Here is a 115,343-nt window from a genome sequence, read left to right as displayed (position 1 = left end):
GAGTTCATCAGCTATGCAAAAGCCAATCCGGGCAAGGTGAACATGGCTTCGGCCGGCAATGGCAGCGCGCCGCACATGGCCGGCGAACTGTTCAAGATGATGGCGGGCGTCGATTTGGTGCACGTCCCCTATCGCGGCCAGGGGCCGGCGCTGACCGATCTGCTCGGCGGCGAGGTGCAGGTGCTGTTCGCGACCGCGCCCGGCACCACCGATTACGTCAGGACCGGCAAGCTGCGGGCGCTGGCGGTGACATCGGCCGCGCGTGCGGAAGTGTTGCCGGAATTGCCGCCGGTCGGGGATTTCGTGCCGGGCTACGAAACCAGCCAATGGTACGGCATGTGCGCGCCGAAAAAGACGCCGCAGGACATCGTCGACAAGCTCAACAAGGAAATCAACACCGCGATCGCCGAGCCCGCGATGACGACACGGTTGGCCGCACTCGGCGGCGAGCCGCTGCCCGGCTCGCCCGCCGAGTTCGGCAAACTGATCGCGGAGGAAACCGAAAAATGGGCCAAGGTGGTCCGCGCCGCCGGCATCAAGCCGGAGTAAGACGGAAGACCTACACCCACCGGGCGGCCCGGTGCCGCGATCACCGCACGATCCGGCCCGGGATACGCGCGGCGCGGTCGATCTCCTTTTCGTTCCACGCGGCGAAACCGAGAAACAACCCCTGCTCCCTGGATTTGTGGAGCAGCAGGCTCGACAACGGACGGCCCGCGACGCCTGCATCGAAAAGCCGCGCCAACAGAGGCCGGTCGTTCGACGTGACGGCCCGCCGCCAAACATCCGGCGATAAAAAATCCACCTGAGAGTCAGAAACCGAACGGAAGCGCCAGCGCTGGTAGGCCATACCTTTGGCAGGCCGGGCGCGCGAGGGAACGCACCGGCCCATCGTCGAAATAGGGGATCGTTCCCGGCTCCGTCCCAGGCCACCAGGTGCCTCGGAACGGTTCGGAATGCAAATCGGACTGCCGTGCTTTGATTCAGTTTCGTTTGAAAGGATGAAAACCCGTGAATGACGCCAATACGAAAGTCGAAGTGAAAGCCGATCCGTCGAACTCGAAACCCGGCTTTCAGCCGCCGCTTTTCCCGATGCCCGGGATCTTCGGTGGGATCGCCCAGCAGAACGCGGAGCGGGCCAAGGAACACTATGAGAAGATGAAGGCTGCCTCGGGAGAGATCGCCGACATTCTCCGGGAAGCCTATTCGACCAACGCCAAGGGAGCTGCGGATTACGGTGCCAAGGTCATCGAGATCTCGTCCGTCAACGCCACCTCCGCTTTCGATTTCCTGACCCACCTTATGGGCACCAAGTCGCTGTCGGAAATCGTCCAGCTATCAGCCACGCACAGCCGCAAGAACTACGAAACCACGTCCGCGCAGAGCAAGGAGCTTTGGGAACTCGCCCGAAAAGTCGCGACCGAGACCGCCGAGCCGATCAAGAAGAGCCTTACCAGGGTCCTGCAGAAAACCTCGTAATCGTACTTTTGCAGGCCTCCGGGATCGGCTGGACCAAGCACCTCCCGCGAGAAGAGGTGCAATCCAGCCGATGGCGACCGGACATGGGACGGAAACAAGCCGGGAGGAGTCCAAGGTGGGTATCGTCATGATCAAATGTCCGCAAACGGGACGCGCAATTCCGACGGGCATGAAAGCGGACCGCGAGAAGTTTCGATGCAGCACGGTGTTCTTCGCGCGCACCTATTGTTCGATCTGCCAGGCCAATCACGAATGGTTCGCCAGGGAGGCCTGGGTTTACGAGCCGGTCAAGGTCGCGCAAAGGCGCATGCTGCTGACAGGTTAAACGAGCGTCCGGCGATCCACCGGGGGCATTGAGCCCGTGCGGCATTTCATCAGTGGCCCCTTGGCCGTTCGCCGGTCACCCCGTGCGGCCGCGTGCCCCGCGGCGCTTCACCCGCCTTGGCCAACAGGGGATCGCGGATAAGGGGAGTTTTGGGCACCGGCGCGCCGTGAACGGGAGGCTTCATTTCTTCTGGTGAAACAATACGCTCGATTCTGCGCCGCATGACCTCGTAGCACTCGCATGCCACGGCCTCGAGCCGCGGCCGGTCGATCTCGATCAAGCCCCGCCCACTGGATCGGATAGCACCCAAAGTCCGGAGCTTGTGCACGACATGCGTCACCGTCGTTCGTCGCACGCCAAGCAATTCGGAAAGCGCCTCCTGGGTCAACGGCAGGAAGTTGCCGTCGGTTTGATCGTGGATGTGGAGCAACCACCGGGCCATGCGGGCCTCGACCGAGTGCAGCGCATTGCAGGCGGCAACGTGCTGGAATTGTGCCAACAGCGCCCAGGCGTGGGTCTGAACCGCGTTTTTGAGGGCGCTACTGCGGCTGAGCGCCGCCCGAAATCGCGTCGGAGAAATATGCAATGCGGTCCCGGCTATGCGTACGACCGCCGTCATCGGAGAGAGAGAGGAATCCAGCGCTGACAGCATGCCGACGGCTCCCTCATTCCCGACGACCGCGGTTGCAACCGTTTGTCCGTTCGGCATGTCCGTGATGAACGCGATCGTCCCGCTGCGGGGGAAATAGATCTGTTCGATCGGATCTCCCGATCGCACCAGCACGGCGTCGCGTTCAAGCGGTACTTTCAGCAAATGAGGCGCAAGCAAATCGAAATCTGCCGGCGGCAACGCAGCTAACAGTCGATTGCCAACCCTGCGCCTCTGCTCCATCACGGGAATCTCCTTCCCTGGACGGACGCGCGGCTCCACTATCCCTGCCTAGCGCCAGGCCATGCGGATATGACGGACCGCGCCTGAGGTTTGAAATGCGCCGCGCGGCACAAAGTTCCAATGGAAAGATTGCGGCTCGCCAGCCGACCGTTTTCGCCCGCCGGACGACCCCGACGGCCAGGCGCCGGCGAAACTGGCGCTCAGGCTCGATTGGCCTGCCCGCGAAATCCCATCGCCAGCACGTAGCGCTCGGATGAGTCCTGCCGGCTCGATGCTGGTTTGACATGCTTGACGGTGGCAAAATCGCGCTTGAGCTCGGTCATCAGCGTCGCATCGGCGCCGCTCTGAAATACTTTGGCCAGGAACGTGCCGCCGGGGTTGAGCACGTCGGCGGCAAAGGCGGCCGCGCCTTCGACGAGGCCGATGATGCGAAGCTGATCGGTCTTGCGATGCCCGGTGGTGTTGCCGGCCATGTCGGACATCACGACGTCGGCGCGGCCGCCCATCATCGCCAGCAATTTCGCGGGCGCATCGTCGGCCAGGAAATCGAGCTGCGCAAAGCTGACGCCGGGGATTTCGGGCATCTCCAAGAGATCGATCGCGACCACCTTGCCCTTGCCATTGGCCGCGCCGACGCGCTTGGCCGCGATCTGGCTCCAGCCGCCGGGCGCGGCGCCGAGGTCGACCACCGCGATGCCCTGCTTGAGAAAGTGGTATTTGTCGTCGATCTCGATCAGCTTGTAGGCCGCGCGCGAGCGCAGGCCGTCACGCTTGGCCTGCGCCACATAGGGATCGTTGAGCTGCCGCTCCAGCCAGAGTTTTGACGACAGCTTGCGCTTGCCACCGCTCTTGACCGTGACGTGCAACCGGCCGGTGGTATCTTTCGCCATATCGGTTCTTGCTTGACCAGATGATGTTGTCACGAACGGGGCCTCATGGTTCGAGACGCACGGCTTCGCCGCGCTCCTCACCATGAGGGTCTGGGAGACCTCATCCTGAGGAGCGGCGTAAGCCGCGTCTCGAAGGATGAAGCCACCGAACTTGAAGACGCTCTAGCACGCCCTGAGCGCGCCGTCCTCGCGCATCATCTCGACCAGCATGCCCTCGCGCAGGCCGCGGTCGGCGACGCGCAGGCGCGGCATCGGGAAGGCATCGCGGATCGCGTCGAGAATGGCGCAGCCGGCCAGCACCAGATCGGCGCGCTCGACGCTGATGCAATTGTTGTTGGCGCGTTCCCGGTAGCTCATGGCGAGCAGCCGCGCGATGACCGCGGTCACGTCGGCATCGTTCATCCAGATGCCGTCGATGCGGCGGCGGTCGTAGCGCATCAGGTTCAGATGGACGCCCGCCAGCGTCGTGACCGTGCCGGACGTGCCCAGCATGTGCATGTCGCGCAGATCGGCGCCGTGTTCGGCCGCGAACGGCCCCACATATTGCGCGACCTCCTCGACCATGCACGCATAGGATTCCGGCGTCACGTCCTTGCCGCCGAAATGCTCGGCCAGCGTGACGACGCCGTGCGGGATCGACATCCACGCCTTGATGCACGGCGCCGCGTCGTGCGCGTCCGGATCGCGCTCGATCCGGGCCAGTTCGGTCGACCCGCCGCCGATATCGAACAGGATGGCGCCGCGGCCTTTTTGGTCGAGCAGCGGCGAGCAGCCGATCACGGCCAGCGTCGCTTCGGTCTCGCGGTCGATCACTTCCAGCTTGATGCCGGTTTCGCTCTCCACCCGCTCCCGAAAATGGTCGGCATTGTCGGCCGCGCGGCAGGCTTCGGTGGCGATCAGCCGCAGCCGGCGCGCCCTGCGGTAGCGGATCTTGTCGCTGCAGATGCTCAAAGCCGCGATCGCGCGTTCGATCGCGGCTTCGCTGATGGAACCGGTCGCGGAAATGCCCTCGCCCAGGCGGATGATCCGCGAGAACGAGTCGACCACGCGGAACCCGTCCCCGGACGGACTGGCGATCAGCAGCCGGCAGTTGTTGGTGCCAAGGTCGAGCGCGGCGTAAACGCCGTTCTCAACCCTCGCCGCAGTCAGCCCTGACGGGCTTTCGCGGGCCGGAAGGCCGTCGCGAAGCCGCGTGTCATCCTTCATCAAAACTGTCTTTCCGCTGGGCTTAAGCCGGCCCGCCGAAGAATTAGTGTTCACGGAAACTTTAGCAGCGCCAAGGACCTAATCAACAACCCATCACATAGGACTATGCCCAATCAGGCGTTGTCGTGGGGGTATCGGTGCGTTATCTGGTCGGAAGCCCACGGAACCCCGCGCAAATCAGGGCATTTCAGGTAATTTTCCATGCAAGATCATACGTCTCCAGCCTCCCTCGAAAACGCTATCGCACTGCAAAAATACGGTGTGGGGCAGCCGGTCCGCCGCAAGGAGGACGACACGCTGGTGCGCGGCAAGGGCAAATATACCGACGATTTCGTAGCTCCCGGACAGGCCTATTGCTGGATGGTGCGCTCCAGCCATGCCCACGGCATCATCAAGGGTATCGACACGACGGCGGCCAAGGCGATGCCGGGCGTGCTCGGCGCCTACACCGGCAAGGACCTTGCGGCGGCCAATTACAACCCCTTCACCTGCGGTCTGCCGCTGAAGAGCCGCGACGGCTCGCCGCTGTTGCAGACCAATCGCTTCGCGCTATCGACCGACAAGGTGCGCTTCGTCGGCGATCCCGTTGCTTTTGTCGTGGCGGAAACCCTGGCGCAGGCGCGCGACGCCGCCGAAGCGGTCGAACTCGACATCGAGCCGCTTCCCGCCGTGACCGATGCCGCGGAAGCCGCAAAGCCCGGCGCGCCACAGCTCTACGATCATATTCCGGGTAACGTCGCGCTCGACTATCACTACGGCGACACCGCCAAGATCGACGCCGCCTTCGCCGGCGCCGCGCATGTCACAAAGCTCGATATCGTCAACACCCGCGTCGCCGTGGTCTCGATGGAACCGCGCGTGGCGTTGGCGGCCTACGACAAGGTAGCCGAGCGCTACACGCTGCAGGTTCCCACCCAGGGCGTCTCCGGCAACAAGGTGACGCTGGCGAAGATTTTGAACGTGCCGAACGACAAGGTCCGCATCCTGACCGCCAATGTCGGCGGCTCCTTCGGCATGAAGAACGTCAACTATCCCGAATATACCTGCATCCTGCATGCGGCGAAGGCGCTGGGCCGTCCGGTGAAATGGACCGACGAGCGCTCGACCAGCTTTCTGTCCGACAGCCAGGGCCGTGCCCAGATCATCCACGCCGAACTGGCGCTGGATGCGGAAGGAAAATTCCTCGCCGTCCGTCTCAACGGCCATGGCAATCTCGGCGCCTACATCACCGGCGTGGCGCCGGGCCCGCTGTCGCTCAACACCGGAAAAAATCTCGCCAGCGTCTACCGCACGCCGCTGCTCGGCGTCGACATCAAGACGGTGTTGACGAACACCACGCTGATGGGCGCCTATCGCGGCGCCGGCCGGCCCGAGGCCAATTACTACATGGAGCGGCTGATCGATCGCGCCGCCGACGAGATGGGCATCAACCGCCTGACCTTGCGCAAGCGCAACTTCATCAAACCGGCGCAGTTTCCGTTCCCGGCGTCGTCGGGCGTCACCTATGACAGCGGCGATTTCGCCGGCGTGTTCAACAAGGCGCTGGAGATTTCCGATCACGCCAACTTTGCCAAACGCAAAAAGGAAAGCCGCAAGAACGGCAAGCTGCGCGGCATTGCGGTCGGTTCCTATCTCGAAGTCACCGCCCCCCCGAGCGGCGAACTCGGCAAGATCAATTTCGAGCCGGATGGTTCGATCAAGCTGACCACCGGCACGCTGGATTACGGCCAGGGTCACGCCACGCCGTTCGCGCAGGTGCTTTCCGCGCAGCTTGGCGTGCCGTTCGAAAAGATCACGATCGAGCAGAACGACAGCGATCTCGTTCGTTTCGGCAACGGCACCGGCGGCTCGCGCTCGATCACCGCGACCGGTCAGGCGATCGTCGAGGCTTCGGCGCTGGTGGTCGCCAAGGGCAAGCAGGCCGCGGCACATCTGCTGGAAGCGTCCGAAGGCGATATCGAATTTTCCGGCGGCCGTTTCACCATCGCCGGCACCGACCGCTCGATCGGCATCATGGAGATGGCGCAGCGCTTACGCGACGGCAACGTGCCGGAGGGCGTGCCTGACACGCTCGACGTCGATCACGCCACCAAAGACACGCCGTCGACGTTCCCCAATGGCTGCCATGTCGCGGAAGTCGAGATCGATCCCGACACCGGCGTGACGCGGATCGTGCGCTACACCGGCGTCAACGACTTCGGCACCATCGTCAATCCGATGATCGTCGCCGGCCAGTTGCATGGCGGCGTCGCCCAGGGCATCGGCCAGGCCTTGATGGAAGAAGTCAGCTACGACGAGAGCGGCCAGCCCATCACAGGCTCGTTCATGGATTACGCGATGCCGCGCGCGGAAGACGTTCCGCTGATGGAAGTCGGCGACCACCCCTCGCCGGCCAAATCAAATCCCTTGGGCACCAAGGGCTGCGGCGAAGCCGGCTGCGCCGGCAGCCTCGTGTGCATCGTCAACGCGGTGCTCGATGCGCTGTCCGAGTACGGCATCACCCATCTCGACATGCCGCTGACGCCGGAACGGGTCTGGCGCGCGATCGAGGATGCGAAAAAGGCGAAGGCGGCGTAGGGGGCGCGCGAGGGCGATTCTTCACCTCGCCCCGCTTGCGGGGAGAGGTCGAAGCCAGAGCGAAGCGAGGGCTTCGGGTGAGGGGGACTCTTCGCGAGCTGAGTCTGCGGAGAGTCCCCTCACCCGGCGCTGCGCGCCGACCTCTCCCCGCAAGCGGGGCGAGGTAAGAAGCTACGCCGCCGCCTGCTCGCGCGGCTGGTAGATCGCAATGTGCTGGCAATGCGCCAGCGGCGTGGTGCCGTTGCCGACCACCAGCGCGTCGAGTTCGACGAAGCGATGGCCCTTCTTGTCGTAATTGCCGGTGACTTTGGCACGCGCCGTGAATTCGTCGCCGATCCCGGCTGCGGAGAGCAGTTGCATCCGCGTTCCCACGTGAATCCAGGGCCCGAGAACGGCGTTTTCGACCAGCACCCTGTTCATGACCCGCGGCAACAGACCGGGATGGCCGAGCCCTTCCCGCGCATAGATGGTGTCGGTCTCGCGAATGTCGGTGAGATATTCCGTTGCAGCGTCACCTGCCCATGTCCGGGGTACCGCCCCCAGCCAGTTGCCCACTTCGTAGGAATTGGCGTCGACCGGTTTGCGCTCCGCGACGGCCGCGACGGCCTCGAAATCCGCCAGCGACATCGATGGCGCGGACGCCGGCAGCGACGCACTGCCGGTAGCGCAGAGCTCGCCGCGGCTGTGCACCTCGATCGACAGCACGCCGTTACTCTCCTCACCGGCGAGCTCGGCGATCTCGCCGTCATAGACCGGCTTGACGAAGCGGGCCTCGATCAGGCCGCGCTCGAGGAAGGCGCGGCCCCATTTTTCGACCGGCAGGTGCATCATATAGGCCATCACATCGACGCCGGGGACCAGCCCGCCGCTGAAACCGAAGCGCCGCGCGACGGTATCGTCGTGGATCTTGTTTTCGGACTGTTTTGAGGTGTTGTAGGCCGAGACGCGGTAGGTTTGCCGGCTGCCCATATGCCTGTTTTCCCTTATTTCGGTGGCTTTTCTGACCACAATGGTACGCGAACAATGAACCGTGGCAAGGCCCTGCGTTTTCCTCGCAATTTTCCGTCCGATGGAGTACACGCGGGCCTCTGAACGAGCCTCCGGAACTGATGACATCAAGCCCACCGATCACCCGCATCTATATCGACGCCGACGCCTGCCCGGTGAAGGACGAAATCTACCGCGTCGCTGAACGGCATGGCCTGCCGGTCAGCGTGGTGGCGGGGAATTTCATTCGCGTGCCGCAGGATCCCTTGATCGAGCGCATCGCGGCCGGTTCCGGCATGGACGCCGCCGATGACTGGATCGCCGAGCGCGCCGGCATGGGCGATATCGTCATTACCTCCGATATCCCGCTCGCGAGCCGCTGCGTCAAAGCCGGCGCCGAAGTGATCGCGCCGAATGGCAAACCGTTCTCGGAGGAATCGATCGGCATGACACTGGCGGTGCGCAACCTGATGACGGACTTGCGTTCATCCGGTGAGGTGACGGGCGGCCCGAAGTCGTTCGCACCGCGCGACCGCTCGACCTTCCTGTCGGCGCTCGACCAGACCATCCGCCGCATCCAGCGCCAGCGGGCGCAAGAGCCCGCGCCGAACCAGAATTGAGTTAAGACCATGGCGCCGCCCCTGATCCAGTTGAAAGATATCAAGCTGACCTTTGGCGGCACGCCGCTGTTGTCCGGCGTCGAATTGTCGGTCTCGTCCGGCGAGCGCGTCTGCCTGATCGGCCGCAACGGCTCCGGCAAGTCGACGCTGCTCAAGATCGCGGCCGGCCTGGTCGAACCCGACAGCGGCAGCCGCTTCGTGCAGCCCGGCGCCACCGTCCGTTATCTGCCGCAGGAGCCGGATTTTTCCAGTTTCGCCACCACGCTGGCCTATGTCGAGGCCGGGCTCAATCCGGGCGACGATCATTATCAGGCGCGATATCTGGTGGAACAGCTTGGGCTCACCGGCAACGAAGACCCCGCGCACATCTCCGGCGGCGAGGCGCGCCGCACCGCGCTAGCGCGGGTGCTGGCGCCCTCGCCCGACATCTTGCTGCTGGACGAGCCAACCAACCATCTCGATCTCACGACCATCGAGTGGCTGGAAGGCGAACTGGAAAGCCGCCGCTGTGCGCTCGTCATCATCAGCCATGACCGCCGCTTCCTCTCGAACCTGTCGCGCTCCACCGCCTGGCTCGATCGCGGCCAGATCAAGCAGATCGACCGCGGCTTCAGCGCCTTCGAATCCTGGCGCGACGAGGTGCTGGCCGAGGAAGAGCGCGACCAGCACAAGCTCGACCGCAAGATCGTCAACGAGGAGCACTGGCTGCGCTATGGCGTCTCCGGCCGCCGCAAGCGCAACGTCAAGCGGCTCGGCAATCTCTATGCGCTGCGCGACCAGCGCCGGGATTATCGCGGCGCGACCGGCAACGCCAATCTTGCGGCGGCCGAGGCCGACAAGTCCGGCAAGCTGGTGATCGAGGCGAAGAACATCAGCAGGTCCTATGGCGATCGCAAGATCGTCGACGGCTTCTCGATCCGCGTCCAGCGCGGCGACCGCATCGGCATCGTCGGTCCCAACGGCGCCGGCAAGACCACGCTGATCGACATGCTGACCGGCGGCAGCCCGCCCGACAGCGGCATGATCCGGCTTGGCGCCAATATCGAGATGGCGACGCTGGATCAGCACCGCGAAAGCCTCGATCCCAAATCGACGCTGGCGGATGCCCTGACCGGTGGCGGCAGCGATCATGTCATGATCGGCGGCAAGCCGAAGCACGTGGTCAGCTACATGAAGGACTTTCTGTTCGCGCAGGAACAGATGCGCACGCCGCTGGAGGTGCTGTCCGGCGGCGAGCGCGGCCGGCTGATGCTGGCGCGGTCGCTGGCAAAGGCTTCCAACCTGCTGGTACTGGACGAGCCGACCAACGATCTCGATCTCGAAACCCTCGACGTGCTCGAGGAAATGCTCGGCGACTACGACGGCACCGTGATCCTGATCAGCCATGACCGCGATTTCCTCGACCGCGTCGTGACCTCGGTGATCGCGCCCGAAGGCGACGGCCGCTGGGTCGAATATGCCGGCGGCTACACCGACATGCTGGCGCAGCGCGGCGCCGATCTGAAGCGCGAGGCGGTGAAAGCCGCCGAAGAAAAAAGGGAATCGAAAGCTGGCCCATCTTCGACCGCATCGAGGCGCCGGCTGAATTTCAACGAAAAGCACGCGCTGGAAACGCTGCCGAAGGCGATCGCGAAATTGCAGGCCGAAATTGCCAAACAGCAGCGCTTTCTCGACGATCCCGATCTCTACAAGAAGGATCGCAAGAAATTCGACCAGGCCTCGGATGCGTTGACGAAGGCGCAGAAGGAGCTGGCCGAGGCCGAAGACAAATGGCTGGAGCTTGAAGTGCTCCGCGAAGAGATTGAACAGGCTTAACCCGCAGGACATTTCTACCGTCATTGCGAGGAGCACTTGCGACGAAGCAATCCATTCTTCCTTTACGTCACAAGATGGATTGCTTCGCTGCGCTCGCAATGACGAGGATGCATAACCGGAGATTTCGATGACCACACCCCTCGCCGCCAAGATCGCCCGGGAATACGGCACCCCCTGCGCCGTGATCGACATGGACCGCGTCGAGGCCAATATCGCGCGTATCCAGGCCGCCTGCGATGCCGCCGGTATCGCCAATCGCCCGCATATCAAGACCCACAAGAGCCCCCTGCTGGCGACCATGCAGATTGCGGCCGGCGCCAAGGGCATCACCTGCCAGAAACTCGGCGAGGCCGAGGTGATGGCCGACGCGGGTATCGACGACATCCTGATCAGCTACAATCTGCTCGGCGACGAGAAGATGGCCCGGCTCGGCGCGCTGCAGGCCAAGGCCAACATGACGGTCGCCGCCGACAATTCGGTCGTGGTCGGATATCTGCCGAAAGCCGCCGCTGCATCGGGGCGCCCGTTGTCGGTCGTGGTTGAATGCGACACCGGCCGCAAACGCGCAGGCGTCGAGACGCCTGCGGAAGCCATCGCGCTGGCGCGCGAAATCGCGGCCTCAAAAGGACTGACTTTCGCGGGCTTCATGCTGTACCCGACCGAAACCGGCTGGGCGGACGCGCAGAAATTCTTCGACGAGGCGCTGGCTGGCGTTCGCGCGCATGGGCTCGATGCCGCGATGGTTTCGACCGGCGGCACGCCGAACCTGAAAAACGTCGGCAAGCTCAAGGGCGCTACCGAGCACCGGCCCGGCACCTACATCTATAACGACCGCATGCAGGTCGCAGCCGGCGTCGCGTCGTGGGACGATTGCGCGCTGAACATCTATTCCACCGTCGTCAGCCGCGCCGGTCCGGATCGCGGCATCCTGGACGCCGGTTCCAAGACGCTGACCTCGGATACCGGCGGCGGGCTCGAGGGCCACGGCCTGATCCTCGAGCATCCCGAAGCGAAGATCGCGCGCTTTGCCGAGGAGCATGGTTTTCTCGATCTCGCGCGCAGCAATACCCGCCCTAACATCGGCGACGTCGTGCGAATCGTGCCCAACCATGTCTGCGTCGTCGTCAACATGATGGACGAGGTGGTGATGGTGCGCGGCGACGAGATCGTCGGCAAGCTGCCGGTGGCGGCGCGGGGCAAGTTGCGGTAGCGGCTTCGCACGTTGTCCCAAGCGTCATTGCGAGGAGCGAAGCGACGAAGCAATCCATCCTTCCCTTGCGCCGACAGGTGGATTGCTTCGCTTCGCTCGCAATGACGAGAAGCCGTCAGCTTTGGTTCAGCCACTTCACTACGCCCCTGCCCGCCGCAGCCCCCGTGGCAAACGACGCCTGCAGCAGATAGCCGCCGGTCGGCGCTTCCCAGTCGAGCATTTCGCCGGCCGCGAAGATGCCGGGCAAGCGGCGGATCATGAAATCGGCGTCAAGCTCATCGAAGGATATGCCGCCAGCGGTGGAGATCGCACGCGCAATGGGTGCGACGCCGTTGAGTTCGATCGGTATGGCGTTGATCAGGCGCGCGAGATCGGCCGGTGACAGCGAGGCGAGCGACAGGCCGGACGATATCGCCGTTTCCTGCAACAGGCCTATGGCGACAGGTGACAGATGCGCGGCCTTGCGCAGGAAATTGGAGAGCGATTGCTTGCCTTTCGGCGCGGAGAGCCGTGCGATCAGGTCGCTTGGCTCGAGATCGGGACGTAGCGCGATATGCAGCGTGGCCCGCCCCGCCTTCAAGATCGTCTCGCGCAACTCGGCCGACAACGCATAGACCGCGCCGCCTTCGATACCGGCGCGGGTGACAATCGCCTCGCCGCGCACGGTGTGCATTCCGAACGTCAGGGCCACGCCCTTGAGCGGCTGGCCCTCAAAGCGGTCGCGAAAAATGTCGGACCAGGCGACGGTGACGCCGGAATTGGCCGGCCGTAGCGGCGATACACGCACACCCTTCGCGGTCAGTATCTCGACCCAGGATCCGTCCGATCCGAGCCGCGGCCAGCTGGCGCCGCCGAGCGCCAGTACGGTCGCGGTGGCATCGATGACGCGCGGTCCATCCGGCGTTTGAAACAGCAGGCGGCCGCTCTCGTCCCAGCCGGTCCAGCGGTGACGCAGCGCGAACTGCACGCCTGCCGAATCCAGCCGCCGCAGCCACGCCCGCAGCAAGGGCGAAGCCTTGAACGCCTTTGGAAACACTCGGCCGCTGGAGCCGACGAAAGTCGGCTGCCCCAGCGCCTCGCTCCAGTCGCGCAAAGCTTGCGGCGGAAACGCCTCGACCGCGGCCTTGAGACGGGGCGTCGCTTCGCGGTACCGCGCGAGAAATTGCGGCAGGGGCTCGCTATGCGTCAGGTTGAGCCCGCCGCGTCCGGCCATCAGGAGTTTGCGGCCGGCCGACGGCATCGCATCATAGACGGTGACGCGCGCGCCGCCTTGCGCCAAGACTTCGGCGGCCATCAGCCCGGCGGGCCCGGCGCCGATGATGGCGACGTGGGTTTTGGAAACGCGCGACATGGGCTGGGTCTACGTCATTCCGGGACACGCGTCTTCGCGTGGACCCGGAATCTCGAGATTCCGGGTTCGATGCTTCGCATCGCCCCGGAATGACGTCATCAGAGCTTGATCCCCGCTCGCGCCGCCGCCTGCCCGACATACTTTTGGGTCTGCTCGAACGCGCCCTGCAGCGCCTTGGCGGTGGACATGTCGCCGATGGCGGCAAAGTTCGCCGCGATCGCGTCGGGGGTCCAGTCGGACTGGGCGAGATTGACGCCCTCGGTCTCGACCACCTTGATCACCGCGAACGAGCCGGCGCCCGCGCCCATGATGGTGCGGGTCGGCGCGTCCTCGCTGAGCAGAAATTCCACCGCCGGCGTGATCGCCTCGGGGCGCATCAGCGCCAGCGCCTGCGGCGGCAGCAGTTCCTCGGTCATGCGGGTCGCAGCCGTCGGCGAGATGGTGTTGACGCGGATGTTGTTCTTGCGGCCTTCCTCGGCCAGCACGTTCATCAGGCCGATCATGCCGGCTTTGGCGGCTCCGTAATTGGCCTGGCCGAAATTGCCGAACAGCCCCGACGACGAGGTCGTCAGCACGATGCGCCCATAGTTGCGCTCGCGCATGCCATCCCACACCGCCTTGCAACAGTAAAACGTGCCGACGAGATGGACATCGAGCACCTTGGCAAAGTCGGCAATGTCCATTTTCGCAAACGACTTGTCGCGGAGAATGCCGGCATTGGCACATAGGAGATCGACGCTGCCCCACTCCTTCGTAGCCCGCTCGACCATCGCCGTGACTTGTCCGAACTTCGAGACGTCGGCGCCGTCGGCCATCGCCGTGCCGCCGGCTTTGCGGATTTCCTCGACCACGGTTTCGGCCGGCGTCAGCGAGCCGCCGGTGCCGTCACGCGCACCGCCGAAATCGTTGACCACGACCTTGGCGCCGCGGCTGGCGAGCCCCAGCGCATGCGCCCGTCCAAGACCATTGCCCGCGCCGGTGACGATGGCGACGCGTCCGTCAAACCTGATTGTCATCTGTCAAATTCCTGGATTTGGGTTCTTTCGTCATGCCCGGCCTTGTGCCGGGCATCCACGTCTTTTTGATTGCGGCATCAAACAAGACGTGGATGGCCGGGACAAGCCCGGCCGGTGTATGTGTTAAGCAAAATAAATCAGCCCGATCCAGTCGGCGACCAAAGCGGGCTTGTCCTCGCCCTCGATCTCGACGGTGACATGGGTGCGCGATTGCAATTCCCTCGGTTTGCGCAACGTAGCTTCCGTCAGCGTAAAGCGGCCGCGGACGCGCGAGCCAGCCCTGACCGGGGAGATGAAGCGCAGCTTGTCGAAACCGTAGTTGACACCCATCGCCGTGCCCTCGATGACCGGCATCACCTCATAGGACATGATGGACATCAGCGACATCGTGAGGAAGCCGTGGGCGATCGTGGTGCCGAACGCGGTTTCTTTCTTCGCCCGCTCGGGATCGACATGGATGAACTGATGGTCCTCGATCACGTCGGCATAGACGTTGATCCGGTTCTGATCGACCAGATGCCACGACGAGACGCCGATCTCCTTGCCGACCATGTTCTGATAGGCCTCAAACGAGACCGGCGGTTTCTTCCAGACTTCATTCATTATTCAACTCTCCGACCCGGCGGTCCGCACTTTCTGCAGCTCCGGGAATTGTTCCTCGCGGAACTCCCGTCCGCGCAACGCATCGCTTCTGACATCGTCATGTTCGAGCCGGCGCAACTGCACGCGGCGGATCTTTCCGGAAATCGTCTTCGGCAGTTCGGTGACGAGTTCGATTTTCCGGATGCGCTTGAACGGCGCCAGCCGCGTGTGCAAATGCTTGAAGATCGACAGCGCCGTTTCCGGCGTCCGCTCGACACCGGCAACCAAAAGCACATAGGCCTTGGGGATAGCAAGCCGGATCGGATCGGGGCTCGGCACAACCGCGGCTTCCGCGACCGATTCATGCTCGAGCAGCACGCTTTCCAGCTCGAACGGGCTGATGCGGTAGTCGGAGGATTTGAAGACGTCGTCGGAGCGGCCGACGAAAGTCAGGTAGCCCTCGTCGTCCGCGAACACGACGTCGCCGCTGCGATAGAGGTCGCCGTCGGCGCCGGATAACCTGCCGTCCTCGCCCTGGTAGCCCTGCATCAGGCCGGCGGGCCTGTCCGCGCCGAGCACCAGCGTGACCTCGCCCTCCTTGGTCACGTGGCCATCATGGTCGGTGATCTGGACGCAATAGCCCGGCAACGGCCGGCCCATCGATCCGACCTTGACTTTCTGTCCCGGCGAATTGCCGGCCAGCGCGGTGGTTTCGGTCTGGCCGTAACCGTCGCGGATGGTCAGGCCCCAGGCGCTACGCACCTGATCGATCACTTCGGGGTTGAGCGGCTCGCCGGCGCCGCAGACTTCGCGAAGAGCAACCTTGAAGTCCGCGAGCTTCTCCTGAATGAACAGCCGCCACACCGTCGGCGGCGCGCACAACGTGGTGACGCCGCAGCGCCCGATGGTCGCAAGCAACGCCTTGGCGTCGAAGCGTGGCTGGTTGACCACGAACACGGTGGCGCCGGCATTCCAGGGCGCGAAGAAGCAGCTCCAGGCATGCTTGGCCCAGCCCGGCGAGGAAATGTTGAGATGCACGTCGCCCGGCTGCAGCCCGAGCCAGAACATCGTCGACAGCCCGCCGACGGGATAACTGCGTTGGCTATGCCGCACCAGTTTCGGTTTTGCCGTGGTGCCCGAGGTGAAATAGAGCAGCATCGGATCTTGGGCCTGGGTCGGACCATCCGGCGTAAAGGTCGCGGAAGCGCTTGCCGCCGCTTCGAACGGCAACCAGCCTTCATGCTTCGACGTTGCGCCGACCACGATACGAACCAGATGGTCGCCGCCGAGGCCGGCGAATTTCGCGACCTGGTCTTGGCTCGCCACCACCACCTTCGCCCGGCCGCGATCGAGCCGGTCGCGTAGTTCGTCCGGCGTCAGCAGCGTGGTGGCGGGGATCACGACGACGCCGAGCTTAATCGCCGCCAGCATGGTCTCCCACAGCGGCACGACATTGCCCAGCAACAGCAGCAGATGATCGCCGCGCTTCAGCCCCCGCGCGCGCAGGAAATTCGCCACCTGATTGGAACGACGCGACAACGCCGAAAACGAGAGTTTTATTTCCTTGTCGTTGCCGGCATCGACGATCCACAGCGCCGGGCGATCCCGGCTGTCCGCGTTGTGCGCCAGCTCGGCATCGAACCAGTCCAGCGCCCAGTTGAACGGCACCGGATCGGGCCAGCGGAATCCCGTTACCGCGGCATCGTAGTCGGCGCGGTGTTTGAGCAGAAAGGCACGCGCTTCCTGGAAAGTCGTCATGTTAAGCCCTGAACGGTCGCACCGCGTTTACAGCCGTCATCCTGAGGAGCCGCGTCTACGCGGCGTCTCGAAGGATGGACCACATACACCCAACCCTGTCATCCTTCGAGGCTCGCAAGCGCTCGCACCTCCAGCGACAACGGCAAAGCCGTTGCGCCGGGATGACACCGGAAAATCACTTTCCGGCGAGGCTCCGAACGTGCTGGATAATTCCGGAAAAGTCGACCCCGCCGTTTCCGGCCGCGTCGAACGCCTTATAGATCTCCTGCGCGTGCTTGCCGAGCGGCGTTGCCGCCCCGACCGCCTTGGCCGCATCCTGCGCCAGCGTCAAGTCCTTCACCATCAGCGCCGAGGCGAAACCGGGCTTGTAGCCGTTGTTGGCGGGCGACGTCGGCACCGGACCGGGAACCGGACAATAAGACGTCAGCGCCCAGCACTGCCCTGACGAGGTCGAGGCGACGTCGAACAGCGCCTGGTGCGACAGGCCGAGCTTCTCCGCGAGCGAAAATGCTTCGCCGACCCCGATCATGGAAATGGCAAGAATCATGTTGTTACAGATTTTCGCCGCCTGACCTGCGCCGGCGGCGCCGCAATGCACGAGTCTCTTGCCCATGTTTTCCAGCACGGGTTTTGCCGCCGCGAAAGCCTTGTCCTCGCCGCCGCACATAAAGGTCAGCGTCGCGCCCTTGGCGCCGCCAGTGCCGCCGGACACCGGGGCGTCGACCGACGCCATGCCGTGCTTGGCGGCGAGCGCATGCGCCGCTTTGGCGCTTTCAACGTCGATGGTCGAGCAATCGATGATCAGCGCCCCCTTCGCCATGGACGGAATGACATCGGTCCAGACCGAAATCACGTGCTTGCCTGCGGGCAGCATCGTGATCACGGTGTCGGCGCCCTTCACGGCCGCCACCGCGCTGTCGGCGATCGCAGCGCCATCGCTCCTGGCCTGATTTTTGGAGGCTTCGACCAGATCGAACGCGGTCACCTTGTGGCCGGCCTTGACCAGATTGGCCGCCATCGGGCCGCCCATATTGCCGAGGCCAATGAATGCGATATTTGCCATCTCGATTTCCTCCCGGACGTTTCTGGTTTGATTTAGCCGAATTTCAGTTCGTCGGCGCCGATCTCGGCGAAGTAAGGCGCCACCATTTCCGGCGTCACATCTTCAATCCGCGGCGGCGACCATTTTGGACTGCGGTCCTTGTCGATCACGGCGGCGCGCACCCCTTCGCGAAAATCGTCGCTGGCAAAAACTTCCAGCGCCGCGCGATATTCCCGCACCAGGCACTCTTCCAGCGACGACGACGCCCGCGCCAACCGCAGCAGTTTGAGTGTCACCACCATGCCGCGCGGCGATTTCTCGTTCAGCGTCTTCAATGTGGATTGCGCCAGCTCGGAGCCGTCGCGCTGAAGTGCGGCGACGATATCTTCCATCTGGTCATGCCCGAACCAGGCATCGATCTTCGCCTGGTTGGCAGCGACAGGACCCGAGGCCGCACCGGTCGCAAAACCGTCGATCAGGGTTTTGACGTCGCTGGAGGTTGTCCCCGGCCGCACTTTGGTGAGCGCCTCGCGCAACGCCGCCAACGTGCCCGACGGCACCACGGCATCGGCGAACCGCGCATAGATCGCGTCGGGGCCATTCATGGTCTGCCCGGTCAAGCCAAAATAAGTGCCGATCTCGCCCGGCGAATGCGACAGTAGCCAGGTTCCGCCGACGTCGGGAAAGAAGCCGAGGCCGACTTCCGGCATCGCCAGTTTTGTCTTCTCGGTCACGACGCGATGGGCGCTATGGGCTGACAGGCCAACGCCGCCGCCCATTACGATGCCGTCCATGAAGGCCACATAGGGCTTTGCAAACCTGGCGATGCGGTCGTTGAGGATGTATTCCTCGCGCCAAAGGATCTTGCCGAGATCGCCCTTCACCTTCGAGCTTTCCCAGAGCGCGCGGATATCGCCGCCGGCGCAGAGGCCGCGTTCGCCGGCGCCTTCCAGCACGATCACGGCCACCTCGGGATCGGCTTCGAAACGATCAAGCGCCTTGTCGATGTCGCGAAACATCTCCAGCGTCACCGCATTGATCGCCTTGGGCCGGTTGAGGCGGATGATGCCGGCAGTACCTTCGCGGCGCGCGATCAGGTCGCCTTCGGATTCGGTGATGGCAGCGGCGGCCGTCATCGCGTCCCCTCGATCAGTTTTCTCGAGACGATCAGCCGCATGATCTCGTTGGTTCCTTCCAGGATCTGGTGCACGCGCAAATCGCGGACGATCTTTTCGATGCCGTATTCGCTGAGATAGCCATAGCCGCCGTGCAATTGCAGCGCCTGATTGGCGACTTCAAAGCCGACATCGGTACCAAAACGCTTGGCCATCGCGCACAGCATGGTCGCATCCGCGTCCTTGCGGTCGAGCGCGGCAGCCGCGCGCCACACGAAGGTGCGCGCCGCCTCCAGCTCGGTCGCCATGTCGGCCAGGCGAAACTGCAGCGCCTGGAATTCGTCGAGGCGTTTTCCGAACGCCTTGCGCTCTTTCATGTAGGCGAGCGATTTGTCGAGCGCGTTTTGCGCGCCGCCGAGCGAGCACGCCGCGATATTGATGCGGCCGCCGTCGAGGCCGGCCATCGCGATCTTGAAGCCGATGCCCTCCTCGCCGAGTCTGTTTTCAACGGGGACGCGGGCATTCTCAAAAATCACCGCGCGGGTCGGCTGCGCATTCCAGCCCATCTTGCGTTCGTTGGCGCCAAACGAGAGGCCGGGCGTGTCGCCGTCGATCACCAGCGTCGAGATGCCGCCAGGGCCGTCGGCGCCGGTCCGCACCATCACGACATAGACGTCGCCCTTGCCGGCGCCGGAGATGAACTGTTTTTGGCCGTTGAGCACGTAATGATCGCCGTCGCGCACCGCGCGGGTGCGCAGCGCCGCGGCGTCCGAGCCGGAGCCGGGCTCGGTCAGGCAGTAGCTGGCCAACAGCTCCATGGTGCAGAGCTTCGGCAACCACTTTTGGCGCTGGGTGTCATTGCCATAAGCATCGATCATCCACGACGCCATGTTGTGGATCGAGATGAACGCCGACACCGTCGGGCAGCCCTGTGCCAGCGCCTCGAAGATCAGCGCCGCGTCGAACCGCGTCAGCGCCGAGCCGCCGACGTCATCCCTGATATAGACGCCGCCGATGCCGAGCTTGGCGGCTTCGCGCATCACGTCGACCGGAAAATGCTTCTCCTCGTCCCAGCGGATCGCATGCGGCGCGATTTTTTCCGCGGCGAATTCCCGCGCCATATCGCGAACCGCAATCTGGTCCTCGTTGAGAGCGAAATGCATTTCCGTCGTGATTAGTTCATGGTCGGAATCGAGAACTCCGCGCCCTCCTTGACGCCGGACGGCCAGCGCGAGGTGATGGTCTTGGTCTTGGTGTAGAAGCGGATCGAATCCGGACCGTGCTGGTTGAGATCGCCAAAACCGGACTTCTTCCAGCCGCCAAAAGTGTAATAGGCGATCGGCACCGGGATCGGCACGTTGATGCCGACCATGCCGACGTTCACCTTGGCGGCGAAATCGCGCGCGGCGTCGCCGTCGCGGGTGAAGATCGCAACCCCGTTGCCGTAATCATGGTCCGACGGCAGCGCCAGCGCTTCGTTGTAGTCGTGCGCGCGCACCACCGACAACACCGGTCCAAATATCTCTTCCTTGTAGATCCGCATGTCCTTGGTGACGTTGTCGAACAGGCAGCCGCCCATATAGAAGCCGTTTTCATAGCCCTGCATCTTGAAGCCGCGGCCGTCGACCGCCAGTGTGGCGCCTTCCTTGATGCCGATGTCGACGTAATTCCGGACGCGGTTGAGCGCTTCCTTGGTCACCAGCGGGCCGTAATCCGCCGACGGATCGATCGAGGTGCCGATCTTCAGGGATTCGACGCGCGGAATCAGTTTCTCCATCAGGCGGTCGGCAGTGGTCTTGCCGACGGGCACCGCAACCGAGATCGCCATGCAGCGTTCGCCGGCCGAGCCGTAGCCCGCGCCGATCAGGGCGTCGACGGTCTGCTCCATGTCGGCATCCGGCATCACGATGGCGTGATTCTTGGCGCCGCCAAAACACTGCGCGCGTTTGCCGGTGGCGGCGGCGCGCTCATAGATATATTGCGCGATCGGCGAGGAGCCGACGAAGCCGACCGCCCTGATATCGGGATCGTCCAAAATGGCATCGACCGCTTCCTTGTCGCCATTGACGACGTTGAGGATGCCGGGCGGCAGGCCGGCCTCGATCATCAAGGCCGCCAGCATCATCGGCACGCCGGGATCGCGCTCCGACGGTTTCAGGATAAACGCATTGCCGCAGGCGATCGCGGGCGCGAATTTCCACATCGGGATCATCGCCGGGAAGTTGAACGGCGTGATGCCGGCGACGACGCCGAGCGGCTGCCGCATTGAATAGATGTCGATGCCGGGGCCGGCGCCCTCGGTGTATTCGCCCTTCATCAGATGCGGAATTCCACAGGCGAATTCGACCACTTCGAGCCCGCGCTGGATATCGCCCTTGGCATCGGGAACGGTCTTGCCGTGCTCGCGCGCCAGCAAATCGGCGAGCTTGTCGTAATCGCGCTGCGCGAGTTCGAGGAACTTCATCATGACGCGGGCGCGGCGCTGCGGATTGGTATTAGCCCAGTCCACCTGCGCGGCCTTGGCGTTCTCCACCGCGGTACGAACCTCGGCCTTGGATGCCAGCGCCACCTTGGCCTGGACGTCGCCGGTCATTGGCTCAAACACGTCGGCCGTCCGTCCGGACGTGCCCTTGACCTCTTTGCCACCGATGAAATGTCCGATTGAACGCATGAATCTTCTCCCTGAGGCCCTGGCTAGTTCGCTTTAAAGCCTTTTTGACCCGCATTTCTTGGGATACAAGTCCGATATATTGCACCATAGATGTGCGGAAATGCTGGATCAAGGCGGCGGAACGATCGATTGGGACGACTTCCGCTTCGTGCTGGCGATTGTCCGCGGCGGATCGGTTTCGGCTGCCGCAAAACAGCTCGGCGTCGATCATGCCACAGTGATCCGGCGTGTCGACCGGCTGGAACGGCATCTCTCCGCAAAACTGTTTGACCGCCGCAAGACCGGATATTTGCTGACCGAGGCCGGCCAGCGCGTCGCCGACAGCGCGGAGGCGCTGGAATCGACCATCGTCGCCAACCAGGAGGCCGTCGGCGGCTCGCGGGCGCATCTGACCGGCACGGTGCGGATCGGCGCGCCCGACGGCTTTGGCAGCCACTTCCTGGCCTCGCGGCTGGTGCAATTCACCGAGCGTTATCCCGATCTCGATCTGCAGCTCGTCGCCACCGCCCGGCTGTTCAGCCTGTCGAAGCGCGAGGCCGATATCGCGATCAGCCTGTCGATGCCGAAGGAAGGCCGCATCGTCGGCCGCAAGCTGCTGGATTACAGCCTCGGGCTTTATGCCGCGCCAGCCTATCTCGACCGCGCACCTGACATCACCGCCCGCGGCGACCTGCCCAGGCATCGCTTCGTCGGCTACATCGAGGAACTATTGTTCACGCCGGAACTGGATTATCTCCCGCAGGTCTCGCCGAAGATTTCCGCAAAGTTCCGCAGTGCCAATTTGATCGCGCAGCTCAACGCCACCATTGCCGGCTTCGGGATCGCGGTGCTGCCGCATTTCATGGCGACGTCGCACCCCGAACTGCGCGCGGTGTTGCCGAACGAGGTCAGGATCACGCGCACCTTCTGGCTATTGATGCACGCCGACAGCAAGGATCTGGCGCGGATCCGTGCGGTGGCCGATTACATCTACGAGACCGTGGAAGCCGAGCGCGCGCTGTTCAGCGGGCCGTAAACCCACCACGCCGTCCCGGCGAACGTCGGGACAACGCGCATAGGGCCGCCGTCCTTAATTCGCCCGTGGCTTCTTCGCCACCGGCTTTGCCGCTGCGGCACGGCCGAGCACCGCCTCACGACCGGCGCCGAGGACCTCTTCGGAAAACTCACCGCTGCCGGCGATGCGGGCCAGCACCAGCGTCCCCATCATGGTCGCAAGCGCCGCTATCGCCCGCCTGCGCGCGGTCTTCCGCGGAACATCTGATATCTGATCGGCCATCATGTCGATCATCTGTTCCAGCTTGGCGGCAAACGCCCGGCGGGTCTTCGGGCTTTCGCGGGCGATTTCCGCGCCCAGCGACGGCACCGCGCAGCCATTGCCGGGATCGTCGCGATGCACCGGGTTTAGATAGGTTTCGACGATGGTGGCCAGACGTTTGTTCGGCGGCGTCGTTTCGGCGATCTTGCGCCAGCGCTCGGTGGAGCGGTCCATCGCATAGGCAAAGGCCTCGATCACCAGCGCTTCGCGCGAATCGAAATGCGCGTAGAAACCGCCATGGGTCAGGCCGGCCTCCTTCATCAGATCGGCGACGCCGATGCCGTGCGCGCCCTTCTCGCGAAGCCGGACCGAGGCCTTCTTCACGATCCGCGCGTGGGTTTCCTGCTTGTGTTCCCTGGAATATCGCATGGGGGTCTCATTGGATGTTTGCAGTCATATAATAGCAGTTGTGCCCCGGAAAAGCTGCATCAATTTCGCGTTTTCCCCCGCGCCGATCATCGAAAAGGTCGCGGTTGAGTGCACCGCAAGATGACCCGCGCCGTCGCGGACGAAACCCTCGGCGTAGCTGGTCTGGCGACCGAGTTTTACGACTTTTCCTTCGGCCTGAATTGTCCCAGAACGAACCGACAGCGACCGCAAATAAGTCAGTTTCAGGTCGAGGGTGACCGAGGTCTGTCCCGCCGGCAGCATGGTCGAGATCGCGCAGCCCATGGCGGTGTCCAGCAAGGCCGCGGCGGTAGCACCATGCAGCAGGCCGATCGTGTTCTCCAGGCTCTCATGGGGCGCCAATTCCATCACGATCCGCCCCGGCTCGGCCACGGTCATGCGAAAGCCGATCAGCCGCGCCATCGGCGGCGCTGGCAGGATGCCGTCCCGGATCGCACCCATCACCTCCAGCCCGGACATTTTGGCCGCGGCCTTCGCTACCGGCCCCGGCGCCTGCCACTCCACCACGCGCTCCCGGCGGGTGGCGGGCGAAAACAGGTCGGCGGTATCGGTGATCGTCATGACGGCTCCATTGAATGATGAATGTCATATTACAACAGCCGCCGCGCCTTCGCAACGCTGCCGCCTCCCGGTCCCTTGACAAGGCCATGCTTTGTCCGGGAAGTGGCGCGATCCGCCCCCTGTTTGCCGAGACTTTCCATGGACATGCTCAATCCCCATTGCGGCGTCGACCGCGATCCGCGCGGCGTCGTTCGCCTGACCATCTGCAACGCCGGTTCCCTCAATATCCTCGGTTCCGCCGTCACCGACGGCGTGCGCGAGGGATTCGAGAAGCTCGCCGGTGACAAGGACATCCGCGCGGTGATCCTGGCCGGCCAGAGCGAAAAAAGCATGATCGGCGGCGCCGACATCAAGGAGATGGCCAAACTCGAGCAGAAATCCGCGGAAGCCTTCATCACGCGGCTGCGCGACCTCTGCGAAGCCGTGCGAAACTTTCCGGCGCCGGTGATCGCGCGGCTGCCCGGCTGGTGCCTCGGCGGCGGGCTAGAAGTGGCCGCCGCCTGCGATTTCCGGATTGCCGCCCATGATGCCATGTTCGGCATGCCCGAGGTGCGCGTCGGCATCCCCTCGGTGATCCACGCGGCGCTGCTGCCGCGGCTGATCGGCTGGGGCCGCGCCCGCTGGCTGGTGATGACGGCCGAAAACATCGACGCGCCGACCGCGCTCGGCTGGGGCCTCGTCGACGTAGTCGCGCCGCAAAGCGGCCTTGACGCCGCGGTGGAGCACACGGTGAAGGCCTTGCTCGAATGCGGCCCCGAGGCGCTGCGCACGCAAAAGGCCCTACTGCGGCAATGGGAAGAGTTGCCGTTGACGGAATCCGTCAACTTGAGCGTCGGCGTGTTCGGACAATCGTTCCTGACCGGCGAACCGCAGCGGCTGATGCAGGGCTTTCTGGATCGCAAGCGCTAACGGCGTATAAACGCCTCATCGCCCTTTCACCGCACATTCGCCGGCGCGTGCACCGGCCAGAGATCGGCGCGCCAATGCAGCGCGATCGCCATCATCGCGATAAACCCCGCAGATCCATAGAGCGTGCCGGTCGCGGAATAGCCGATCAGATCAATCAAGCTGCCGGCCGCAAGCAACCCGAGGGGCAGGCCGTAGATCACCATCATGCGCACCCCCATTACGCGGCCACGGAGATGTGCGCTGGCGTGGCGCATCAGCATTACGGCGGCCGAAATCATCGACATGCTCTGCGCCATGCCGGCAAGCACAAGGCAGGCCATCGCCACCGGCATTGTCCTGATCTCGACGAACACCAACAGCATCGCGTACCAGGCAAGCGTCGCGCCGATCAAAAGCCGGGCGATGCGCACGCCGCCGGCCAAACTGAGCGTGATCGAACCGATCAGCGAGCCCACCGCGAAGCTCGCCGATAGATAGCCAAGGCCGGTCTGGTCGGTATGAAAGATGTCGCGCGCCACGTAAGGCAGCAATCCGTTTGTCAGGGGAAATGCGGTGAGATTGGCCAGGAACGCGACGCAAAGCGCCGCGCGCATTCCCGGACCACTCCAGGCATAAACGATGCCCTCCTTCAGGTCCCGCAGCAGGGTCGAGCTCGGCGTATCATTCGCCGGGTGATCGACTGCGCCGAGAGATTTTGCCGGACGGGTCAGGCAAAGCATCAAGACGGCGGCCGCGAGATAGAAACAGGCGATCGCCACATACACAAAACCGATGCCGAGAGCGGCGAACAATGCGGCACCGGTCAATGCGCCGGCGATGCGCGCGGTGTCCTGCGTCGTGCGCGCCAGACTGATGGCACCAACCAGTAGCTCGGCGGGCATAATGTCCGCGAGCAGTGCGCCGCGCACACCGAGATCCGAAGGGCGGATCAGGCCCATGATCGAGACGATGATCATGACATTCAGCGGAGCCAAATGCCCGGTCAGCGCCAGCGTCATGATGGTCGCAGAGAGCACGGTATAGGCAAGGCGCATCGCGGCCAGAAGATCCCGATGCCCCATGCGGTCCCCGACCATACCGAGTACCGGCGCAATCAATGTCCCGACATATTGCAACGATGCGAGCACAGTCAGCAGCAGCACCGAACCGGTCTCGACCATGATGTACCAGCCGAGCACCAGCGTCTCGACCTCGAACGCCCAGGAGGTGAGCAGATCGGACGGCCATTGGAAGCGATAGTTGCGGATGTGGAATGGCGCGAGCGCGGAAGTTCGCCCGGCTCCGCTCAAGACGCGATGACGCGTTTCACGGCGTTCCCCTGCCCTTTTCTTGATTCTTTGGGAAAACTTCCCTGTTTGGGCAGCGTAGCGCCGACGATGCCCGTGTCAATCGGCAGTACCGCATGCGGCTATGCTCGAATTCATCCGAACACGACAATTTGTCATGACGGGCTCGGTTGCAATTTTTGCGGCGCATCATATGATGATCGTAATGTTAACGATCTGACATCCCAGGAGACCCGCCATGGCCGCCACCTCCGATCCCGTCGTCATCCTTTCCGCCGCCCGCACCCCGCTCGGCCGCTTTATGGGCGATCTGTCGCCGTTTTCGGCGCACAAGCTCGGTTCGCATGTGATCGGCGCGGCGCTGGAGCGGGCCAAACTGGCCCCCGAGCGGATCGACGAGGTGTTCATGGGAAATGTGCTGCCGGCCGGACAGGGCCAGGCACCGGCCCGGCAGGCCGCGCGCGGCGCCAAACTGCCGGACGCCACCGGCGCCACCACCATCAACAAGGTGTGCGGCTCCGGCATGAAGGCGACCATGCTGGCGCACGACATCATCAATGCCGGTTCCGCCGGGATCGTGCTGTCGGGCGGCATGGAGAGCATGAGCAATGCGCCGTATCTGCTGGCAAAGGCCCGCTCCGGCTATCGCGCCGGACATGACCGGCTGATCGACCACATGATGATGGACGGGCTGGAAGATGCCTATGAGACCGGCCGCTCGATGGGCGATTTCGGCGAAGCCACCGCGGAAGCCTATCAGTTTACCCGCAAGGACCAGGACGCCTACGCCATGGAAACGCTGACCCGCGCCCGCAAGGCGGTCGAAGGCGGCGCGTTCAGGGCCGAGATCGCGCCGATCACCCTGACGGAAAAGGCTGGCCCGCGCATCATCGCCAATGACGAGCATCCGCTTAAAGTGGATCCCGCCAAAATTCCGGGGCTGAAGCCGGCGTTCCGCGCCAACGGCACCATCACGCCGGCCGCCTCCTCCGCCAATGCCGACGGCGCCGCAGCGCTCATCCTCACCAAACGCTCGCTCGCCGATCGCGAAGGCCTCCCCACGCTGGCGGAGATCAAGGGCCACGCCACCCACAGCCAGGAGCCGCAGTGGTTTACCACCGCGCCGATCCCGGCGATCCGCAAGCTGCTCGACAAGGTCGGCTGGAGCGTCGGCGATGTCGATCTGTTCGAGATCAACGAAGCCTTTGCCGTCGTGGCGATGGCCGCCCAGCGCGATCTTGGCATTCCCAGAGACAAACTCAACATCAACGGCGGCGCCTGCGCGCTCGGCCATCCCATCGGCGCCACCGGCGCGCGGCTGATCGTGACGCTGTTGCATGCGCTCGAAGCTCAGAATTTGAAGCGCGGTGTCGCCGCCCTCTGCATCGGCGGCGGCGAAGCCACCGCGATTGCGGTGGAGCGCTTCGTCCACTAAGCGCTTGTGGTGCATGTCCTGAAATGAGGGAAGTACACCATTTCAGTCAAATGGCTTTTACGTCAGGATGCGCAGGTCAAGCAAATCAGACGGAATTTCCAGGAAAACCCCAAGTGAACCTCAAGTGAACCTCCAAGCGACTTCCCGGAAAACCCTGCATAAGACGTCCTGGTAGCGCTCCCAATCAAACCCTCTGAGGCTCAATGATCTCGAACTGGCTGTCGGCCGCCCTCGCTCGCCGCAATATCCATTACGGCTGGGCGATGGTCGGCGTGACCTTCCTCACCGCGCTGATCACCGCCGGCACCGTCGGCGCGCCCGGCGTGTTCATCGTGCCGCTGCAAAAGGAGTTCGGCTGGTCCCCCGCCGAGATTTCCTCGGCGTTGTCGATCCGGTTCATCCTGTTCGGGTTGATGGCGCCATTCGCCGCCGCACTGTTGAACCGCTACGGCCTGCGCAACGTGACGCTGTCGGCCTTGCTGGTGGTGGCCTCCGGTCTTATGGCCTCGCTGGCCATGACAAAGGTCTGGCACCTGGTGCTGCTGTGGGGCGTGGTGATCGGCGTCGGCACCGGCATGACCGCGCTGGTGCTGGGCGCAACCGTTGCCGCGCGCTGGTTTGCGGCGCGGCGCGGGCTGGTGGTCGGCATTCTCACCGCCAGCGTGGCCACGGGCCAGCTCGTCTTCCTGCCGCTGCTGGCAACACTGACCGATCGCTACGGCTGGCGCGTCGCGCTGGGGCTGGTCTGCGTGATGCTGGGCGTCGCGGCGTTTGCCGTGCTGATGATCATGCGCGATCGGCCAGGCGATTTGGGTCTGAGGCCATTTGGCGATGAGGGCACCGAGCCATTGCCGGCGCCGCCTCCCAATAACGCGCCGATCATGGCGGCGGCGCTCGGCACGCTGCGCGACGCCTCGAAATCGCGGGCCTTCTGGATCCTGTTCGCGACCTTCTTCATCTGCGGCGCCTCCACCAACGGCCTGATCCAGGTGCATCTGATTCCGATGTGCCTCGATTTCGGGATTCCGCAGGTTCAGGCCGCGAGCCTGCTCGCTGCCATGGGCATCTTCGACTTCTTCGGCACCATCGTCTCGGGCTGGCTGTCGGACCGCTACGACAACCGGCATCTGCTGTTCTGGTATTACGGGCTGCGCGGCCTGTCGCTGCTGTTCCTGCCCTTCACCAACTTCTCGTTCTACGGGCTGTCGCTGTTTGCGATGTTCTACGGCCTCGACTGGATCGCCACGGTGCCGCCGACCGTGCGTCTCACCGCACAACGGTTCGGGCCGGAACGCGCCAATCTGGTGTTCGGCTGGATCTTTGCCGGCCACCAGCTCGGCGCTGCCTCAGCAGCGTTCGGCGCCGGCCTGTCGCGGACGATATATGCGACCTACCTGCCGGCATTCTTCGTTGCCGGCGCGCTTTGCGTCGTCGCGTCGGTGATCGTGCTGGCGATCTCGCGGCCGGCGCCGAAGGTGGTGGCGGCAGCGGCGGCGGCGGCTGCGTGAGGACCCTCAGCCGTCATTGCGAGCGAAGCGAAGCAATCCATCGTGCGGCAAAGGAAGAATGGATTGCTTCGTCGCTTCGCTCCTCGCAATGACGGGAACTACGGCCTGATCGTCATACTGGTCGCCGGGCCCGGCGTGCGGATCGGTTCGGCGAGGCGCGCGAACTCGCACAGCAACGAGCGAGTCTTGCGGGGATCGATCACTTCCTCGACCCAGAATTTTTCGGCCGAGCGGAACGGCGAGCGCAGCTTGTTGAGACGGTCCTCGATCTCTTTCAGTTTCGCCGCCGGATCGTCCGCCGCGTCGATGTCGGCGCGGTAGGCGGCTTCGATGCCGCCCTCCAACGGCAGCGAGCCCCAATAGGCCGACGGCCAGGCGTAGCGCATTGAGTAGCGGTTGGCCGGCTGATGCACGACGCCGGCGACGCCAAACGCATTGCGCACGATGATGGTGCACCAGGGCACGGTCGACTGGTTGACGGCGGCCATCGCCCGCACGCCGTGGCGGATGGTGGCCGACTTCTCGGCCTCGAGCCCGATCATGAAACCCGGGCAATCCATCAGATAGACCACCGGCAGATGGAAGGTCTCGGCGAAATCGACCCAGCGCACCACCTTCTGGCACGCGTCCGCCGTCCACGACCCGCCATAGTGAAAGGGATCGCTGGCCAGCAAAAACACCGCGCGGCCTTCGAGCCGCGCGAGCCCGGTGATGACCGGGCGGCCGAAATTCGCAGCCACCTCGAAGAACGAGCCCTTGTCGACGACGGCATCGATGATCGGGCGCATCTTGTAGACCTGACGGCGATTGCGCGGCACCGCCTTCATCAGGGATTCCTCGGCGCGCTCCGGATCGTCGGTGCAAGGCGTCGTCGGCGGCAGGCTATAAACCGACGACGGCAGATAGGACAGGAAGCGCCGGGCGCATTCAAAGGCTTCTTCCTCGGTATCGACGGCATGGTCGATGCCGCCGGCCCGGGTCTGGATCTCGGCGCCGCCGAGCTCCTGTTTGGTCAAATCCTGACCGAGGCGCTTCACCACCGGCGGCCCCGCGACGAACATCGCGGAATTCTTCGTCATCACGGAGTAATGGGTGGCCGCCAGTCTGGCCGCGCCGAGACCCGCGACCGAGCCGAGCCCCAAACCCACCACCGGCACCTGCGCCATGTTCGCGGTCGTGAACCAGTACGCGCGCGTACTGCCGACGCCGCCGGGCAGATTGGCCGCGCCCCTGGTTTCGATGGTCTTCACCGAGCCGCCGCCACCCGAGCCTTCGATCACGCGGATGATCGGTAAGCGGAACTGATGCGCCATCTCTTCCGCCATCAGCGGCTTGGTCGAGATCGACGCATCCGCCGAGCCGCCGCGCACGGTAAAATCGTCGCCGACCACGACCACCGGACGGCCGTCGATCTTGCCGCGGCCGAACACGCAGTTCGCCGGCGTCAGATGCTTGAGTTCGCTTTTCTCGTCGTATTCGGCGACGCCGGAAATCGCGCCGACCTCGTGAAAGCTGTTCTGGTCGACCAGTTTGTCGATGCGCTCGCGAACGGTGAGCCGGCCCTGGTCATGCTGTCGCTTGACCTTGTCAACGCCTCCCATCTCCCGCGCGAACGCTTCGCGCCGGGCGAGGTCGTCGAGTTCCGGCTTCCAGTTCATTCGTATCCTCCGTCCTGATCATTTTATTGTTGTTATGGGTTGGCACCGGAATCGCTTTCCTCTCCAGCCGGGAGGTGAAGATGTCGCCATCGGCGCCTTCGAGCAGGCCGCCGACCGCCGCGCCCAGTTCGAGCATCCTGGGCGCCACTTCCTTGTGCAGCCGTTTCTCATCATACATCACGGAGAGAAGGCCGATCGTCACCACGACATAGGTTTGATATTGCGGCGACCACAGCGGCACCGCGAGCCCGTTGATATGCGGGCTCCAGAGGCCGCAGGCGACGACGTAACCGTGCTCGCGCAGATGGCGGCGATTACTCTCGATGCGCGGCTTCAATATCCTCGAACTTTCCGGAACCTCGCGCTCCATCTCCGCAATCAGCGCGTCGCCGACATCGACATCGAGGGCTGCGGTGTAGGCATGGCCCGCCGCCGTGCTCGCCATCGCGATGCGGCTTCCAGTGGTCTCATGCAGGCCAAGCGCATTCGCCGCGCGCGCGAATTCGAGATAGACGAGATGAAAGCGATCGGGGATGACGAAGCCGACGGTGCCCGGCAATTGCTCGGCGACGTCCTGCAATCGCAGCCGGATCAAATTGCGCAGCTGCAAGCCCTTCATCATCGAAGTGCTCATCGCCACCGCGCTCGGGCCGATTCGGTATTTCTGGTCGCGCGGCAGATAGACGAGCTGGCCCATTCGCGTCAGCGTGTGCGTGAGCCGCGATACGGTCGATCGCGGCAATCCGCAGCGGTTGGATATTTCGAGATTGCCGAGCCGGGCTTCGTGACCCTCGAAGCAGCGCAGCACATCGAAGGCCCGCGACACCACCTGAATCACATCGCCCTCGCCCGCCAGATCGCTGGCGAGCATTCCCTGTTTGCTAAGCCGCTCCGAGCGTCGTCCCATGATCTGGCTCCATTCCGTTGCACGGAATAAAATTCCACTTGCAGATCAAGCTACCTCAGGCAATCTGCGGCCACAACTAAAAGCCGTTCACGGGACGAAATTGTCACGTCACGCGGTCCCGGAGATTGGCATGCCAGATATCAAGATCGTCACCGAAGTTGCCGGCCGCGTGTGCGCGCTTCCCGTTGATGCCGGAAGCAACGTCGGCGATGGCGACGAGATCGCGTTCGTCGAAGCCATGAAGATGGAAATACCGGTGACAACGACCGCAGCCGGGAAAATCAAGGCGATACTGGTCAGAATCGACGAAATGATTGCCGAAGGCCAGGCCGTCGCCATCGTCGAAACCTAACCTGCTCGGCGCATAACTCATCTGCGATAATCTGTCCGGTGACGCAGGCGTCACGACGGCGGGCGGCAGATGTGCGCCGGCACGACCGGCGACATTCCGCAACGATGGGATCCGCCAAGGAAAAAGTTTCGCATGGCGAAACAAACGGGAATCCGCCAGCTGGCGCCTTCACGGCCGCCGCATTCCCGCGCAATTGGCGCGCACCCATGGGATCAAGTTGCGCGCGCGGTGATTGCGCGGCAGAACGGGAACGATGAAAGTATCGCGCACCGGCGCTCCGGCCTGGACCAGCTCGAAACCGCCCTTGCTGCGGTTCCTGAACGCCTGTCATGAGGAATACGCTGCGGATACCAGCGGCGCGGTCGCCGATTACATCCCTGAGCTCGGCAAGGCCGACCCTGACCATTTTGGCGTCAGCCTCGCGACCCTCGACGGCCACGTCTATGAGGTCGGCGACACAAAGGTGCCCTTCACCATCCAGTCGATGTCAAAACCTTTCGTGTTCGCTCTGGCCCTGGACACTCTTGGCGCGGGGCGCGTCGAAAGCGCGATCGGCGTCGAGCCGTCGGGCGATCCCTTCAATTCGATCCGCCTCAACGCGGACAATCACCCGTTCAACGCGATGGTGAATGCCGGCGCGATCACCTGTTCCGGCCTGATCCACGAAGCCAAGGGCGCGGATGCGTTCGAATGCATCCGGCAGGCGCTGGGCCGCTTCGCCGGGCGCGATCTCGACGTCGATGAATCCGTCTACGCCTCGGAAAGCGCGACCGGCGACCGCAACCGCGCCATCGGCTATCTCCTGCGCACCAACGCCGTCATCACCGAGAACGTCGTCTCCGTACTCGATGTCTATTTCCGGCAATGCGCGATCCTGGTGACGGCGCGCGACATCGCCGTGATGGCCGCAACGCTGGCCAATCGCGGCGTCAATCCGGTGACCGGCGAACAGGTGATGAGCGCTTACGCGATTTCGCGCACGCTGTCGGTAATGACCTCGTCCGGCATGTACGATTATGCCGGCGAATGGATCTACCGCATCGGCATCCCGGCCAAGAGCGGCGTCGGCGGCGGCATTCTGGCGGCGTTGCCGGCGCGGCTCGGGCTCGGCAGCTATTCGCCCAAGCTCGACAAGCACGGCAACAGCGTGCGCGGCATCAAGGTCTGCGAGGCGCTGTCGTCGCACTACGATCTGCACATGCTCAACCGCAGCGACAACGCGCGCAGCGCCATCATTGCCGATTATAATATCGGCGAAAATCCGTCACGGCGCAGCCGCCGACCGCATGAGCAGAACATCCTCGCCGCGCACCGTCAGGATGTCCGCGTCATCGAGCTGATGGGGACGCTGTCGTTATCGAATGTCGACTATGTTGCGCGCCGGATCGCGGCCGACCCGCGCCCGCAATTCGTCATTTTCGATCTTCGCCGGGTCACCTCGATGACGCGCGCGGGCGCCCGCCTGCTCGCCGAGGAATTCCGCGAGCTGGCGGCCTTTCATGTCACGGTGATCGTCTCTGGCATCAAGCGGGCGTCGGAGGAATGGAGGACGATCGCGGAGTGGACCGACAGCCTCGCGAACATGCGGTACTATTTCCTGCTCGATGCCGCGATCGAATGGGCGGAAGACCAGGTGGTCTATCGTCACGGCGGGTCGATCGATTTTTTCGACGCGACCGAGCTGTCCGAGCAGCGGCTGCTGGCGGGATTGACCGAAGAGGAACTGACCGACCTCGCCTCGCTGGCCGCGATCAGGACCTATCAGCCCGGCGAAAAGATCATCACCACCGGCGATCCCGCAACATCGCTGTTCTTTCTCCGAAGCGGCGTGGTGCATGTCACCCTGCCCGACGGCATCCGGCTGGCAACGCTGACAGCCGGCATGCCGTTCGGCGAGATGGCGCTGCTGGAGCCGAGCCGCTCGGCGGACGTGCTCGCCGATATGGCGGCGACCGCCTACGAGATATCGCTGCGCGATTTCGAACGGTTTCGCAGGCAGCATCCGCGCGCCGGCGAACGGATCATGCGCAACCTTGCGCAACTGCTCGCCGACCGCCTGATCCTCGCCAATGCCAGGGTCAATCTGCTGACGTCGAATTAGGAGACGCGCAGCGAAGAATTGCTGCCCGTTTTCAATCAGACATAGAGCATCATATCCGTTGCTGCCTGAACGTGCTGAAATTCGCCAAATCCGACGGCACAACGGCTCTGTCGCCGGCCGGTATTAGTTTGCCCTTCTTAATTTATGACGAACTGTTTTGTGGTTTCCTCTGGCTCCACGCGCCCGGAAAGAGGCGCGATTTCACCTAACATCTCCCACCGAACACGCTGCGGACTTCCAAGATGCAGGTCGAACGGATCTGGGAATTCCTGCGGCGGTTGAACCCGTCGACGCAGAGCTGCCTCCTCGCCGAGCTGGAGCGGCTGGAATTGTGCGGCATCGATATGCCGGGTTCGGCGGACATCCGGGCCAGGCTGCGCGCCGAGTTACGCAAGGATGGATCGCCAGAAGGTAGCGCCAGTCCGTCCAGTTACTTTTTCGCGCCATTCGGCCCCCTGCTCGTCGACGGCGCGCCCGAGCATGACAATTCGGGGAGAATTGCGCGCGGCTCGCTGGCCCCGATCTGGGAATGGATCGGCCGCGACCTGCTGCCGATCATGGCGCGCGACTACAATGATAAAATGAAAGGCTTGATCGCTTCCGATAAACATAAGGAAGCGCAGCTGGCCGCCGTGACTTTCCAGACCAAGGTGACAAAAGCGGTTGAGGGATTCCTGAAGACGCCCGAGGGCTGTGAGCGGGCGCGCGCCAAACTCGCGGCTTACACGGCATCGCGTTCGGCCTTTGGCGACCTGATCAAGATCATGGTCGTGCTGCGCGCGCGTGAGGCGATTGCAAAGTTCAACGAAGCATTGCCGGCAAAGATTTCGAAATTCGACGACGCGCAGGTCAACAAGATAACCGCGCAGCTCGCGGCGTTCCGGAAGACCGATGCCGACGCGCTGCCCTTTGCGCTGGCGCTGGTCGCAACACGCCTCAAGACGCCCTGGCAGTTGATCCGCCTCGCCACCAAAGCTTCGCGCAGCAAGAGCGCCGCCGATGTCGCTGCCACGCCCAACGCGATCGCGGTGTCGATGGTGCTGGACCAGATGGACGACAAACGTCAGGCGCTGCGTATGGCGCTGAAAAACAACCGCGTCATCGTCGCGCGCGATATTCTGATCGATGTCTACAACACCGAATATGCACTGCGGGTTCGTATCCGCGAACTCGAGGAATCGGAATGGGGCAAGCGGCTACGCCAGATCATGGACGAGATCGCCGCCCTGGTGGATGCCGAGGCTAGCCGGTTTCCCGACGAGGTCGGCCATGTCCTGACATCGCGCAGCCTGCGAAGGCATGACCTGTTCGCCGGCCGCCTGACCCATCTGGCCTGGAAAGCCCGCGATGCGATCGGCGACGCGCTGTCTTTTGCAAAAAGCTGATCGGCCAGACCTGAAAATGGCGCGTAGACCCGCGCGGCTGAAGCTGGGCTAAGCGCCGTTCTTGCCGCGCCCTGACTTCTCGCTGGCGCGGCGCAGGGCTTCGGCGAGCGCGCCGCCACCCGAGGCTTCCTGCGGCTTGCGCGGCGCCTGCGACGTCATCTGCGCCCGGGAAATATCGCGCGGCTTGCCTTCCGTCAGCTTGGGGCCCTTGGCGCCCACCTCGTCATCGAGACGCAAGGTCAGCGCGATGCGCTTGCGGGCGACCTCGACCTCCAGCACCTTCACCTTGACGATGTCGCCGGACTTCACCACCTCGCGCGGATCCTTGATGAAGGTCTTCGACATCGCCGAGATGTGCACCAGCCCGTCCTGATGGACGCCGATATCGACAAAGGCGCCGAACGCGGCGACGTTGGTCACCGTGCCTTCGAGGATCATGCCGCGCTTGAGGTGCTTGATCTCCTCGACACCTTCCTTGAACACCGCGGCCTTGAAGGCCGGACGCGGATCGCGGCCGGGCTTTTCTAGTTCGCGCAAGATGTCGGTCACCGTGGGCAGACCAAAAGTGTCGTCGACGAAAGCCTGCGGCTTCAACTGGCGCACGATCTCGGCATTGCCGATCAGCGCCTTGATGTCGCTCTTGGTGGCGCCGAGAATCCGTCGCACCACCGGATAGGCTTCCGGATGCACGCCGGAAGCATCGAGCGGGTCCTCGCCATCATTGATGCGCAGGAACCCGGCGCATTGCTCGAATGCTTTCGGCCCGAGCCGCGGCACTTCCTTCAGCGCCTTGCGCGATTTGAACGGACCGTTGGCGTCGCGGTGCTGCACGATGCTTTGCGCCAGCCCGGAACCGATGCCCGACACCCGTGCCAAGAGCGGCGCGGAAGCGGTGTTGGCATCGACGCCGACCGCGTTGACGCAGTCTTCGACCACGGCATCGAGCGAGCGCGCGAGTTTGGTCTCGCCAAGGTCATGCTGATACTGGCCGACGCCGATCGCCTTCGGATCGATCTTGACCAGTTCGGCCAAGGGATCCTGCAGCCGCCGCGCAATCGACACCGCGCCGCGCAAGGTGACGTCGAGTTCGGGCAATTCCTCGGAAGCAAAGGCCGAGGCCGAATAGACCGACGCGCCGGCTTCCGAGACCACGATCTTCGACATTTTCAGGTCCGGCAGCAGCTTGACCAGGTCCATCGCGAGCTTGTCGGTCTCGCGCGACGCGGTGCCGTTGCCGATCGCGATCAAATCGACGCGGTGCGCGACCGCCAGCTTTCCGAGCGTCGCCAGCGCCGCATCCCATTGCCGCTGCGGCTCATGCGGATAGACCGCCGTGGTCGCCACCACCTTGCCGGTGGCGTCGACGATTGCAACCTTGACGCCGGAGCGGAAGCCGGGATCGAGGCCCATGGTGACGCGCGCGCCGGCCGGCGCCGCCAGCAGCAGGTCGCGCAAATTCGATGCGAACACGCGGACGGCTTCGGTTTCGGCCAGCGTCCACAGCCGCATCCGCAGGTCGATGTTGAGATGCACCTGGATCTTGGTGCGCCACGCCCACCGCGCCGTCTCCACCAGCCAGCGGTCGCCGGGACGGCCCTGGTCGGAGACGGCAAAACGCTGCATGATCTTCAGTTCATACGAGCTGGGCATTGTCGTGGCCGGCGGCTGCGCATCCGGCAGCACCTGCAGCTCAAGGATTTCTTCCTTCTCGCCGCGGAACATCGCCAGGATGCGGTGCGATGGCAGCTTGTGCAGCGGCTCGCTGAAGTCGAAATAGTCCTTGAATTTTTCGCCCTCGGTTTTCTTGCCTTTGCGCACCGTGGAGGCCATCAGGCCGCTTGACCACATTTGCTCGCGCAAGCTTCCGATCAAATCGGCGTCCTCGGCGAACCGCTCCACCAGGATCGCGCGCGCGCCGTCGAGCGCCGCAGCCACATCGGCCACCTGCTTATCGGCATCGACGAAACCTGCGGCGACCACCTGTGGATCGTTTTGCGGCTGCGTCAGCAACAATTCCGAGAGCGGCTCGAGACCCGCCTCCTTGGCGATCTCGGCCTTGGTCCGGCGCTTCGGCTTGAACGGCAGATAGATGTCTTCCAGCCGTCCCTTGCTGTCGGCGGCGAGGATCGCCGCTTCCAGCGCGGCATCGAGCTTGCCCTGTTCGCGGACCGAATTGAGGATGGCGGTGCGGCGCTCTTCAAGTTCGCGCAGATAATTCAGGCGCTCCTCCAGCGTACGCAATTGCGTATCGTCGAGCCCGCCGGTGATTTCCTTGCGGTACCTTGCGACAAAGGGGACGGTGGCGCCGCCGTCGAGCAGGGTCACGGTCGCCTCGACCTGCTGCTCGCGGACACCGAGTTCCTGCGCAATCTGCCGATGAATGTTTGCCACGAAGGTTCTTTCCAAACAGGTCGCGGCGGCCGGGTCGCTTGCCGCGGGGACGCCGCTTATGGACCATGACAGATCGATTTATCAACCCGGCGCAAGAAAGAAATTGATCTGTGGATCAAGGCCACTCGGTGGCCGGGGTCATCCAGCCCGTCCGAAGCGGCGCCCTCTTGTTGCGCAGCAAGATAAGGGTGGATCGATGGCGCCGTAGTGTGTAGACGGACGCTTCCTCTGGAGCGCCCATGTCAATCTGCGGACTCGATTTCGGAACGTCGAATACGACGCTCGGCACCATCGAAGGCCATGCGCCGGTTTTGGCGGCAATGGAGGCCGAATACACCACGATTCCCAGCGCGATCTTCTACGAGGTGGACGGCGCCGTGCTGATCGGCCGCAGGGCGGTCGAGGCCTATGTCGACGGCGCCCCCGGCCGGCTGATGCGCAGCCTCAAATCGGTGCTCGGCACCTCGCTTATCGACGAGACCACGAGGCTCGGACGCGAGCGGACCAGCTTCCGCGACGTGATCGCCTATTATCTCGGCGCGGTGAAACGGCGCGCCGAACAGGCCATCGATCGCGAGTTGCGCGACGTCGTGCACGGCCGCCCCGTGCATTTCGTCGACAACGCGCCGGACGCCGATCGCAAGGCGGAGCAGACGCTGCGGCAGATCGCGCGCGAGATCGGATTCGACGACATCACCTTCCAGTTCGAGCCGATCGCCGCGGCGCTCGAATATGAACGCCAGATCACGTCCGAGGAAGTCGCCTTGATCGCCGATATCGGCGGCGGCACCTCGGATTTCTCGATCGTGCGGCTTGGGCCCGAGCGTCACGGCAAGGCCGACCGCTCGGCCGATATCCTCGCCAATGACGGCGTGCGCATCGGCGGCACCGATTTCGACCGCCAGCTCAGCCTCGGCGTCGTGATGCCGCTGTTCGGCTTCGGCAGCGCGATGAAGCGCGCCGGGCTCGACGTGCCCTCGAGCTATTTCCACGACCTCGCCACCTGGTCGAGCATCAACCGCATGTATGAGCCGCGGGTGATCGCGGATATCCGTCAGGTGCGGCAGGAAGCCAGCGAGCCGGCCCTGATCGACCGGCTGGTGCGCGTGGTCGACGAACAGCGCGGCCATACGCTGGCGATGGAGGTCGAGGACGCCAAGATCGCGCTGTCCGACCAGCGCCGCGCCGACATCCCGCTGGAATGGGTCGCGCCCGGCCTCAGCGCCGCGATCGGCCGCCCCGATCTCGTCAGCCACACCCGGCAATTGGCCGAGCGCATCGCGGCCCGCATCAAGAACTGCCTCACCCAGGCGCGACTGGCCGCCGATGATATCGACGCCGTGTTCCTGACCGGAGGCTCGGTGCGGCTCGCCCATGTCCGCAACGCAATCAAAAAGGCGGTGCCGTTGGCCCGCATCGTCGATGGCGATAGCTTTGGCGCCGTCGGCAAGGGACTGACGCTGGAGGCGCTGCGGCGATACGGTCCGCGGGACTGATCGACACAGCGGCGCGGCTCTAGCACTGCCGCCAGGTCAGCTCACCACATCCGTCACCGGCTGCATGTCGATCGCAAAGGTTTCCAGAAACTTCGACGTCATGATGTAGAAGCCGACCGAGAGCTGCAGTTCGACCAGCGCGGCCGGCGTCAGTTTCGAGGCAATGGCGTTGAAGGTCGCATCCGTCGGCTTGTGCAGCTTGACGATTTCATCGGCGAAGGCGAGCGCGGCGCGCTGCACCTCGTTGAAGCATTTGGCCGACTGCCAGTTCTCCAGCGCCTCGTTCTGCTCATCGGTGACGCCGACGTTCTTGCCGATGCGCTTGTGAGCGACGATCTCGTACGGCGCCTCGCACAGGATTCCGGTGCGGGTGATGGCGAGTTCGCGCACCACCGGATCGAGTTCACCCTTGTGGCGGATCGCGCCACCCAGCCGGCAATATTGTTCGAAATAGCTCGGCGAATGCGCCATCATCCGGAAAATATTGGCATTGCGGTTCTTGCCGAGGATTTCGCGGGTGCGGTCGCTGGCTTTCGCGGGATCGCTGTAGTCGATACGGGCCATTTCTCACCTGGGTTTCGATTATCGTTGTCGGACGGTTTCCAAAACCCTATCCGGCGTTTGACGCGAGAGCAACACGGCTGAGTCAAAATGCCGCCGCATTGCTGTTCGACCTTGGCACGGTCGATATTCGCTGAGTGGGGACTCATCAAAGCGAATACTCGTCGCGGGGTGTTCCGAGTAAAAATGATGACCGTCGAAAGCGCTTCGCGCAACGATGAGTCACGCCCAAGTCTAGGGAGACAGGCATGAAGGAAGCCACCAAGAGGGCGGCCTCGGAGGCGCTTGCGCAAATGTTGGCGGTGACGGCGATGCTCGTCATCGCCGGTATTATCTTCTACTGGCGGTGAAAGCTGCCACTGTGTTTGTACGCGTAGTATCGGCGTCAGTGGGAAGAGCGTAAGCGACGAAGCAATCCGGATTGACAGTATCGCGTAGGTCTGGATTGCTTCGTGAGGCCTCGTTGCAACGACGCCGCAGGTTCACTTCGCTTTCGCAAAGTATGGAACCAGCCGCCCAGCGAACTGCTGATAGCGCGCGATGACCTTGTCGCCGATCGCGAGATCGTTGTCGCCATGGGCCATCATCCGAAAACCTTCCGCGGTATCGACCAGAACGATGTTGTAGGGAACATGCGCCCGGGCCTCCGGCGTCGCGGCGCGGCACACCAGCGACGTGGCGTAAACGGTCCCTACCTCACTGGCGCGTTTCTCCACCGGGTCCGGCGCCCCGCAGGCCGCACAAAATGCGCGGCGGAAATATTGCACTTTTCCGCAAGCGCCGCAGGATTGATAGACGATCGCCGCCTCGCCCTTGGTCCAATCCCTGAGTCTTTCACTCATCGCACCCGCTCCAGGAACATGCTGACATGCGACGACAGCACGCCGCCGTCACCATGCAGCAGCGCGATCGAGGCGTCGCGGATCTGGCGATTGCCGGCACGCCCCGTCATCTGCAGATGGGTCTCGACCAGATGCGCCATCGCGCCGCCGACGCCGCAATGCCCGTAGCTGAGCAGCCCGCCATGGGTATTGAGCGGCATGTCGCCGTCGCGGCCGAAATGACCGGCTCGCACCCGCGCCGCCGCCTCGCCGCGCCTGGCAAGGCCCAGATCTTCCAGCAGCATCGCCAGCGTGATCGTAAAGCTGTCGTAGACCGCGGCGTATCGCACGTCCGATATCGCAACGCCCGACGCGGCCTTGGCCTTGGCGATCGCAATCTCGGCGCCGAGTTCGCTCAGAGCCGGTGCTGCCGTCACGTGCTGGTGGGTATGCGCCTGCGCGCAGCCGCGGATGCGCACGCCCGCCTCGGAGGTAGCCTCACGGCTGATGACGAACGCCGCGCCGCCGTCGGATACCGGACAGCAATCCAGCAGCTTTAGCGGCATCGCCACCGGTTTTGAGGCCATCACGTCGGCGACCGTGATCGGATCGTGGAACTGGGCGCCGGGATGCGTGAGCGCGTGCTTGCGCATCAGCACCGCGAACTCCGCAAGATCCTCCTCCGTCACGCCATACTCGTGCATGTAGCGCGACGCCACCAGGCCGTAGTAAGCGGGAATGGTCGGCCCCAGCGGCACCTCGTAATCGGGATGGCCGACCTGGGCCAGCGCCTGGATCGAGGCGTCGCGGCTCTGCCCGGTGAGACGGTTTTCGCCGCCGACCACCAGCACATGCTTGGCGACGCCGGCATCGACCAGATGATGCGCCAGCATGGTCATCGCGAGCCCGGTGGCGCCGCCGACCTGCACGGCATGGGCGTAGGATGGGCAGATGCCGAAATGCTCGGCGAACACGGTCGCGAGCATGATGTGCGGCGAGACCGTCGAGTAGCCGCAGAGGATACCGTCGATGTCGGATCGTTTCAGCCCGGCGTCGGCAAGCGCAAGCCCGGCCGCCTTGCTCATGAGATCGAGCGAGGACGAGCCCTCGTGCTTGCCGTAGGACGTGAGGCCAACGCCGGTGATGAAGCTCATGGCGATGAATACTCCGTCGTTCCGGGGCGATGCGAAGCATCGAACCCGGAACCTCGAGATTCCGGGTTCGCGCCTTCGACGCGCCCGGGAATGACGGTCTGAGAGTGTGCCCTCATCTCAATACGACTTCGGCAAGCCCAGCACCTTCTCGGCAATAAAACTGAGAATGAGCTGCGGGCTGATCGGCGCGATGCGCGGGATCAGCGATTCCCGCAAATAGCGCTCGACGTGGTATTCCTTGGCATAGCCAAAGCCGCCGTGGGTCATCACCGCCTGCTCGCAGGCGTGGAAGCCGGCTTCGGCCGCGAGATATTTTGCGGCGTTGGCCGCCGGTCCGCACGGCATGCCCTGGTCATATTGCCAGCCGGCGGAGAGCACCATCAGCCAGGCGGCTTCCAGCTCCATCCAGTTCTTCGCCAGCGGGTGCTGGATGCCCTGGTTCATGCCGATTGGGCGATTGAACACGATGCGGCCTTTGGCATAGGCCGAAGCGCGCGACAGCGCGATCTGGCCGAGCCCGACCGCTTCGGCTGCGATCAGGATGCGCTCGGGATTCATGCCGTGCAGGATGTATTCGAAGCCGCGGCCTTCCTCGCCGAGGCGATCCTCGACCGGGATTTCGAAATTCTCGAAGAACAATTCGTTGGAATCGACGGGCTTGCGGCCCATCTTCTCGATCTCGTGCACGGCCACGCGCTTCTTGTCGAAATCGGTGTAGAACAGGCTCAAGCCCTGCGTCGGCGTCTTCACTTCCTCCAGCGGCGTGGTGCGCGCCAGCAGCAGGATCTTGTTGGCGACCTGAGCCGTCGAAATCCAGACTTTCTGGCCGTTGACGATATATCTGTCGCCCTTGCGCACGGCGCGGGTCTTCAACTGGGTGGTGTTGAGCCCGGTATTGGGTTCGGTCACCGCAAAGCAGGATTTGTCGCGGCCGTCGATGATCGGCGGCAGCATGCGCGTGCACTGCTCCTTGGTGCCGAACACCACGACCGGATTGAGCCCGAACACATTCATGTGCACGGCGGAGGCACCGGACATGCCGGCGCCGGATTCCGAGATCGTCCGCATCATGATCGCGGCGTCGGTAATGCCGAGGCCCGAACCGCCATACTCCTCGGGGATGCAGATACCGAGCCAGCCGGCATCCGCCAGCGCGCGGTGGAAGTCGGCGGGATAGCCGCCCTCCTTGTCTTTTTTCAGCCAATAGAGCTCGTCGAAATGCGAACAGATTTTTGTCACGGCATCGCGGATCGACTCCTGGTTGGCTGACAGCGCGAAATCCATGATCTAATCCTGTAAGTTCCCGGTCCTATGTGTTGGGCGCGGCCTTGGTGACGCCGTCGCGTACCATGGCGGCGATCTCGTCCGCGGAGAAGCCTGCTTCGTGCAAAATTTCCGCAGAGTGCTCGCCAAGGCGCGGCGCCAGCCGCGTCGTCTCGACCGGCGTCTCCGACCATCGCGCCGAGACCTTCATGTTGCGAATGCGTCCCTCGGTCGGGTGATCAATGACGGGGAAGAAATCGGTCGCGACGATGTGCGGGTCCGTCAGCAGGCTCTCGAGGTCGTGCATCGGCATCACCGGCACGTCGGCCTTCTCCAGGATATCGCTCCACTCGGCGGTGGTTTTGGTTCCGAGAATGCGCGCCAGTTCCGCATAGACCGTATCGATGTTGACGGCGCGGCCGGCGAAGGTCGCAAATTTCGGATTGCTGCGGAGGTCGTCGCGGCCGGTGGCTTTGAAGAAATTCTCCCACTGCTTGTCGTTGTAGACGATCACGCAGATATAGCCGTCGGAGGTCTTGTAGGGCCGCCGGTCCGGCGACAGATGCCGGGCATAGCCGCCCTTGTCGAGCGGCGGCTCGTAAGTCAGACCACCCATGTGGTCGCCCATGACAAAACCGGCCATGGTCTCGAACATCGGGATATCGACGCGCTGGCCGCGCCCGGTGCGGTCGCGATCGACCAGACTGGCGCAGATCGCGCCGACCGCGGTGAGGCCCACGATGCGGTCAACCAGCGCATTGGGCACATAACGGGGAACACCGTCAGAGGTCTGCGCCATCAGCGCCGGCAGCGCGGTCGCGCCCTGGATCAGATCGTCATAGGCAGGCTTTGCGGCGTAAGGCCCGTCCTGGCCGAAACCGAATACGCCGGCATAGATCAGACGCGGGTTGACGGCCGAGACGTCGTCGTAACCGAGCAGCAAGCGCGCCATCGCCTGCGGGCGTACATTGTAGACTAGCACGTCGGCGGATTTGATCAGCCGCAGCACCGTGTCGCGCCCGGCCGGCTTTTTCAGATCGAGACAGATCGAACGCTTGCTGCGATTGGTGTTGAGAAACACCGGCCCCATCCCGGGATGGCGCGTCGGCCCGATCTGCCGCGTCACGTCGCCATCGAGCGATTCCACCTTGATGATATCGGCGCCGTAATCGCCGAGCATCTGGGTGGCATAGGGCCCCATCAGCACGGTCGTCATGTCCACGACCTTGATGCCTTGCAATGGTCCCATGGTTGCTCCCAGACAAGCGGACAATTTCGGCCGCGTTATTGCTTCTGGGCCTAGTAACGGCAGCGCTTCGCCAAGAGCAAGGGCGCCAGGCGTATGGGCGTATGCGCCAAGCCACCCGCGGGGCGGCGACTACGCGGCTGGCGTCGACCAATGCGGCGCCGGCGTGCGGCGGCTACTTCTTCGAGCGGGCGTCCCGTTCCCTGGTCAATTTTTCGAGCTCTTCATTCTGCTGGTTGATGCGGTTCGCGATGCGCTCTTCGCTCTGTTCACCCGAAGCGCCGGCCGCCTGTTCGACCAGCTGCCGGATGTTGGCCTGAAGGATCGCGATCCGATCGTTGAGTTCGGATAGTGATAACGAGCTCTCGTTGCTCATGACGCCCCCTTTGGCGGTGACGGATCGTGGACTTTACAACTTCTACTTCACGGGCTCCAGCAGCGAGACGTAATTCGCGACCGCAGCACCGCCCATGTTGAAGATGCCGGCAAGTTTTGCGTTCTTGAGCTGCATGCCCTCGGGCGCTTGGCCCACGAGCTGCATCGCGCTCATCACATGCATCGAGACGCCGGTGGCGCCGATCGGATGGCCCTTGGCCTTCAGGCCGCCGGACGGATTGATCGGCAGCTTGCCGTCCTTCTGCGTCCAGCCTTCCTTGATGGCGCGGGCGCCCTGCCCGCGCGGCGTCAGGCCCATCGCTTCATATTCGATCAGTTCGGCGACGGTGAAACAGTCATGGGTTTCGACAAAGGAGAGATCGGACAGCGTGACGCCGCCCTTCTCCAGTGCGCGCTGCCAGGCAACGGTGCAACCTTCGAACTGCAAAATGTCGCGCTTGGACATCGGCAGGAAATCCTGCGCGTGCGCGGTGGCACGGAAATTCACCGCCTTGCCCATGGTCTTGGCGGTCTCCGAATCCGTCAGCACCAACGCGGCCGCACCGTCCGACACCAGCGAGCAGTCGGTGCGCTTCAGGGGGCCTGCGACATACGGATTCTTCTCGCTCTCGGAGCGGCAGAATTCGAAGCCAAAATCCTTGCGCATCTGCGCGTAGGGATTGGCGACCCCGTTCTTGTGGTTCTTGGCGGCGATCATCGCCAGCGCATCGGACTGGTCGCCATATTTCTGGAAATAGCCCTGCGCGATCTTGCCGAACACGCCGGCGAAACCGCCGACCGTGTCGCCGTCTTCCGGCAGATAGGATGCCTTCAACAAATTGCGGCCGATTTCCGGGCCCGGCGTCCGCGTCATCTGTTCGACGCCGACCACCAGCACGATCTTCGCAGCACCGGCCTCGATCGCCCGGATGCCCTGATGCACCGCCGCTGACCCGGTCGCGCAGGCGTTCTCGACCCGTGTCGCCGGCTTGAAGCGCAATTCCGGATCGGCCTGCAGCACCAGCGAGGCGGTAAAATCCTGCGCCGAGAAGCCGCCGTTGAAATGCCCGAGCACGATTTCGTCGACATCGGAGGCCGAGATACCGGCGTCCGCCATCGCATCGGTCGCGACCTTGACCACGAGGCTTTCAACCGTCTCGGCGTCGAACTTGCCGAAAGGCGTATGCGCCCATCCGACGATGCTGGCTGTCATGGTCGTTCTCCCTGTTCCTGTTCGGCCCGTTATGTAACCTATCTTGAGGCCGGTTTCAGCGATTTCATCGCCCGCTCGCACATGGCGGTTATGCCGGCCCAGTTGCCGTTCCTGATGTCGGCGGCCGGGCAAAGCCAGGAACCGCCCACCGCCAGCACATTCGGCTCCGCCAGCCAGGACGCCGCATTGGCCTCGCCGATGCCGCCGGTCGGGCATATCAGTATGTTCGGAAACGGCCCTGCCAACGCGCGCAGTGCCTTGATACCACCGGACTGCTCGGCCGGGAAGAATTTGACGAGATCGAAGCCGTGCGCCAGCGCCAGCATCAGTTCGGATGCGGTGGCGATGCCGGGCGCGAACGGCAAGCGGCTTGCGGCGGCGGCCTTCAGGAGTTCCGGCGTCGCGCCCGGGCTGATGCCGAATTTGGCGCCGAGCGCCTCCGTGCGGACCAGATCGTCCGCGTTGAGGATGGTGCCGATGCCGACGATGGCGTCCGGCACCTCTGATATCATCGCCTTGGCGGCCTCGATCGCAACCGGCGTGCGCAGCGTGACTTCCAAAGTGCGAACACCGCCGGCGACGAGGGCTTTTGCGAGCGGCACTGCGTCTTCCAGCCGTTCGATGGTGAGAACGGGGATCACGGTCGCCTGCCTGAACAGATCAGCGAGTCGTTCCTGTTTCGATGTCGCGTTCATTGAGATGCCTTGCGGGAGGGAGCGGGTCTGGGTGATTTCCTGGGCGGCATCGCGTAGCGCGGGATGATCGCGCCGGGATAACCAACCACGACGCCAGCAAGGCGATGGCCGGCGCGCGCGGCTTTGATCGGATCGGCGCCGCCAAGCCGTGCAGCGATATAGGCCGCCGCGAAACTGTCGCCGGCCGCCGTGGTATCGACCACGGGTTTCGTCAGCGGCTCGGCCTTCACCTCGTGCGAGCCTCCCGCGAAACGCAAGACACAATTGGGCTCCGCGAGCTTCAACACCAATTCCGGACTGGAAATGCGCGCCATCAGCGCCGTATTGCTTTCTCCGGGATAGAGCGGCAACAGATCCTCCGTCGAGGCCAGCACGATATCGGCGGCCTCAAAGGCCTCGCCGAAAACCCGGCGCGCGATGTCGAGATCGGGCCAGCCGCGGGCCCGAAAATTGGTGTCGAAGGCAAAGCGGGTTCCGAGCAGCCGCGACCGCTTCAGCGCCGCCATCAGGCGCCCGCGTCCGTCCTCGCCAAGAATCGACAGCGTGATCGCGGACAGATAAACGACATCGTAGCGCGAACGAATTCAGGATGTCGTCCGTCTCCGGCAAATCCATCAGGCTGCGTGCGGCTGCGCTTTCGCGCCAGTGAAAGAACCGCCTTTCGCCCCTGTCGTCGGTCTGGATCACATAGAGGCCCGGCAATTTACCCGCCAACCGGGCGACACGCTTGGTGCCGATGCCCTCGGCCGTCCAGGCTGTAACCATCTCATCGCTGAGGGGATCGTCCCCCAGCGCCGTGACGTAATCGACGTCGACACCCAGACGGGCGAGATAGACGGCGGTGTTCAGCGTATCGCCGCCATAGCCACGCGAATACAGGCCGCCCTGAGCCTGTTTCAACTCGATCATGCATTCGCCGATTGACGCTACTCGGGTCATGACCGCACCCCGCGCGGGTTGGCCTGAAGTCATCTCAGGCTGCGAACTTGCCGCCGAGTTCATCCTCGATGTGAATCCGGATGATATCGTCAAACGTCTTTTCCGCCGTGGTAAAGCCGAGCTTCAGCGCGCGGTCGGTGACGAAATCGCGCGGCCAGCCGCTGACGATGCCGATGATGGTGGGATCGGCCACCCGCTTGATGCGCGCGGTGACGTTCTTGCCGGCCACGCGGTCCAATGCTGCGATCTGCTCACCGACGGTCACCGACAGTCCGGGCATGCTGAGATTGCGCCGCGCGCCCATCGCCGAGAGGTCCATGGTGCCGGCGTGGACCAGAAAACCCACGGCCGATTTCGGCGAGGCGTGCCAGTGCCGCACGTCTTCGGAAACCGGCAATACGGCCTCCTCGCCCGCCAGCGGCTCGCGGATGATATTGGAGAAGAAGCCGGAGGCGGCCTTGTTCGGCTTGCCCGGCCGCACGCAGATCGTCGGCAGGCGGATGCTGATGCCGTCGAGCAGGCCTTTGCGGGTATAGTCGTTGATCAGGAGTTCGCAGATCGACTTCTGCGTACCGTAGCTGGTCAGCGGCGTGTGGAAGAATTCGTCGCCGATCTTGTCCGGGAACGGCGCGCCGAACACCGCGATCGAGGACGTGAACACCAGCCGCGGTCTGTAGCCACCGCCGATAGCGCGGATGGCATCGATCAAATGCCGCGTGCCGTCGAGATTGATGCGATAACCCTTGTCAAATTCGGCCTCCGCCTCGCCCGACACGATCGCGGCGAGATGGAAGATGACCTCGGGCTGGTGCGCCACCAGCGGCGCGGCGGTATTGGGATCGGCAAAATCGCTGGTGACGATGCTGATCGGAATAGTTGCGTTGGCGGGCTTTGTCGGCGCGACCACATCCTGCAGCGTCATGCGCGTGATCTCGCGCTGGCCCAGATGTCCGTCGCGCAGCAGCCGCTCGGTCAGTTTGCGGCCGACCATGCCGGCGGCGCCCAGAATCAGAATGTGCAAGACCCGTCTCCTTGTTGTTCTTGAATATCAGGCCGGGCCTGCGCGCTCACTCTTTCACGGCTCCCGTCATGGCCGACACATAATGCTCGACGAAGAAGGCGTAAAGGATAACCAGCGGCAACGAACCCGCCAGCGCGCCCGCCATCAGCGAGCCCCAGCGATAGACGTCGCCATCGACGAACTCGTTGACGATCGCGACCGGCACCGTCTTGTTCTGGGTCGATTGCAGGAAGGTCAGCGCGTAGATGAACTCGTTCCAGCACAGCGTAAAGCAGAAGATGAAGGCCGAGATCAGGCCGGGGATCGCCAGCGGCAGCACGATCTTGATCAGTATCTGCCACCGGCTCGCGCCGTCGATCAGCGCACATTCCTCCAGCTCGAACGGGATGGTCTTGAAGTAGCCCATCAACAGCCAGGTCGAGAACGGGATCAGGATGGTCGGATAGGTCAGGATCAGCGCCAGCGGCGAGTCGAACAGGCCGTACTGGAACACGACGGTGGCGAGCGGAATGAACAGGATCGAGGGCGGCACCAGATAGGACAGGAAGATCAGGCCGCCGACCCAATGCGCGCCCTTGTAGCGCAGCCGCACGATGGCGTAGGCGGCAAGCACGCTGGCGAAAATCGACAGGATGGTGGCGCAGACCGCGACATACATCGTGTTCCACAGCCAGTGCGGATAGTAGCTCTCGAACAACAGCTTGTGGATGTGCTTGAAGGTCGGATTCCAGGTCCAGAACGGATTGAACTTGTCGAGGTCGATCAGTTGCTCGTCCGGTTTGATCGCCGTCAAGCCCATCCAGTAGAACGGAAACAACAGGATGAAGACGATGATCGACAGCGGCAGATAAAGCGTCACCAGCCGGCGCGGCAGCGACTGCAGATAGCTCATGCCTTCGCTGTGGTCGTCCTTCGCGACCGTCGGCGAAGAGCCCGACAGCACCGCTTTGAGATCAATGGACCTGGTGGGTAGATCAGTCATTGCTCTCTCCCTGCTGCCACTTGCGCCGCTGCAGTCCGAACCACGACACCATGATCGCGGCGAGCAGGAACGGGATCATTGCGCTCGATATTGCAGCGCCCTCACCGAGCTGACCCGCAATGATCGCCCGCTGGTACGACAAGGTCGCCATCAGGTGTGTGGCATTGACGGGGCCACCCCGCGTCATCGCCCAGATCAACTGGAAATCCGTGAAGGTGAACAGCACCGAGAACGTCATCACGACCGCGATGATCGGGGTGAGCAAGGGATAGGTGATAAAACGGAACATCTCCCACTTGCTTGCGCCATCGAGTGTTGCAGCTTCGTAGAGCGACGGTTGAACGGTCTGCAAACCGGCGAGCAGCGTGATCGCGACAAAGGGAACACCGCGCCAGATGTTGGCGAAGATCACGCAGATACGGGCCCAGGTCGAATCGCCGAGAAAATTGATGTTCTGGGTGATCAGCCCGAGATGCTTGAGCGACCATGAGATGATCGAGAATTGCGCATCGAAGATCCACCAGAACGCCAGCGCCGACAACACGGTCGGCACGATGAAGGGAATTAGCACCAGCGCCCGCAGCATTGCTTTGAACGGCATATTCTCGTTCAACAGCAGCGCCAGATAGAGGCCGACCGCAAACTTGATCGCACTCGCGATGAAAGTGTAGAGCAGCGTGTTGAAGACCGAGAGCCAGAAGATCGAATCATCCCGTAGCCATTCGTAATTCTCGATTCCGATAAATGCGCCGGGACGGCCGATCTTGGCGTCCGTGAACGAAATCCAGATGCCCAGGCCGAGCGGATAGGCCAGGAAGAAGATCAGGAACCCCATCGCCGGCATCATAAACCAGAAACCGAGCCAGTTGCGGTTCGTCCTGATCAGATCCCACGTCGTGGCCTCGCGTATCTGCGGCTTGGCCACCCGAGGTTGCAGCGCGATGTCAGCCATTGGCGATGTTCCGATGTCGATTTCGTTTGAGCATGATCTTTTCAAAAACCGGTAGCCGCTTTTCCGGTCCCGCTCGGGGTGTTGGAGCGGGCGGCGGTCGCCGCCGCCCGCTCCAGTTCGATCAGCGATAGATTCGCTTCAACTGCCGTTCGGCTTCCATCATGGCGGTCTTGGTATCCTTCGCGCCAGTGCAGTAGTTGGCGAACATATCGACCACGATGAAGTCGGCGATCGCGCTCGCCGCCTTTTCACCGGGCGTGCCGATGCCCGACGCCGGAAGCGCGCGCTTGCTGGCCTGGCTGAACACCTGGTTCTTCGGATCGGCGGTCCACACCGGAGCCGAATCGTAGGCGTTGAGCGTGTGGGTGAGATATCCGCGCGCGCCCGAAAGCCACTTCTCGAAATTCTCCTTCTCCAGCATGAAGGCGATGAACGCCTTCGCCGCATTCGGATACTTGGTGAAGTTGAACGCCAGGATCGGAACCGCGAGCTGCAGTTCGGTCGGCTTACCGATCGGGCCGACCGGCCAAAGCGCGTGATAGGTGTCTTCAGCGAGATCCTTCATCTTTGGATCGTCTTTTTCGGCAACGTAGATCGAGATGCCGTTGGCGGTGCAGTATAGTTCGCCCGACAGGAAGGCCTTGTTGTTCGATCCATCGTTCCAGGACGCAACGCCGGGAATGAATGTGTCGGAAAGCGTCTTGCAATATTCCAGCGCTTTCGCGGTCTCCGGCGAGTTGATGATGACCTTGTCATCCTTGTCGACCGTGTAGCCGCCGTGGCCCCACAACACCCAGTGCAGCCAACCGTTGGCGTCGCCGGTGGCATGGCCAAGTGCGAAACCTGCAGGGGTATTGTTCGCCTTCATCGCCTTGCACATTTCAAGGAAGCCCGGAAAATCCTTGGGGAAGTCCTTGAAGCCGGCCTTGTCGGTCGCCGACTTGCGGTAGGTCATGTAGCCGCCGATGGTGGCGACGGGGATGCCGAGCCAGTCGTTGCCCTGCTTGCAGGTCTTCGCGGCGGCATCGGTCCAGCCGCCGTACTTCTTGCCGAGATAGTCGGCGACGTCGTTCATCTTCAGGACTTTGGTCGGGAACAACTGCGGCAACGTATGCAGGCCCCAGGCGAGATCGAGGCCCGAGCCGGTGTTGGCGGCAACCGACGCCTTCGGCTGCACGTCCTCGAACGATTCCGAGAACACGTTCATTTCAGTACCGGTCGCAGCCTTGAATGCCGCAACCATGGCGTTGAACGCATCGTCTTCCGCCGGCACGAAGCGCTTCCAGCGCATCACGGTCAGCTTGGCGCCCGTTTCCGCCTTCCACGGCGCCGTTTGCGCCCAGGCCTTGGCGAAATCGAACAAAGCAGGCCCGGTCAGCGCGCCGGCCGCGGCCAGTGCGGTACCGCCCTGCAGAACAGAGCGGCGAGTAAAGTCGTACATAGTCCATCCTCCCTTGAATATTTTTTGGTTATTGCTCAGCCATTCAGTCGCTTGCCAGTCGTCTCGTCGAACAGATGCACGAGCGACGGATCCGGCTTGAGCCGGATCTTGTCGCCCGGACTGAATTCATGGCGCTCGCGGAACACGGCGACGACCTGCTCGCCGCCGATCTTGGCAAACACCTGGGTCTCCGAGCCCGTCGGCTCGACTACGATGATCTCGGCCTCGGCGCCGTCGTCGGCGATGGTGAAGTGCTCGGGCCGCACGCCATAGACGGCGGGCTGGCCTTCGGAATTGGCGGGCGCCGATTGCAGCGGCAGTTTGACGCCGTTCGGACCTTCGAAGCTGGCGCTGCCGTTTGATTTCACCTTGCCTTTGAGGAAATTCATCGCCGGCGAACCGATGAAGCCCGCGACGAACTGGTTGGCCGGACGGTCGTAGAGCTCGAGCGGCGTGCCCATCTGCTCGACGATGCCGTCATGCATGACGACGATCTTGTCGGCCATGGTCATGGCTTCGATCTGGTCGTGGGTGACGTAGACCGTCGTGGTCCGCAACCGCTGGTGCAGTTCCTTGATCTCGGTGCGCATCGCAACCCGCAGCTTGGCGTCGAGGTTGGAGAGCGGCTCGTCGAACAGGAACACCTGGGGATCGCGCACGATGGCGCGGCCCATCGCCACGCGCTGGCGCTGTCCACCGGACAATTGCCGGGGATAACGGTCGAGCAGCGGGGTCAATGCGAGAATTTCCGCGGCGCGGTTGACGCCGCTCGAGATTTCTTCCGCCTTTGCGCCACGCAGCTTGAGCGAGAAGCCCATATTGTCGGCGACCGTCATGTGCGGATAGAGCGCATAGTTCTGGAACACCATCGCAATGTCGCGCTCTTTGGGCTGGACATTGTTGACGACTTTGTCGCCGATCGAAATCGTGCCGGAGGTGATGTTTTCCAACCCCGCGAGCATCCGCAGCAACGTCGACTTGCCGCAGCCGGAGGGGCCGACCAGAACGACGAACTCGCCATCCTCGATCGGGATCGAGACGCCGTGCAGAACTTCGAAATTACCGAACGACTTTCGCACGTCGCGAATCTGTACCGACGACATCCACGTCCCTCCCTCGAGTATTTCCGGCGACTTACGACCGAACGCCGCCACCGCTCTGTTATTTTTGTTCCGACTTCATGTTGGTACGAAGTCTGGTCGGACCGATATTGTCCGCAGTTTATACGGTTTTGGCAATTGTTCGATTAGCAATCAGTTGGTAGCGCTGTCAATATGAGTTTGTTTGACGCAGTGCCTGTGATATGAGCGCCGGATGGGACGAAAGCGCACGAAGCCCGACAAGATCCGGCTGACCGAAGTCGCCAAGCTTGCCGGCGTGAGCCCAATTACCGCATCGCGCTTCTTCAGGAATCCGGCCGCACTATCCGTCGGCAAACGCGTGCGGGTCGAGAGCGCGGCGAAAGAACTCGGATATGTGCCGAACCTTGCCGCGCGCGCGCTCGCCTCGCAGCGGACCGAAGTTGTCGGTGTTCTGATCCCGTCATTGACCAACAACGTATTCTCGGACGTTTTGCGCGGCATCTACGATACCCTCGACGGCAGCCGCTACAGCATCCAGCTGGCCAATACGCGCTACAGTATCTTCCAGGAGGAAAAACTGCTGCGACTGTTCCTGGCGCAAAAGCCGGCCGGGCTGATCGTGACCGGAATTAATCAGACCGCCGAATCCCGCACGATCCTGGAATCGGTGGATTGCCCGATCGTCCAGATCATGGAAATCGGCCCTGCTCCGGTCGACATGATGATCGGCTTCTCGCATTTTGACGCCGCCCGCGCGGGCATTTCCCATCTTCTCGAGCAGGGATACCGGCGGATCGGTTTCCTCGGCGCACGCATGGATCCGCGGGTGCAGCGGCGGTTCGAAGGCTATCAGGCCGCCATGAATGACGCCGCGCTGTTCGACCCGCGACGTGTTGTCACAACGTCCACGCCAACCTCGGTCACGCTGGGCGGTACGCTGTTTGCCGATCTCGTTGCCAAGGCGCCGGATATCGAGGCGGTGTTCTGCGTCAATGACGACCTCGCTTTGGGCGCTTTGTTCGAATGCCAGCGCCGGCACATTTCGGTTCCCGAGCAGATGGCGATCATGGGATTCAATGACCTCGAATTCATGGCATCCGCGGTCCCAACGCTAACCAGCGTGCGCACCAACCGGTACGAAATGGGCAGGGACGCTGCCACGATGGTGATCGAGGCCATCGAGGGCCGGCGGCCGGCGCAACCGGTTGTTGATCTCGGATTCAGTGTCATGAAACGGCAAAGCTCGGCGCCGCGGAACTGACGCCGTGCCCGCGCGCGCAACGGTCAGTTCCGGAAAAAGACAAAATGATAGCGCAACCAAAGTTCTTGAACTAAGGTTGCATTCCCAAGGTGACGATGCGCAGCGGCCACCGGGTTTGTAATGCGTGCAATTTTGCGCATGGTAGAAGTCAAAGCCCCGAACGGGCTCCAAGAATTTGCATTGCGGGAGAAAACCAATGAAAAAAGACCTCACCAACGGGCACGATGCCGCCGGCAATGGCAAAGGTCGCAAACTCCGATCGCTGGAGTGGTTCAACAACCCGCATAATCCGGGGATGACCGCGCTCTATCTCGAGCGCTACCTCAATTACGGCCTGACCCGGCATGAACTGCAGTCCGGCAAGCCGATCATCGGCATCGCCCAGACCGGCAACGACCTGTCGCCGTGCAACCGTCATCATCTCGAATTGGCACACCGGGTCCGCGAGGGCATCCGCGCCGCCGGCGGCATTGCGATGGAATTTCCGATGCATCCGATCCAGGAGACCGGAAAGCGCCCGACCGCGGCGCTGGACCGCAACCTCGCCTATCTCGGCCTGGTCGAAATCCTGTTCGGCTATCCCCTTGACGGCGTGGTCCTCACCACCGGCTGCGACAAGACCACGCCGGCCTGTCTGATGGCGGCGGCGACCGTCAATCTGCCGGCCATCGTGCTGTCGGGCGGCCCGATGCTGAACGGCTGGCACCAGGGCCAGCGCACGGGCTCGGGAACGGTGGTCTGGAAAGCGCGCGAGCAACTGGCCGCGGGCGACATCGACTACGAGGAATTCATGAACATCGTGGCCTCCTCGGCCCCCTCGGTCGGCCATTGCAACACCATGGGCACCGCCTCCACCATGAATTCGCTGGCGGAAGCGCTCGGCATGTCGCTGCCGGGTTGCGCGGCGATCCCCGCGCCCTATCGCGAGCGCGGCCAGATCGCCTATGAGACCGGGCTGCGCATCGTCGATATGGTCTGGGAGGACTTAAAACCCTCCGACATCCTGACCCGCAAGGCGTTCGAGAACTGCATCGTGGTGAATTCGGCGATCGGCGGCTCGACCAATGCGCCGATCCATATCAACGCGCTGGCCCGCCATATCGGCGTGGATCTGTCGATCGACGATTGGCAGAAGCTCGGCCACGACGTTCCGCTGCTGGTCAACATGCAGCCGGCCGGCTTCTATCTCGGCGAGGAATTTCACCGCGCCGGCGGCGTGCCTGCGGTGGTGCGCGAATTGATGGCGCACAAGCGCATCCATGAAGACGCCATCACCGTCAACAGCCGCACCATGGGCGACAATTGCCGCGAGGCGGCGAAACCCGACAGCGACGTGATCTGGAGCTACGACAAGCCGCTGGTGAAGGACGCGGGCTTCCTCGTCTTGCGCGGCAATCTCTTCGATTCCGCGATCATGAAGACCAGCGTGATTTCGAAGGAATTTCGCGACCGCTATCTGAGCAACCCGAAAGACCTCAATGCGTTCGAAGGCCGCGCCATCGTGTTCGAAGGCCCGGAAGACTATCACCACCGGATCGACGACCCCTCGCTCAATATCGACGAACACTGCGTGCTGTTCGTGCGCGGCACCGGCCCGATCGGCTATCCCGGCGGTGCCGAGGTCGTGAACATGCAGCCGCCCACCGCGCTGATCAAACGCGGCATCCTGTCGCTGCCCTGCATCGGCGATGGCCGGCAATCCGGCACCTCGGGCTCGCCGTCGATCCTCAACGCCACGCCGGAAGCCGCCGCCAACGGCGGGCTGGCGATCCTTCGGACCGGTGACAAGGTTCGCATCGACCTCAACAAGGGCAGCGCGAACATCCTGATCTCGGACGAGGAGCTCAAGAAGCGGCACGCCAAACTCAAAGCCGATGGCGGCTTCAAATATCCGGCCAACCAGACACCGTGGCAGGAGTTGTATCGCTCGACCGTCGGCCAGCAGGCCACCGGCGCCTGCATGGAGCTCGCCACGCGCTATCACGACATCGCAGGCACGGTCGGTGTCGCGCGGGATAATCATTAGGCCCCAAGACGGTCGTTGCCGGGCTTGACCCGGCAATCCATCCTTCTTGAGAAGATGGATACGCGGGTCAAGCCCGCGTATGACACCGAGAAATAATCTCGACTGCTCCAAGGAGAAAGAAATGTCAGACCGCCTGAAAGGCAAACGTGCATTCGTGACCGCGGCTGCGGTGGGTATCGGCCGCGCCTGTGCGGTGGCCTTTGCGCGCGAGGGCGCCACCGTGTTCGCCACCGACATCGACGAGAGCAAGCTTGCGGACCTCAAGAAAGAGGGCATCGCGGAAATCGCAAAACTCGACGCACGCGATAGTGCGGCCGTCGCCGCCATGGCCAAGCGCGCCGGCAAGACCGACATCCTGCTCAACGCCGCGGGCTTCGTGCATCACGGCACGGTGCTCGATTGCTCCGATGAGGACTGGGATTTCTCGTTCGACCTCAACGTCAAGTCGATGCACCGCACGATCCGCTCGTTCCTGCCGGGCATGCTGGAAGCCGGCGGCGGCTCGATCGTGAACATCTCGTCGGCGGCCGGCGTGTTCAAGGCCGCACCCAATCGCTACGTCTATGGCGCGACCAAGGCCGCGGTCGCGGCACTGACGCGGGCCGTCGCCGCCGACTTCATCACCAAAGGCGTACGCTGCAATTGCATTTGCCCCGGCACCATCGAGACGCCCTCGATGCTGGAGCGCGCGGCCGCCGCAGGCCCCAATGGGCGCGAGATGTTCGTGTCGCGGCAACCGATGGGCCGGCTCGGCACCGCAGAAGAAATCGCACTGCTGGCGGTCTACCTCGCCAGCAATGAAAGCGCATTCACGACCGGCGTCGCCCACATCATCGACGGCGGCTGGACGCTTTAAATCAAGGAAAAACGCATGAACAAGATCGATCTGAACGGCCGCTGCGCTGTCGTCACCGGCGGCGCGCAGGGCTTTGGGCGCGCGATTACCGAGCGCTTCGTTGCGTCCGGCGCAAAAGTCGCGATCTGGGATCACGACCTGCCCTTTGCCGAAAAAACCGCCAAGGAAATCGGCCTTTCCGTCAGCGCCTTCAAGGTCGATGTTTCCGATCTCGCCGCAGTCGAAAAGACCCGCGACGATACGTTGAAAGCGTTCGGCAAGATCGACATCCTCGTCAACAATGCCGGGATTGCCGGCGTCAACAAGACGGTGTGGGAAACCGACCTCGACGAATGGCGCAAGGTGTTGCGCATCAATCTCGATGGCCCCTTCATCTGCTGCAAGGCGATCGCGCCGGCGATGATCAGCCAAGGCTACGGCCGCATCGTCAACATCGCCTCGATCGCCGGCAAGGAAGGCAATCCGAACGCCGCACATTACTCGGCCTCCAAGGCCGGCCTGATCGCGCTGACGAAGTCGCTCGGCAAGGAACTGGCGCAGCACGACATCCTCGTCAACGCTGTGACGCCTGCGGCTGCGAAAACCGCGATCTTCGACCAGCTGACGCAGCAGCACATCGACTTCATGCTGTCGAAAATTCCGAAGGGGCGGTTCGTGCTGGTCGAAGAACTCGCCGCGATGGTGGCGTGGCTGGCCTCGGAGGACTGCGCCTTCTCCACTGGCGCCGTGTTCGATATTTCCGGCGGCCGGGCGACTTACTGAGAACGATCTGGTTGGGCCCGCATGGTGAGGAGGGGCTCTTGCGCCGTCTCGAACCATTAGGCCACGATGGGGCTTCATCGTTCGAGACGCGGCGAAGACGCCGCTCCTCCAGCGATAACGGCGAAGCCGTTACGCAGGGATGAGGACAACGAGGATGCCATGATAGGCGGATGCCTGTGCGGCGGGGTCAGGTTCAAGGCCGAGGGCGAGCCGCTCAACGTCCGGATCTGCCACTGCCGCACCTGCCAGAAGGCGATGGGATCGCCGTTCTTCGCCCGCGCGCTGTTCGACCAGCGCGCCTTGACGGTGGAAGGCGAAACCGCGCGCTATCCCTCGTCGGACGCGCTCGACCGGGTGTTCTGCAAGACCTGCGGCACCCGGCTGTTTTCCCGCCGCACGAATGGCACGGTGGTCGGCATCGCGCTGGCCGCCTTCGACGATCGCAACGCCTTTGCGCCGACCGAGCACATCTGGGTCTCCGAGAAGATGGACTGGGTGCGGCTCGACGACGGCCTGCCGCAATATCAGGGGACGGTTCCCCGGTGACGCGGGCGTGCTAGGCTGTCGCATCAGCACGCCAACCGGGGCACATCGATTGAACATCTCACTGTACGACATCTCCGTCTGGGTGTTGCCGCTCATCATCGCCATCACCTTCCATGAGGCCGCGCACGGCTTTGTCGCGCACCGGCTCGGCGACAACACCGCCTGGCAGCTCGGCCGGGTCAGTTTCAACCCCCTGAAGCATATCGACCCGTTCGGTACCCTGGTCCTGCCGGGGATATTGCTGCTGTCGCATTCGCCGTTCCTGTTCGGCTACGCCAAGCCGGTGCCGGTGAACTTTCGCAATTTGAACCACCCCCGGCTGGACATGGTCTGGGTGGCGCTGGCCGGGCCCGCCACCAACATCATCCTGGCGCTGGCGGCCGCATTCGCCTTCCATGCCCTGCCCTGGGCACCCGCAAACGCTGCACAATGGATCGCGGACAACCTTAAAAATGCATTCCTGATCAATATCGTACTGGCGGTCTTCAACATGCTGCCGATCCCGCCGCTGGACGGCGGCCGGGTCGCAGTGGGATTGCTGCCGAAGGGGCTGGCCATGCCGCTCGCCCGGCTGGAACCTTATGGCATGCTGATCCTGATCGGCCTTTTGATCCTGCTGCCGGTACTGGGCGCGCAGCTCGGCCTAAATCTTGATGTTATTTCGGCGATACTGCGGACACTGACCGGCTATGTGATCCGCGCGCTTCTCTTCGTCACCGGCAACGCTTAAGTCTAGACTGGGGAAGGAAGAACGGGACAGGGAAGAAATCGGCTAGGGGCCATGGCAATCAAAGCTGCCGACATGTTGATCGCTCGACGCGCCGACACCCGCGCGCGGGCCGACTTTGCGACCTGGAAGATGCTGGCCAAGCTCAACGGCGCCTCCGCACTGCCCGCCGAGGCCCAGAACTTCCTCGTCGCCTACCGGCAGCTGCTCGAGAAGATGACGGAGGCTGACGCCTCCGAGGCCACTATCCAGCTGATGTACAAAACCTATTATGCCGAGATGGGCGGCGCAGGGACGCCGCCTGAGGTGCCTGCGCGCGCCAGCGAGCCCGTGACCGACACCGGCAACGTCACCGCCTTCCGCCGGCCTCCTCCCGCCAAGGCGAAGAAGCCCACGGTGTCCGGGGCAAACGCAAAACCGCGGCTTCCAGTGGCGCTGATCTTTGCCTGTCTTGTCGTTGTCTATGTCGGCATCCGTTATTACTGGCGGTAGCTGACTTTACCGATTCCGCTTCACCGAGTTGCACGTCGTAACGGCCCTCGATCCAAGGCGCCCGGCTTAAGGCATGCACGCGCCCGGTAAATTCCCCGCAAGATGGAATATTCGACCATTGGACCAATCGTCGCCACGGCTAGGCGGCCGGGCCAATGCCGGGCATACTGACCGCTTAATTTATCCAAAAAATTCAAAATCCTTGGAGGGGAAATGAAACGAATTATTGCAGCGTTGGCGATCACCACGAGCCTGGTATTTGCCGGCAGCGCGTTGGCGCAAACGCTCGACAAGGTCGTCAAGGTCGGAAGCCTCGGCGACCAGTCGGGGCTCTATGCCGATATCGGCGGTCCCGGCTCCAGCGTCGCCGCGCAGATGGCGATCGAGGATTCCGGGCTCTTGGCCAAGGGCTGGAAAATCGATCTGATCTCGGCCGATCACCAGAACAAGCCCGACGTCGGCGTCAATATCGGCAAGCAGTGGATCGACGTCGAAAAGGTCGACGTGTTCGTCGACCTCGCCAGTTCCGGCGTGGGGCTCGCGATCGCCAACCTCGCCAAGGAAAAGAACGTCGTCAACCTGAACTCCGGCTCGGCGTCGTCCGACCTCACCGGCGCGCAATGCTCGCCCAACACCGTGCATTGGGTCTACGACACCTGGATGCTCGCCAACGGCACCGGCAAGGCGCTGGTCAAATCCGGCGGCGACACCTGGTTCTTCCTGACCGCGGACTACGCGTTTGGTCAGGCGCTGGAGCGCGACACCGCAGCGGTGGTCACCGCCAACGGCGGCAAGGTGCTCGGCGGCGTCAAGCACCCGCTGAACAACGCCGACTTCTCCTCCTTCCTGCTGCAGGCGCAAAGCTCGAAGGCGAAGATCATCGGATTGGCCAATGCCGGCGGCGACACCACCAACGCGATCAAGCAGGCGGCCGAATTCGGCATCGTCGCCGGCGGGCAGAAGCTTGCGGGCATGCTGCTGTTCATCACCGACGTGCATTCGCTCGGGCTCAAGGTCGCGCACGGCCTGAACTTCACCGAGACGTTCTACTGGGACATGAACGACCAGACCCGCGCCTTCACCAAGCGCTTCAACGAGAGGTTCAAGAAGCAACCTCCGACCATGGTCCAGGCTGGCGTTTATTCGTCGCTGATCCATTACTTCAAGGCGCTGGAAGCGCTGGGCGGCAATCCGCATGACGGCCGCGCGATGGTCGCCAAGATGAAGGAAATGCCGACCGACGATCCCTTGTTCGGCAAGGGCTCGATCCGCGCCGACGGCCGCAAGATCCACCCGGCCTATCTGTTCGAGGTGAAGAGCCCGTCGGAATCGAAATATCCGTGGGATTATTACAAGGTGATCGCCACCATTCCGGCGGATGAAGCCTTCATCCCGCTGGAAAAGAGCGTTTGCTCGCTGGTGAAGAAGAGCTGAGGCAGGCACATCGTCTAGCAGGAAATGCCGGCGAGCGATCGCCGGCATTTTTGTTGGTGCGGAGATATTCTGATTCAATTTTCAAAGAGCTAAGACGTCATTGCGAGCCAACGGGTCGCGCGAAGGCCTGCCCGATGACAGGCTCCGCGAAGCAATCCATCTCGCCGCGCTGTGGGCCGGCAACTATTTTTCATTGGGACGCTCAAACAGCGTGGTGAACCTCCCCACACCTTTTGACGCAAGAATTAAAAACTGACAGCAACCCCACCAAAGTGATCTGCCAGCCAGAAGCATACATCAGCGTTCTCGTCCCGGACTTTGCGTCCGCCATCGAGAGGACGTACCTGTTCCATGTGCGGTCGCATGGTCGGGAGTTCTTTACTCATGCACTGGAAAGACCTTATGGCAAAATCTCCCAAACTTACGACGGATAGCGGCGCGCCGGTCGCCGACAACCAGAACTCGCTGACCGCGGGACCGTTCGGCCCGGTGCTGATCCAGGACTTCCATTTGTTGGAAAAGCTGGCGCATCAGAACCGCGAACGGATTCCGGAGCGCACCGTGCACGCCAAGGGTTCGGGCGCCTACGGGACGCTGACCGTCACCAACGACATCACGAAGTATACGCGTGCCGCTGCGCTCTCGAAGGTAGGCAAGAAGACGGAAGCTTTCCTGCGCTTCTCCACCGTCGCCGGCGAGCGTGGAGCGGCGGATGCCGAGCGCGATGTGCGCGGTTTTGCGCTGCGCTTCTACACCGAGGAAGGCAACTGGGACGTCGTCGGCAACAACACCCCGGTGTTCTTCGTCCGCGATCCCCTGAAATTCCCGGACTTCATCCATACCCAGAAGCGTCATCCGAAGACCAACCTGCGCTCGCCGACTGCGATGTGGGATTTCTGGTCGCTGTCGCCGGAAAGCCTGCACCAGGTCACCATCCTGATGTCCGATCGCGGGCTGCCGCAGAGCTATCGCAACGTCGACGGTTTTGGCTCGCACACCTATTCCTTTATCAACGCGAGCGGCGAACGGCATTGGGTGAAGTTTCACTTCAAGACCATGCAGGGCATCAAGAACTGGACCAATGCAGAGGCCGGCGGGAAGATCGCAGGTGACCGCGAGACGCATCAGCGCGACCTCTATGACGCGATCGCCCGCGGCGAGTTTCCGAAATGGAAATTCCGCGTGCAGGTGATGCCGGAAAGCGACGTCGGCAAGCACTGGTACAACCCGTTCGACCTGACAAAAATCTGGCCGCACAAGGACTATCCGCTGATCGAGGTCGGCATCCTCGAACTCAACCGCAACCCGGACAATTACTTTGCCGAGGTCGAGCAGGCCGCCCTGACGCCGGCCAATGTCGTGCCGGGTGTCGGTCACTCGCCGGACAAAATGCTGCAGGCGCGCATCTTCTCCTATGCGGATGCGCACCGCTATCGCGTCGGAGTCAATGCCGAACAGCTGTCGGTCAACAAGCCGCGCTGCCCGGTGCGCACCTATCACGCCGACGGCACAATGCGGCTCGCCGGCAATCCCAACCCGGACGCCTATTACGAGCCGAACTCCTTTGGCGGGCCGGCGCAGGACAACAGCGTGAAGGAGCCGCCGCTGAAGATTTCCGGCAATGCCGATCGCTACAATCACCGCGACGGCAATGACGATTACCGCCAGGCCGGCGACCTGTTTCGCCTGATGAGCGCGAGCCAGAAGGAACAGCTGTTCGACAACATCAAGGCCGCGATGGACGGCGTACCGATGGAGATCGTCAAGCGCCAGGTCGCGCATTTCTATCGCGCCGACCGGGACTATGGCATCGGCGTCGCGACCCGCATGGGTATCTCAGCGAAGGATCTGGCCGCGGCGCAGGCCGCGGAGTAGGCGCGCTCGCTTCCATGGCCGGCGATGCTCTGGCGTTCCACCGGCTGTCTCTCAACCAACGTGGTTTCACTTGGCGCAACCCTGAGCGCGCCGAGCGATCAATCCCATACCTGGAGTCAACAATGTCCAACCAGACTGCAACGAAGCTCATGGCTGAGTTCATAGGCACGTTCTCATTCGTGTTCATCGGCGCCGGGGCCGCGGCCGTGATTGGCGATGGTGTCGGCCTGCCCGGCATAGCTGCGATTGCCCTGGCCCATGGCCTGGCCATCATGGCCTTCGCGTTTGCATACGGTTCTGTGTCGGGCGGGCACATGAACCCGGCGGTCACAGTCGGCGTGCTCACCGCTGGCGCCATGGATCCGATCGACGCCATTGGCTATATTGCCAGCCAGCTCGTTGGAGGCATCGCTGCTGCGCTCTTGCTGCGAGCCCTGTTCGGCGGCGTCGCCACCGGCCTCGGCACACCAACGCTCGCACACGACCTCGCTCTTGGCGGCGTGTCGCTCACAATCACGCCGGTTGCCGGCTTCATCATTGAGGCCGTGCTCGCGTTCTTCCTGGTCACGGTCGTACTCAGCACAGCCGTTGCCGGGCGAGCGGGCAATCTCGCGCCGCTCGCGATCGGAATGACGCTGACCTTCAACATTCTGATGGGAGGTGCGCTCACGGGCGCAGCTTTTAACCCGGCGCGTGCACTTGGCCCGATGGTTGCGACTGGCAAATTCGACGATGCCTGGCTGTACATGGCAGCTCCAATCGTCGGCGCCATCATCGCTGCTCTCCTGCACACGGGCCTTCGTTGGCTCTCCCAGGAGGGAATGGCGCCGGGGAGGATCGCCGAGACGCCCGCCGAATGACCGTACCGGAACCCCACGCGATGTGAGTCACAGGCCTGGCTGCGATAAGCCAGGCCTGTGTTTCAAGACATCGTGACCTTCGCGCTTCAACTCAGCGTGAGAGCAGCAAGTGCACCGTCTTGACCGCGGTCGTGACAGGTCTACTTCATCTCTCGGTGGGCGAAAGATCGTGCCTTGATAGCTGAGCGCACGATCATCGTGGCCAATTCCGTTGAACGAAGGGTACAGATGCTTTCATCGCGAGCTGACGCGCAAGCTGAGACGGGCTCGGTCATTGCTTATTCGCCCACCGAGATCGTCAGACGCCATTTCGAGACGTGGCCTGGCCTCAAAGTCGAGACGGTCCAGGTGAAGCGGCGCACGTCTTTCGAATATCGCTTCAGAGCTCCCTGCCATCTCCTCATTGCGGCAGAGCTTTCGGAGCGAGAGCACGGAGAAACTCTGCTCGAGGGGCTGCCCCGGTCGAACCAACGCATCCTTACACATAAACTCACCTTCGTCCCCGCAGGACATGACTTTTACGGATCGCAGAAACCGCGTGCGTTGGCTCGTACAATAAACATTTACATCGATCCGCAGGGCCCTCTTACCGATCCAGAGCTGCGGTTCGGCGAGATTGAATTCAAGCCACGGCTGTTCTTCTATGACCGGAATCTGTGGGAGACGGCTCTCAAGCTCAAGGTCCAGGTGGAAAATCGCAACTTGATGCATCGGCAGTATGGGGAGGCATTGGGAGTTTTGTTGGCGCACGATCTCGCTCGCATCAATGGCAATGCCGATCCACTCAGCACATCGGCGGATCGAGGCGGTTTGGCAGGCTGGCAGCAAAGGCGACTAGCCGAATACATTGAGGAACACGTTTCTGATGACATTCCGCTCGCGGCCCTTGCGCAGTTGGTGCAGCTGAGCCCGTACCATCTCTGCAGATCTTTCAAGCGGTCCTTCGGCATGCCGCCGCGCAAATATCATGCAACGCGCCGCATCGAACGAGCGAAGCAGCTGTTGGCAGAGCGCGAACTGCCGATCACCACGATAGCGCTCGCGGTCGGATTCGGCGAAACCAGTTCATTTACGGCAGCCTTTCATCGGCTGACGGGACAAGCGCCGAGCCGATACCGCCGTGACCTCGATTGAAGCCAGGTTGCCATGATCAAATTTGCCAGGAACATTGCACTGTTGGCCGCTGTGTTCTCATTCTCAGCGAGCGCACAGACTGTCCAGGTCAGGACCCTCGACCAGGCCGGAGCCGAGAGCGTCCTGCAAGCCGCGAAGGAGAACGCGCGAAAGCGCAATGCGCCTTCGGCGATTGCAGTCGTCGATTTCGCCGGAGACTTGCTGGCTTTCGAGCGTATGGACGGTGTGCGGTCCGCGAGCGCGGAGCTCGCAATCGAGAAGGGACGAACGGCTGCGCGGCTGCAGCGCCCGACACAGGAGGTCGAGGACAGCATCAATCACGGCCGGACGGCCTTCGTCACCGCAGGCATCATGTCGCTACGCGGCGGCGTGCCGATCGTTGTCAACGGAAAGGTGGTGGGCGCCGTCGGTGTCGCAGGCAGGAACAAGGAGACCGACGCCGGCATCGCGAAAGAAGCGGCGGACGTCGTTAGCTCCGCAGCGGTAGCCAACGAACCGTAATTTTTCGCAGGCCGGCGTACCAGAGATGAGCGAATTGCGGGTCCTGATCGAACAATATGGACTGCTGGTCGTATTTGCGGCGGCCTTTCTGAGCCGCATGGGATTGCCGGTCCCGGCGTTTCCCGTCCTGCTCACCGCCGCGGCGATGACCGCGGGCACTGCTCGTGGGGCGGGAGGTCTGGCGCTGGCCGGAGTCGCGGGCGGGCTTATCGCGGATATCGGGTGGTTTACCGCAAGCCGGCGATACGGCCGCTCCCTGTTGAGATTTCTGTGCAAGATTTCCGTTTCGCCGGATTCCTGCGTCCGCCAGACCGAGAGCGTATATGCGAGACTTGGCGGCCTATCGCTCGTCGTGGGCAAGATCATGCCGGGCATCGGACTCATATCGACCGCGCTCGCTGGCATTGCAGACATGTCGATCGTCAGATTCGTCGCGCTGAACTGCATCGGCGAGTCTCTCTTCATCGGCCTGACCGTTCTCCTGGGCGTTCTGTTCAACTCGGCGATCCTCACGTTCATTGAGACGCTTGCCCATCTCGGCGCCATGGGCATCGCCTTGATCCTCGGCGCGCTTGCAATATACGTGGTCGGACGCTGGTGGAAGCGACAGCTCTTCATCCGTGAGCTCCGGATGGCCAGGATTACGGCCACTGAGCTTGCGGAGATGATCGACCGGGGTGAAACGCCTGTTATCATCGATGTCAGGCCGGTCGATCTCCGCCGAGAAGATGGCGTGATCCCCGGGGCCGTGTTCGCTCATCCCGCCGACGGGACGACATCGCTTGCGGGCTTTTCGGGCGACCTGGAAGTGATCGTCTACTGCGATTGTCCGAAGGAAGCCTCGGCAGTCGCTGCGGTTCGGCATCTGCGTCAGGCGGGCTTCCGCAGGATCAGGCCGCTTCTCGGCGGTATGGATGCCTGGATTGCGGCGGGGCGAGCGATCGCCCGGCCGGAGATACTGCCCAAATCCGCAAGGGAGGCAGTGCTACGCGAACGCCGTGCGTCGTAACGGATTGCTTAGGCTGTCCATCGCCCCGCGCGCTTGCGGGTTTGTGTACTTTATGCATAAGCGACGAAGCCGGAGAGCCCCATGAGCGACGGGATTGATTTGTCAGAAAGACTGTCTTCGTTTTCCGAACACTGGTCGCCTCGAACCGTCGCGCAGTTCAACGATTGCGATGTCATGGTCGTCAAAGTGAAAGGCGAATTCGTCTGGCACAAGCATGACGACACCGATGATTTCTTTCTTGTCCTGAAGGGCACGCTGGACATTCAGCTTCGGGATCGAACGGTGACGCTTGGGCCGGGGCAAATGTACATCGTGCCGAAGGGCGTCGAGCATCGCCCCGTCGCAAAAGATGAGGTGCACTTGTTACTGATCGAGCCAACCGGGACACCCAACACCGGCGATGTCGAAACCGCTGCGCCGCGCAAGACGGCGTGAGCGACGATGCCGAGAAATCTGCCAAACGAACAGGCTGGATTGCCTCGTCGCGGAGCTTATCCTCGCAACGGCTCGTCGCGGAGCCGCCAATGCCTTGATCGGCGACGGCGACGGACTTCAATGCGGCCTCAACCATTCCAGCCGGCCTTGCGCAAACCCTCGACGAGATGGGCGTGGTCCTCGGGCCGAAACCACGGAGCTCTCTTGCGGACATACATGTCGAATGCTCCCGGTGCGCGCGAGACGGCCTTCTCCAGTGCCTCCTTCGCTTCCGTTGTGCGCCCAAGTTGGCCCAGCGCCGCCGCGGGCCAGCGGTAGATCATCGGAAAATTGGGAAACGACCGAGTCAGCCGTTTCGACGCTTCGATCGAAGCCTCGTATTCGCTGCAGAAATATAGTCCGCACGCAACGTGCAACAAGCGTACTGCCAGATACGGATCGCGGGGATCGAGCCTGATACATGTTTCGAGAGCCCTGAGCCCTTCCCTTGGTCGTCCCGCGAAGATCAGCGTCGCGCCTCTGTGGCCATGCGCGATGGCCAGATTTGGACTCATTGAGAGAGCTCGCTCGATCTCCGCCAACGCACCGTCGGCGTCGCCGCGTGCTTGCAAGGCCCAGCCGAGGCACGAACGGGATTCTGCATCGGCACCATCGAGCGCGACCGCCCGACGGGCCAAGGCTTCGGCCGAGCGTTGCGCGCTTGGCAGATCCAGCTTCTGGTAGAGCGCGGCCGCTTGCAGCTGATACAAGGCGAGCGCGCTGTAACCGCCGGCGAAGGTCGGGTCGAGATCGATTGCCTGCTTAAAAAACCTCTCTGCGGTCGCATCGTCGTCTGGGGTCGCTTTGCTCAGATGCCAAAGACCGCGCTGATAGGCCGCCCAGGCATCAAGACTCTCCGGTGGCTTGCGCATAGCGCGTCGAAGTTCGGCGTCGGCAATGGCGGGGGCCAGCGCGGTCGTCAGCGCTTCGGTAAGCTCGTCCTGCACGGCGAAAATATCGGCGAGATCGCGGTCGTAGCGCTCGGCCCACACATGGTTGCTGGTCACCGCCTCTATCAACTGTGCAGTGACGCGGATCCGATTGCCGGCCTTGCGCACGCTACCTTCAAGCACATAGCGCACGCCGAGCTCGCGCCCGACCTGCTTCACGTCTACGGCCCGGCCCTTGTAAGTGAAACTCGAATTACGTGCGATGACGAACAGCGAGGGATAGTGCGATAGCGCCGTGATCACATCCTCGGCGATCCCGTCGGAGACGAACTCCTGCTCGGGGTCGCCGCTCATATTGGTGAACGGCAGCACGGCGACGGACGGTTTGTCGGGCAGCGCGAGCCCCGGAACCTCAAGTTTGGGTGTCGCAGGCCGCTGGGTGGGATCGATGATGATACGGTAAACGTGGACAGGCCGGGCGATATTCTTCAGAGTTTGCTCGCCCGCGTCCTCGACGTCGAAAGACACCTTATCGCGCGCGTGATTGAAGACTGTACTAGAGATACATATGCCGCTGGGTTCGGCGAACGCCTCAAGTCGCGCCGCGATGTTCACGCCATCGCCATAGAGGTCGCGGCCCTCGATCATCACGTCCCCAAGGTTGACCCCGACGCGAAACTCAATTCGCTTCTCCTGTGGCACGTCGGCATTGCGTTCAACCATGCTCCGCTGAACCTCGATCGCGCAGCGGACTGCATCCACGACGCTTGGAAACTCGATTAGAATTCCGTCACCGGTCGTTTTCACAATGCGACCGTGATGTTGCTTGTTCTTTGGATCGATCAGCTCGCTGCGAAGCATCTTGAGGCGAGCGAGCGTGCCCTCCTCGTCCGCGCCCATCAACCGGCTATAGCCGGCGATATCGGCGGCGAGAATGGCGGCGAGCTTGCGTTTGGTCTGATCTGAGGCCATTGGGGTCCGCTTCCCCTGGTTCCCTGTCTCCATACTATCACCGGAATGCCTTTGGGGTAATTCGCACGGATGGCACGCTAACGTTCGACTGAGCTGCTCCACCGCCGGAGCCCTGGCACGCCGCAGCATTAAGGGGGGCCGCGCTCAGCGATCGGGCGCTTCCAAGCAGGCACCGCAAGACGGCGTAAGCGACGATACCCGGAAATCTCGCCAAACGAACAGACTCGATTGCTTCGTCGCGGAGTTTATCATCTGTCCCGTCGCCTCGAAATATCCGAGGGACGACTGCAATCTCGTCGTCACGATTCCGACGGACGAAGCTTTCCTTCCGCTGCAATTCACGCTCCTCTCTGGTCGAGCGGGGTCGAGCGGGACGAGGTACCCCTTATTTGCCTTCGCCTGGCCAGCCCTTCGGCCGGGAATATCTTTCGCGCCGCGGAAGGATGACCTAGCTTGATGTCAGCAATCCGTGGGGCGCCCACGATGCGGTCCAGCGTCAGAAAATTTGCCCACGTCCTGGAACGCTTCGGGCTTGCAATGGCGGGAGCTGCAAGCGGCTTGTTTGTCGCCGCGCATGTGGGGTCGATCATCTCGGCGCTGGCGTCTCAGGTTTTCATTCTGATCATGATGATTAGTGGCGCGGTCGGCTTTTACCTGGGAATTGATACGCCTCCGCTGGCTTTTCATGGACCCGACCATCAGCCTTTAAGAGGCGGCTCGATCGTGAAGATCGACTCCGCGGAATTTCTCAGTGCTGTGGGCACGTTTCTCGCCGCGTTGGCGGCTTTCGTGTCGGTTGGCGTGATTGTGCTACGGGAAGACCTGCACATCTTTTGGACGACAGCGATCTTGCTGGAATGGGTGGTTGGCGTGACCATGCAAATCATCGCGGGTGCGATTGCCCGCGCCCGGAGTTGAGGTGTGATCGGTCCGGCTTCGATGCCTGCGTATGCGGAATTAAGGTGACGGTGCTCATTCGATCACCTCGTCGGCGCGGCCAAGCAGAGACAGCGGAAACGTGAGGCCGAGCGCCCTGGCGGTCTTCAGGTTGACGACCAGCTCGACCTTCACCGACTGCTGGACCGGGAGATCGGCCGGCTTTTCGCCTTTGAGAATCCGGCTCGCGTAGACGCCCACTTCGCGATAGGCATCCGACAAACTGGTTCCGTAGCTCATAAGACCGCCCGCGGCAGCATAATCGCGGAATGCATAAGCCGTAGGGATCGAGTGGTGCGCCGCCAGCGCAACGAGTTGCTCGCGTCGGCCATTGAAGAACGTGTCGCCCTGTACGCAAAGTCCGTCAGCCCGAATTTGGTCCAGGGTTGCGAAAGCCGGCTCGAAGTCGTGTTCGCTGCTGGCGTGCAGGATATGGACTCGCTGCCCGATCGTGCGCTCCGCCACCCGGACTTGTCGGGAAAGGGCGTCCGAAGTCGCATTTTTCGGATTTACGAGGTAGCCGATGATGGCGGCTTTCGGAACGACCTCGTGCAGCAACTCCAGTAGCTTCGGCCCAAGGTCGTCGTTTAATGGGGTTACGCCCGTGATGCTGCCGCCCGGCCGGCTCAGACTCGCGACGAGACCCAGGGCGATCGGGTCGCCACCTACGAGGAAGACGATGGGGATGGTCGTCGTCGCCGCCCTGGCAACGAGTGCGGCAGCGGTGCCGAACGCAGCAATGACACTCACCCGACGGTCGACCAGGTCGGCTGCGAGTGCTGGTAACCGATCGTATCTACCCTCAGCCCAGCGATATTCGACCGCTACGTCCCGGCCCTCAACGTAGCTGCGCTCGCTCAGGCCGCGATGAAATGCGGCAACTTCAGCGCGCCGCGATTCAGGCGATGTGCCATGGAGGAACCCGATCACCGGCATCGCCTCCTGCTGGGAGCGCGCGGCGAGTGGCCAGGTAACCGTCGCACCGACAAGGAGACTGATGAAATCGCGCCGTCTCATGCGGCCCTCCAGGGAGGCCCAAGGTCTGGGCTAAATCTCCAGGCTAAATCTCCAGGCTAAATCCAGGCCGAAGCGGCAGCGGATAGCCGTTTGCGTGCGGCGCAGCGCACAGAAGCGCTCCTCATCGACCAAGCTATTCCGCTTCGCGGGCGAATGCGTTTCCAGTGCAGACTGCGTCCTCCGCGTTCGGCTCAATATTGACCGAATATACGTTACCGTCTCGACATCTGATGCTCCAGTTATCGACCCCGGATTCAGTGCCGCCTTGATACGTGGTCCGAACAACAGCATCACACGCCAGCTTTTTATTTTTCAGAACCAGGTTCCAGAAAGCGAGATGCTTCGCCCGATCCATTGCTCGTATCCTCATCGTCGTTTGATTAGCGGCGTGGACCGTTTTGAAAGGTTCGGAACCTGCGGCCGTGGATGGCACAGCGGTTGACGGAGCCGTGGCATTCGCCTTGTTCAAATGCAGATCGGCATCCAGAACAAGCCAGACAGCTGATGCGACGACGAAGCTCGCGATAAGCGCCAAAAAAACAATAAGTGACCGCTTCAACATGTCTCCCTCCCCGGGATCGAGACCCAGGCGACTCTTGCGGCGTCGCGAAGCCGCAGGGACCTGAAAAATTAATGTCCTTCGCAAACAACACCGACAGCTGCAATCGCTGCGAGCTGGGCCGGAACTTCGATCAGTAGTCGATCGAGGTTGTCACACCGGCGGCAAGCGAATTCGAGCAGCGGCGCTGACGTGTCGCGAAAAAATATCAAGATGGGGCTGACAATACCTTTTAGAACCGTGTCAGCTCGGCTCAGACCGTTGCGTGCCGTCGCGGCGAGTAGCTGCAGCGCGGAGTTGTTAAACCTGACATCCGCCACCAGGATCTCACGTTGTGTCACACGCAACCCTGATCTGCAGTGCGGCACGATGATACGACCGGCGGCAAATTCAAATCACAAATTATAAACACGTAGAGGTTTAAAATCGCCGCGGCCAACTAATTCGGATTGCTGGCTTTGTTAATGACGCCACTGATGTTGTCAGTGATTCAGCGCGCACTCGTTAGCATCGCGCAATTGAATAACATCAGATCGCTTGACGCGCGGAGCAAAAAGGAACGTCCGCTTCTGGCAGATGGCGGCATTTCGCCGCACAGCAGAGCTTGATCGCTATCGGGTGCATAGCGGACATCGAGCAAGCCGCACCAATCAATCTCAATTTATGAGTACGCACACCAGCGAACGCGCCGCTATTTGCCTTCGGCGTTGAATGCGACGGGCACGAAGCGCTTCAATCCGAGGTCGGCGACCAACGGCGGCGGTGCGGGTACGGGATCGGATCGTCGGACCATCTTGAGAGCAGCTTCGTCGAAAGCCGGTTGGCCGGATCCCTCGGCAATGCTTGCTGAAACAACGTGGCCGATACGGTCAAACTCGACATCCAGTATGACCCGGACCTTTGCGTCCTTGGCCTTCACCCCCTGCGGATAAATCAGGTGCTTCTTGAAGTGGGCCATCAGCTTCTTTTCCCACGACACTTTTGCGAGCTGAGTGCTGCTTCCGATTCCCTGTTTTGGAGCGGTCGACTTGTCGTCGAGACGGCCGTCAAGCCTCGGCGTTGCCGTTGCTTCCTGCGCCGCGGACTCCGTTGACGCCTGTGTCTGCACCGCCGCGACCTTTGGATCGTCTTCCCTGGGCTTTTTTGACTCGTTCTGCGTCACCGCCCGGTCCGGATCCTCGGCGTCGGTTGGCGTGTCCTTTGGCAGGTCGGCTTCCTTGACTTCCGCCTTCTGATCGGCAAGCTGTGGCGAAGCAACGGACGCGTCGACATCCGGCCCCGGCGGCAGATCGATCGGCTCGGCACGCGTCGATGTCAATTCAAGTCCGACTTCGATCGCAGGCGCGCCAAGCGAATCCTCGTCGTCTCCGGTCTGCAGATGCGCGATCGCCAGCGCGCCGAATCCCAGATGAAGCGCAAGCGCGCCCGCCGCTGCCAGAATCCACAGCCGCCGCGATGGCTTTTGTTCGGTCTCGAAGTCGGGCATCTCGACGCCGTCCCGGCTCAGGGTTTTGCACGATCGGCGGGGGCAGGTGGCACCGCGCCGCTATCCGGCACTCCCTCCAGCGCCACCAGCTTGATCTTGGAATAACCGCCGACGTGCAGGATTTCCAGCACGTCCATCAATTCGCCATAGGGAACCGCGCGGTCGGCCCGCAGGAAGATCGGGTGATCCTTGCTGACGTCCGCCATCGCGTCGAGCGAGCGGACCAGATCGATCCGCCTGACCGGATTTTCGCCGATCGCGACCGCAAGGTCCGGCTTGATGCTGACATAGGTCGGCTTGTCCGGCTTCTTCTGCGGGGTCGCGGATGACGTCGGCAGATCGACCGGCAGGTCGACGGTCGACAGCGGCGCCGCCACCATGAAGATGATCAGGAGAACGAGAATGACGTCGATGAACGGCGTGACGTTGATCTCATGCGATTCCGCGAAATCGCTGTCGTCGTCGACGTCGCTCTCTGCGAGAGAAATAGCCATCGCCTACTCCGCCGCCGCGCGCGAATGGGTGCCAACATGGGTACGATCGAGATCGCGTGACAATAGCCGTCCCGCGGCACCCGAGGCCCGGCTGACCAGTTCGAGGTAGCCTTTGGTCACGCGCGTGAAGTGATTGTAGATGATGACGGCCGGGATCGCAGCGACGAGGCCGATCGCGGTCGCGAGCAGCGCTTCGGCGATGCCGGGCGCGACCACGGCGAGATTGGTGGTCTGCGATTTCGAAATGCCGATGAAGCTGTTCATGATGCCCCAGACCGTGCCGAACAATCCGACGAAGGGCGACGTCGCGCCGATGGTCGCAAGCAATCCCATGCCGAGCCGGATCCGGCGCGCTTCGGCGCGCACGATTTCGGCAAAGCTCGAGGCCGCGCGCTCCTTGATGCCGCTGTCGCTGGAAATGCCCGCCGACAACCGCGCCTCGCGCATTGCCGCCGCGAGCAAGGACGACAACACGCTGGCTTTTGCGCCCAGCGCGAATTGCGCATCTGCCAGCGACCTGGCGTCGCTGATCCTGGCGAGCGCCGCGCGCAGTTTGCGCTGAATGACCGAGAGCTCGATCATCTTGGCGATGAAGACCGTCCATGTCACCAACGACGCGAAGGCGAGACCGACCATCACTGCTTTCACGATGATGTCCGCCGACATGAACATCGACCACGGCGACAGCTCACGCAGCGCGACCGTGGTCGATTTCAACGACCTGCTGCCGTTATCGGCGGGAGTTGCCGTCGCATCGGACGCCAGGGCTGCTGGAGCGGATGGAACGACCGCTGACGGCGCGGGAGCCTGCACCGTCGGCGCGGCTTGTGCCGGGATCGCCGGTGGTTGCGGTTGCGCCAGCGCGGGGGCCTGCTGCGGCGCAGGAGCCGCTTGCTGTTGCGCCGATGAGGGCGCCGCCAGCGACAACATCGCCAGTGCGAATATCAAGGTCGCTCGAAAAGGTGACATATTCATACTTCGGCCCGGTCGTTGATCGTTCGAATTGTGAGGCCTGCATCCGGTCAGTTGCAGCTATTGCAAACTACCGAGATAAAAGCCGCGAGGCGGCCGATCGGGCGCGAACGCGTCGATGGCCGATCTCAGGAGACGGGCGGTGCGCGAGGCTGAAAGGCGGCGCCAGCAGAATTCAGATCGACCGGCGCGGCGTTGGCGATCAAATGCGAGAACAAAACAGCTTGGGGTGCCGGCAGGCACGGCGGCGTCACGACCATCATGGCGCCGGCCAGCGCCAGCACGGCGCAGATGGCGCAGTCATCGGTCAGCCGGCCATCGGGGGTATCATCGGAGGAGGTCTTCAAGGGAGCTGCGCGAGATGCATCGGCGCGCAAAGTCCAGTTCACTGCATGCGTCGCCGCACCGCTAGCGGCGGCGTGCAGCACCAATTGGCTCGCGCGTGCCGACGCCGCCTGCGCGCTGCTGGCGTGGAAATGTCCGAACGACAGCAGAAACTGGACCGCGAGCGCGAAAAGCGCGAGCCGCGAGCCGCGTCTGATGTTTGATCGGAACCATTTCATGTCGGCATGCGCCTCGGCCGGAGACCACTCGATGTAATAGTATAACATCTCGGAGACCGCGCCTAGTGAAGTATTCATACTTCGGCCCAGGTGCGGATCAGGTTGTGATAGATACCGGTCAATTTGACCGTTTCGGGGTCATCTCGTCCAAGCCGCTCGACCAAGGCCTGGATCGCGGTATCGAGATCGAAGATCAGGCTGCGGGCGTGGGCATCCCGCACCATGCTCTGCAGCCAGAAAAATGACGCAACCCGCGTACCGCGGGTGACCGGCGTCACCAGATGCAGACTGGACGCAGGATAAAGCACGAGGTCGCCGGCCGACAGCTTGATTTCATGGGAGCCGTAGAGGTCCTCGACCACCAGTCCGCCGCCATCATATTCCTCCGGTTCCGACAGGAACAGCGTGACCGACAAATCGGTGCGGATCCGCAGGCCGGTGAGAGGGTCTCCCCTCACCGCATTGTCGACATGGATGCCGAAATGGTGATCGCCGGCGGCGGCATAGCGGTTGAACAGCGGCGGAAAGATTTTTAGCGGGATCGCGGCCGAGATGAACCGGGGATTGGCTGATAGCGCGGACAGCACGCGATGGCCGAGCTTGCGCGCGACCTCGCTATCCGCAGGCAATTGCTCGTTGCGCTTCACCAGCGCCGACTGCGCGCCCGCGGTGGAACGGCCGTCTTCCCACGCGCAGCCGTCCATGACGCGGCGGAAATCCGCCACGTCGGCCTTGCTCAGGACTTCCGGCACACAGATCAGCATGACGTCGACATCATCCCCACGGTCAGAATCTGGCCGAGAGGACCATCGACACGGTGCGGCCGGGCGCCTCCAGCACGAATGGCGCGGCACTCTGGTACAGCGCGTCGTAATAGAGCTTGTTGAAGATGTTGCTGACGAACAGCTTTGCGGTCCAGTTGGCGTTGACCTTGGCTTCCGCGAAGGCATCGAAGCGCCAGTAGCTCGGCAGCTGCATGCCCTGGTTGGCGGCGAGGAAGGTGCCGCCAAAGATCTTCGAGCGGTAGACCGCCTGGCCGCCAAGTTCCCAGACATCCGTGAGCTGGTATTTGGTCAGCAGGCTGAACGACTGGTGCGCGACGTTGGACAGCGGCAGGCCGACATTGGTCGTGTACAGCGTCGTATTGGCAGGCGGCACCAGCGACTTCGTCACCTCCGACTGCATCAGCACGAGGCCGCCGATGACGCTCCATTTATCGGTGATCTTGCCGCCGGCGCTGAGATCGATGCCGCGGATGCGGTAGGCCGCGCCGGCCGAGATGCAGGAAACCGCGCCGGATGTCGCCGTATAGGGGCAACTCGGCGCCGCGGTCGCCGCGGTGATGTTCCGCGATTCCCGCGCGTTGTCCTTTTCGGTCTGGAACAGGGCCGCGGTCAGCAGCAGATGCCGGTCGAACAACTCCCATTTGGTGCCGACTTCGATCGCCCTGTTCTTTTCCGGCCCCAGGATCTGGTTGGGATTGCCGTTGAGCGAGGGAGCCAGTCCGCCATATTGGGCGCTGGTGCCGTCGAATTCGGCGCCGACCGGGTTCGACGACGTCGCATAGGCTGCATACACACTCGCGATCGGCAACGGCTTGATCACAGCGCCGACGTTGAAGTTCGGCATGTCGTATTGCTGCGTCTGTGAGCCGAAAACGTTCGCGACACTGTTCACGGTGCCGTAGCCGCTCGCCTTGATATTGTAGTCATCGAGCCGGACGCCGCCGTTCAGGATGACGAAGTCGTTATAGTTGGCGCTGTCTAGCAGGTAGACGCTCTTGGTGTCGATGCCGACCTTGGTCGCGAGACCGCTGAGCGTCGGCGTGCCCGGGAAAACCGCATAGGTCTGGCTCGGATTGAATACGCTGATCCCGCTCACCGAACCGGAGCCCGCGCTCCCGCCGGGCAATGATTCCGAACTGAGACCGACATATTTGTCGATGCTGGCGCGCTCCTGCGAGATTTCGACGCCGGCCAAGGCGGTGTTCTTCCAGCCGGCGAGATTGAATTTGTAGGTCGCTTCGGTCTGGTTGGCGAGCACGTCGGTGACCTGGTAGCGGCTCTGCGGGTTGGCGGTGAGCGTCGACGCTGAAAGCGGATTGGCGAGCGACGGCGATTCCGGAAGCGTCCCGATGTAGTCGAGCAGCGAGCGCTGGACCCTGAACTTGTTGCTGACGGTTAAGTCCGGCGTGATCGCGACCTCGCCATTGAGCGTGCCGATGTCCTGCTTGACGTGATAGAAATCGCGATTGACGAAGCCGTATAAATTGTTGCGGTTGGCGCCGAAATCCGGGAACGGGCCGCCCGCGGTGCTGGCCGTGCTCGGCCGGTAATACGGCACGCCGAAATCCGGCAGGCCGTGCAGATTGGTGTGGATGTAGCTCGCGCTCAGTTTCACGGTGTCGAGCGGCGTCCATTTCGCCGTGACGAAGCCGCCGTCGCGATCGTCCTTGACATAGTCGCGCCCGGCGACCCCGGCGTCCTGGAACACGCCACCGGCGCGAATGGCCAGCGTCGGGCTGATCACCTGGTTGACGTCGAGCACGACGCGCTTGGTGTGGTCGGTGCCGAACGTGGTGTCCATGTTGTAGAAGCTCTTCTCGGTGGACGCCTGCTTGGTCACGATGTTGATCGCGCCGCCGGTGGTGCCGCGGCCGGCAAAGGACGAGCCCGGCCCGCGCAGGATCTCGACCTGCTCGGTGAAGAAATTCTCGCGAACGCTGACCCCGGCATCGCGCACGCCGTCGAGGAAGACGTCGTTGCGGGCGTCGAAACCGCGGATGAAGAAACGGTCGCCGAAGGCGTTGCCGCCCTCGCCGGTCCCGAGCGTCACGCCGGCAGTGCTCAGCACCGCTTGCCGCAGCGTGGTCGCGTTCTTGTCTTCCAGCACCTCCTTGCTGAGAACCGTGACCGTCTTCGGCGTGTTCAACAGCGGCTCGGGGAATTTGCCCGACGCCTGCAGGTGGTCGACCTTGTAGGGCGCCGCCGCATCCGCATAGGGATTGCGGTCGGCGCGCAGGCCGCCGGCATTGGGAAACGGCACGGCGGCCGCCTGGGCTGGTTGCGCGCCGCGCGCGGCACGGCGCAACGCGGTGCGGGCGCGCAGCTGATCCGGTGAAGGTTTTGAGGCAACAGGACGCAGGCGCGCGACCGGGGCATCGACCGTCACCGGCGGCAGGCTCGTTTGCTGCGCTTCGGCGCCGGAGAACGACGCGACCGCAATCAGACCTGCGACCGCCGAAACCTTGCCGGAATGATTATCGAACTTGTCGTCGACCAAGTTGATTGCGGTGAACGAACGCAACGATCTCGGTGCTATTGCTTGGCCCATAGTCCCACGCGCCCCTGACTTGATTTCAGATTCAGTCGCGCAGCGTCGTTGCGATGCGCGATGGGCCGTTGGTATCGAGTGGAAAATTTGGGGTCAACGCGACCCGGGCGCAGATGAGCTTGAATAGGTCCAGATCAAGGCGATTCTAATCTCGCGTTTCAAATCATTCTAAAGCCGCGTTTGTAAGCGTTCTAAGGAGTCGCGAGAAACGCCGTAAAATCCGGGATTACATGCATCGATCGATTTTCGGGAACGATCACTCGCTGCTCGGCGGCTTCATCAGCGAAAACAATTCATCGACCGTCATTTGCGCGATTTGCCGCACGCGATCGGTATTGTCCATGCCGGCGATATTGACGCCCTTCACCACCGCCTTGATCTCGTCGCGGAAGTCGGTGAGGAAGCGCAAGGGATCGGGCGAGTTGTTGGCGACGCGCGCGATCAATCCCGTAACCAGGATCTGGCAGGCCATCATGCGTCCGTTCAGTTCATCCATCATGCACTTCCGGTTTCTCGACTTGGGTTGCGCGCGATATGGACGACATCGCCTCGCGTTTCAATCAATTCGAAATGTTCAGGTGCGATGCGCTGACGCAGCGGGCATCGTTCGCGTCAAGCGAGCCGGTTACTTGATGGCGATATCCGGAGACTCGCCCAGGCTCTTGAGGCGTTCCTTGACCTCAACCAGCGTATCGAGACTGGTCTGCAACGCGTCGGCGGGAATGTCGCGCAGCACGTCGGTTGCGATCGTGTCGCGCAGCGCGTCGAGATCGTCGACGAGCTGGCGGCCGCTTTGGGTCAGAAACAGCCGGTTGGCCCGGCGGTCCCTGGGATCGGGCCGGCGCTCGAGCAATCCATGTTCGACCAGGCGGTCGAGCAGCCGCACCAGCGAGATCGGTTGCAGTTCGAGCACGTCGGCGAGATCGACCTGAGTCAGCCCCTCCTGCTGCCGCAAGCGAAACAACACGATCCACTGCGCGCGCGTGGTGCCGTGTTGCTTGGCGCGGTGGTCGATGTAATTGCGCAGCAGCCGCGAACTCTCGACGAGTTGCGCAATCAGCCGGCGTTTCAGATCGAGCGACATTTTGATCAAATGCTCTGTATCAAATGCCCTGTCGGGCTCTTGTCCGTTTCCCGGATCGTTCGTTGGGTCGCTTCTTGTCAGTCTCTCGGCCTGTATCGCAGACCATTTCTTGGGTAGTTTCCTCTTGGGTAGTTTCCCGGACCCGGAGTCCCAAAGCTTTCCAAATGTTTAGGATTCTTCAAGCTATAGTGTGTGTACACATTAAGTGCACGCATATTATATCTGCAAACCTTGGGAACTGTTTTGAACACCCATTACTTGTTTTCTGAACCCATGAGCCCGCATGTCGAAGTCGCGAACAATTGGTTGGGTTTTGCTGATCGCCGCCGCCGGCGCAGCGGGCTATTTGGGCTGGCAGCGCCTGCGCGGCGGGGACGCCGCCGCACAGGCTGACAACGCCCAGAAGCGGGCCCCGGTCCGCAACGCTGTTCAGGTCAAAATCGCCCCGGTCGAAAAAGCCGACTTTCCGGTGTATTTGACCGGCCTCGGCACCGTTCAAGGCTTCAACACGGTCGTGGTCCGGACCCGGGTCGACGGCCAGATCAATCGGATCGCGTTCCAGGAAGGCCAGTTCGTCAAGGAAGGCGATACCCTGGCCGAGATCGATCCGCGGCCGTTCCAGGCCGTGCTCGACCAGGCCAAGGCCAAGAAAGCCCAGGACGAAGCCAATCTAGCCAACGCCAATCTCGACCTGCAGCGCTTTACCAAGCTCGGCGAATTTGCGACCAGGCAGCAAACCGATACCCAGCGTTCCACCGTTTTGCAGCTGACGGCACAGATCGCGGCCGATACGGCGGCGATCGAAAATGCCCAGACCCAGGTCGATTACGCCACCGTCAAGGCACCGATCTCCGGCGTCGCTGGCCTGCGTCAGGTCGACGTCGGCAATATCGTCAATGCCGTAACCCAGACAGGCATAGTGACCATCGCCCAGATCGAGCCGATAGCGGTGATCTTCACCGCACCCGAGGAGCAGCTGCCCGATATCAAGGCGGCGCTTGCGGTGGCGCCGCCGAAGACCATTGCGCTGTCCACCGACGGCAAGCGTGTGCTATCCACAGGAACGCTGGCGCTGATCAACAACCAGGTCGACACCACGAGCGGGACTATTCGGCTCAAGGCGGTGTTCGACAACAAGGACCATGCGCTGTGGCCGGGCCAGTCGGTTTCGACCCGGCTCTTGGTGGCGACGCTGAAGGATGCCACCGTGGCTCCCGACGACGCCGTCCAGCACGGAACCGATGGTCTCTACGCCTTCACGGTCAATCAGGAGAACAAGGCCGAGCTCCGCAAGATCAAGGTGACAAAGTCGATCGACGGGCGTTCGGTGGTCGACGAGGGGTTATCGCCGGGTGAGCAGGTGATCACGGCCGGACAATACAAGGTTTCGCCGGGCACGCTGGTCACGACGGCGGTCGCAAGTTCGGATCCGGCCCAAGCCAAGGTCAAGCAGGAATGAGCGACGGGATTTCCGCGCCCTTTATTCGCTACCCCATCGGCACCTCGCTGATGATGGCTGGCATTCTCTTTGTCGGCCTCGTCGCCTACCCGCTGTTGCCGGTCGCGCCCTTGCCGCAGGTCGACTTCCCGACCATTCAGGTCGCCGCCAGCCTGCCCGGCGGCAGCCCGGAAACCATGGCCTCGTCGGTGGCGCAGCCGCTGGAGCGCCAATTGGCGCAGATCCCGGGCGTCGCGCAGATGACCTCGACCAGCTATCTCGGCACGGCGGCGGTCACGATCCAGTTCGACCTCAACCGCTCGATCGATGGCGCCGCCAACGACGTGCAGGCCGCGATCAACGCCGCCGGCGGCCAGTTGCCGAAAAACCTCCCCTCGCCGCCGACCTACCGCAAGGTCAATCCGGCGGATTCGCCGATCTTGCTGTTGTCGGCGACCTCCGACACGCTGCCGCTGACCACCGTCAGCGACGCCGTCGACGCCCAGCTCGCACAACAGATCAGCCAGATTTCCGGCGTCGCCCAGGTCATCATCGGCGGCCAGCAGAAACCGGCGATCCGCATCCAGATCGACCCGGCCAAGCTCGTCGCCAAGGGCCTGTCGCTGGAAGACGTGCGCAGCCAGATCGCGATCACGACCGTCGACAGCCCGAAGGGCAATATCGACGGCGACACCCGCGCCTACACCATTTACGCCAACGACCAGTTGCTGGATTCCAAGGACTGGAACGACGTCATCATCGCCTACCGCAACGGCGGTCCGTTGCGGGTCCGCGATATCGGTCGGGCCGTCACCGGTCCGGAGGACGCCAAGCAGGCGGCCTGGGCCAACGGCAAGCGCGGCGTGTTTCTGGTCGTGTTCAAGCAGCCGGGCGCCAACGTCATCGACACCGTTGACAAGATCAAGGCGACGCTGCCGCGGCTGGTCGCCGCGATCCCGCCGGCGATCAAGATCGAGCTCATCAGCGACCGTACCCAGACCATCCGCGCCGCGGTCGAAGACGTGCAGTTCACCCTGCTCTTGACCATCGCACTGGTCGTGATGGTGATCTTCGTCTTCCTGCGCAGTTTCTGGGCGACCGTGATCCCGACCGTGACGGTGCCGCTGGCCTTGCTCGGCGCCTGCGCGCTGATGTGGGTATTCGGCTACACGCTCGACAACCTGTCCCTGATGGCGCTGACCATTGCCGTCGGCTTCGTGGTCGACGACGCCATCGTGATGCTGGAAAACATCACGCGCTATATCGAGGAAGGCGAAAAGCCGATGGCCGCCGCCTTCAAGGGCGCCAGCGAAATCGGCTTCACCATCGTGTCGATCAGCGTTTCGCTGGTCGCCGTGCTGATCCCCCTGCTGTTGATGGGCGGCATCATCGGACGGCTGTTCCGCGAATTCGCGGTGACGCTGGCGATGACGATCTTCGTGTCGATGATCGTGTCGCTGACGCTGACGCCGATGATGGCTTCGCGCTTCCTGCGCGCCCATCATGAAACCAGGCATGGCCGCTTCTACCAATGGAGCGAACGCGCCTTCGACGCGATGCTGCGCGGCTACGAGCGCGGTCTCGACCTGGCGCTGCGCTGGAAATTCACCACGCTGATGATCTTCTTCGCCACATTGGGATTGTCGGTCTATCTGTTCGTCATCATTCCCAAGGGCTTCTTCCCGCAGCAGGACAACGGCCTGATCACCGCGACGTCGGAAGCCAATCAGGATATTTCCTTTGTCGACATGAAGCGGCACCAGGAGGAACTCGGCAAGATCGTGATGGCCGACCCCGACGTCGCCTCCGTCGCGATGGCGATCGGCGGCAGCGGCCGGGCCGGCAACAACGGCAATCTGTTCATCACGCTGAAACCGCGCAATGAGCGCAAGGCGAACGCCCAGCAGATCATCGCGCGGCTGCGTCCCAAGCTCGACAAGGTCGAGGGCGCGCGGCTGTACATGCAGGCGGCGCAGGACGTCCGGCTCGGCGGCCGGCCGACCCGAACCCAGTTCGAGTTCACGCTGCAGGACGCCGACCTTGGCGAACTGAACCAATGGGCGCCGAAGATCCTGGCGAAGATGCAGACCCTGCCCGGGTTGCGCGACGTCGCGACCGACCAGCAGACCAATGGCACCACGCTTGAATTGAAGATCAACCGCGACACCGCCTCGCGCTACGGCATCCAGCCGCAACTGATCGACGACACGCTGTACGACGCGTTCGGCCAGCGTCAGGTGACGCAATATTTCACGCAGCTCAACAGCTATCACGTCATTCTTGAGGTGCTGCCGGAATTGCAGGGCAGTCTCGACACCCTGAACAAGATCTACATCAAGTCGCCGACGACCGGCGACCAGGTGCCGCTCGCGACCCTTGCGACCTGGACCAGCGTGCCGGTGCGGCCGCTTTCGATCAGCCACCAGGGCCAGTTCCCGGCGATCACCATCAGCTTCAACCTCGCCCAGGGCGTCGCACTCGGCCAGGCGACCAACGCGATTCAGCAGGCGATGGCCGATCTCGGCGCGCCGACGACGCTCAATTCAAGCTTCCAGGGCACGGCGCAGGCGTTCCAGCAGTCGCTCGGCACCGTGCCGCTGTTGATCCTCGCCGCCCTCGTGGTCGTGTATTTGATCCTCGGCATTCTCTACGAAAGTTACATCCACCCGATCACGATCCTGTCCACGCTGCCCTCCGCCGGCGTCGGCGCGCTGGCGATCCTGATGCTGTTCGGGTTCGACTTCAGCCTGATCGCGCTGATCGGCATCGTTCTTCTGATCGGCATCGTGAAGAAGAACGGCATCATGATGGTCGACTTCGCCATCTCGGCCGAGCGCGACGAACATCTGGAGCCCGAGGCCGCGATCCGCAAGGCGGCCTTGCTGCGGTTCCGCCCGATCATGATGACGACGATGGCGGCGCTGCTCGGCGGCGTGCCGCTGATGCTCGGCACCGGCACCGGCTCGGAAATCCGCCAGCCGCTCGGTTATGCGATGGTCGGCGGCCTTATCGTCAGCCAGGCGCTGACATTGTTCACGACGCCGGTGGTGTATCTCTATCTCGACCGGCTCTCCAACGCCTTTGCGGGCTGGGGACGATCGGACAAGAGCGATGATGACGAAGCGCACCCGGACGAGCGGAGCTCGGTCAAACAAGCCGCCGAGTGACTTGACTTTGAACGGATACCGGCACATCCGAAGGATGTACGCTTCGGAGTGAAATCGGTGAAATTCCCGGTACAATTTGTAGTCGTCGCAGCCGTGGCGTTCGGATCGCCTGGCCTGAGCCAGGCCCAGCAGGCCCCCAAGGAAACCGCCAAAGCCAAGCCCCAGCCACGCGCGGCGCAGGCGGCGCAGCCGGCGCCCCAGGCAGAGGCCGCCCCCGCAAACGCTCCCGCCGCTCCCGGCTGGGTCGCGCGGTGTACCAGCGCCAGCCGCGACGCGCCGCTGGAATGCGCGATCGAGCAAAGCGCGGTTCTGAGCAAGACCGGGCAATTGATCGTGCTGATCAACATTCGCGTGCCCAGCGACACCCACACACCGATTGCCGTCATTCAATTGCCGCTCGGACTTAACCTGCCGATGGGCGCCAAGCTCCAGATCGATGACGGCAAGACATCCGATCTGCAGATCCAGACCTGCGAGGCGCGCGGCTGCTATACCAACGTCCCGATTTCGCCGGAACTGCTGGCTGCGATGAAATCCGGCAAGCTGCTGAAAGTGTCGTTCCAGAACATGGGCAAGGAAACGATTACGATCCCGATGCCGCTGGCCGATTTTCCGGCGGCCTACGACAAGATCAAGTAGCAGCCGTGGGCTCTCTGGCCTTGTCATTCCGGGATGCGCCTCTTGGCGCAGGCCCGGAATCCATAACCACGATCGTGAGTATGGATTCCGGGCTCTCGCTTCGCGAGCCCCGGAATGACGGAAGAATATTCTCACTGCCGCGCCATCTCCGTATTGCCGACCGCCTCGCCGTCGAGTTTCTGGTCCTCATGCATGTCTACCGTCACCCGCAGCAACCGCCCGGTGAATTCGAACGGCGCCTCGTAATGCGATACCGGGCTGGAGCGGTCGCGCCCGATGTCGAGACCGGACCATGAAATCAGGGTGTGGAATCCAAGCTGGGTCTGCACCGAGCCGGCAGGCTCGCCGTCGATCAGGAGCGTATATTCGCTGATCCCGGTTCGCGCGCCCTTGGCCGGCGGCTCCTTCCGCACGATGCCGGCGCGCGCCGGCCGGAATCCTGCGGTTCGATTTCACGATCTCATGGCCGCCGCCGATATTGAGATCGTGAACCAGCATGCCGTCCTTGATGTAGAGGCTGTAGCCCGAGGTCGTGTCGCCATGCGCGATCAGCACACCCTCCGCACCGCCCTCGCCGATCTCGACATGGGCTTCGATGGTGTAACTGCGGCTGCGCACGTCGGGCGCGACGTCGGTCGGCACATGCCCCATGCCGGCGTGAAAGGTGAATTTGTTGCGCGCGCCGTGGAATCGCGTGGCGTTCTCCGCAAAGCGCGGACCGAAGCGGTCGTCGAGCGGCAGCACCTGGTGCTTCTCGGCCTCGCGCCACCACAGTTTTATCATTTCAGCCAGGCGCTCGGGCTCCTTGGCGGCGAGATCGTCGACCTCGGAAAAATCCTTGTCTAGATGAAACAGCTCCCATTTGTCGTTCTCGAACGGCGTTCCCGAGGGATGGAAGGCGACGGCCTTCCAGCCGTTCTGCCAGATCCCGCGATGGCCGAACATTTCGAAATATTGCGGCGAGGTTTTCGACGGCGCCGCAGGATCCGCGATCGAGCGGGCAAAGCTCTCGCCCTCCATCGGCATCTGGGCAACGCCCGCAATCTCGCCGGGCGCGCCGACACCGACCAATTCGAGCAAGGTCGGCGCCAGGTCGCTGGCATGGACGAACTGGTGGCGCAGCTGGCCCTTGGCTGCGATCCGCTTCGGCCATGACATCACGAAGGGATCGCGGATGCCGCCGCCATGGGTGTTCTGCTTGTAGCGGCGCAGCGGCGAGTTCGACGCCATCGCCCAGCCGTGTGGAAAATTGGTGTGCGAATCCGGACCGCCGATATCGTCGATCCGCCGCAGCTTCTCCGCCATCGGTTCGGGACGGAAATTATACGGCCCCATCGCATTGACGAAGCCGAGCGGGCCGCCCTCCTGGCTGGCGCCGTTGTCCGACAGCACCAGGATCAGCGTGTTGTCGCGGATGCCAGCCTTCTCGAGGAACGCGACCAGCCGCGCCAGATGCCGGTCGGCATGGTCAAGCATGCCGGCGAACGCGGCCTGCAACCGCGTGAATACGCGCTGCTCGTCGGCGGAGTGCTCATCCCACGCCTTCACGCCGTCGTTGCGCGCGGGCATTTTGGTCGCGGGCGGCACGATGCCCATCGCCTTCTGTCGCGCCATGCGCGCCTCGCGCTCGACGTCCCAGCCATGCGCGAACATCCCGTCATATTCCCGGATGATATCGGCGGGCGCCTGATGCGGCGCATGACAGGCGCCGAGCGCAACCCAGGTCAGCCAGGGGATGTCGGGCCGGTCGGCGGTGTGATCGGCGATGAAGCGGATCGATTGATCGATCAGGTCGGCCGTGAGGTGATAGCCGCTCGCGTAATTGCGGGGCGGATCGATATGGGTGTTGTCGGAAACCAGTTCCGGCGCGTACTGGTCGGTTTCGGCGTCGAGGAAGCCATAGAAGCGGTCAAAACCGCGGCCGAGCGGCCAGCCGTCGAACGGGCCGGTGGCGCCGCTTTCGGTCAGCGGGGTGACGTGCCATTTGCCGACCATGTAATTGCGGTAGCCGTGCGGCCGCAGCATTTCCGCCAGCGTCCCCGCCTCGCGCGCGATCTTGCCGCGATAGCCGGGGTAGCCAGAGTCGAAATTGGCGAGGCAGCCGACGCCGACCGAATGATGGTTGCGCCCGGTCAGCAGCGCCGCGCGCGTGGTCGAGCACATCGCGGTGGTGTGGAAACCCGAGTAGCGCAGGCCCTCGGCGGCCAGTCTGTCGATGGTCGGCGTCCTGATCGCCGAGCCATAGCAGCCGAAATCGGAAAAGCCGACGTCGTCGAACAGCACGACGAGGATATTGGGCGCGCCCTGCGGCGGCCTCGCGGTCTGCGGCCACCAGGGTTTGGAGCCGGCAATGGTCTTGTCGATGGTGCCGCCGAATGGCGTGCTGCCGCCTGCGCGCATGCTTGCCTCCCTGTTTCGCCGCGACCGCGGTTGATCCGTCGGTTCGCGTTTCGATTTCCGGCATTGCCCAAGATGATAATCCGAATTATGATTAGGATTATTGGGAGACGCAAGCCCGGATGCCGCTGCCACGCCAACAATTCGACCTGCCCGGCGTCACGCCGTCGCGGCAGAAGCGCAGCCGCGAAACCACCCTCGCGTTGCTGCAGGCGGGCGCCGAGCTGCTCAGGACGCGCAGCCTTGGCGAGTTGTCGATCGAAGCACTGTGCACGAATGTCGGCGCAACCGTCGGCGCGTTTTACAGCCGGTTCGACAGCAAGGAGGCTTACTTCAACGCGCTGATGGAGCTGGCGGCGCGGGACGGTGCGCGCCGGCTGTCGGAACTGCCCGCCGAGGCGCTGTTGAAGGAGGCCGATCTCGCCAACCGCTGCCGGGTGCTGGTGAGCGGGATCACGGGCTGGATCCGCGCCCATGAAGGCGTGCTGCGCGCCGCCCTCCAGCACGACAATACCAGGCCAGACCAATGGACCAGCTTCAAGGCGCTTGCGCGCGCCACCACTGCGCGTGCCACCCCTCTCCTGCTCCGGGCCATGGGCAAGGGCCGCACCGCCGCCAAGACCCGCGGCATCGCCTTCGGCTTTCAGGTGGTGCTGGGGACGCTCGTCAATGCCATCCTCAACGACCCCGGACCGCTGTCGCTGCACGACAAGGAAATGGAGGTGCGGCTTTCCAATTGCTTGTTGCTGCTGCTGGAAGACGAGATGCGCCAGACGGTGTCGAGATAGCGGTAGGAGCCAACGGGTCCGGCTTTCGGCCGGCCCGATGATAAACTCCGCGATACCCATCAATCGCGATTCACAATAGCGATGGGTTTCGCTTCGCTCTACCCATCCTACCGGCGGTATGGCGGCCAATGGCGCCGGGTTGGGTATTACGAAATCAAGCCAAAAAAATTCAGAATCCATTGTCGGACTCCCGTGCCCCCGTTCGTCCTCCGGACGAGCCCACCCAAACGGAGTTCATGATGGCCAACGATCTTCGTTAATCTGCCCCCCGCCCAATCCCGCCCGCCACAGCGTTCGCGACAAGGCACGAAAACCCAACCGACAAGGACATCCGTCATGACTTCCATCACGCCATTCCTCTGGTTCGACAACAACGTCCCCGAGGCCGTCGCCTTCTACAAATCGGTGTTTCCCAATGCCAAGGTCGAAGCCGTAAATGACTTCATGGCGAGCTTCGAACTCGAGGGGCAGAAGTTCAACGCCCTTAATGGCGGCCCCAAATACAGGTTCAACGAGGCGATCTCCTTCTTCATCAGCGTCGAGACCCAGGAACAGGTGGACTACTTCTGGAACAAACTGACCGCGGATGGCGGCGAGGAATCGAAATGCGGATGGCTCAAGGACAAATTCGGCCTGTCCTGGCAGGTTGTGCCCACCGCGCTTGGCCGTTACCTCAGCGATCCCGATCGCAACAAGGCCAATCGCGCCATGCAGGCCATGATGAAAATGCAAAAAATCATCATCGCCGACCTCGACAAGGCCTATGCTGGCTGATCCCAAAAGCTTTTCTCGGGGGATGCCGACGGCTTCGCCGCGCACGATCAATCGGTCGTTGGCGCCGCGTCGACGGTTGCCCTCGCGCCGGGCAAATCGGCTTTCACGGCCACATAGACCGTGTTGCTTGCATCGGGATCTCCTCGCAAATTGTTGAAGGTCACGACATGGGCCCTCGCGGTTGCAAAAGCACCGGCGAGATCGCGTTCGAACATTTCGTCCGGCGGATCGTTCGACCACAGCGCGAACACGCCGCCGGGGTGCAGATGAGTGGCGAGCCGCGCCAGTCCCTCCGGTCCGTACAGCGCAGCGTGGCGCGGATGCAGGAGGTTGCGCGGCGAATGATCGATGTCGACCAGCACCGCGTCGAAGCGGCGCGCAGGTGCTGCGGAATCAAAACCTGCGGAGGAATCCGACATCGCAAAGAAGTCGCCATGGACGAGACGGCAGCGCGGATCGCCGGTCAGCTCCCTGCCGAGCGGCAGCAATCCCTGCGCGTGCCACTCGATGACTTCCGCCAGTGCATCGACCACGATCAACGATCGCACACGAGCGTTTTCGAGCACCGCGTGCGCGGTGTAGCCGAGCCCGAGACCGCCAACCACGACGTCGAGATCGCCGCGACCCCGCGCCGCCAATCCGAGCCGCGCCAGTTCGATTTCGGCGGCAGTGAACTGGCTCGACATCAAAAACTCGTCGCCGAGTTTGATTTCGTAGATGTCGATATCGGACGATGGCGGCCGCCGCCGCCTCAAGGTGAGCAGGCCCATCGGCGTCGGGCGAAAATCCAGCTCTTCGAAAGAAAGGCTCATGCGCCAACCGCCCTGACCGCGGCACCAACCGCGCCGCCAATGGCCGCGGATTTGCCGCCGCCCCCGTGCACCAAGCCCATCGCTGCGCGCTTGCCAAGGGCAGCGGCTAGCGAGTAGAAGGGCGCCAGATCGCGGGATTCCATGAATCCGATCGCGAGCAATTGCCCAATCGACCGCCTAACCTGTTGATGTCGTTGAGCAATTATTGGGGAATGGTGTAACGGTAGCACAACAGACTCTGACTCTGTTTGTCTAGGTTCGAATCCTAGTTCCCCAGCCACGGTTTTCCCCTTGCAATACAACAACTTAACTCCTCCCGAATGGCCGACTGGCTAGTTTCGGATCAAGGTGGACTCTCCGGAGAGCGCATAAACGCGTGGTGCTTCATTGAGGACATGACCTCGCGGTCTCGCGGCGCGATGCGCCCGAGTCTTGATCGGGTTCACCCTCGAAAACGGGAGGGCGCAGGGAATGCCGGGTGCACGCTGCACCCGCGGTCTCGTGCGCAATGGAGAAGTGGGTGCGCGCACGAGCATACAGGCTCAGCGGAGGCATCCGGCATCCCCTGCGTGATGGCTTTACGGCTTATGCCGTGCTCTCCTCGGCGACGAATTCGTCTTGTCACCGTCGTCGGCGGATTTTGCGACTGCTCGACCCGGTCGGGTCAAAGCAAGCCACCGCCGACTTGGCACCAGCAACGGGTGTCAGGACCACACGGTTTTGCCGTACGCTCAAACGTCGTTCGTCCTGCGCGCCTGCCAATCGCTCACGAGGTTGAACCCGCCCTGCGACCACAACTGCGCGCCGACGCTCTCGCGTCCATCACATCCCATCCCGCGTTCGTGACGACGCGCGACCGCCCCTCTTGTCGGAACGGGATGGCCGGAGATAGGCCACTGATTTGGGGTTTTGGCGAAGCGGAATTTTGCCCGTCGTGCCAATTTGTCGCAAGGCGACGGGCAATGGCTGGCTGCTCGGCACAGAGCGGTATCTGCGACAAAAATGGTTGCCGACAGTGCGGTTCGGACAAACTCGCCTATGAGGAACGCCGTGGAAAACACGACCAGATTCCAGCGTACCTCGACTTGCCCATGGCAAAACACTTTGTCTTGAGCGCCTTAAACGCCGCGCATCCCTTCATGCCGACTAACGAAGCCTTTTTGGCAATCGGCAGCATCAGCATCTACAAAAAGGGAGAGCTTCGCGGAATCATCGATGTGATTGTCGACGTTTCCGAGGTGGACGCGGCGAAAGCCGCGCGCGACGACCTCCGTGCGAACCGGGTCAAACTCAGGCGCGTTGGTACAGACGACAACCAGCTCTGTGTGGTGGGAAGCGTCGACCGCTCGGATATGGCTGGAAGCGTCAAGCGCTCGGATTGCTTGCGCATTCTGGTGCGTGCCGATGGCAAGCTGTATCTCGAAATCGAGGACGCGGCCCAGATCGTCTTCCGGTAACGCCCTGACGAGTCTGCCGGCGTGGTCAAGCTACCGCGCCGGCAGACTTCGGTCGGCATGATGAGCATTCACAAATCGCTCGTTAAACATGGGTGGATGCAGCTGCAAATTCGCCTTTCCTGCCCTCCCGCAGCTGCGAGAATGAGTTCTCCAAAGAAGGTGCCACATGAAAAATCACTTGCCCAAGACCCAATCGATGAACTTGCGGTGCCCGCAGAGCCGGACCTGCGCGGGTGCGGGTACACGGCCCGCCGTTTTCCGTCCCTCATTCTTCATACGGGCTTGGCCTTGACGGCCTGGGGGCCGCAGGTCCCAACTTCAAATAAAAAAATTCAGCCGAACGGCTGGCACTGACAAAAACGAAAACAAAAATGCAGCCGCAGGAGCGTCAGCATAGCGACGACGAAGCCGTGACGCGGCCGACTGCTATCCTGAGACCGGTTAAAAAGGCAGCCGCAGGAGCTTCAGCATAGCGCCGCCAACGGCGGGAAGCGGGATCGACTGCCTCCGGCGAAGGGTTCAGAATCCTCTTGCGCGAAGGATTGTTACCGAATGGCCGAGAGCCGACATCCCGACCCTTCCGGGATCTGCGGGGCTCGGTGACCCGCGCGAAAGCGGGTGGAGTAGGACTCAAAAAAACTGGCGGAGAGGGAGGAACTCCTAAGCACCCGGCCGAATTTTGTCAGTCCGTTCAAACCGAACGTCCGCTTCCCGCGCCAGAAGCGGCCATTTAAGCTCTGTGTTTCGACCCCTTTCGGCATGGCCGATGCGCAATGCTGACCGTGCTGCCGATCCGGCAACTGTCCCACCACGCGCCTACATCTGTTCAGCAGGGTGCAAGCGAGGGCCGCTGTCGGCGCCGGAGCTTGCCGCCCGCGCCACCTGGGCCGCGAGCGGATCGATGTTCCGTTCGCGCAGCGCAAACATCCAGTAGCGCAGCGGAATCTCGACGAGCCCGATACGCACGAGCATGCCTGACGCCAACAGCGGGCTCACCGCTCGCTCGGGCACAAGACCGATATACCGTCCCCCCTGCAGAGCGGAGATGACCGCCATAGTGGACGACAATCTCAGCCGCGGGTGAGCAAGGCGGCTCGCATCCACACGATGGGCCGCGAGCCCCGCAACGAGCGTCTGCGTCAGCTCGCTCTGTTCCCAAAGTATCGGTGCCTGATCAGTCAGTTGAGCCCAGTTGACGTCGTCAGGGATTTGCCGCGCGCGCTCCGGGCGCCCGCACAAAATCAGGCGGTCGATAAATACGCCGACTTGACGGAATTGAGGGTGGCTTGGCATCGCGCTGGTCACACCGACGTCCGCGGTGCCTCGCATGACCCATGCAGTGACCTCATCGGCGGTTCCGCGGACAAGATCCACTTCCACCGCATGTGCGGCGTCGGCGCGCGCCAAGAGTTCCGGCATCCAGAAATCATAGGCGTTGGCGGTGCTGGCCACGAGCGAGGATTGACCGGCCGGCCGCCGGCTTTCAACACGTCGTATCGTCAGATCGACATCGCGCAGGATGCGCTCGGCCTCGTTGAGCAAGACCTGGCCGGCTTCGGTCAGCATAAGCCGACGTCCCGAGCGGTCGAATAGCGAGACGTCGTGTTTCTCCTCGAGCTTCTTAATGGAAACGCTGACTGCTGATTGCGTGAGGCCGAGCCGCTCGGCCGCATGCGTGAAGCTTCCGAAGTGCGCGGCTTCGAGAAAGATCTTCATCTGTTCGAAGGTCATTAAACCTCATCATCTTCAGTTCGCCGCCCGGCGCATGAAGGTCCAAACCCAAACACATCAGCCCGGTGCCGGCCCCCCATGGGCCACATCGAACCAACTTTCAGCCGTCCTTGCCGTGAAATCAGTCAACCGTCCTTCTTCCGATGAATTTCGCTCATCCCCGCGTCTGAGACGAACGACAGCGGAAAGCGTATCATTGATACACTTCAATGCCCATGAATTAAATATATGTGCTGTCGGTTTCTGATCTGAATACAGGCATCCTTTGACGATTTAACGATCAACAGCGCCCGTATTTTGAGCAATCGCTTCTGCGGCCGATCTTGGCGCGGTGCTTGCTATTCCATGTCGTGAGCAAACTTGCTGATCGACAGGGATCAAAATGACGACTGCGACCTCCACGAATCCTGATGAACCTATGCTGGCCCACCATCGGGCTGGTCGTGCCTGGAACAGACCTGGCGGGACCGCGTGATGGAGTTCGGCATCTGGCTCCCCGTATATGGCGGATGGCTGCGTTCTCTGGACGCGCCTACGGCACCCGACGTCGCAGCGTGTCTCGCGATCGCGCAGCAGGCCGAGGCACTCGGCTTTGACTTTCTTTATGCGTCAGAGAACCTTCTGAATTGCATACACGGTCCCGAAGAGAGCGTCGCCGACGCATGGACCATCCTCGCCGCCATAGCTGTGGTCACAAGCAAGGTCGGACTCTGCGGCGCGGTCAAGCCGGGTTTTCGTTCACCCTTCCTCGTTGCCCGCATGCTCGACACATTGTCGAAGATCGCGGAACGGAAGTTGGGCATGAACATCGTCTGCGGCTGGTGGAAAGAGGAATTTGATCTCTCCGGCGTCGATTGGCTCGACCATGATGGCCGTTACGACCGTGCCGCCGAATTCCTGCGCTCACTCTACGGACTGTTCCAGCCTCCGGCCATGGTCAGGGATGCGACCGTGGCCGAAGCGGGATTGGAACATGACATCGAGATCGATCATTCTCCCAGCTATGGCCTCGACCAAAGCGCTCTCCCCGAGGTCTGGATCGCCGGACATTCCGACCGCGCCGTGCAGATGGCGGCGGAGTGGGGCAACTGCCTTTTCCTCAACGGCATGAGCGACGAAGAGCTCAAGCGACGTATCGAGACCGTTCGCCAGGAAGCCAATAGCTGGGGAAGGACCGTGCTGGTCGCTGCCAATGCCTATGTGATCGCGACGGAAACGACCGAACAAGCTCGGCAACGATGGAAATCCGTCATCTCGCGGCGCAATTCGCAAACCATCGATTTTTTCCGGAAGGTGATCGGCGGATCCGGTGCTGCGGCCTGGGCCTCGCTCGGCGAAGACCAGATGGTGGACTCAAACGCAGGGTTTGAGCTTGGGCTGATCGGCTCCTTCGAGGACATCCGCCAGCGTATCCCCAAGCTGCAAGCCATCGGCCTCAACCGCATCGTCTGCCAGTTCGATGACCCGATGCGGGACGCCGGACCCTTCATGAAGAACGTCATTCGTCCGCTCCGGGAGAGCCGGGCCATCGAACTCGCCGAGTAGTGAAATGTCCAGCGCGACTGTCGTTTGCGGAAAGACCGATATGACCACAACACCTGAGGATCTCACCCGGACCTTCAAGGAAGTCTTCAGCCAGCTGGCTTCCGGCGTATGCGTCGTGACGTTCTGGCGCGGCGGCCGTCTCCACGGGTTCACGGCGACTTCCGTCACCTCGGTATCGCTGAGGCCGCTGCGGGTCCTGTTCTGCGTTTCGCAAACCAGCGAGAGCTATTCGTGCCTCACTCCCGGATCCGGGATCGGGATCTCGATCCTGAATGCCGAGCAGCGCGCGCTTTCGGATCGATTTGCGAGCAAGGTCGCATTCGGGGCCTACGACGATGTCAGGATTGCCGATCGAGCGCAGCAGGCTCCGCTTTTGGACGGAGCACTCGGCCATATCACGGCACTCGTCGTCGAAATGATCCCGTCCGGCGACCACACCATCGTGCTTTGCGACGTCACGTCGGCGCATGCGGCAAGCGACGGAGCTCCGTTGCTCTACTGCAGGCGCACCTACCACAGCCTACGCCACCGCATTTGAACCCTGGGGAGACTGCAATGGATAAGTCAATCTTTGCCTCGATGCCGAGCCTCACGCCGACCCTCGGGTTTGCGTCGATGATCGGATTAGGCCTGTTTTCATTGGTCCTGTCTTACGCTGTCAAGACCCTGCTCGTCAGAAATACGCACGACTTCATCATCGCGGACCGCCGCGTTGGCTTTGGCTTTGGTGTGGGCTCCGTGATCGCGGTGTGGACCTGGGCCATGGCGGTCATGATGAGTTCGGCAATGACCTACAAGTGGGGATTGTCGGGCCTGTTCTGGTTCGTCGTTCCCAACGGATTTGCCGTCATCGCCATGATTCCGTTTGCGCGTATCCTGCGCAAGAATATGCCGGAGGGTTATACGATTTCCGAATTCATTCAGTATCGCTTCAACCAGTCGAAGGTTGCGACAGCGATCGTAACCTTGACGATGATTTTCGGCATCATCCTTGAAATCCTGATCAATCTTAAAGGAACATCGGTCGTCGTTTCCACGGTATTCGGAATCGATTGGAAAACGGCCGCTATCGTCGGCATCATCTGCGTCATGGCATATTCGTATTTCGGCGGCCTTTGGACGAGCGTGATGACCGGAACGTTGAACACCCTGATGGTCACTGTTCCCGCTGCCATCGTGGTTGCTGCAGTGTATGACAAGATACCCGGCGGCACTCAGGCCGTGTATGACGCCGTCGGCAAGGCGGGTGCGCAGAACCTTTCTGTGTTGCGTCCCGATGCGGCGGCGGGGTTCGGCATCACGCTGGCCTTCGGACTTCTCGCGGCTACAGTTTCCGACCAGACGTTTTGGCAAAAGGTATGGGCGATCAAGAGCCGTGACGTCGGCCGCACCTTCCTGTGGGCTGGCGCGCTGTTCTACCCGATCCCGATCTGCCTGGGCATGCTCGGGCTCGTTGGCATCGCCACGGGTCTCACTCCCTCCGACATGGGCGGCGATATCGCAGCTGTCGGACCGTACATCGTATCGCATATCGGTCTGCCGCTCACGCTCGTTATTCTTTATGTGCTGGTGATACTCGCAGCCTGCTATTCGACCATCGACGGCGCGAGCTCCGCGCTTTCATCGATCGTCGCGGTTGATATCGTCAAGCGCTATTTTCCGCGCACGGCGGAAAGCCGTCTGTTTCCCATCACCAAGCTGTCGGTGTTGCTCGGCGGAATAATCGCCACCGTGATCGTGCTTTCAGGCATCGATTTTACTACCCTGGTGTTGACCACCTACGCGCTGAAGACGTCGATCCTGCTGCCGCTTGTGCTGGCGATTCTTTGGCCGAAGACCAACACGGTCGGATTTGTCGGCGGGGTGATAGCGGCCATCGCAATCGGCATGCCGATCTACGAGACGGTAGGTGAACTGGTGGGCACCCTCTCAATCGTGGCAATCGGCGGGCTCACCGTACTCATCTGCGGGCTGATCGGCAGCGAGCGGTTCGACGTAAGCAAGCTGCGACGGGTGTCCGACGAGATCGCCAGTCCCGCGGTTGGCGCGGCCGAGTAACCCACGCGTCTGCATCGCTCGATGGTAGCGGGCGATGCAGTGCTTTCCTTCTAGAAGCAAACCAAAGAAAAGGGTCCCAGATATGTATTCGCTCATTGTCATTCTCGGCCTCGGCGCCGCCGCTCTGTTCCTTTCGGGGTTCGCCAGGGGGCTGCGCAATGCAATCCTGGAGTACAGGCAGGGCAAGCCGGAGCCGACAGAGGTGCCGGACTATAACTATGCGGGAATGGCGGCAATCTCGGTCGTCGCGTCAGCTGTCGTCATTGCGCTCGCGGGCTTCGGGCCCGGCTGGATCTACGCCGGCCCACTTTTGGCGCTGTGCACCGCGGCGGGTATCGGGACTGCATTCTTCGTTGAGCGCCCGAGCGCCTAATGGATCCGTGCTCGAACTCGTAAACGACAGCCGAGCAGTTTGCTGCACGCGTTATGGCTGACCTCGAAGGTTCCGACGATTTTCCAGAACAAGGAGCGTATCCGTGACGACGCAGGACAAGAAGAAGGCGCATTTGTTGGGATTCATTCAGCATGGGGTGAACAGCCATGCGACCGGCATGTGGCGCCATCCCAGGGATAAGGTGGGATGGAGCTTCTCGACGCCGGAATACTGGCAACACATGGCCAGAACCATGGAGCGCGGGCTCTTCGACGCGATGTTCATCGCCGACGAACTCGCGCCCTACAACACCCACGAGAACAGCTCGGACGCCATCGTTAAATGGGCTGTTCAATGTCCGACCCACGAACCTTCCACGATTGTTCCCATCATCACGACCGCAACCAAGCACCTAGGTGTCGGAGTGACGCTTTCGACCGCATTCGAACATCCCTATTCGATGTGCCGTCGGCTTTCGAGCCTCGACCACCTATCCGCCGGGCGGGTCGCGTGGAATATCGTGTCCTCTTATTCAAAGAGCGAGTGGGACGCCTATGGCCATACCATGACGGAGCGATCCGGCCGTTATGAGCGGCTCGAGGAGTACATGGAGGTCTGCTACAAGCTCTGGGATTCCTGGGAGCCCGGGGCGATCATTGCCGACAAGGCGTCAGGGATCTATGCGGATCCGTCGAAGATCAAGATGGTCCATCACGAAGGAAAATATTACAAAAGCGACGGGCGCCACTTCTGCGCCCCCTCGCCGCAAGGGCGTCCGGTTCTTTGGCAGGCAGGCTCTTCCGGGCAAGGACGCGACTTCGCGGCAAAACACGCGGAAGCGATTTTTGCCGTTCATCCAAACGTCGATCGGATGAAACAATATGCGTCCGATCTGACCGACAGGCTTACCGGCAAGTTCAATCGGGCTCCCGGCTCGGTCAAGCTGATCTACGGTCTTCAGACCGTCGTGGCGGAAACACGCACCGAGGCCCAGGACAAATACGAGAGGATCAAGGCCTGTATTCCTCCGGAAGGCGCGTTGGCCTGGATGTCCGGCCATTTCGGTCTGGACTTCTCGACTTACCCGTCGGATGCCATCGTGCAGAACATCGAGGTGCCGGGCATCCAGGGACTGTTCGAATCGATCATCTATGCAAAGGGCGGCGCGCCGGTGACCGTGAAAGAGGCCGCCATGATCTATGCCCAGGGCATGGGTATGCCTGTTGCGGTCGGTACGGCGGCGGATATCGCCGACCAGATGGAGCACTACATGGATGAGGGCGGGGCTGATGGTTTTATGTTGGCCGCGACCTACACCCCGGGCTGCTTTGAGGAGTTTGCCGATCTCGTCGTCCCGGAACTGCAAAGACGTGGCCGGTTCCGCACTAAATACACGGGCGCAACTCTCCGGGAGAATCTACTCGATAGTTGAGGCATCCAGACGCCGCGAGCGGCTGTTGGCGGGCTGAGTAGTTTGGCCTATCATTCCAGACGGGCCGGCATTGCACACCTTGCGAACAAGGCAGCAGGAAATTGATGTCCTGCTGGTGATTGCTTGGTTGTTAATCGGCGTGGGGTCCCGACGCCGATCGGCGCGCTAAGCTATGGATCCACCTGGCAGTGCGGGGGTCACTCTTGGATGCTTATTCACAGCCCGGCTACACCACCCCCGGGGGGCACGACCGACCGCGGCCGTCAGGACCGCCTGCCGGTCATCTACCAGCTTCGGCAAGATGGAGTCTCGTGGCCAGCCCAGGCCCTAGCGGCCGAGGGCGGCGTTGGTCTGCCCGCTATCCCGCGGCGGCTTGAATGGTCCACGGTGATGGTCCACAGTGCGCTGACACGACCGCCGTGGCTGAACAGGAAAGCGCTGCAGGCCAACGGTTTTTGATCGGCGACGCGAGTCTGGGCTGGAATCCTAGTTCCCCAGCCACGATTTTCCCCTTGCAATACAACGACTTAACTCCTCCCGAATGGCCGACCGGCTAGTTTCGGATCAAGGTGGACTCTCCGGAGAGCGCATAAACGCGTGTGCTTCATTGACGACATGACCTCGCGGTCTCGCGGCGCGATGCGCCCGAGTCTTGATCGGGTTCACCCTCGAAAACGGGAGGGCGCAGGGAATGCCGGGTGCACGCTGCACCCGCGGTCTCGTGCGCAATGGAGAAGTGGGTGCGCGCACGAGCATACAGGCTCAGCGGAGGCATCCGGCATCCCCTGCGTGATGGCTTTACGGCTTATGCCGTGCTCTCCTCGGCGACGAATTCGTCTTGTCACCGTCGTCGGCGGATTTTGCGACTGCTCGACCCGGTCGGGTCAAAGCAAGCCACCGCCGACTTGGCACCAGCAACGGGTGTCAGGACCACACGGTTTTGCCGTACGCGACAACCCGTCTTCGCCAAGAGGCTTCGCCGGGCTTTGGCGTCGTTCGTCCTGCGCGCCTGTCAATCGCTCACGAGGTTCAACCCGCCCTGCGACATCAATTGCGCGCCGACGCTCTCGCGTCCACCACATCCCATCCCGCGTTCGTGACGACGCGCGACCGCCCCTCTTGTCGGAACGGGATGGCCGGAGATAGGCCACTGATTTGGGGTTTTGGCGAAGCGGAATTTTGCCCGTCGTGCCAATTTGTCGCAAGGCGACGGGCAATCGCGTGTGACAACGATCTTCGCGCGCCCGGGCCTCGCAGTTCTTGCCGATGGCTGCGGTTTCCGCGTCGGTGACGTTTTGGCGGACGAAAAGGCTCTGGCGAAGGCGTTTTCAGAAGGCGTTATTGAGGACGTAGACCATGGCGAAGAATAAAAAAGTTAGCCCGCTGGCGAAGGCTTTGCTGGAAACGGCGGGCGACATGCGGAAGGCCGGGCTCATGGACAAGGCCACCCACGAGAAGATCACCCTGCGGCATTTGGGAGCGACAGTCGCGCCCAAGACCCATCCGATTACGGGGCCGCAAATCCGGGCCATGCGCGAACGGGCACAATTGAGCCAGGCGGTGTTCACCCGCTATCTCAATCTGACCGTGGGTTACGTCTCGCAGCTGGAGCGCGGCGCGAAACAGCCGACCGGCGCGGCACTGGCCTTGCTCAACGTGATCAAGCGAAAGGGGATCGAAGCTATTCTTTAGTGGCCGCGATCATCCGAGACGTCGAATAGCTCTGCCTCGAAATACTGAATTGCGGTGACCGCACTCAATCGACTAGCCGCGCCTTCGCGGCATCATATCGCAAGCTACGCAAGCGGATTGAAGCCGCCCGAACCGGAAAGCCGTTGACGCGTGCTACGGTCGAATTTGAATCTTGAATTACCGCAATTCCGGTGACGTGCGATCGTTCGCCGCTATCCTTTGATCTAATGCTCGAGCTACAACAGCATAACCCGAGCCGAAGCCGATGTCAGGGTGATGGCCGTCCGTCTCGGCAAGCTCGCCAACTGCCTGATCAAAGTCGAGCGCTTTGCCGCTTCGATCCGCTATTGGACGGAAGCCGGAAGCAAAGGCCGAGCGAAACTGAGTTCGTGGCCGTCGGGGTCAACCAGGTGGAAGAAGCGCTCACCCCATTCGGCATCGCGGGGCACAGTAGCCGGCTGGTATCCGGCTGCGAGCGCGCGTTCGTAAAGTACGTCAACATCGGTGACGTAGAAGATGACCCGACCCCACCAGGACCAGCGTCGTTCGGCAGGTTGGACGATGAGGTTGAGGTAACCTGTCCCTGCTCGAAAGCTGGTGAAGGATGACCCTTCGCCGCCATGCAGGACCTCAAACCCCAGCGCTCGGTAGAATCGGACAGCTCGTGGCATTTCATGGGTGCCCAGTGTGACCGCGCTGATCCCCTCGATCATGGCCAAAATTCCCCCGTTCTATTTCCCTACGCCTCTTGAAGTCGCAGCGCACAGATTAACCTCCGCCTCATGTGTGTGGAAAGTGAGCCTTTCCTTGCGTCGCCGCTCCCGGCGAGCGGTAGATATCCCAAACTGCTCGAACCGAAAGCGCTGACGCTCTAAACTCTCCATCGTGTTGGCCAAGCATCAAGTTCCAGGCGCCCACTCGACAAAACGATTCGAATACCCGCGAAAAGGAGCAGAGCATGAAGGGCGATAAGGACGTTATCGAATACCTCAATAAGGCGCTGCGACACGAGCTCACCGCGGTGAACCAATACTGGCTGCATTACCGACTGCTCGACAATTGGGGCTACAAAGTACTGGCCAAGACGTGGCGCAAGGAATCGATTGAAGAGATGCAACATGCAGACAAGCTCATCGAACGCATCATCTTCCTCGATGGATCTCCCAATATGCAGACGCTGGAATCCCTTCATATCGGGAAGACCGTGAAGGCCGTACTCGATAGCGACTTGCAAGCCGAATTGTCGGCGCGCTCCCTCTACGCTGAAGCCGCAACCCATTGCCATTCGGTCAAGGACTACGTGACACGAGATCTGTTTGAGCAACTGATGCACGATGAGGAAGAGCACATCGACTTTCTGGAAACCCAGATCGATCTCGTCGCGAGGATCGGCCTCGAGCTATACGCCCAGCGTCATATCGGAGAACTCGACGAGGACTGAAGTATTCACGACTGCCTGTGGCACAGAGCTGAACAGCGCATGCCCTGTAGATTGCGTTTAGGAGAGCTTCACCTGTTCCAGCGATCATCCAATTGGGGCCGCCCAATCCAGGCTCTGTTAAGACATCGGGTTGCCCAGCCGAGCTGCGGCTTTCCTTGTAGTCGCGCTTGAGCTTCCTGGTAAGGACCGACGTACCGAAGGCGGGTCGGTATTTTGGGATACACGCGTCGTATCCATGCAAGCGCACGTTCGGCGGCTTTCCGGTCACGTTCGTCGAGGACGAATCCGAAGCCCATGCGCAATCGGTCTGGCAGCAACTGGGCACTCAGGGCCTGGTACCATCGCGGCGGCCGCAACCATGGTCGTCCGCCGGCGAAGATCTGTCCAGCCACCTCGCGTGCTGCGGCGCTGACGGACAAAATATCCGATTGCATCATGGCCGCGTTGTAGGCGGCGAATGATTCCCAATCCGCCGGCAAGTCGGCCGACGTTAGCCCGAACAATGCCCCATAAAGCCGGCTTTCGGCCCAATATCGCTCGCGCTCTTCGACCGAGAGCGGAGGCAAAACCAGGTCGTGCACGATGAGAGCGGTCTCGACCAGGGTCGCGTGAACCCAGCGCAACGCTGCGACCTCGTTGGCGCGGTAGGGTGAGCCACTCGCGAAGGGACCGATTGCTTCGGGCAAGCGGCCAACGATCGTGGCGTGACGCTGATGCATGCGTCGGGCAGCAGCAAGGGCCCTGTCGCGCGAGCCGAACACCATCGTGAACACAACGTCAAAGGTTCGATGGAAGCGACCGATCGGATCCGCAAAGGTCCGCGAGTGCTCGGCCACGGCGGCGGCGACCCAGGGATGCGCCAGCTGAAGGAGCAAGGCACGACCGGCGCCCAAAAAGATGACAGCTTCCCTGTCGATCCTCCAGGTTATCGAGGCTGGACCAAAAATGCCCTCGACCGATCCGGCGGCCCGAGCCCGGACGGAATCAAGAGCAGCCTCCAGGTCGCTTTCGGAAACCAAATGCGCACCTTTCGAAGCGGACGGGGATAGATTTATTCCACCCGTCTGTGCAGAAAATATGGGCATTCTGCGGGATTTGGTTAGTCCCCCCGATCACAGCGCAGCGGTGACGGCATTCGGACGTGATGGAATCTTGCTGTCGCCAGACTGCGGAAGCAATTTTCACATCTGCGAACGGCGGTTCGCCTTCATGCTGTGCTTGGCGCCATACGCGAAATAAATGGCCAGCCCGACCGCGAGCCAGACCGCCAATCTGATCCAGGTATCCAGCGGCAGGCTGACCATCAAAAAAATGGAGATGGCGGCGCCGGCCGGCGCCACCAACCAGATCGCGGGAGATCGAAACGGACGGATGAGCTCCGGCTCGATCAACCGCAGCACCAGCGTGCCGATCGAAACCACGGCGAATGCAAACAGCGTTCCGATGCTGACGAGCTCGCCGACGAGGCCGATCGGCAGCAGACCTGCGAGAACCGCGACGACAATTCCGCAGCCGATGGTGGAGACATAAGGCGTCCGGAACCGGGGGTGAATTCTCGCGGCAATCGGCGGCAGCAATCCGTCATGCGCCATGGCGCGAAAAATCCGCGGTTGCGGCAGCAGGCTGACCAGAATAACCGACGTCAGCCCGAACAGGATGCCGAGCTTGATGAGCGGCGACAGCCATCCGACCCCTGCGGCATCGACGCCAACCGCAATCGGATCGGGCACGTTCAAGCGGTCGAACGGTACGATCCCGGTCAGCACAAAACCCACGGCGACGTAGAGGACGGTACAGATGACAAGCGAGCCCAGAATTCCGATCGGCATATCGCGCTGCGGTGTTTTCGCTTCCTGCGCCGTGGCCGAAACCGCGTCGAAACCGATATAGGCAAAGAATACCACAGCCGCGCCGCGGATCACGCCTGACCAGCCATAGGTCCCCGGGCCCGCGTTCGGCGGGATGAATGCCCCGTCGGGATTGCTTGACGTAACCCAGTTCGCTGACGTGACCGAGGAAGCCGTACAAATGATGAAGAGCGCGATGACCGTCAGTTTGACCGCGACGACAAAGCCGTTGAAGCGCGCCGACTCGCGGATGCCCACCACCAGCAGCGCCGTCACGAGAACGATGATGAGCATCGCCGGCACGTTGAAAATCGCGCCGGTCGACGACCAGGCGTGCGTCTTGTCGTCAAAGCTCAGGGGAGACGAAACCAGCCGCGACGGCAAATCGAGACCAAAGTCCCTGGCGAAGCTGACGACATAGCCCGACCATCCGATCGCAACCGTCACAGCGCCGACCGCGTATTCGAGGACGAGGTCCCAGCCGATGATCCACGCCATCAGCTCGCCAAGCGTCGCATAGGCGTAGGTATAGGCACTGCCGCTGATCGGAACGGTCGACGCCATCTCGGCGTAGCACAGCCCGGCGAAGGCACAGGCGACCGCGCCGAGGAGAAACGACAGTGTCACCGCTGGCCCGGCGTTCGCCGCCGCGGCATGCCCGGTCAGGACGAAGATGCCCGCGCCGATAATTCCGCCGATGCCGATCGCGACGAGGTTGAGCGCGGACAATGATCGCTTCAGCGGATGCACCTCCGCGTCGCTCTCCCCAAGCGCGGCCTCCTGCAACAGTTCCGCCGCGGACTTCCGGGCCCAAAGGTTTGCCAACAGCCGTTCCCTCCCCCAACCGCGCCCGCGATAACCAACATGGCTACCACGTTTTTGGCGCGGTTTGGGACCCGGCAAGAGCCGCCGCTCGGTGTCCGGCGCTACTGCCGGGACGACAGATAGACCTGCCGGTAGCGCAGGACTTCCGGTGGCTTGTTGTCGCCGGTGACCGGCACGAGCGTCACGGAAAGACTTTCCTTGCCCGACAGGCCGGCGGCCTGCTCCGCCGACAATGGGAAGCCGAAATTGCGCGTGATCGTCGGGTGCAAGCCCAGCGAACGTTTTCCGGTCGACGGCACGATGATGATACTGCCGACATAGCCGGGTTCAGGTCCCCTGGCCGGGGCCGTGACATCGGGCCGGTTGAGGAAGACCTGGACCACCGCGCCGCGATCGGCGGGAATTTCCACGCCATCGATACGCAGCACCAGGGTCGCCGGGCTCGTCCCTGTCGCCAGCGCGGTAATGCGCGGCCTCACCTCCTGCGGCAGCGCGATCTGCAGCGTCGTCGGCTGCGAGGCAAGCGCGCGCGGCTCCGCACCGGTATTGATCGCAGCCAGGGGCGTACTGAGCGGCGCCATCTGCGCGACCCGGATCGGCTCGGGCGCACCAGGCGCGGCCGCGGCAACCGCGGCACCGGGCGGCCATTGTGGCGGCTGGTAGCGGTATCCAAGCGATTTCTCGGAATCGATCACCTGACTGATCACGATTCCGGTCCAGATCTGGGCCTGATCGTAAAAATAAAACGGCTGTTGATTGAGCCAACGATCGTTGGACGGGTTGGCGTGTCCGGGCATCGCGACCCATTTGCTCCACAGACGGTCGATATTGGCGTGGTGCGCGAAAAACACCGGATCGAACGCTGCCGCCGCGAGCATCCCCATATCGGCAAGGCCGGAGAAGTTTTTTGGATCGGTGGTCCAGAGATGGACCATGCCGTGCGGGCCCGCCTCGAGCGTGCCCGCCTGCTGCGGCGCATTGGCGGTCTGGGCGAACACCGGCAGTTCCTCGTTGCCGCTGCCGCCGAAATCCGAAAACGACTTTGCGCCGAGGATCGCATTCATCGCCGTCGGACCGACGACGGAGGTCGGAATCCTGTCGTCCTTTCCCACCGCCCGCGTGGTGTCGAACAGCGGATTTGGATTGAGGTCGGTCGGAAAGCCGTAGACCTCGCCGGGGAAACGGTTGCGCCCGGTCATGTCGTTCGGATCGTCCTTGCAGGAATCCCAATCCCAATAGGGAAGCGCGAACGAGGGATCGCCGATCAGCTTGCCGAGGATGGTTTCGTGGAAATAAAGGTAGGCGCGATGCCAGGCGAAGAACCACCAGCCGCCGTGGATCTCCATGCCGTTCAGGCTGTCGCCCGCGCCGCTGCAGTACCAGCAATGCACCGCACCCTGCCGGTACCATCCGCGCGGGTCGTCGTTTTTCGTGATCTTGAACAGCTCGGTATAGGCGGCCTTGAGCCGGTCGACTTCGCTGGCAGTGAGTTCGAACACGCTCTTGCGAATTCGTACCGGGCCCGCCCCCGGCGAACCAAAAGCGACCGCCTGCCCAAACGGCACCGGCGGGACGCACTCGATCGGAATCGTCGGCACCGGCGTCGGCGCCTGCGCCGCTTGCGACCAGGCCTTCCAGGCCGTGGTGGCGCCGGCGGCAAGCCCGGCGCCCACCGTCAGCGACCCCGTGACAAAATCGCGACGACGCAGCTTTTTCGAGAGCTTGCCGACAGGTTTCTGCGAATTGTGATGGTCGGTCATTTCTGATCTCCTCCCACGATGCGAGGGGAACGCGCCGGCTGTTAAGCCGGCCGTGCTGCCGAAAGACGCCTGCGCCCGCGTCCAATTTATCACTCTTCCTGAGATTGCTCCATGTTAAATAAACTACATTTGGTTGCTATTTTCGCGCGCGCCGTCATTCAGCGGTCACGACGTCGCTCGGCCTGCCCATCCAGATGTTCGTGGAAGCCCGCGCGTTCGCGCTGCCGGCCTGGCCTCAGCCGGTAGCAACCGGCGGCGTGCCGTGGGTATGGAACGACTCGATCGTCTTCAGCCCCCACGCCTGGCCCTTCTTGCGCTCTTCCTCGGTCCACACGATCGGCTTCCAGTCCGGCGCCAGGATCAGGCGGGCGCCGGCGTTGGCGACCTCGACGCGGTTGCCGCCGGGCTCGTAGACGTAGAGGAAGAAGGTCTGCTGGATCGCGTGCTTGTGCGGGCCGGTCTCGATATAGACGCCGTTCTCCAGAAAAATGTCGGCGGCGCGCAGGATTTCCTCGCGGCTGTCGAGCGCGTAGGTGACGTGGTGGAAACGGCCCGGCACATTCGAACGGTCGTGCGAATAGGCAAAATCGTAGCTCTTGTTCGACATCGTCATCCACATCGCGGCTTCGGTGCCGTCATTGAGCACGATCTGCTCAGTCAACCGGCAGCCCAAATATTTTTCGAAGAAGATACGGTTGGCCTTGATGTCGACGGCCAAGCAATTGAGGTGATCGAGCCGCCGGACATTGACGCCGCGCGCGGGAAAGCGCTGCGCCTGGTTCTTCAGTGCGGGCTTCAGTTCAGGCGGCGCCTGATACCATTCGGTCTCGTAATAGAGTTCGACGATATGGCCGTCGGGATCGCGGCAGCGGAATGCCGGTCCCTGCCCCATGTCGCCATCGATCCAGCCGATATCGAAGCCGGAACCCTTGAGCGCGGCAACCCGGCGCTCCAGCGCCTGCGGGCTGCGGGCCCGCAGCGCCATGTGCTCCATGCCCGAGGTCTTCGATGCGGTGAGCTTGAGCGAATAGCGTTCGTAATCGTCCCAGCCGCGCAGATAGACCGACTCGCCTTTCCTGCCGCTGATCGTCATGCCCATGACGTCGACGAAGAATTTCAGGCTCTCGTCCGGCTTAGGCGTCAGCATTTCCATGTGGCCGAGATGGGCGAGATCGAGGATCGGCTCCGGGTTCATTGGCGATTCTCCTTGCATATTTTGACGCGTTTTCTTGACGCGAACCGGTACCCACTTCGCTCGAAAACGCTATGCGCGTAACGCCCGCGTCACATCATCGAACAACTCATCGACGGCGTAGGCCCGGGGAATAAGCCCTTGCTGCGCGGTATATCCGATAATCATTTCCAGCGAGCGGTGGATGTCGTTTGCATTGAAACGCGGTGCGGCGGCAGAGCCATTGGCAGCCTCCGACAGCAGCCGGTGCACTTCCCGCACGGCGTCAGGGTGTCTCTCGGACAGTTCCTGTTTCACCACCACCATATGGTTGATCGGCACCACGCCGTGTTTGGCGAACCAGGCTTTTTCTTCGCCTTCGGCATCCGGAAATAGCGGCTTGAGGTCCGGATGTTCCGATTTCTCGCCGAGCACCGCATCGAGTTCATCGTCGAGCAGCATCTGGATGATCGGCTTGCCCGCCGGCGCCCGCTTGGTCGTATCCCTGAACTCGGCGACATGGGCGTCCTCGAAGGTGACCCAGTCGATCGAACCAAGATCGACGCCGTAATCATTGGCCAATAAGCCGCGCAGCCAGGCGCCGGTGGTTGTAGTGAAGGAGCGGATGCCGACGCGCTTGCCGTTCAGGTCGGCCGGCTTCAGCGTTCCCCGCTTCGCATTGTACAGCGCATGGCCATGCTGAAACCGCGCCACCACCACATCAGGCAACAGCACCATCGGCTTGCCGACGCTTTTCGCCATCAGATAGGTCACGATCGCCATCTCCGAGACGTCGAACGCCGCTTCACGGACCATCGGCTTGAAACCCTTGTTGGTCGGCGAATAGTCGACAAAGTCGAATTCGACCAAATCGGATTGGATCGAACCGCTCTTCAGCGCCGCGGTGCAGGGATGGTCGCCGAGCAGCGTGCGCAGGCGCATCGCCACCTCAGTCCTCCTCCGGCTCGTCGATATAGACGAGGCCCGCCTTCGCGAGCGGCTCGCGCATATTGTACATATCGAGCCCGAGCACGCCGGCGGCGAGTTGCTTGCGCTTGCCCTCCTCGTCGTCGTGGCGCTTTTCGCCCCTCGCCACGACGTCGGCGGCATCCCGTCGCCTGACCACCACGACGCCGTCGTCATCGGCGACCACGGCATCGCCCGGCATGACGTTGATCCCGGCGCAGACCACGGGCACGTTGACGGCGCCCAGCGTCGCTTTCACCGTGCCCTTGGCGGAGATCGCCTTCGACCACACCGCAAAGCCCATTTCGCGCAGCGACTTTGCATCGCGCGCGCCGGCATCGATGACGAGGCCGGTGACGCCGCGCGCCATCAGCGAGGTCGCCAGCAGATCGCCGAACATGCCATCGGTGTTATCGGCGCTGCAGCCGACCACCAGGATGTCGCCGGGCTTGCACTGTTCGACCGCGACATGGATCATCCAGTTGTCGCCGGGATGCGCCAGCACGGTGACCGCGGTCCCCGCGGCCTCGCCGCCGGTCCATACCGGGCGCAGATAGGGCTTCATCAGGCCAAAGCGGCCATAGGCTTCGTGCACCGTGGCGGTGCCGAGCGCGCCGAGCCGTTTGACCAGATCGGCATCGGTTCGCTTGATGTTGCGGACAACGACGGTCTTCATGCCAGTTCCTCCAATGCCATCGGGAACAGCCGCTGATAGGCCTCGCCATAGGTCATGGCCTTGCCCGAGTTGCGGCCGCCCTGCATGCCCCGCTGCAGCGCGACGCGCTCGTAGTAGGCCCACAGGTGCTTTTGTGCGGCGAGAATTTCAAACGTCTTGCGCTTGATGTCCCAGACCTCGTCGATGTTGAGGATCACCTGCGGCTTGAAATTGCACATCTCCGGCTGATGCGGCTCGAACAGGAACACCGGCGGGGCGTTGTAACTGTACTCGGCCTGCGGCTTGTGCCCCATCGCCTGCGCCACGATCCGCGCCTCCTGCGCATAGGCCGTGGCTGCCGGGTGATCGACGTTGTAGGGATCTTCCAGCGAATGCGTGAGAACAAAACTCGGGTTGGTTTCGCGGTAGATGTCGATCAGCCGTTCCATATGGGCGTCGGTCAGCCGCAGCGGATAATCGCCGGCATTGAAGAATTCGATCTCGGCGCCGAGCGAAGCCGCCGCGCGCTCCGCCTCGTCCTTGCGGCCGGCCTTGACCTTGTCGAGCGTCATGCCCGGCTGCTTCCAGGCGAACTGGGATTCGCCGCGCTCACCAAACGCCAGGCACACGATTTTAACGCGATAGCCCTTCTTAACGTGAAGCGCGATGGCGCCGCCGGCGCGCCAGACGAAATCTCCGGGATGGGCTGACACAACAAGTCCGGTCTTCATGGGATGCAAACTCCCCTTTTGGTTGGAATTTTCTGACAACAGGCCTCTTGCGATCGGGCAAGCCGCTTCGAATTTTACCCTAGCTGTCGAATTCAAAAAGGCGGGCGGGATTGGTGACCAGCAGCTTCTGCTGAAACTCCGGCTCCGGCGCGAACAGCGGAACGAGGTCGACCAGATCGCCATCGTTCGGCATCACCTTGACGTTGGGGTGCGGCCAATCGGTGCCCCAGATGACGCGGTCCGGCGCCGTCTCGACAATACGCCGCGCGAACGGCACCGCGTCGACAAAGGGGGGACCCGCCGAGGAGACGCGCTCGCTGCCGCACACCTTGACCCAGCACTTTTCGTCGCGCTGCATCAGGTCAATCAGCGTCTTGAACGGAAGCTGATCGAGGCCATCCGACGCCTTTACCCGTCCCATATGATCGATGGTGTAACGCACCGGAAGCTTCGCCAGCATGTTCGCATATTCGGGAAGGTCGATGGCGTCGAAATGCAAATCGATATGCCAGCCCAGCGGCGCAATCATCTGCACCACCCGGTCAAACACCCGCATGTCGGGAACGCCGCCCAGATGACGGACGAAGTTGAACCGGCAGCCGCGAAATCCCCCATCGTGAAGCACTTGCAATCCGCGCTCGGTGATTGTGTCGTCGATATTGGCGACGGCGCGATAGGCGCCGTTGCTGGCGGCGCTCGCATCGAGCGCCACCCGGTTATCGGTGCCATGCACGCTGGCATTGACGATGACAGCGCGGCCGACGCCGAGCCTGGCGTGCAGCGCCCGAAAATCTTCCAGCCCGGCATCGGGAGGCGTGTAAGGCCGGTCGGCCGCATAGGGATATTTCGCGTGCGGTCCGAAGATGTGGCAATGCGCGTCGCAGGCCAGCGGCGGCAGCCTGAATTTCGGAGTCTTGGTGTCCGGATCGGGTCCGGGAATCGTCGGTTTGAGCATGGCGGCCTAACTGAACCTGAACAGACGGGCGGGATTTTAGGTTTTTTCTTGCGCCGGAGACCGCCGCCGCGCGGGCGCCGGCTGATCGAGCGCGGGCGCCTGGAATGAGGCGACTGTCGCCCGCACCAGCTGCTCGATGGCATTTCCCGCATCGCCGCCGTCGGCGCTGCCGCGCGACAGGCGCGAGACGCGTTCGGGCGTCACCAGCGTGTAATAGAGCGCGCCGAGCAGGAAATGGCTGCGCCACACGATCTCGGTACGCGGGACATGCGGCAGGCTTTCGTGGACCGCGTCGATGAAGGCGTGGCTGGTGTCGTCAAAGGTCTGCGCGATAATCTTGCGCGCAACTTCGTTGCCCTCGGCCGACATCACCGCGCGCAGCCGTGTGAACCGCGCTCCCCCACCCGCGAGATCGCTGCCCGAAGAGAAGGCGGGCAGCACAAAGGCGCGGACGATCGCCTCCAGCCTGTCCTGCAGATCGCGAACCCGTCTGGCGGCCGTCAGCAATTCGGAGCGTCTGCGGTTCATCGGCCCGCAATGACGCCGGTAGATCTCCAGCAGCAGACCGTCCTTGGTCTTGAAGTGATAGGTCACGCTGCCGGGATTGGCGCCGGCCGCCTGCGCAATGTCGCGAACCGACACGGCGTTGAAGCCGTTGGTCGAGAACAACTCCTCCGCGGCGGCAAGGATCGCCTCCCGCAAATTCGGCTTGCGGGTTGCGGCGGCCGTGTCGGTGGCCTTGCTGGTCGGCTTGCGGATCATGCTATTTGTACGTATGTACAAAAGATCAGGTCCGGTCAACAGTAATAATGGGCGGTAGTACTGGACCGGGCTACACCGGCCGCCATGGCTGCAGCCGATTCTGTCCCGTCGGCCGGCGAGCCGCAAAAAAGCAAACCAAGAGGAGCGCACTTGTATGCCGGGCTTGATCAAAAAATTCGGCCGTCTTGCCGCAGGGGCTGCGCTGCGGGTCAGCGCCGGCGCGAACGCCGAGAATTTTCCGAGCAAGCCGGTCCACATTCTGGTGCCCTATGCGGCGGGCGGCGCGGTCGACGTGCTCGCGCGCACGCTTGGCCAGTCGCTGGCAAAAACCTGGGGCCAGCAGCCCGTCATCGACAACCGTCCTGGCGCCGGCGGGATCATCGCATCGCAAGCGCTCGCGCAGTCGCCACCGGATGGTTACACGTTGATCCTGGTCGCGAGCGGCCATCCGCTCAATCAGTTCATCTATCAGAGCCTGCCCTACGACACCTTCAGGGACTTTACGGCGATCAGCGAGATCGCGTCTTCGCCGCTCGCGGTCCTTGTCGCCAAGACAAGTCCCTATGCGAATCTCGGAGACCTCCTCGCCGCGGCGCGAAAGGACCCGGACGCGCTGTCCTACGGCATGTCCGGCAATGGCACCTCGGCGCACGGCGCACATGGCGCCCGAGATCGTGGCGAAGCTTCAGACCGACCTGAAATCCGCGTTGCAGGATCCGAGCGTCCTGACGACACTGGAAAAGATCGGCGCGACGCCGGTCGGCAGCGGAGCAAAGGAATTTGAGGCCTTCATGCATGCGGAGGCCACCAAATGGGAGCCGGTGCTGAAAGCGGCGAACATCCGGGCGCAGTGAGAGCAGCGGCTCCCACGCATGACAAGGACACTCCAAGATGATCCGATCCAACAAGCCCACGCTGTTCGAAATGTCGGATTCGATGCCGGGAGCACGGGTGCTCGATGGCAATTGGGGACTGGAGCACATGGCCGCCGCGATTCCCAAAGGCCGCGAGCAAGGTCTGGCTTTCGTTGCGGCTTTTGTGAAGGAAGTCCAGTCCAACGGACTGCTGGAGCGGATCCAGCAGCAGGCCGGATTAAGGGGCGCGGTCAAAGCTGAACCCAAATAGGATTCGACCTGCGCCCCTCTCCTGTCAGTCGTGCTCGTAGCCGTAGACCTCTGGCAGGATGAAGATCGCGGCCAACAGCCCGATCAACGGGAAGATCGCGACGAACAGCGTGGCGTTGGCCTGCCCGATCGCCGCGAACAGCGACGGGAACAGGAAGATCGCCAGGAACGATGGCAGCTTGACGAACATGTAGGCAAAGCCGCTCGCGGTTCCCCGGTATTCCGGCTTCGCCACCATGGTCGGGATCGTCATGCAGTTCGAGGCGTCCCAATAATGGCCCCACAGCATGCCCGCCGCAGCGAAGGGCAGCACGTATTTGTGGTCGGTATAAAGCGCTGCCGCGGCGATCAGCAGCGAAACCAGCACGATCGAAAATCCGGCGATGCCGATGCCGCGATGGCCGATCTTCGGCGTCAGCAGCGGTCCGACCCAGCCGGAGACCGCCGCGAACGAGAACAGTGCCATGGTGACGAGATTGTTGCCGAGGATGGTGGAGACGCCGACCATCGCGAACATGACAGGCAGATAGAAAGCGAAGGTCGAGAACTCGCTCGCCTGCGCAAAGCAGGCTATCCAACCATACAACGTCGCGCGCCAGCGGATCGGATCCTTGCGCAGATCGGCCAGGAAGGCCGCCGGGCGCGCCTTCGGCACCACGATGTCCTCATTGGGCAGCATGTCCAGTGGATCATTATACATCTCGCGTGCGACCTGCTTGGCCTCGCGGAAGCGGCCTTTCTGCACCAGCCACACCGCCGTTTCCGGTATGTCGTGACGCATGACGAGAATGACGAACGCAGGCAGTGCGCCTAATCCCAGCGTCACCCGCCAGACCGTCTCGTGGTCGAGGTTGAGAATGAGGAAGATCGCGATCACTCCCAAAGTGAGCACTTCGCCGATCGCAAACATGAACTGCCAGCGGTTGCCCATCACCTCGCGCTCACCCTTGGCCATGGATTCCATAATGTAGGTGTAGCCGGTCGAGATATCGCTGCCGAGCGGGACGCCCAGCAAGAAGCGAATGACGATGAGTTCCGCGATGTTGGTGACGAAGGCTTGCGCCAGCGCCAGGATGATGAACAGGATCATCGTCACCAGGAACATGATGCGCCGGCCGATCTTGTCGGACAGCCACCCGCCGATCAGGGCGCCAATCAGCGCGCCGCCTTGCGTGCCGGCGGCCGCGAGACCCAGCAGCAACGGATCCGGCTGATATTGTTCGCGGATGAAGATCAGAACGAACGCGATGGAATAGAGATCCCAGGCTTCGACCAGGATCGAGGCCATCATCAGCCATCCGACCTTGTTGCCCTTGGGGCTGTATCTGGTGATGAGGTAGCGGACGGCGCTATCCATCGCCGCGCGCTGTGGAAGAACTGCCGTCGTCATGTTCGTTACTCCCTGTGTTTTTTGTAAAATCGCGATTGCTAGAGGTCCGGCAGCGGCTCGATGCTGCAATCGAGCAGGGCCGGATCGATGCCGGATTCCATGCCGTCGAACATGCCGTCCATGAAGTCGATCAGCACATCGACCGCCGCTTCGGCGCGATCGACCCGCCGGTTGGCAACGACGCTCAGGATCGCAAGATGGCTGTCGATGGTGCCTGAAAGGTCGGCGTGGCCCGGCATATAGCGGTGATGGATGAAGCCGATGCGGCGATAGATCGTGTGCAGCGGTTTTAGCGTATGGGCGAGGAACGGCTCGCCGGCCGCGGCGAGGATCAGCGTATCGATGCGGCGATCGAGGCTGTTGAATTCGGCCAGCGTCAGCGTGTCATGCTTTTCCTTCAGCACGCGCTCGATCCGGAGCGCCTGATTGCGGTGCGAGAGGCTGGCGCGCTCGGCCGCGAGCTTGACCACGAAGCGCTCGATGTCGCGCCTGAGCTTCAGCAGCAGCCGCTCGCGCGCCAGATCGATCGGCGCGATCTGCAGGCCGTGACGGGGCCGGATGATGATCAGCGTATCGGCAGCGAACTGGTTCACCGCGTTGTGCACCGGCGTCCGTCCGAATCCGGTGACGGTCTGCAGTTCCTGCACCGTCAGGAACCGTCCGGGCTTCAGCTCACAATTGACCAGCAGGTCTTCGATGCGCTGGTAGGCGAGTTCGAAGAAGTTGATGCGGTTGCGCCGGCTCGGGGCGCCATTTGCGTCCGGACGCACCAGTTCCAGAGCGCTCTTGCGCCGTGCCATCCCTGTTTCCTCCGCCCGCATTCTCGCCGGGTCGCTATCCCAAGGTGCAACCATAAAACATATTGTGATATATTACAAGCAGCGCTAATCTCCCTGGCAATCGCGGCCCGAAATGCGGCCGCCGCAACCAACAAGAGCCCTCCTGCCCCGGACCGTCGGTCGCGCGAGGGCCAAGCCCCATGGGAGGACGCCCGCCGTGAAGATCATTTCGATCGAGACCCTGCGCACCGAAGAATTCGCCAACGTGCTGTGGGTCCGTGTGCACACCGACGCCGGAATCATCGGCCTCGGCGAAACCTTTTACGGCGCAGGTGCCGTCGAGGCCCAGATCCACGACACCTTTGCGGGACGGCTGCTCGGCCGCGACCCGCTGCACATCGAGGCAATCCATCGCGACATGCTCAACCTGCCGATGGCGCAGTCCTCGACCGGGGTCGAGTATCGTGCGGCTTCCGCCGTCGACATCGCGCTGTGGGATCTGTTCGGCAAGGTGTGCCATCAGCCGGTCCATCAGATGCTGGGCGGTCTCTGCCGCGACAAGCAGCGCATCTACAATACCTGCGCGGGCTATCAATATGTCCGCTCCACCAACATCAAGCCGGTATCCAACTGGAACCTCGGTGCATCCGACGGCCCCTATGAAGACCTCGACGGCTTTATGCACCGCGCCGACGCGGTGGCCGAAAGTCTGCTGGAGAGCGGAATTAGCGCCATGAAGATCTGGCCGTTCGATCCGGCGGCACAGGAGAACCAGGGTCTGTTCATCAGCGCGGAACAGATGAAGAAGGCCGTCGAGCCCTTTGAAAAAATCCGCAAAGCCGTCGGCGACAGAATGGAGATCATGGTCGAATTCCACTCGCTGTGGAATCTGCCGACCGCCAAGAAGATCGCCAAGGTGCTCGAGGCGTACAGTCCGACCTGGTACGAAGACCCGATCCGCATGAACTCGCCGCAGGCGCTGGCGGAATATGCCCGTTCGACCGACGTCTGGGTCTGCGCCAGCGAGACGCTCGGTTCACGCTATCCCTACAAGGACATGCTCGACCGCGACGCGATGCACGTTGTGATGGCCGATCTGTGCTGGACCGGCGGGTTGACCGAGGGCCGCAAGATCGCCGCCATGGCCGAGACCTATCACCGTCCCTTCGCGCCGCACGATTGTATCGGCCCGGTCGGCTTCGCCGCCGCCGTGCATATGTCGTTCAGCCAGCCGAATACGCTGATCCAGGAATCCGTACGCGCCTTCTACAGGGGCTGGTACAATGAACTCGTCACCAACATGCCTGACATCAGGGACGGTTACGTTTATCCGATGGAAGGCGAAGGTCTCTGCATCGACCTCTTGCCCGCGGTCTAT

Annotated in this window: 105 protein-coding genes, 1 tRNA gene and 2 pseudogenes (2 of these 108 running past the window's edge); 48 read left to right on the top strand and 60 right to left on the bottom strand. The window is 62.6% G+C overall.

Annotated features, from left to right (window positions below; translation table 11 throughout):
* Window positions 1-549, top strand: the 3' portion of a protein-coding gene (locus tag NL528_RS19655; RefSeq protein WP_309184327.1) for a tripartite tricarboxylate transporter substrate binding protein. Its footprint begins 429 nt before the window's first position; 549 of the gene's 978 nt are visible here — the last part of the coding sequence; its start codon lies off the left edge, out of view; it ends in the stop codon at window positions 547-549.
* Between the two features lie 40 nt (window positions 550-589).
* Here NL528_RS19655 and NL528_RS19650 read toward each other — a convergent pair whose 3' ends face one another.
* A complete protein-coding gene (locus tag NL528_RS19650) occupies window positions 590-850 on the bottom strand; it encodes a hypothetical protein (protein WP_309184326.1) in 261 nt (86 codons plus the stop codon).
* A gap of 161 nt (window positions 851-1,011) precedes the next feature.
* Here NL528_RS19650 and NL528_RS19645 point away from each other — a divergent pair, with 161 nt between their 5' ends.
* Together NL528_RS19645 and NL528_RS19640 are read left to right on the top strand one after the other, a co-directional pair.
* A complete protein-coding gene (locus NL528_RS19645) occupies window positions 1,012-1,479 on the top strand; it encodes a phasin (protein ID WP_309184325.1) in 468 nt (155 codons plus the stop codon).
* 115 nt (window positions 1,480-1,594) lie between these two features.
* Window positions 1,595-1,804, top strand: a complete 210-nt coding sequence (locus NL528_RS19640; protein ID WP_309184324.1) for a hypothetical protein — start codon at window positions 1,595-1,597, stop codon at window positions 1,802-1,804.
* Window positions 1,805-1,853: 49 nt separating this feature from the next.
* Here the strand turns inward: NL528_RS19640 and NL528_RS19635 are convergent, their stop codons facing one another.
* The 3 genes from NL528_RS19635 to NL528_RS19625 all read right to left on the bottom strand — a co-directional run bounded on the left by NL528_RS19635 (window position 1,854) and on the right by NL528_RS19625 (window position 4,792).
* On the bottom strand, window positions 1,854-2,696 hold the full coding sequence (locus tag NL528_RS19635; RefSeq protein WP_309184979.1) for a Crp/Fnr family transcriptional regulator: 843 nt from the start codon (window positions 2,694-2,696) through the stop codon (window positions 1,854-1,856).
* Window positions 2,697-2,896: 200 nt separating this feature from the next.
* Complete coding sequence (locus NL528_RS19630; protein ID WP_309184323.1) at window positions 2,897-3,586, bottom strand: RlmE family RNA methyltransferase; 690 nt, start codon at window positions 3,584-3,586, stop codon at window positions 2,897-2,899.
* A gap of 162 nt (window positions 3,587-3,748) precedes the next feature.
* Window positions 3,749-4,792, bottom strand: coding sequence for a Ppx/GppA phosphatase family protein (locus NL528_RS19625; protein ID WP_309184322.1), 1,044 nt, complete (start codon window positions 4,790-4,792; stop codon window positions 3,749-3,751).
* A 201-nt stretch (window positions 4,793-4,993) separates the two neighbouring features.
* Between NL528_RS19625 and NL528_RS19620 the strand changes: the two genes are divergently transcribed.
* Window positions 4,994-7,369 (top strand): xanthine dehydrogenase family protein molybdopterin-binding subunit, encoded by a 2,376-nt coding sequence (locus NL528_RS19620; protein ID WP_309184321.1) that lies wholly within the window; start codon window positions 4,994-4,996, stop codon window positions 7,367-7,369.
* A gap of 171 nt (window positions 7,370-7,540) precedes the next feature.
* On the opposite strand, the gene NL528_RS19615 is transcribed toward NL528_RS19620, so the two are convergent.
* Entirely contained in the window at window positions 7,541-8,338 is a 798-nt protein-coding gene (locus tag NL528_RS19615; protein WP_309184320.1) for a hypothetical protein, read from the bottom strand.
* Between the two features lie 140 nt (window positions 8,339-8,478).
* Between NL528_RS19615 and NL528_RS19610 the strand changes: the two genes are divergently transcribed.
* The 3 genes from NL528_RS19610 (at window position 8,479) to NL528_RS19600 (ending at window position 12,001) form a co-directional block, all read left to right on the top strand.
* Entirely contained in the window at window positions 8,479-8,976 is a 498-nt protein-coding gene (locus NL528_RS19610) for a YaiI/YqxD family protein (protein WP_309184319.1), read from the top strand.
* Window positions 8,977-8,985: 9 nt separating this feature from the next.
* Complete coding sequence (locus NL528_RS19605) at window positions 8,986-10,791, top strand: ATP-binding cassette domain-containing protein (protein WP_309184318.1); 1,806 nt, start codon at window positions 8,986-8,988, stop codon at window positions 10,789-10,791.
* A gap of 127 nt (window positions 10,792-10,918) precedes the next feature.
* Window positions 10,919-12,001 (top strand): D-TA family PLP-dependent enzyme, encoded by a 1,083-nt coding sequence (locus NL528_RS19600; protein WP_309184317.1) that lies wholly within the window; start codon window positions 10,919-10,921, stop codon window positions 11,999-12,001.
* Between the two features lie 115 nt (window positions 12,002-12,116).
* Here the strand turns inward: NL528_RS19600 and NL528_RS19595 are convergent, their stop codons facing one another.
* The 8 genes from NL528_RS19595 to NL528_RS19560 form a co-directional block, all read right to left on the bottom strand.
* On the bottom strand, window positions 12,117-13,295 hold the full coding sequence (locus NL528_RS19595; RefSeq protein WP_309184978.1) for a TIGR03862 family flavoprotein: 1,179 nt from the start codon (window positions 13,293-13,295) through the stop codon (window positions 12,117-12,119).
* Window positions 13,296-13,450: 155 nt separating this feature from the next.
* Entirely contained in the window at window positions 13,451-14,368 is a 918-nt protein-coding gene (locus tag NL528_RS19590) for an SDR family NAD(P)-dependent oxidoreductase (protein WP_309184316.1), read from the bottom strand.
* Between the two features lie 123 nt (window positions 14,369-14,491).
* The gene (locus tag NL528_RS19585) at window positions 14,492-14,971 is read right to left on the bottom strand and encodes a MaoC family dehydratase (protein ID WP_309184315.1); all 480 of its coding nucleotides are present in this window, start codon (window positions 14,969-14,971) and stop codon (window positions 14,492-14,494) included.
* A gap of 3 nt (window positions 14,972-14,974) precedes the next feature.
* Window positions 14,975-16,708, bottom strand: coding sequence for an AMP-binding protein (locus NL528_RS19580; RefSeq protein WP_309184314.1), 1,734 nt, complete (start codon window positions 16,706-16,708; stop codon window positions 14,975-14,977).
* Window positions 16,709-16,883: 175 nt separating this feature from the next.
* Complete coding sequence (gene mmsB, locus NL528_RS19575) at window positions 16,884-17,771, bottom strand: 3-hydroxyisobutyrate dehydrogenase (protein WP_309184313.1); 888 nt, start codon at window positions 17,769-17,771, stop codon at window positions 16,884-16,886.
* Window positions 17,772-17,803: 32 nt separating this feature from the next.
* Window positions 17,804-18,886, bottom strand: a complete 1,083-nt coding sequence (locus tag NL528_RS19570) for an enoyl-CoA hydratase/isomerase family protein (RefSeq protein WP_309184312.1) — start codon at window positions 18,884-18,886, stop codon at window positions 17,804-17,806.
* Complete coding sequence (locus NL528_RS19565) at window positions 18,883-20,028, bottom strand: isobutyryl-CoA dehydrogenase (RefSeq protein WP_309184311.1); 1,146 nt, start codon at window positions 20,026-20,028, stop codon at window positions 18,883-18,885. Before NL528_RS19565 ends, NL528_RS19570 begins: the two co-directional genes overlap by 4 nt.
* Before the next feature lie 11 nt (window positions 20,029-20,039).
* Entirely contained in the window at window positions 20,040-21,536 is a 1,497-nt protein-coding gene (locus tag NL528_RS19560) for a CoA-acylating methylmalonate-semialdehyde dehydrogenase (RefSeq protein WP_309184310.1), read from the bottom strand.
* A 100-nt stretch (window positions 21,537-21,636) separates the two neighbouring features.
* On the opposite strand from NL528_RS19560, the gene NL528_RS19555 reads away from it, so the two are divergent.
* Window positions 21,637-22,551, top strand: coding sequence for a LysR family transcriptional regulator (locus NL528_RS19555; protein WP_309184309.1), 915 nt, complete (start codon window positions 21,637-21,639; stop codon window positions 22,549-22,551).
* 54 nt (window positions 22,552-22,605) lie between these two features.
* On the opposite strand, the gene NL528_RS19550 is transcribed toward NL528_RS19555, so the two are convergent.
* On the bottom strand, window positions 22,606-23,220 hold the full coding sequence (locus tag NL528_RS19550; RefSeq protein WP_309184308.1) for a TetR/AcrR family transcriptional regulator: 615 nt from the start codon (window positions 23,218-23,220) through the stop codon (window positions 22,606-22,608).
* 24 nt (window positions 23,221-23,244) lie between these two features.
* Window positions 23,245-23,820 (bottom strand): PaaI family thioesterase, encoded by a 576-nt coding sequence (locus NL528_RS19545; RefSeq protein ID WP_309184307.1) that lies wholly within the window; start codon window positions 23,818-23,820, stop codon window positions 23,245-23,247.
* A gap of 138 nt (window positions 23,821-23,958) precedes the next feature.
* On the opposite strand from NL528_RS19545, the gene NL528_RS19540 reads away from it, so the two are divergent.
* Window positions 23,959-24,729, top strand: coding sequence for an enoyl-CoA hydratase (locus NL528_RS19540; RefSeq protein WP_309184306.1), 771 nt, complete (start codon window positions 23,959-23,961; stop codon window positions 24,727-24,729).
* Window positions 24,730-24,755: 26 nt separating this feature from the next.
* On the opposite strand, the gene NL528_RS19535 is transcribed toward NL528_RS19540, so the two are convergent.
* The gene (locus NL528_RS19535) at window positions 24,756-26,018 is read right to left on the bottom strand and encodes an MFS transporter (RefSeq protein WP_309184305.1); all 1,263 of its coding nucleotides are present in this window, start codon (window positions 26,016-26,018) and stop codon (window positions 24,756-24,758) included.
* A 235-nt stretch (window positions 26,019-26,253) separates the two neighbouring features.
* Between NL528_RS19535 and NL528_RS19530 the strand changes: the two genes are divergently transcribed.
* Both NL528_RS19530 and NL528_RS19525 read left to right on the top strand, forming a co-directional pair.
* Window positions 26,254-27,450, top strand: coding sequence for an acetyl-CoA C-acyltransferase (locus NL528_RS19530; RefSeq protein WP_309184304.1), 1,197 nt, complete (start codon window positions 26,254-26,256; stop codon window positions 27,448-27,450).
* A gap of 203 nt (window positions 27,451-27,653) precedes the next feature.
* Window positions 27,654-28,958 (top strand): MFS transporter, encoded by a 1,305-nt coding sequence (locus tag NL528_RS19525; RefSeq protein WP_309184303.1) that lies wholly within the window; start codon window positions 27,654-27,656, stop codon window positions 28,956-28,958.
* Between the two features lie 98 nt (window positions 28,959-29,056).
* On the opposite strand, the gene NL528_RS19520 is transcribed toward NL528_RS19525, so the two are convergent.
* On the bottom strand, window positions 29,057-30,616 hold the full coding sequence (locus tag NL528_RS19520) for a carboxyl transferase domain-containing protein (protein WP_309184302.1): 1,560 nt from the start codon (window positions 30,614-30,616) through the stop codon (window positions 29,057-29,059).
* A complete protein-coding gene (locus NL528_RS19515) occupies window positions 30,546-31,523 on the bottom strand; it encodes a helix-turn-helix domain-containing protein (RefSeq protein ID WP_309184301.1) in 978 nt (325 codons plus the stop codon). The genes NL528_RS19520 and NL528_RS19515 overlap by 71 nt, the downstream gene beginning before the upstream one ends.
* A 130-nt stretch (window positions 31,524-31,653) precedes the next feature.
* Between NL528_RS19515 and NL528_RS19510 the strand changes: the two genes are divergently transcribed.
* From NL528_RS19510 to NL528_RS19500, 3 genes are all read left to right on the top strand, one after another.
* The gene (locus NL528_RS19510; protein ID WP_309184977.1) at window positions 31,654-31,875 is read left to right on the top strand and encodes an acetyl-CoA carboxylase biotin carboxyl carrier protein subunit; all 222 of its coding nucleotides are present in this window, start codon (window positions 31,654-31,656) and stop codon (window positions 31,873-31,875) included.
* Window positions 31,876-32,128: 253 nt separating this feature from the next.
* On the top strand, window positions 32,129-33,976 hold the full coding sequence (glsA, locus tag NL528_RS19505; protein ID WP_309184300.1) for a glutaminase A: 1,848 nt from the start codon (window positions 32,129-32,131) through the stop codon (window positions 33,974-33,976).
* 242 nt (window positions 33,977-34,218) lie between these two features.
* Entirely contained in the window at window positions 34,219-35,361 is a 1,143-nt protein-coding gene (locus NL528_RS19500) for a hypothetical protein (protein ID WP_309184299.1), read from the top strand.
* Between the two features lie 48 nt (window positions 35,362-35,409).
* On the opposite strand, the gene NL528_RS19495 is transcribed toward NL528_RS19500, so the two are convergent.
* On the bottom strand, window positions 35,410-37,752 hold the full coding sequence (locus tag NL528_RS19495; RefSeq protein WP_309184298.1) for a Tex family protein: 2,343 nt from the start codon (window positions 37,750-37,752) through the stop codon (window positions 35,410-35,412).
* Window positions 37,753-37,991: 239 nt separating this feature from the next.
* On the opposite strand from NL528_RS19495, the gene NL528_RS19490 reads away from it, so the two are divergent.
* A complete protein-coding gene (locus NL528_RS19490; RefSeq protein WP_309184297.1) occupies window positions 37,992-39,248 on the top strand; it encodes an Hsp70 family protein in 1,257 nt (418 codons plus the stop codon).
* A 36-nt stretch (window positions 39,249-39,284) separates the two neighbouring features.
* Here NL528_RS19490 and NL528_RS19485 read toward each other — a convergent pair whose 3' ends face one another.
* From NL528_RS19485 to NL528_RS19420, 14 genes and pseudogenes are all read right to left on the bottom strand, one after another.
* A complete protein-coding gene (locus NL528_RS19485) occupies window positions 39,285-39,812 on the bottom strand; it encodes a carboxymuconolactone decarboxylase family protein (protein ID WP_309184296.1) in 528 nt (175 codons plus the stop codon).
* Window positions 39,813-40,291: 479 nt separating this feature from the next.
* Window positions 40,292-40,651: an OB-fold domain-containing protein gene (locus NL528_RS19480; protein WP_309184295.1), complete on the bottom strand. Its 360-nt coding sequence runs from the start codon at window positions 40,649-40,651 to the stop codon at window positions 40,292-40,294.
* A complete protein-coding gene (locus tag NL528_RS19475; protein ID WP_309184294.1) occupies window positions 40,648-41,784 on the bottom strand; it encodes a thiolase family protein in 1,137 nt (378 codons plus the stop codon). Before NL528_RS19475 ends, NL528_RS19480 begins: the two co-directional genes overlap by 4 nt.
* 117 nt (window positions 41,785-41,901) lie before the next feature.
* Complete coding sequence (locus tag NL528_RS19470; protein WP_309184293.1) at window positions 41,902-43,068, bottom strand: acyl-CoA dehydrogenase family protein; 1,167 nt, start codon at window positions 43,066-43,068, stop codon at window positions 41,902-41,904.
* A 25-nt stretch (window positions 43,069-43,093) separates the two neighbouring features.
* Window positions 43,094-44,296, bottom strand: coding sequence for a CoA transferase (locus NL528_RS19465; RefSeq protein ID WP_309184292.1), 1,203 nt, complete (start codon window positions 44,294-44,296; stop codon window positions 43,094-43,096).
* Window positions 44,297-44,468: 172 nt separating this feature from the next.
* Complete coding sequence (locus NL528_RS19460) at window positions 44,469-44,669, bottom strand: hypothetical protein (RefSeq protein ID WP_074277506.1); 201 nt, start codon at window positions 44,667-44,669, stop codon at window positions 44,469-44,471.
* Window positions 44,670-44,711: 42 nt separating this feature from the next.
* The gene (locus tag NL528_RS19455) at window positions 44,712-45,881 is read right to left on the bottom strand and encodes an acetyl-CoA acetyltransferase (protein WP_074277507.1); all 1,170 of its coding nucleotides are present in this window, start codon (window positions 45,879-45,881) and stop codon (window positions 44,712-44,714) included.
* Window positions 45,882-45,919: 38 nt separating this feature from the next.
* The gene (eda, locus tag NL528_RS19450) at window positions 45,920-46,576 is read right to left on the bottom strand and encodes a bifunctional 4-hydroxy-2-oxoglutarate aldolase/2-dehydro-3-deoxy-phosphogluconate aldolase (RefSeq protein WP_309184291.1); all 657 of its coding nucleotides are present in this window, start codon (window positions 46,574-46,576) and stop codon (window positions 45,920-45,922) included.
* Window positions 46,573-47,515, bottom strand: a pseudogene (locus tag NL528_RS19445) (sugar kinase). The gene eda and the pseudogene NL528_RS19445 overlap by 4 nt, the downstream one beginning before the upstream one ends.
* Window positions 47,516-47,549: 34 nt before the next feature.
* A complete protein-coding gene (gene denD, locus NL528_RS19440) occupies window positions 47,550-48,536 on the bottom strand; it encodes a D-erythronate dehydrogenase (RefSeq protein WP_309184290.1) in 987 nt (328 codons plus the stop codon).
* A 46-nt stretch (window positions 48,537-48,582) separates the two neighbouring features.
* Window positions 48,583-49,518: a carbohydrate ABC transporter permease gene (locus tag NL528_RS19435; protein ID WP_309184289.1), complete on the bottom strand. Its 936-nt coding sequence runs from the start codon at window positions 49,516-49,518 to the stop codon at window positions 48,583-48,585.
* Complete coding sequence (locus NL528_RS19430; protein ID WP_309184288.1) at window positions 49,511-50,470, bottom strand: sugar ABC transporter permease; 960 nt, start codon at window positions 50,468-50,470, stop codon at window positions 49,511-49,513. The genes NL528_RS19435 and NL528_RS19430 overlap by 8 nt, the downstream gene beginning before the upstream one ends.
* 121 nt (window positions 50,471-50,591) lie before the next feature.
* The gene (locus tag NL528_RS19425; protein WP_309184287.1) at window positions 50,592-51,911 is read right to left on the bottom strand and encodes an ABC transporter substrate-binding protein; all 1,320 of its coding nucleotides are present in this window, start codon (window positions 51,909-51,911) and stop codon (window positions 50,592-50,594) included.
* Window positions 51,912-51,946: 35 nt separating this feature from the next.
* Window positions 51,947-53,014 carry a sn-glycerol-3-phosphate ABC transporter ATP-binding protein UgpC gene (locus NL528_RS19420; RefSeq protein WP_309184286.1) on the bottom strand — a complete coding sequence of 356 codons (1,068 nt, stop codon included), beginning with the start codon at window positions 53,012-53,014 and terminating at the stop codon, window positions 51,947-51,949.
* 211 nt (window positions 53,015-53,225) lie between these two features.
* On the opposite strand from NL528_RS19420, the gene NL528_RS19415 reads away from it, so the two are divergent.
* The 14 genes from NL528_RS19415 (at window position 53,226) to NL528_RS19350 (ending at window position 66,911) form a co-directional block, all read left to right on the top strand.
* Window positions 53,226-54,254, top strand: coding sequence for a LacI family DNA-binding transcriptional regulator (locus NL528_RS19415; RefSeq protein WP_309184285.1), 1,029 nt, complete (start codon window positions 53,226-53,228; stop codon window positions 54,252-54,254).
* Window positions 54,255-54,450: 196 nt separating this feature from the next.
* Window positions 54,451-56,280: an IlvD/Edd family dehydratase gene (locus tag NL528_RS19410; RefSeq protein WP_309184284.1), complete on the top strand. Its 1,830-nt coding sequence runs from the start codon at window positions 54,451-54,453 to the stop codon at window positions 56,278-56,280.
* Between the two features lie 121 nt (window positions 56,281-56,401).
* Window positions 56,402-57,136 carry an SDR family oxidoreductase gene (locus NL528_RS19405; RefSeq protein WP_309184283.1) on the top strand — a complete coding sequence of 245 codons (735 nt, stop codon included), beginning with the start codon at window positions 56,402-56,404 and terminating at the stop codon, window positions 57,134-57,136.
* A 15-nt stretch (window positions 57,137-57,151) separates the two neighbouring features.
* Window positions 57,152-57,898: an SDR family NAD(P)-dependent oxidoreductase gene (locus tag NL528_RS19400; protein WP_309184282.1), complete on the top strand. Its 747-nt coding sequence runs from the start codon at window positions 57,152-57,154 to the stop codon at window positions 57,896-57,898.
* 159 nt (window positions 57,899-58,057) lie between these two features.
* Entirely contained in the window at window positions 58,058-58,444 is a 387-nt protein-coding gene (locus NL528_RS19395; protein ID WP_309184281.1) for a GFA family protein, read from the top strand.
* Between the two features lie 49 nt (window positions 58,445-58,493).
* Window positions 58,494-59,174: a site-2 protease family protein gene (locus NL528_RS19390; RefSeq protein ID WP_309184280.1), complete on the top strand. Its 681-nt coding sequence runs from the start codon at window positions 58,494-58,496 to the stop codon at window positions 59,172-59,174.
* A gap of 51 nt (window positions 59,175-59,225) precedes the next feature.
* The gene (locus NL528_RS19385) at window positions 59,226-59,663 is read left to right on the top strand and encodes a hypothetical protein (RefSeq protein WP_309184279.1); all 438 of its coding nucleotides are present in this window, start codon (window positions 59,226-59,228) and stop codon (window positions 59,661-59,663) included.
* Between the two features lie 213 nt (window positions 59,664-59,876).
* Entirely contained in the window at window positions 59,877-61,097 is a 1,221-nt protein-coding gene (locus tag NL528_RS19380) for an ABC transporter substrate-binding protein (RefSeq protein WP_309184278.1), read from the top strand.
* A 402-nt stretch (window positions 61,098-61,499) separates the two neighbouring features.
* The gene (locus NL528_RS19375; RefSeq protein ID WP_309184277.1) at window positions 61,500-62,972 is read left to right on the top strand and encodes a catalase; all 1,473 of its coding nucleotides are present in this window, start codon (window positions 61,500-61,502) and stop codon (window positions 62,970-62,972) included.
* Between the two features lie 122 nt (window positions 62,973-63,094).
* Window positions 63,095-63,832, top strand: a complete 738-nt coding sequence (locus tag NL528_RS19370) for an aquaporin (protein WP_309184276.1) — start codon at window positions 63,095-63,097, stop codon at window positions 63,830-63,832.
* A 174-nt stretch (window positions 63,833-64,006) separates the two neighbouring features.
* Window positions 64,007-64,966 (top strand): AraC family transcriptional regulator, encoded by a 960-nt coding sequence (locus NL528_RS19365; RefSeq protein ID WP_309184275.1) that lies wholly within the window; start codon window positions 64,007-64,009, stop codon window positions 64,964-64,966.
* A gap of 12 nt (window positions 64,967-64,978) precedes the next feature.
* Window positions 64,979-65,467, top strand: a complete 489-nt coding sequence (locus NL528_RS19360; protein ID WP_309184274.1) for a heme-binding protein — start codon at window positions 64,979-64,981, stop codon at window positions 65,465-65,467.
* A 25-nt stretch (window positions 65,468-65,492) separates the two neighbouring features.
* Window positions 65,493-66,476 (top strand): rhodanese-like domain-containing protein, encoded by a 984-nt coding sequence (locus NL528_RS19355; RefSeq protein ID WP_309184273.1) that lies wholly within the window; start codon window positions 65,493-65,495, stop codon window positions 66,474-66,476.
* An 81-nt stretch (window positions 66,477-66,557) separates the two neighbouring features.
* Window positions 66,558-66,911, top strand: coding sequence for a cupin domain-containing protein (locus NL528_RS19350; protein ID WP_309184272.1), 354 nt, complete (start codon window positions 66,558-66,560; stop codon window positions 66,909-66,911).
* Between the two features lie 128 nt (window positions 66,912-67,039).
* Here the strand turns inward: NL528_RS19350 and NL528_RS19345 are convergent, their stop codons facing one another.
* Window positions 67,040-68,914, bottom strand: coding sequence for an adenylate/guanylate cyclase domain-containing protein (locus NL528_RS19345; RefSeq protein ID WP_309184271.1), 1,875 nt, complete (start codon window positions 68,912-68,914; stop codon window positions 67,040-67,042).
* Between the two features lie 381 nt (window positions 68,915-69,295).
* Here NL528_RS19345 and NL528_RS19340 point away from each other — a divergent pair, with 381 nt between their 5' ends.
* On the top strand, window positions 69,296-69,730 hold the full coding sequence (locus tag NL528_RS19340; protein ID WP_309184976.1) for a hypothetical protein: 435 nt from the start codon (window positions 69,296-69,298) through the stop codon (window positions 69,728-69,730).
* Window positions 69,731-69,784: 54 nt separating this feature from the next.
* Here the strand turns inward: NL528_RS19340 and NL528_RS19335 are convergent, their stop codons facing one another.
* The 11 genes from NL528_RS19335 to NL528_RS19285 all read right to left on the bottom strand — a co-directional run bounded on the left by NL528_RS19335 (window position 69,785) and on the right by NL528_RS19285 (window position 79,256).
* Entirely contained in the window at window positions 69,785-70,765 is a 981-nt protein-coding gene (locus NL528_RS19335; protein WP_309184270.1) for an ABC transporter substrate-binding protein, read from the bottom strand.
* Between the two features lie 133 nt (window positions 70,766-70,898).
* On the bottom strand, window positions 70,899-71,327 hold the full coding sequence (locus NL528_RS19330) for a hypothetical protein (RefSeq protein WP_309184269.1): 429 nt from the start codon (window positions 71,325-71,327) through the stop codon (window positions 70,899-70,901).
* A gap of 68 nt (window positions 71,328-71,395) precedes the next feature.
* A complete protein-coding gene (locus tag NL528_RS19325; protein ID WP_309184268.1) occupies window positions 71,396-71,644 on the bottom strand; it encodes a hypothetical protein in 249 nt (82 codons plus the stop codon).
* 371 nt (window positions 71,645-72,015) lie between these two features.
* Window positions 72,016-72,810 (bottom strand): TonB family protein, encoded by a 795-nt coding sequence (locus NL528_RS19320; protein ID WP_309184267.1) that lies wholly within the window; start codon window positions 72,808-72,810, stop codon window positions 72,016-72,018.
* A 17-nt stretch (window positions 72,811-72,827) separates the two neighbouring features.
* Window positions 72,828-73,304 (bottom strand): TonB system transport protein ExbD, encoded by a 477-nt coding sequence (exbD, locus tag NL528_RS19315; protein WP_309184266.1) that lies wholly within the window; start codon window positions 73,302-73,304, stop codon window positions 72,828-72,830.
* A 3-nt stretch (window positions 73,305-73,307) separates the two neighbouring features.
* Entirely contained in the window at window positions 73,308-74,279 is a 972-nt protein-coding gene (gene exbB, locus NL528_RS19310; protein WP_309184265.1) for a tonB-system energizer ExbB, read from the bottom strand.
* 125 nt (window positions 74,280-74,404) lie between these two features.
* A complete protein-coding gene (locus NL528_RS19305; RefSeq protein ID WP_309184264.1) occupies window positions 74,405-74,917 on the bottom strand; it encodes a DUF2946 family protein in 513 nt (170 codons plus the stop codon).
* Window positions 74,914-75,603, bottom strand: coding sequence for a Fe2+-dependent dioxygenase (locus NL528_RS19300; RefSeq protein ID WP_309184263.1), 690 nt, complete (start codon window positions 75,601-75,603; stop codon window positions 74,914-74,916). Before NL528_RS19300 ends, NL528_RS19305 begins: the two co-directional genes overlap by 4 nt.
* A gap of 22 nt (window positions 75,604-75,625) precedes the next feature.
* A complete protein-coding gene (locus NL528_RS19295) occupies window positions 75,626-78,172 on the bottom strand; it encodes a TonB-dependent receptor domain-containing protein (RefSeq protein WP_309184262.1) in 2,547 nt (848 codons plus the stop codon).
* A gap of 256 nt (window positions 78,173-78,428) precedes the next feature.
* Complete coding sequence (locus NL528_RS19290) at window positions 78,429-78,668, bottom strand: hypothetical protein (protein WP_074277527.1); 240 nt, start codon at window positions 78,666-78,668, stop codon at window positions 78,429-78,431.
* Window positions 78,669-78,797: 129 nt separating this feature from the next.
* Entirely contained in the window at window positions 78,798-79,256 is a 459-nt protein-coding gene (locus NL528_RS19285; RefSeq protein ID WP_309184261.1) for a MarR family transcriptional regulator, read from the bottom strand.
* A 283-nt stretch (window positions 79,257-79,539) separates the two neighbouring features.
* On the opposite strand from NL528_RS19285, the gene NL528_RS19280 reads away from it, so the two are divergent.
* From NL528_RS19280 to NL528_RS19270, 3 genes are read left to right on the top strand one after another with little or no spacing between them, the layout of a single operon-like run.
* Window positions 79,540-80,715: an efflux RND transporter periplasmic adaptor subunit gene (locus tag NL528_RS19280; RefSeq protein WP_309184260.1), complete on the top strand. Its 1,176-nt coding sequence runs from the start codon at window positions 79,540-79,542 to the stop codon at window positions 80,713-80,715.
* Window positions 80,712-83,861, top strand: coding sequence for a multidrug efflux RND transporter permease subunit (locus NL528_RS19275; protein WP_309184259.1), 3,150 nt, complete (start codon window positions 80,712-80,714; stop codon window positions 83,859-83,861). The genes NL528_RS19280 and NL528_RS19275 overlap by 4 nt, the downstream gene beginning before the upstream one ends.
* A 57-nt stretch (window positions 83,862-83,918) precedes the next feature.
* Window positions 83,919-84,500, top strand: a complete 582-nt coding sequence (locus NL528_RS19270) for an invasion associated locus B family protein (protein WP_309184258.1) — start codon at window positions 83,919-83,921, stop codon at window positions 84,498-84,500.
* A gap of 186 nt (window positions 84,501-84,686) precedes the next feature.
* Here NL528_RS19270 and NL528_RS19265 read toward each other — a convergent pair whose 3' ends face one another.
* Window positions 84,687-86,900 (bottom strand): arylsulfatase, encoded by a 2,214-nt coding sequence (locus NL528_RS19265; RefSeq protein ID WP_309184257.1) that lies wholly within the window; start codon window positions 86,898-86,900, stop codon window positions 84,687-84,689.
* A 119-nt stretch (window positions 86,901-87,019) separates the two neighbouring features.
* Here NL528_RS19265 and NL528_RS19260 point away from each other — a divergent pair, with 119 nt between their 5' ends.
* Window positions 87,020-87,685 (top strand): TetR/AcrR family transcriptional regulator, encoded by a 666-nt coding sequence (locus NL528_RS19260; RefSeq protein WP_309184256.1) that lies wholly within the window; start codon window positions 87,020-87,022, stop codon window positions 87,683-87,685.
* 336 nt (window positions 87,686-88,021) lie between these two features.
* Entirely contained in the window at window positions 88,022-88,459 is a 438-nt protein-coding gene (locus NL528_RS19255; protein ID WP_309184255.1) for a VOC family protein, read from the top strand.
* Window positions 88,460-88,506: 47 nt separating this feature from the next.
* On the opposite strand, the gene NL528_RS19250 is transcribed toward NL528_RS19255, so the two are convergent.
* Window positions 88,507-89,271, bottom strand: a complete 765-nt coding sequence (locus tag NL528_RS19250; RefSeq protein ID WP_309184254.1) for a spermidine synthase — start codon at window positions 89,269-89,271, stop codon at window positions 88,507-88,509.
* 206 nt (window positions 89,272-89,477) lie between these two features.
* On the opposite strand from NL528_RS19250, the gene NL528_RS19245 reads away from it, so the two are divergent.
* Window positions 89,478-89,551, top strand: a tRNA-Gln gene (locus NL528_RS19245).
* A gap of 682 nt (window positions 89,552-90,233) precedes the next feature.
* A complete protein-coding gene (locus NL528_RS19240) occupies window positions 90,234-90,728 on the top strand; it encodes a hypothetical protein (protein WP_309184253.1) in 495 nt (164 codons plus the stop codon).
* A gap of 816 nt (window positions 90,729-91,544) precedes the next feature.
* Here the strand turns inward: NL528_RS19240 and NL528_RS19235 are convergent.
* Window positions 91,545-92,459 (bottom strand): LysR family transcriptional regulator, encoded by a 915-nt coding sequence (locus NL528_RS19235; protein ID WP_309184252.1) that lies wholly within the window; start codon window positions 92,457-92,459, stop codon window positions 91,545-91,547.
* Window positions 92,460-92,933: 474 nt separating this feature from the next.
* Here NL528_RS19235 and NL528_RS19230 point away from each other — a divergent pair, with 474 nt between their 5' ends.
* The 7 genes from NL528_RS19230 (at window position 92,934) to NL528_RS19200 (ending at window position 99,559) form a co-directional block, all read left to right on the top strand.
* Window positions 92,934-94,004, top strand: coding sequence for an LLM class flavin-dependent oxidoreductase (locus tag NL528_RS19230; protein ID WP_309184251.1), 1,071 nt, complete (start codon window positions 92,934-92,936; stop codon window positions 94,002-94,004).
* Window positions 94,005-94,044: 40 nt separating this feature from the next.
* Window positions 94,045-94,542 (top strand): flavin reductase family protein, encoded by a 498-nt coding sequence (locus tag NL528_RS19225; protein WP_309184250.1) that lies wholly within the window; start codon window positions 94,045-94,047, stop codon window positions 94,540-94,542.
* 17 nt (window positions 94,543-94,559) lie between these two features.
* The gene (locus NL528_RS19220; protein ID WP_309184249.1) at window positions 94,560-96,062 is read left to right on the top strand and encodes a sodium:solute symporter; all 1,503 of its coding nucleotides are present in this window, start codon (window positions 94,560-94,562) and stop codon (window positions 96,060-96,062) included.
* An 82-nt stretch (window positions 96,063-96,144) separates the two neighbouring features.
* Window positions 96,145-96,435 carry a hypothetical protein gene (locus NL528_RS19215; RefSeq protein WP_309184247.1) on the top strand — a complete coding sequence of 97 codons (291 nt, stop codon included), beginning with the start codon at window positions 96,145-96,147 and terminating at the stop codon, window positions 96,433-96,435.
* A 103-nt stretch (window positions 96,436-96,538) separates the two neighbouring features.
* Complete coding sequence (locus NL528_RS19210) at window positions 96,539-97,867, top strand: LLM class flavin-dependent oxidoreductase (RefSeq protein WP_309184246.1); 1,329 nt, start codon at window positions 96,539-96,541, stop codon at window positions 97,865-97,867.
* Between the two features lie 1,223 nt (window positions 97,868-99,090).
* Complete coding sequence (locus NL528_RS19205; protein WP_309184245.1) at window positions 99,091-99,237, top strand: hypothetical protein; 147 nt, start codon at window positions 99,091-99,093, stop codon at window positions 99,235-99,237.
* Window positions 99,224-99,559, top strand: coding sequence for a helix-turn-helix domain-containing protein (locus NL528_RS19200; protein ID WP_309184244.1), 336 nt, complete (start codon window positions 99,224-99,226; stop codon window positions 99,557-99,559). Before NL528_RS19205 ends, NL528_RS19200 begins: the two co-directional genes overlap by 14 nt.
* 344 nt (window positions 99,560-99,903) lie before the next feature.
* Here the strand turns inward: NL528_RS19200 and NL528_RS19195 are convergent, their stop codons facing one another.
* On the bottom strand, window positions 99,904-100,272 hold the full coding sequence (locus NL528_RS19195) for a VOC family protein (protein ID WP_309184243.1): 369 nt from the start codon (window positions 100,270-100,272) through the stop codon (window positions 99,904-99,906).
* A gap of 245 nt (window positions 100,273-100,517) precedes the next feature.
* Here NL528_RS19195 and bfr point away from each other — a divergent pair, with 245 nt between their 5' ends.
* Window positions 100,518-101,000: a bacterioferritin gene (gene bfr / locus NL528_RS19190; RefSeq protein WP_309184242.1), complete on the top strand. Its 483-nt coding sequence runs from the start codon at window positions 100,518-100,520 to the stop codon at window positions 100,998-101,000.
* A 68-nt stretch (window positions 101,001-101,068) separates the two neighbouring features.
* Here the strand turns inward: bfr and NL528_RS19185 are convergent, their stop codons facing one another.
* The 9 genes from NL528_RS19185 to NL528_RS19145 form a co-directional block, all read right to left on the bottom strand.
* The gene (locus tag NL528_RS19185) at window positions 101,069-102,019 is read right to left on the bottom strand and encodes an oxygenase MpaB family protein (RefSeq protein ID WP_309184241.1); all 951 of its coding nucleotides are present in this window, start codon (window positions 102,017-102,019) and stop codon (window positions 101,069-101,071) included.
* Between the two features lie 162 nt (window positions 102,020-102,181).
* Entirely contained in the window at window positions 102,182-103,672 is a 1,491-nt protein-coding gene (locus NL528_RS19180; protein ID WP_309184240.1) for an amino acid permease, read from the bottom strand.
* Window positions 103,673-103,773: 101 nt separating this feature from the next.
* Entirely contained in the window at window positions 103,774-105,432 is a 1,659-nt protein-coding gene (locus tag NL528_RS19175; RefSeq protein WP_309184239.1) for a tyrosinase family protein, read from the bottom strand.
* Between the two features lie 235 nt (window positions 105,433-105,667).
* Entirely contained in the window at window positions 105,668-106,627 is a 960-nt protein-coding gene (locus NL528_RS19170; protein ID WP_309184238.1) for a catechol 2,3-dioxygenase, read from the bottom strand.
* A gap of 69 nt (window positions 106,628-106,696) precedes the next feature.
* Window positions 106,697-107,545, bottom strand: a complete 849-nt coding sequence (locus NL528_RS19165) for a hypothetical protein (protein WP_309184975.1) — start codon at window positions 107,543-107,545, stop codon at window positions 106,697-106,699.
* A 7-nt stretch (window positions 107,546-107,552) separates the two neighbouring features.
* Complete coding sequence (locus NL528_RS19160; protein WP_309184237.1) at window positions 107,553-108,245, bottom strand: 4-carboxy-4-hydroxy-2-oxoadipate aldolase/oxaloacetate decarboxylase; 693 nt, start codon at window positions 108,243-108,245, stop codon at window positions 107,553-107,555.
* Complete coding sequence (locus NL528_RS19155) at window positions 108,242-108,955, bottom strand: PIG-L deacetylase family protein (protein ID WP_309184236.1); 714 nt, start codon at window positions 108,953-108,955, stop codon at window positions 108,242-108,244. Before NL528_RS19155 ends, NL528_RS19160 begins: the two co-directional genes overlap by 4 nt.
* Window positions 108,956-109,034: 79 nt before the next feature.
* On the bottom strand, window positions 109,035-109,910 hold the full coding sequence (locus NL528_RS19150; RefSeq protein WP_309184235.1) for an amidohydrolase family protein: 876 nt from the start codon (window positions 109,908-109,910) through the stop codon (window positions 109,035-109,037).
* A 36-nt stretch (window positions 109,911-109,946) separates the two neighbouring features.
* Complete coding sequence (locus tag NL528_RS19145; RefSeq protein WP_309184234.1) at window positions 109,947-110,672, bottom strand: TetR family transcriptional regulator; 726 nt, start codon at window positions 110,670-110,672, stop codon at window positions 109,947-109,949.
* A 154-nt stretch (window positions 110,673-110,826) separates the two neighbouring features.
* On the opposite strand from NL528_RS19145, the pseudogene NL528_RS19140 reads away from it, so the two are divergent.
* A pseudogene (locus NL528_RS19140) lies at window positions 110,827-111,526 on the top strand (Bug family tripartite tricarboxylate transporter substrate binding protein).
* A gap of 37 nt (window positions 111,527-111,563) precedes the next feature.
* Window positions 111,564-111,797 carry a hypothetical protein gene (locus tag NL528_RS19135; protein WP_309184233.1) on the top strand — a complete coding sequence of 78 codons (234 nt, stop codon included), beginning with the start codon at window positions 111,564-111,566 and terminating at the stop codon, window positions 111,795-111,797.
* Between the two features lie 24 nt (window positions 111,798-111,821).
* Here NL528_RS19135 and NL528_RS19130 read toward each other — a convergent pair whose 3' ends face one another.
* Window positions 111,822-113,186 (bottom strand): MFS transporter, encoded by a 1,365-nt coding sequence (locus NL528_RS19130; protein ID WP_309184232.1) that lies wholly within the window; start codon window positions 113,184-113,186, stop codon window positions 111,822-111,824.
* Between the two features lie 38 nt (window positions 113,187-113,224).
* Entirely contained in the window at window positions 113,225-113,986 is a 762-nt protein-coding gene (locus tag NL528_RS19125; RefSeq protein ID WP_309184231.1) for a GntR family transcriptional regulator, read from the bottom strand.
* A gap of 196 nt (window positions 113,987-114,182) precedes the next feature.
* Here NL528_RS19125 and NL528_RS19120 point away from each other — a divergent pair, with 196 nt between their 5' ends.
* A protein-coding gene (locus tag NL528_RS19120) for a mandelate racemase/muconate lactonizing enzyme family protein (RefSeq protein ID WP_309184230.1) crosses the window boundary here: on the top strand, window positions 114,183-115,343 show its 5' portion. The gene runs 39 nt beyond the window's last position; only the first 1,161 of its 1,200 coding nucleotides appear in the window; its start codon is at window positions 114,183-114,185; the stop codon falls past the right edge of the window.

It is taken from the genome of Bradyrhizobium sp. Ash2021, from assembly GCF_031202265.1.
Classification (GTDB): Bacteria; Pseudomonadota; Alphaproteobacteria; order Rhizobiales; family Xanthobacteraceae; genus Bradyrhizobium.
Note: the sequence above shows the minus strand (reverse complement) of the source record. Positions and strands in the feature narration are given on the sequence as shown.

Bases quoted from the DNA above. Each gene is read 5' to 3' on its own strand.
- NL528_RS19235 (WP_309184252.1), bottom strand. From the start codon at position 92,459: ATGACCTTCGAACAGATGAAGATCTTTCTCGAAGCCGCGCACTTCGGA.
- NL528_RS19300 (WP_309184263.1), bottom strand. From the start codon at position 75,603: ATGCTGATCTGTGTGCCGGAAGTCCTGAGCAAGGCCGACGTGGCGGAT.
- NL528_RS19400 (WP_309184282.1), top strand. From the start codon at position 57,152: ATGAACAAGATCGATCTGAACGGCCGCTGCGCTGTCGTCACCGGCGGC.
- NL528_RS19155 (WP_309184236.1), bottom strand. From the start codon at position 108,955: ATGAAGACCGGACTTGTTGTGTCAGCCCATCCCGGAGATTTCGTCTGG.
- NL528_RS19545 (WP_309184307.1), bottom strand. From the start codon at position 23,820: ATGACGATCACCGATACCGCCGACCTGTTTTCGCCCGCCACCCGCCGG.
- NL528_RS19435 (WP_309184289.1), bottom strand. From the start codon at position 49,518: ATGACTGATCTACCCACCAGGTCCATTGATCTCAAAGCGGTGCTGTCG.
- NL528_RS19565 (WP_309184311.1), bottom strand. From the start codon at position 20,028: ATGCATTTCGCTCTCAACGAGGACCAGATTGCGGTTCGCGATATGGCG.
- NL528_RS19255 (WP_309184255.1), top strand. From the start codon at position 88,022: ATGACTTCCATCACGCCATTCCTCTGGTTCGACAACAACGTCCCCGAG.
- NL528_RS19530 (WP_309184304.1), top strand. From the start codon at position 26,254: ATGGCCGCCACCTCCGATCCCGTCGTCATCCTTTCCGCCGCCCGCACC.
- bfr (WP_309184242.1), top strand. From the start codon at position 100,518: ATGAAGGGCGATAAGGACGTTATCGAATACCTCAATAAGGCGCTGCGA.
- NL528_RS19225 (WP_309184250.1), top strand. From the start codon at position 94,045: ATGACCACAACACCTGAGGATCTCACCCGGACCTTCAAGGAAGTCTTC.
- NL528_RS19340 (WP_309184976.1), top strand. From the start codon at position 69,296: ATGCGGTCCAGCGTCAGAAAATTTGCCCACGTCCTGGAACGCTTCGGG.
- NL528_RS19465 (WP_309184292.1), bottom strand. From the start codon at position 44,296: ATGGGACCATTGCAAGGCATCAAGGTCGTGGACATGACGACCGTGCTG.
- NL528_RS19130 (WP_309184232.1), bottom strand. From the start codon at position 113,186: ATGACGACGGCAGTTCTTCCACAGCGCGCGGCGATGGATAGCGCCGTC.
- exbB (WP_309184265.1), bottom strand. From the start codon at position 74,279: ATGAATATGTCACCTTTTCGAGCGACCTTGATATTCGCACTGGCGATG.
- NL528_RS19470 (WP_309184293.1), bottom strand. From the start codon at position 43,068: ATGGATTTCGCGCTGTCAGCCAACCAGGAGTCGATCCGCGATGCCGTG.
- NL528_RS19175 (WP_309184239.1), bottom strand. From the start codon at position 105,432: ATGACCGACCATCACAATTCGCAGAAACCTGTCGGCAAGCTCTCGAAA.
- NL528_RS19550 (WP_309184308.1), bottom strand. From the start codon at position 23,220: ATGCGATATTCCAGGGAACACAAGCAGGAAACCCACGCGCGGATCGTG.
- NL528_RS19480 (WP_309184295.1), bottom strand. From the start codon at position 40,651: ATGAGTGAAAGACTCAGGGATTGGACCAAGGGCGAGGCGGCGATCGTC.
- NL528_RS19380 (WP_309184278.1), top strand. From the start codon at position 59,877: ATGAAACGAATTATTGCAGCGTTGGCGATCACCACGAGCCTGGTATTT.
- NL528_RS19650 (WP_309184326.1), bottom strand. From the start codon at position 850: ATGGCCTACCAGCGCTGGCGCTTCCGTTCGGTTTCTGACTCTCAGGTG.
- NL528_RS19425 (WP_309184287.1), bottom strand. From the start codon at position 51,911: ATGTACGACTTTACTCGCCGCTCTGTTCTGCAGGGCGGTACCGCACTG.
- NL528_RS19420 (WP_309184286.1), bottom strand. From the start codon at position 53,014: ATGTCGTCGGTACAGATTCGCGACGTGCGAAAGTCGTTCGGTAATTTC.
- NL528_RS19305 (WP_309184264.1), bottom strand. From the start codon at position 74,917: ATGAATACTTCACTAGGCGCGGTCTCCGAGATGTTATACTATTACATC.
- NL528_RS19625 (WP_309184322.1), bottom strand. From the start codon at position 4,792: ATGAAGGATGACACGCGGCTTCGCGACGGCCTTCCGGCCCGCGAAAGC.
- NL528_RS19540 (WP_309184306.1), top strand. From the start codon at position 23,959: ATGGACATGCTCAATCCCCATTGCGGCGTCGACCGCGATCCGCGCGGC.
- eda (WP_309184291.1), bottom strand. From the start codon at position 46,576: ATGAACGCGACATCGAAACAGGAACGACTCGCTGATCTGTTCAGGCAG.
- NL528_RS19520 (WP_309184302.1), bottom strand. From the start codon at position 30,616: ATGAACTGGAAGCCGGAACTCGACGACCTCGCCCGGCGCGAAGCGTTC.
- NL528_RS19580 (WP_309184314.1), bottom strand. From the start codon at position 16,708: ATGACGACTTTCCAGGAAGCGCGTGCCTTTCTGCTCAAACACCGCGCC.
- NL528_RS19620 (WP_309184321.1), top strand. From the start codon at position 4,994: ATGCAAGATCATACGTCTCCAGCCTCCCTCGAAAACGCTATCGCACTG.
- NL528_RS19630 (WP_309184323.1), bottom strand. From the start codon at position 3,586: ATGGCGAAAGATACCACCGGCCGGTTGCACGTCACGGTCAAGAGCGGT.
- NL528_RS19355 (WP_309184273.1), top strand. From the start codon at position 65,493: ATGAGCGAATTGCGGGTCCTGATCGAACAATATGGACTGCTGGTCGTA.
- NL528_RS19215 (WP_309184247.1), top strand. From the start codon at position 96,145: ATGTATTCGCTCATTGTCATTCTCGGCCTCGGCGCCGCCGCTCTGTTC.
- NL528_RS19615 (WP_309184320.1), bottom strand. From the start codon at position 8,338: ATGGGCAGCCGGCAAACCTACCGCGTCTCGGCCTACAACACCTCAAAA.
- mmsB (WP_309184313.1), bottom strand. From the start codon at position 17,771: ATGGCAAATATCGCATTCATTGGCCTCGGCAATATGGGCGGCCCGATG.
- NL528_RS19150 (WP_309184235.1), bottom strand. From the start codon at position 109,910: ATGCTCAAACCGACGATTCCCGGACCCGATCCGGACACCAAGACTCCG.
- NL528_RS19250 (WP_309184254.1), bottom strand. From the start codon at position 89,271: ATGAGCCTTTCTTTCGAAGAGCTGGATTTTCGCCCGACGCCGATGGGC.
- NL528_RS19405 (WP_309184283.1), top strand. From the start codon at position 56,402: ATGTCAGACCGCCTGAAAGGCAAACGTGCATTCGTGACCGCGGCTGCG.
- NL528_RS19375 (WP_309184277.1), top strand. From the start codon at position 61,500: ATGGCAAAATCTCCCAAACTTACGACGGATAGCGGCGCGCCGGTCGCC.
- NL528_RS19240 (WP_309184253.1), top strand. From the start codon at position 90,234: ATGGCTGGCTGCTCGGCACAGAGCGGTATCTGCGACAAAAATGGTTGC.
- NL528_RS19275 (WP_309184259.1), top strand. From the start codon at position 80,712: ATGAGCGACGGGATTTCCGCGCCCTTTATTCGCTACCCCATCGGCACC.
- NL528_RS19560 (WP_309184310.1), bottom strand. From the start codon at position 21,536: ATGCGTTCAATCGGACATTTCATCGGTGGCAAAGAGGTCAAGGGCACG.
- NL528_RS19385 (WP_309184279.1), top strand. From the start codon at position 59,226: ATGGCAATCAAAGCTGCCGACATGTTGATCGCTCGACGCGCCGACACC.
- NL528_RS19485 (WP_309184296.1), bottom strand. From the start codon at position 39,812: ATGGCCCGTATCGACTACAGCGATCCCGCGAAAGCCAGCGACCGCACC.
- NL528_RS19555 (WP_309184309.1), top strand. From the start codon at position 21,637: ATGCTGGATCAAGGCGGCGGAACGATCGATTGGGACGACTTCCGCTTC.
- NL528_RS19515 (WP_309184301.1), bottom strand. From the start codon at position 31,523: ATGGGACGACGCTCGGAGCGGCTTAGCAAACAGGGAATGCTCGCCAGC.
- NL528_RS19280 (WP_309184260.1), top strand. From the start codon at position 79,540: ATGTCGAAGTCGCGAACAATTGGTTGGGTTTTGCTGATCGCCGCCGCC.
- NL528_RS19165 (WP_309184975.1), bottom strand. From the start codon at position 107,545: ATGCGCCTGCGCACGCTGCTCGGCGACCATCCCTGCACCGCGGCGCTG.
- NL528_RS19260 (WP_309184256.1), top strand. From the start codon at position 87,020: ATGCCGCTGCCACGCCAACAATTCGACCTGCCCGGCGTCACGCCGTCG.
- NL528_RS19600 (WP_309184317.1), top strand. From the start codon at position 10,919: ATGACCACACCCCTCGCCGCCAAGATCGCCCGGGAATACGGCACCCCC.
- NL528_RS19570 (WP_309184312.1), bottom strand. From the start codon at position 18,886: ATGACGGCCGCCGCTGCCATCACCGAATCCGAAGGCGACCTGATCGCG.
- NL528_RS19200 (WP_309184244.1), top strand. From the start codon at position 99,224: ATGGCGAAGAATAAAAAAGTTAGCCCGCTGGCGAAGGCTTTGCTGGAA.
- NL528_RS19395 (WP_309184281.1), top strand. From the start codon at position 58,058: ATGATAGGCGGATGCCTGTGCGGCGGGGTCAGGTTCAAGGCCGAGGGC.
- NL528_RS19525 (WP_309184303.1), top strand. From the start codon at position 27,654: ATGATCTCGAACTGGCTGTCGGCCGCCCTCGCTCGCCGCAATATCCAT.
- NL528_RS19125 (WP_309184231.1), bottom strand. From the start codon at position 113,986: ATGGCACGGCGCAAGAGCGCTCTGGAACTGGTGCGTCCGGACGCAAAT.
- NL528_RS19370 (WP_309184276.1), top strand. From the start codon at position 63,095: ATGTCCAACCAGACTGCAACGAAGCTCATGGCTGAGTTCATAGGCACG.
- NL528_RS19295 (WP_309184262.1), bottom strand. From the start codon at position 78,172: ATGGGCCAAGCAATAGCACCGAGATCGTTGCGTTCGTTCACCGCAATC.
- NL528_RS19590 (WP_309184316.1), bottom strand. From the start codon at position 14,368: ATGACAATCAGGTTTGACGGACGCGTCGCCATCGTCACCGGCGCGGGC.
- NL528_RS19595 (WP_309184978.1), bottom strand. From the start codon at position 13,295: ATGGCCGCCGAAGTCTTGGCGCAAGGCGGCGCGCGCGTCACCGTCTAT.
- NL528_RS19145 (WP_309184234.1), bottom strand. From the start codon at position 110,672: ATGATCCGCAAGCCGACCAGCAAGGCCACCGACACGGCCGCCGCAACC.
- NL528_RS19330 (WP_309184269.1), bottom strand. From the start codon at position 71,327: ATGTTGAAGCGGTCACTTATTGTTTTTTTGGCGCTTATCGCGAGCTTC.
- NL528_RS19475 (WP_309184294.1), bottom strand. From the start codon at position 41,784: ATGAGCTTCATCACCGGCGTTGGCCTCACGTCCTACGGCAAGCACGAG.
- NL528_RS19350 (WP_309184272.1), top strand. From the start codon at position 66,558: ATGAGCGACGGGATTGATTTGTCAGAAAGACTGTCTTCGTTTTCCGAA.
- NL528_RS19335 (WP_309184270.1), bottom strand. From the start codon at position 70,765: ATGAGACGGCGCGATTTCATCAGTCTCCTTGTCGGTGCGACGGTTACC.
- NL528_RS19230 (WP_309184251.1), top strand. From the start codon at position 92,934: ATGGAGTTCGGCATCTGGCTCCCCGTATATGGCGGATGGCTGCGTTCT.
- NL528_RS19605 (WP_309184318.1), top strand. From the start codon at position 8,986: ATGGCGCCGCCCCTGATCCAGTTGAAAGATATCAAGCTGACCTTTGGC.
- NL528_RS19410 (WP_309184284.1), top strand. From the start codon at position 54,451: ATGAAAAAAGACCTCACCAACGGGCACGATGCCGCCGGCAATGGCAAA.
- NL528_RS19220 (WP_309184249.1), top strand. From the start codon at position 94,560: ATGGATAAGTCAATCTTTGCCTCGATGCCGAGCCTCACGCCGACCCTC.
- NL528_RS19585 (WP_309184315.1), bottom strand. From the start codon at position 14,971: ATGAATGAAGTCTGGAAGAAACCGCCGGTCTCGTTTGAGGCCTATCAG.
- NL528_RS19430 (WP_309184288.1), bottom strand. From the start codon at position 50,470: ATGGCTGACATCGCGCTGCAACCTCGGGTGGCCAAGCCGCAGATACGC.
- NL528_RS19265 (WP_309184257.1), bottom strand. From the start codon at position 86,900: ATGCGCGCAGGCGGCAGCACGCCATTCGGCGGCACCATCGACAAGACC.
- NL528_RS19510 (WP_309184977.1), top strand. From the start codon at position 31,654: ATGCCAGATATCAAGATCGTCACCGAAGTTGCCGGCCGCGTGTGCGCG.
- NL528_RS19285 (WP_309184261.1), bottom strand. From the start codon at position 79,256: ATGTCGCTCGATCTGAAACGCCGGCTGATTGCGCAACTCGTCGAGAGT.
- NL528_RS19635 (WP_309184979.1), bottom strand. From the start codon at position 2,696: ATGGAGCAGAGGCGCAGGGTTGGCAATCGACTGTTAGCTGCGTTGCCG.
- NL528_RS19320 (WP_309184267.1), bottom strand. From the start codon at position 72,810: ATGCCCGACTTCGAGACCGAACAAAAGCCATCGCGGCGGCTGTGGATT.
- NL528_RS19195 (WP_309184243.1), bottom strand. From the start codon at position 100,272: ATGATCGAGGGGATCAGCGCGGTCACACTGGGCACCCATGAAATGCCA.
- NL528_RS19160 (WP_309184237.1), bottom strand. From the start codon at position 108,245: ATGAAGACCGTCGTTGTCCGCAACATCAAGCGAACCGATGCCGATCTG.
- NL528_RS19490 (WP_309184297.1), top strand. From the start codon at position 37,992: ATGTCAATCTGCGGACTCGATTTCGGAACGTCGAATACGACGCTCGGC.
- NL528_RS19170 (WP_309184238.1), bottom strand. From the start codon at position 106,627: ATGAACCCGGAGCCGATCCTCGATCTCGCCCATCTCGGCCACATGGAA.
- NL528_RS19135 (WP_309184233.1), top strand. From the start codon at position 111,564: ATGATCCGATCCAACAAGCCCACGCTGTTCGAAATGTCGGATTCGATG.
- NL528_RS19500 (WP_309184299.1), top strand. From the start codon at position 34,219: ATGCAGGTCGAACGGATCTGGGAATTCCTGCGGCGGTTGAACCCGTCG.
- NL528_RS19610 (WP_309184319.1), top strand. From the start codon at position 8,479: ATGACATCAAGCCCACCGATCACCCGCATCTATATCGACGCCGACGCC.
- NL528_RS19360 (WP_309184274.1), top strand. From the start codon at position 64,979: ATGATCAAATTTGCCAGGAACATTGCACTGTTGGCCGCTGTGTTCTCA.
- glsA (WP_309184300.1), top strand. From the start codon at position 32,129: ATGAAAGTATCGCGCACCGGCGCTCCGGCCTGGACCAGCTCGAAACCG.
- NL528_RS19415 (WP_309184285.1), top strand. From the start codon at position 53,226: ATGGGACGAAAGCGCACGAAGCCCGACAAGATCCGGCTGACCGAAGTC.
- NL528_RS19460 (WP_074277506.1), bottom strand. From the start codon at position 44,669: ATGAGCAACGAGAGCTCGTTATCACTATCCGAACTCAACGATCGGATC.
- exbD (WP_309184266.1), bottom strand. From the start codon at position 73,304: ATGGCTATTTCTCTCGCAGAGAGCGACGTCGACGACGACAGCGATTTC.
- NL528_RS19455 (WP_074277507.1), bottom strand. From the start codon at position 45,881: ATGACAGCCAGCATCGTCGGATGGGCGCATACGCCTTTCGGCAAGTTC.
- NL528_RS19290 (WP_074277527.1), bottom strand. From the start codon at position 78,668: ATGGATGAACTGAACGGACGCATGATGGCCTGCCAGATCCTGGTTACG.